88 protein-coding genes, 1 tRNA gene and 2 pseudogenes (2 of these 91 running past the window's edge) are annotated in these 115,343 nt (G+C 54.2%); 49 read left to right on the top strand and 42 right to left on the bottom strand.

From position 1 onward, the window contains the following. On the top strand, positions 1-19,494 hold the 3' portion of the coding sequence (locus AC0VXT_RS18180; protein ID WP_475546536.1) for a hypothetical protein. 3,333 nt of this gene lie to the left of the window's left edge; 19,494 of the gene's 22,827 nt are visible here — the last part of the coding sequence; the start codon falls outside the window, past its left edge; its stop codon occupies positions 19,492-19,494. A gap of 99 nt (positions 19,495-19,593) precedes the next feature. Here AC0VXT_RS18180 and AC0VXT_RS18175 read toward each other — a convergent pair whose 3' ends face one another. Next, entirely contained in the window at positions 19,594-20,592 is a 999-nt protein-coding gene (locus AC0VXT_RS18175; protein WP_475546535.1) for a tRNA dihydrouridine synthase, read from the bottom strand. 231 nt (positions 20,593-20,823) lie between these two features. On the opposite strand from AC0VXT_RS18175, the gene AC0VXT_RS18170 reads away from it, so the two are divergent. Then, a complete protein-coding gene (locus tag AC0VXT_RS18170) occupies positions 20,824-20,973 on the top strand; it encodes a hypothetical protein (RefSeq protein ID WP_022730877.1) in 150 nt (49 codons plus the stop codon). Between the two features lie 156 nt (positions 20,974-21,129). Beyond that, positions 21,130-21,285, top strand: a complete 156-nt coding sequence (locus AC0VXT_RS18165; RefSeq protein ID WP_475546534.1) for a hypothetical protein — start codon at positions 21,130-21,132, stop codon at positions 21,283-21,285. Between the two features lie 41 nt (positions 21,286-21,326). On the opposite strand, the gene AC0VXT_RS18160 is transcribed toward AC0VXT_RS18165, so the two are convergent. The 6 genes from AC0VXT_RS18160 to AC0VXT_RS18135 form a co-directional block, all read right to left on the bottom strand. Next, the gene (locus AC0VXT_RS18160; RefSeq protein ID WP_475546533.1) at positions 21,327-21,794 is read right to left on the bottom strand and encodes a DUF2269 family protein; all 468 of its coding nucleotides are present in this window, start codon (positions 21,792-21,794) and stop codon (positions 21,327-21,329) included. Then, complete coding sequence (locus AC0VXT_RS18155) at positions 21,791-22,084, bottom strand: DoxX-like family protein (protein ID WP_475546532.1); 294 nt, start codon at positions 22,082-22,084, stop codon at positions 21,791-21,793. Before AC0VXT_RS18155 ends, AC0VXT_RS18160 begins: the two co-directional genes overlap by 4 nt. 24 nt (positions 22,085-22,108) lie before the next feature. Next, positions 22,109-23,089 (bottom strand): NAD(P)H-binding protein, encoded by a 981-nt coding sequence (locus tag AC0VXT_RS18150; protein WP_475546531.1) that lies wholly within the window; start codon positions 23,087-23,089, stop codon positions 22,109-22,111. An 88-nt stretch (positions 23,090-23,177) separates the two neighbouring features. Continuing rightward, entirely contained in the window at positions 23,178-24,239 is a 1,062-nt protein-coding gene (gene meaB / locus AC0VXT_RS18145; protein ID WP_475546530.1) for a methylmalonyl Co-A mutase-associated GTPase MeaB, read from the bottom strand. A 23-nt stretch (positions 24,240-24,262) separates the two neighbouring features. After that, a complete protein-coding gene (scpA, locus tag AC0VXT_RS18140; protein ID WP_475546529.1) occupies positions 24,263-26,416 on the bottom strand; it encodes a methylmalonyl-CoA mutase in 2,154 nt (717 codons plus the stop codon). Between the two features lie 2 nt (positions 26,417-26,418). Beyond that, positions 26,419-28,467 (bottom strand): methylmalonyl-CoA mutase family protein, encoded by a 2,049-nt coding sequence (locus AC0VXT_RS18135; RefSeq protein WP_475546528.1) that lies wholly within the window; start codon positions 28,465-28,467, stop codon positions 26,419-26,421. Between the two features lie 407 nt (positions 28,468-28,874). Here AC0VXT_RS18135 and AC0VXT_RS18130 point away from each other — a divergent pair, with 407 nt between their 5' ends. After that, a complete protein-coding gene (locus AC0VXT_RS18130; RefSeq protein ID WP_022730884.1) occupies positions 28,875-29,297 on the top strand; it encodes a response regulator in 423 nt (140 codons plus the stop codon). 45 nt (positions 29,298-29,342) lie between these two features. On the opposite strand, the gene phhA is transcribed toward AC0VXT_RS18130, so the two are convergent. After that, on the bottom strand, positions 29,343-30,233 hold the full coding sequence (gene phhA, locus AC0VXT_RS18125) for a phenylalanine 4-monooxygenase (protein WP_475546527.1): 891 nt from the start codon (positions 30,231-30,233) through the stop codon (positions 29,343-29,345). Positions 30,234-30,353: 120 nt separating this feature from the next. On the opposite strand from phhA, the gene AC0VXT_RS18120 reads away from it, so the two are divergent. The 3 genes from AC0VXT_RS18120 (at position 30,354) to AC0VXT_RS18110 (ending at position 32,320) form a co-directional block, all read left to right on the top strand. After that, entirely contained in the window at positions 30,354-30,854 is a 501-nt protein-coding gene (locus AC0VXT_RS18120) for an Lrp/AsnC family transcriptional regulator (RefSeq protein WP_475546526.1), read from the top strand. Between the two features lie 108 nt (positions 30,855-30,962). Beyond that, positions 30,963-31,970 carry an asparaginase gene (locus tag AC0VXT_RS18115; protein WP_475546525.1) on the top strand — a complete coding sequence of 336 codons (1,008 nt, stop codon included), beginning with the start codon at positions 30,963-30,965 and terminating at the stop codon, positions 31,968-31,970. A 29-nt stretch (positions 31,971-31,999) separates the two neighbouring features. After that, on the top strand, positions 32,000-32,320 hold the full coding sequence (locus AC0VXT_RS18110) for a YnfA family protein (protein ID WP_417823338.1): 321 nt from the start codon (positions 32,000-32,002) through the stop codon (positions 32,318-32,320). A gap of 42 nt (positions 32,321-32,362) precedes the next feature. Here the strand turns inward: AC0VXT_RS18110 and AC0VXT_RS18105 are convergent, their stop codons facing one another. Then, positions 32,363-33,586 carry a response regulator gene (locus AC0VXT_RS18105; RefSeq protein ID WP_475546524.1) on the bottom strand — a complete coding sequence of 408 codons (1,224 nt, stop codon included), beginning with the start codon at positions 33,584-33,586 and terminating at the stop codon, positions 32,363-32,365. 450 nt (positions 33,587-34,036) lie between these two features. On the opposite strand from AC0VXT_RS18105, the gene AC0VXT_RS18100 reads away from it, so the two are divergent. Together AC0VXT_RS18100 and AC0VXT_RS18095 are read left to right on the top strand one after the other, a co-directional pair. Next, positions 34,037-35,224: a pentapeptide repeat-containing protein gene (locus tag AC0VXT_RS18100; RefSeq protein WP_475546523.1), complete on the top strand. Its 1,188-nt coding sequence runs from the start codon at positions 34,037-34,039 to the stop codon at positions 35,222-35,224. Positions 35,225-35,414: 190 nt separating this feature from the next. Then, positions 35,415-36,689 carry a pentapeptide repeat-containing protein gene (locus AC0VXT_RS18095; protein WP_475546522.1) on the top strand — a complete coding sequence of 425 codons (1,275 nt, stop codon included), beginning with the start codon at positions 35,415-35,417 and terminating at the stop codon, positions 36,687-36,689. A gap of 100 nt (positions 36,690-36,789) precedes the next feature. On the opposite strand, the gene argJ is transcribed toward AC0VXT_RS18095, so the two are convergent. The 4 genes from argJ to AC0VXT_RS18075 form a co-directional block, all read right to left on the bottom strand. After that, positions 36,790-38,019: a bifunctional glutamate N-acetyltransferase/amino-acid acetyltransferase ArgJ gene (gene argJ, locus AC0VXT_RS18090; RefSeq protein ID WP_475546521.1), complete on the bottom strand. Its 1,230-nt coding sequence runs from the start codon at positions 38,017-38,019 to the stop codon at positions 36,790-36,792. Between the two features lie 182 nt (positions 38,020-38,201). Beyond that, positions 38,202-39,059, bottom strand: coding sequence for a peptidylprolyl isomerase (locus tag AC0VXT_RS18085; protein WP_475546520.1), 858 nt, complete (start codon positions 39,057-39,059; stop codon positions 38,202-38,204). Between the two features lie 329 nt (positions 39,060-39,388). Next, positions 39,389-40,564, bottom strand: coding sequence for an EF-hand domain-containing protein (locus AC0VXT_RS18080; RefSeq protein WP_475546519.1), 1,176 nt, complete (start codon positions 40,562-40,564; stop codon positions 39,389-39,391). Positions 40,565-40,608: 44 nt separating this feature from the next. Further along, entirely contained in the window at positions 40,609-41,724 is a 1,116-nt protein-coding gene (locus AC0VXT_RS18075) for a hypothetical protein (RefSeq protein ID WP_475546518.1), read from the bottom strand. An 83-nt stretch (positions 41,725-41,807) separates the two neighbouring features. Here AC0VXT_RS18075 and AC0VXT_RS18070 point away from each other — a divergent pair, with 83 nt between their 5' ends. From AC0VXT_RS18070 to AC0VXT_RS18060, 3 genes and pseudogenes are all read left to right on the top strand, one after another. Next, entirely contained in the window at positions 41,808-42,023 is a 216-nt protein-coding gene (locus AC0VXT_RS18070) for a hypothetical protein (protein ID WP_475546517.1), read from the top strand. Between the two features lie 90 nt (positions 42,024-42,113). After that, positions 42,114-44,817, top strand: a pseudogene (secA, locus tag AC0VXT_RS18065) (preprotein translocase subunit SecA). A gap of 67 nt (positions 44,818-44,884) precedes the next feature. Then, a complete protein-coding gene (locus AC0VXT_RS18060) occupies positions 44,885-45,595 on the top strand; it encodes a class I SAM-dependent methyltransferase (protein WP_475546516.1) in 711 nt (236 codons plus the stop codon). Here the strand turns inward: AC0VXT_RS18060 and AC0VXT_RS18055 are convergent. Then, positions 45,592-46,437 (bottom strand): alpha/beta hydrolase, encoded by an 846-nt coding sequence (locus AC0VXT_RS18055; protein WP_475546515.1) that lies wholly within the window; start codon positions 46,435-46,437, stop codon positions 45,592-45,594. The two genes, AC0VXT_RS18060 and AC0VXT_RS18055, sit on opposite strands and share 4 nt — an antisense overlap. 112 nt (positions 46,438-46,549) lie before the next feature. Here AC0VXT_RS18055 and AC0VXT_RS18050 point away from each other — a divergent pair, with 112 nt between their 5' ends. The 4 genes from AC0VXT_RS18050 (at position 46,550) to AC0VXT_RS18035 (ending at position 49,798) form a co-directional block, all read left to right on the top strand. Beyond that, complete coding sequence (locus tag AC0VXT_RS18050; protein WP_475546514.1) at positions 46,550-48,043, top strand: ankyrin repeat domain-containing protein; 1,494 nt, start codon at positions 46,550-46,552, stop codon at positions 48,041-48,043. Positions 48,044-48,121: 78 nt separating this feature from the next. Continuing rightward, on the top strand, positions 48,122-48,553 hold the full coding sequence (gene mutT / locus AC0VXT_RS18045; RefSeq protein WP_101298861.1) for an 8-oxo-dGTP diphosphatase MutT: 432 nt from the start codon (positions 48,122-48,124) through the stop codon (positions 48,551-48,553). A gap of 65 nt (positions 48,554-48,618) precedes the next feature. Next, positions 48,619-49,383: a competence/damage-inducible protein A gene (locus tag AC0VXT_RS18040; RefSeq protein WP_475546513.1), complete on the top strand. Its 765-nt coding sequence runs from the start codon at positions 48,619-48,621 to the stop codon at positions 49,381-49,383. Between the two features lie 73 nt (positions 49,384-49,456). Then, positions 49,457-49,798 carry a hypothetical protein gene (locus tag AC0VXT_RS18035; protein WP_475546512.1) on the top strand — a complete coding sequence of 114 codons (342 nt, stop codon included), beginning with the start codon at positions 49,457-49,459 and terminating at the stop codon, positions 49,796-49,798. Between the two features lie 80 nt (positions 49,799-49,878). Here the strand turns inward: AC0VXT_RS18035 and AC0VXT_RS18030 are convergent, their stop codons facing one another. The 3 genes from AC0VXT_RS18030 to AC0VXT_RS18020 form a co-directional block, all read right to left on the bottom strand. Beyond that, positions 49,879-50,130, bottom strand: coding sequence for a hypothetical protein (locus AC0VXT_RS18030; RefSeq protein WP_276653236.1), 252 nt, complete (start codon positions 50,128-50,130; stop codon positions 49,879-49,881). Between the two features lie 63 nt (positions 50,131-50,193). Continuing rightward, positions 50,194-50,880: a 5,6-dimethylbenzimidazole synthase gene (bluB, locus tag AC0VXT_RS18025; protein ID WP_022730907.1), complete on the bottom strand. Its 687-nt coding sequence runs from the start codon at positions 50,878-50,880 to the stop codon at positions 50,194-50,196. 133 nt (positions 50,881-51,013) lie between these two features. Beyond that, positions 51,014-52,228: an autotransporter domain-containing protein gene (locus AC0VXT_RS18020; RefSeq protein ID WP_475546511.1), complete on the bottom strand. Its 1,215-nt coding sequence runs from the start codon at positions 52,226-52,228 to the stop codon at positions 51,014-51,016. Between the two features lie 409 nt (positions 52,229-52,637). Here AC0VXT_RS18020 and AC0VXT_RS18015 point away from each other — a divergent pair. Then, a tRNA-Leu gene (locus AC0VXT_RS18015) sits at positions 52,638-52,725 on the top strand. A gap of 276 nt (positions 52,726-53,001) precedes the next feature. On the opposite strand, the gene AC0VXT_RS18010 is transcribed toward AC0VXT_RS18015, so the two are convergent. Next, a complete protein-coding gene (locus tag AC0VXT_RS18010) occupies positions 53,002-53,730 on the bottom strand; it encodes a substrate-binding periplasmic protein (protein WP_475546510.1) in 729 nt (242 codons plus the stop codon). A 309-nt stretch (positions 53,731-54,039) separates the two neighbouring features. Between AC0VXT_RS18010 and AC0VXT_RS18005 the strand changes: the two genes are divergently transcribed. Both AC0VXT_RS18005 and AC0VXT_RS18000 read left to right on the top strand, forming a co-directional pair. Continuing rightward, positions 54,040-54,426 carry a hypothetical protein gene (locus tag AC0VXT_RS18005; protein WP_240626263.1) on the top strand — a complete coding sequence of 129 codons (387 nt, stop codon included), beginning with the start codon at positions 54,040-54,042 and terminating at the stop codon, positions 54,424-54,426. 21 nt (positions 54,427-54,447) lie between these two features. Beyond that, positions 54,448-54,723, top strand: coding sequence for a DUF3572 domain-containing protein (locus AC0VXT_RS18000; RefSeq protein ID WP_022730912.1), 276 nt, complete (start codon positions 54,448-54,450; stop codon positions 54,721-54,723). An 18-nt stretch (positions 54,724-54,741) separates the two neighbouring features. Here the strand turns inward: AC0VXT_RS18000 and AC0VXT_RS17995 are convergent, their stop codons facing one another. After that, a complete protein-coding gene (locus AC0VXT_RS17995) occupies positions 54,742-55,278 on the bottom strand; it encodes a GNAT family N-acetyltransferase (protein WP_475546509.1) in 537 nt (178 codons plus the stop codon). A 20-nt stretch (positions 55,279-55,298) separates the two neighbouring features. Next, positions 55,299-56,135, bottom strand: coding sequence for an undecaprenyl-diphosphate phosphatase (locus tag AC0VXT_RS17990; protein WP_475546508.1), 837 nt, complete (start codon positions 56,133-56,135; stop codon positions 55,299-55,301). A 265-nt stretch (positions 56,136-56,400) separates the two neighbouring features. On the opposite strand from AC0VXT_RS17990, the gene AC0VXT_RS17985 reads away from it, so the two are divergent. Together AC0VXT_RS17985 and gltB are read left to right on the top strand one after the other, a co-directional pair. Then, positions 56,401-57,831, top strand: coding sequence for an NAD(P)-dependent oxidoreductase (locus tag AC0VXT_RS17985; RefSeq protein ID WP_475546507.1), 1,431 nt, complete (start codon positions 56,401-56,403; stop codon positions 57,829-57,831). Between the two features lie 29 nt (positions 57,832-57,860). Continuing rightward, positions 57,861-62,426, top strand: coding sequence for a glutamate synthase large subunit (gene gltB, locus AC0VXT_RS17980; protein WP_475546506.1), 4,566 nt, complete (start codon positions 57,861-57,863; stop codon positions 62,424-62,426). A 168-nt stretch (positions 62,427-62,594) separates the two neighbouring features. Here gltB and AC0VXT_RS17975 read toward each other — a convergent pair whose 3' ends face one another. The 4 genes from AC0VXT_RS17975 to AC0VXT_RS17960 form a co-directional block, all read right to left on the bottom strand. Continuing rightward, the gene (locus AC0VXT_RS17975) at positions 62,595-62,825 is read right to left on the bottom strand and encodes a hypothetical protein (protein ID WP_022730917.1); all 231 of its coding nucleotides are present in this window, start codon (positions 62,823-62,825) and stop codon (positions 62,595-62,597) included. Positions 62,826-62,981: 156 nt separating this feature from the next. Beyond that, complete coding sequence (locus AC0VXT_RS17970; protein WP_022730918.1) at positions 62,982-63,206, bottom strand: hypothetical protein; 225 nt, start codon at positions 63,204-63,206, stop codon at positions 62,982-62,984. Between the two features lie 288 nt (positions 63,207-63,494). Then, entirely contained in the window at positions 63,495-65,852 is a 2,358-nt protein-coding gene (locus AC0VXT_RS17965) for an ATP-binding protein (RefSeq protein WP_475546505.1), read from the bottom strand. 51 nt (positions 65,853-65,903) lie between these two features. After that, the gene (locus AC0VXT_RS17960; protein ID WP_475546504.1) at positions 65,904-67,817 is read right to left on the bottom strand and encodes an ABC transporter substrate-binding protein; all 1,914 of its coding nucleotides are present in this window, start codon (positions 67,815-67,817) and stop codon (positions 65,904-65,906) included. Positions 67,818-68,290: 473 nt separating this feature from the next. Between AC0VXT_RS17960 and AC0VXT_RS17955 the strand changes: the two genes are divergently transcribed. The 4 genes from AC0VXT_RS17955 (at position 68,291) to AC0VXT_RS17940 (ending at position 71,247) form a co-directional block, all read left to right on the top strand. After that, positions 68,291-68,596 (top strand): hypothetical protein, encoded by a 306-nt coding sequence (locus tag AC0VXT_RS17955; RefSeq protein ID WP_475546503.1) that lies wholly within the window; start codon positions 68,291-68,293, stop codon positions 68,594-68,596. A 169-nt stretch (positions 68,597-68,765) separates the two neighbouring features. Next, positions 68,766-69,980: a hypothetical protein gene (locus tag AC0VXT_RS17950; RefSeq protein ID WP_475546502.1), complete on the top strand. Its 1,215-nt coding sequence runs from the start codon at positions 68,766-68,768 to the stop codon at positions 69,978-69,980. Between the two features lie 110 nt (positions 69,981-70,090). Then, positions 70,091-70,450 (top strand): TraR/DksA family transcriptional regulator, encoded by a 360-nt coding sequence (locus AC0VXT_RS17945; RefSeq protein WP_475546501.1) that lies wholly within the window; start codon positions 70,091-70,093, stop codon positions 70,448-70,450. A 62-nt stretch (positions 70,451-70,512) separates the two neighbouring features. After that, positions 70,513-71,247, top strand: a complete 735-nt coding sequence (locus tag AC0VXT_RS17940) for a hypothetical protein (RefSeq protein WP_475546500.1) — start codon at positions 70,513-70,515, stop codon at positions 71,245-71,247. Between the two features lie 2 nt (positions 71,248-71,249). On the opposite strand, the gene AC0VXT_RS17935 is transcribed toward AC0VXT_RS17940, so the two are convergent. The 3 genes from AC0VXT_RS17935 to AC0VXT_RS17925 form a co-directional block, all read right to left on the bottom strand. Then, complete coding sequence (locus AC0VXT_RS17935) at positions 71,250-71,915, bottom strand: response regulator transcription factor (protein WP_475546499.1); 666 nt, start codon at positions 71,913-71,915, stop codon at positions 71,250-71,252. A 66-nt stretch (positions 71,916-71,981) separates the two neighbouring features. Continuing rightward, positions 71,982-73,385, bottom strand: coding sequence for a cache domain-containing protein (locus AC0VXT_RS17930; protein WP_101298891.1), 1,404 nt, complete (start codon positions 73,383-73,385; stop codon positions 71,982-71,984). 184 nt (positions 73,386-73,569) lie between these two features. After that, the gene (locus AC0VXT_RS17925) at positions 73,570-73,833 is read right to left on the bottom strand and encodes a hypothetical protein (protein ID WP_475546498.1); all 264 of its coding nucleotides are present in this window, start codon (positions 73,831-73,833) and stop codon (positions 73,570-73,572) included. Here AC0VXT_RS17925 and pyc point away from each other — a divergent pair. From pyc to glcF, 4 genes are all read left to right on the top strand, one after another. After that, complete coding sequence (gene pyc, locus AC0VXT_RS17920) at positions 73,818-77,285, top strand: pyruvate carboxylase (RefSeq protein WP_475546497.1); 3,468 nt, start codon at positions 73,818-73,820, stop codon at positions 77,283-77,285. The two genes, AC0VXT_RS17925 and pyc, sit on opposite strands and share 16 nt — an antisense overlap. A gap of 16 nt (positions 77,286-77,301) precedes the next feature. Further along, positions 77,302-78,786, top strand: coding sequence for an FAD-linked oxidase C-terminal domain-containing protein (locus tag AC0VXT_RS17915; RefSeq protein WP_475548595.1), 1,485 nt, complete (start codon positions 77,302-77,304; stop codon positions 78,784-78,786). 93 nt (positions 78,787-78,879) lie between these two features. Then, a complete protein-coding gene (locus AC0VXT_RS17910) occupies positions 78,880-80,127 on the top strand; it encodes an FAD-binding protein (RefSeq protein WP_475546496.1) in 1,248 nt (415 codons plus the stop codon). After that, positions 80,127-81,446 (top strand): glycolate oxidase subunit GlcF, encoded by a 1,320-nt coding sequence (gene glcF, locus AC0VXT_RS17905; protein ID WP_475546495.1) that lies wholly within the window; start codon positions 80,127-80,129, stop codon positions 81,444-81,446. The genes AC0VXT_RS17910 and glcF overlap by 1 nt, the downstream gene beginning before the upstream one ends. A gap of 121 nt (positions 81,447-81,567) precedes the next feature. Here the strand turns inward: glcF and AC0VXT_RS17900 are convergent, their stop codons facing one another. Continuing rightward, a complete protein-coding gene (locus tag AC0VXT_RS17900; RefSeq protein WP_102783384.1) occupies positions 81,568-81,867 on the bottom strand; it encodes a hypothetical protein in 300 nt (99 codons plus the stop codon). Positions 81,868-82,285: 418 nt separating this feature from the next. Here AC0VXT_RS17900 and AC0VXT_RS17895 point away from each other — a divergent pair, with 418 nt between their 5' ends. The 6 genes from AC0VXT_RS17895 to phoB all read left to right on the top strand — a co-directional run bounded on the left by AC0VXT_RS17895 (position 82,286) and on the right by phoB (position 88,706). Beyond that, positions 82,286-83,317, top strand: coding sequence for a PstS family phosphate ABC transporter substrate-binding protein (locus AC0VXT_RS17895; RefSeq protein WP_475546494.1), 1,032 nt, complete (start codon positions 82,286-82,288; stop codon positions 83,315-83,317). 400 nt (positions 83,318-83,717) lie between these two features. Then, complete coding sequence (gene pstC, locus AC0VXT_RS17890) at positions 83,718-85,097, top strand: phosphate ABC transporter permease subunit PstC (protein ID WP_022730934.1); 1,380 nt, start codon at positions 83,718-83,720, stop codon at positions 85,095-85,097. Continuing rightward, the gene (gene pstA, locus AC0VXT_RS17885; RefSeq protein WP_475546493.1) at positions 85,090-86,439 is read left to right on the top strand and encodes a phosphate ABC transporter permease PstA; all 1,350 of its coding nucleotides are present in this window, start codon (positions 85,090-85,092) and stop codon (positions 86,437-86,439) included. The genes pstC and pstA overlap by 8 nt, the downstream gene beginning before the upstream one ends. Position 86,440: 1 nt before the next feature. Next, complete coding sequence (pstB, locus tag AC0VXT_RS17880; protein ID WP_101298910.1) at positions 86,441-87,244, top strand: phosphate ABC transporter ATP-binding protein PstB; 804 nt, start codon at positions 86,441-86,443, stop codon at positions 87,242-87,244. A 23-nt stretch (positions 87,245-87,267) separates the two neighbouring features. Further along, complete coding sequence (phoU, locus tag AC0VXT_RS17875; protein ID WP_101298912.1) at positions 87,268-87,990, top strand: phosphate signaling complex protein PhoU; 723 nt, start codon at positions 87,268-87,270, stop codon at positions 87,988-87,990. A gap of 17 nt (positions 87,991-88,007) precedes the next feature. Continuing rightward, a complete protein-coding gene (gene phoB / locus AC0VXT_RS17870; RefSeq protein WP_022730938.1) occupies positions 88,008-88,706 on the top strand; it encodes a phosphate regulon transcriptional regulator PhoB in 699 nt (232 codons plus the stop codon). A gap of 68 nt (positions 88,707-88,774) precedes the next feature. On the opposite strand, the gene AC0VXT_RS17865 is transcribed toward phoB, so the two are convergent. Continuing rightward, positions 88,775-90,556, bottom strand: a complete 1,782-nt coding sequence (locus tag AC0VXT_RS17865; protein WP_475546492.1) for a cation:proton antiporter domain-containing protein — start codon at positions 90,554-90,556, stop codon at positions 88,775-88,777. Positions 90,557-90,849: 293 nt separating this feature from the next. Between AC0VXT_RS17865 and AC0VXT_RS17860 the strand changes: the two genes are divergently transcribed. The 4 genes from AC0VXT_RS17860 to uvrC all read left to right on the top strand — a co-directional run bounded on the left by AC0VXT_RS17860 (position 90,850) and on the right by uvrC (position 95,597). Then, a complete protein-coding gene (locus tag AC0VXT_RS17860; protein ID WP_475546491.1) occupies positions 90,850-91,812 on the top strand; it encodes a calcium/sodium antiporter in 963 nt (320 codons plus the stop codon). Positions 91,813-91,905: 93 nt separating this feature from the next. Beyond that, complete coding sequence (locus AC0VXT_RS17855; RefSeq protein WP_475546490.1) at positions 91,906-92,676, top strand: SDR family oxidoreductase; 771 nt, start codon at positions 91,906-91,908, stop codon at positions 92,674-92,676. A 57-nt stretch (positions 92,677-92,733) separates the two neighbouring features. Further along, positions 92,734-93,219 (top strand): dihydroneopterin aldolase, encoded by a 486-nt coding sequence (folB, locus tag AC0VXT_RS17850; protein WP_022730942.1) that lies wholly within the window; start codon positions 92,734-92,736, stop codon positions 93,217-93,219. A 464-nt stretch (positions 93,220-93,683) separates the two neighbouring features. Further along, positions 93,684-95,597 (top strand): excinuclease ABC subunit UvrC, encoded by a 1,914-nt coding sequence (gene uvrC, locus AC0VXT_RS17845; protein ID WP_417823424.1) that lies wholly within the window; start codon positions 93,684-93,686, stop codon positions 95,595-95,597. A 17-nt stretch (positions 95,598-95,614) separates the two neighbouring features. Here the strand turns inward: uvrC and AC0VXT_RS17840 are convergent, their stop codons facing one another. Together AC0VXT_RS17840 and AC0VXT_RS17835 are read right to left on the bottom strand one after the other, a co-directional pair. Further along, on the bottom strand, positions 95,615-95,923 hold the full coding sequence (locus tag AC0VXT_RS17840; protein ID WP_475546489.1) for a type II toxin-antitoxin system RelE/ParE family toxin: 309 nt from the start codon (positions 95,921-95,923) through the stop codon (positions 95,615-95,617). After that, on the bottom strand, positions 95,916-96,149 hold the full coding sequence (locus AC0VXT_RS17835) for a type II toxin-antitoxin system ParD family antitoxin (protein ID WP_475546488.1): 234 nt from the start codon (positions 96,147-96,149) through the stop codon (positions 95,916-95,918). Before AC0VXT_RS17835 ends, AC0VXT_RS17840 begins: the two co-directional genes overlap by 8 nt. 241 nt (positions 96,150-96,390) lie before the next feature. On the opposite strand from AC0VXT_RS17835, the gene pgsA reads away from it, so the two are divergent. Next, positions 96,391-96,942 carry a CDP-diacylglycerol--glycerol-3-phosphate 3-phosphatidyltransferase gene (pgsA, locus tag AC0VXT_RS17830; protein ID WP_022730946.1) on the top strand — a complete coding sequence of 184 codons (552 nt, stop codon included), beginning with the start codon at positions 96,391-96,393 and terminating at the stop codon, positions 96,940-96,942. A gap of 28 nt (positions 96,943-96,970) precedes the next feature. Further along, the gene (locus tag AC0VXT_RS17825) at positions 96,971-97,426 is read left to right on the top strand and encodes a molybdenum cofactor biosynthesis protein MoaE (protein WP_475546487.1); all 456 of its coding nucleotides are present in this window, start codon (positions 96,971-96,973) and stop codon (positions 97,424-97,426) included. Between the two features lie 9 nt (positions 97,427-97,435). Here the strand turns inward: AC0VXT_RS17825 and AC0VXT_RS17820 are convergent, their stop codons facing one another. The 4 genes from AC0VXT_RS17820 to metX form a co-directional block, all read right to left on the bottom strand. Continuing rightward, on the bottom strand, positions 97,436-97,723 hold the full coding sequence (locus AC0VXT_RS17820; protein ID WP_475546486.1) for a hypothetical protein: 288 nt from the start codon (positions 97,721-97,723) through the stop codon (positions 97,436-97,438). A 13-nt stretch (positions 97,724-97,736) separates the two neighbouring features. Further along, complete coding sequence (locus AC0VXT_RS17815) at positions 97,737-98,582, bottom strand: hypothetical protein (RefSeq protein ID WP_475546485.1); 846 nt, start codon at positions 98,580-98,582, stop codon at positions 97,737-97,739. 119 nt (positions 98,583-98,701) lie between these two features. Then, positions 98,702-99,355, bottom strand: a complete 654-nt coding sequence (gene metW / locus AC0VXT_RS17810; RefSeq protein WP_101298926.1) for a methionine biosynthesis protein MetW — start codon at positions 99,353-99,355, stop codon at positions 98,702-98,704. A 4-nt stretch (positions 99,356-99,359) separates the two neighbouring features. Next, on the bottom strand, positions 99,360-100,520 hold the full coding sequence (gene metX, locus AC0VXT_RS17805) for a homoserine O-acetyltransferase MetX (protein ID WP_475546484.1): 1,161 nt from the start codon (positions 100,518-100,520) through the stop codon (positions 99,360-99,362). Positions 100,521-100,974: 454 nt separating this feature from the next. Here metX and AC0VXT_RS17800 point away from each other — a divergent pair, with 454 nt between their 5' ends. The 6 genes from AC0VXT_RS17800 to AC0VXT_RS17775 all read left to right on the top strand — a co-directional run bounded on the left by AC0VXT_RS17800 (position 100,975) and on the right by AC0VXT_RS17775 (position 106,541). Continuing rightward, on the top strand, positions 100,975-101,868 hold the full coding sequence (locus AC0VXT_RS17800; protein ID WP_475546483.1) for a chorismate mutase: 894 nt from the start codon (positions 100,975-100,977) through the stop codon (positions 101,866-101,868). Positions 101,869-101,920: 52 nt separating this feature from the next. Further along, positions 101,921-103,018, top strand: a complete 1,098-nt coding sequence (gene hisC, locus AC0VXT_RS17795; RefSeq protein ID WP_475546482.1) for a histidinol-phosphate transaminase — start codon at positions 101,921-101,923, stop codon at positions 103,016-103,018. Position 103,019: 1 nt separating this feature from the next. Then, positions 103,020-103,985 (top strand): prephenate/arogenate dehydrogenase family protein, encoded by a 966-nt coding sequence (locus tag AC0VXT_RS17790; protein WP_102783368.1) that lies wholly within the window; start codon positions 103,020-103,022, stop codon positions 103,983-103,985. A gap of 87 nt (positions 103,986-104,072) precedes the next feature. Beyond that, complete coding sequence (locus AC0VXT_RS17785) at positions 104,073-104,954, top strand: DMT family transporter (protein WP_101298936.1); 882 nt, start codon at positions 104,073-104,075, stop codon at positions 104,952-104,954. Positions 104,955-105,012: 58 nt separating this feature from the next. Beyond that, a complete protein-coding gene (locus AC0VXT_RS17780) occupies positions 105,013-105,573 on the top strand; it encodes a gamma-glutamylcyclotransferase (protein WP_475546481.1) in 561 nt (186 codons plus the stop codon). Then, on the top strand, positions 105,573-106,541 hold the full coding sequence (locus tag AC0VXT_RS17775) for a DMT family transporter (protein WP_475546480.1): 969 nt from the start codon (positions 105,573-105,575) through the stop codon (positions 106,539-106,541). Before AC0VXT_RS17780 ends, AC0VXT_RS17775 begins: the two co-directional genes overlap by 1 nt. An 83-nt stretch (positions 106,542-106,624) precedes the next feature. Here the strand turns inward: AC0VXT_RS17775 and AC0VXT_RS17770 are convergent, their stop codons facing one another. The 4 genes from AC0VXT_RS17770 to ftsE all read right to left on the bottom strand — a co-directional run bounded on the left by AC0VXT_RS17770 (position 106,625) and on the right by ftsE (position 109,998). Further along, positions 106,625-107,416 (bottom strand): lysophospholipid acyltransferase family protein, encoded by a 792-nt coding sequence (locus tag AC0VXT_RS17770; protein ID WP_475546479.1) that lies wholly within the window; start codon positions 107,414-107,416, stop codon positions 106,625-106,627. A gap of 84 nt (positions 107,417-107,500) precedes the next feature. Next, positions 107,501-108,157 (bottom strand): YdcF family protein, encoded by a 657-nt coding sequence (locus AC0VXT_RS17765; RefSeq protein ID WP_475546478.1) that lies wholly within the window; start codon positions 108,155-108,157, stop codon positions 107,501-107,503. Positions 108,158-108,341: 184 nt separating this feature from the next. Further along, the gene (locus tag AC0VXT_RS17760) at positions 108,342-109,244 is read right to left on the bottom strand and encodes a cell division protein FtsX (RefSeq protein ID WP_475546477.1); all 903 of its coding nucleotides are present in this window, start codon (positions 109,242-109,244) and stop codon (positions 108,342-108,344) included. Between the two features lie 76 nt (positions 109,245-109,320). Beyond that, on the bottom strand, positions 109,321-109,998 hold the full coding sequence (ftsE, locus tag AC0VXT_RS17755) for a cell division ATP-binding protein FtsE (RefSeq protein WP_101299962.1): 678 nt from the start codon (positions 109,996-109,998) through the stop codon (positions 109,321-109,323). Between the two features lie 361 nt (positions 109,999-110,359). On the opposite strand from ftsE, the pseudogene AC0VXT_RS17750 reads away from it, so the two are divergent. After that, positions 110,360-110,416 (top strand): annotated as a pseudogene (locus tag AC0VXT_RS17750) (hypothetical protein); the annotation flags it as partial. Between the two features lie 117 nt (positions 110,417-110,533). After that, positions 110,534-111,196, top strand: a complete 663-nt coding sequence (locus AC0VXT_RS17745; RefSeq protein WP_475548594.1) for a DUF3426 domain-containing protein — start codon at positions 110,534-110,536, stop codon at positions 111,194-111,196. A gap of 215 nt (positions 111,197-111,411) precedes the next feature. Here AC0VXT_RS17745 and AC0VXT_RS17740 read toward each other — a convergent pair whose 3' ends face one another. The 3 genes from AC0VXT_RS17740 to lptM form a co-directional block, all read right to left on the bottom strand. Continuing rightward, the gene (locus AC0VXT_RS17740) at positions 111,412-113,865 is read right to left on the bottom strand and encodes a DUF4175 domain-containing protein (RefSeq protein WP_475546476.1); all 2,454 of its coding nucleotides are present in this window, start codon (positions 113,863-113,865) and stop codon (positions 111,412-111,414) included. 174 nt (positions 113,866-114,039) lie between these two features. After that, positions 114,040-115,305 carry a diaminopimelate decarboxylase gene (gene lysA / locus AC0VXT_RS17735; RefSeq protein ID WP_475546475.1) on the bottom strand — a complete coding sequence of 422 codons (1,266 nt, stop codon included), beginning with the start codon at positions 115,303-115,305 and terminating at the stop codon, positions 114,040-114,042. Next, on the bottom strand, positions 115,302-115,343 hold the 3' end of the coding sequence (gene lptM / locus AC0VXT_RS17730; RefSeq protein WP_475546474.1) for an LPS translocon maturation chaperone LptM. Its footprint extends 105 nt past the window's final position; 42 of the gene's 147 nt are visible here — the last part of the coding sequence; its start codon lies off the right edge, out of view; its stop codon occupies positions 115,302-115,304. The genes lysA and lptM overlap by 4 nt, the downstream gene beginning before the upstream one ends.

The following is a 115,343-nucleotide window of genomic DNA, read 5'->3' as shown; positions in this document are numbered from 1 at the left end:
GTTCTGACCCTTGAAGGTGTCACCAGCGACAGCCTTGTTGCGGACCAGTTCCGTGGTTTTGGCCGCATCTTTGAAACCGAAGGCGACGATGCCGGGGACGGCACGGACGGCAATGACGCGATTTATGGTTATGGCGGCAATGACACCCTTGGCGGTGGTGTCGGCGATGACGTCGTGTCGGGCGGCTATGGCGATGATACGGTTTCGGGCGGTGCAGGCAATGATACCCTGCGCGGTCAGGAAGGTATTGATACCGTTGATTATTCCGGTGCGGATGGCAGTGTCACGGTTGACCTTGAGGCCGGAACGGCAAGCGGTGCCGATGGCAATGACATCCTCGATCGCATCGAAAACGTCATCGGGTCGAACTATGACGACGAGTTGTATGGCGACAGTGGCACCAACGTGCTGCGCGGCGGTGATGGCAATGACACCATTGTCGGGCGTGGCGGCAATGATACGCTTGACGGCGGCGCGGGCGACGATCTGTTTGTCGGGGAAGATGGCAATGACGTCTATATCGGTGGCGAAGGTACCGATACGCTGGATCTGAGTGCGCGGGAAGGTGGGCTGAAAGTCAATCTTGGCACGGGCGTTGTTTCAGACAGCACCAAAGGTGAAACAGATAACGTCTCAGGCATTGAAAATATTATTACCGGCGCTGGTAACGATCAGTTGTTGGGGACCGGGGACGATAATAATTTCAATGCTGGTGCTGGCGATGACCTGGTTGATGGCGGTGGCGGGAGCGATACGCTTGATGGCGGAGAAGGCAACGATACTGTCAGTTTCAACTCGCAGACCGGCTTGAATGTAAACCTGGCAGACGGCACGGCGACCACCGATAGCGGCACGTCCAGTATCAGCAATTTTGAAAATGTCCGTGGCTCAACGAACGCCGATACAATTACGGGTGATGACGGCAATAACATCCTGATGGGGCTTGGCGGCGATGATACGCTGTCAGGTGGTGCTGGTGACGATACACTGATCGGTGGTGATGGTGTTGATACTGCTGACTATCGCGATGTATCGGGTGACATGAATGTCAACCTTTCACAAGGTACGGCAACCGGCGATGGCAGTGATAGCCTGTCGGGCATGGAAAACGTCCTGACCGGTGACGGTAATGACGTTGTTCGTGGCGATTCACAAGACAACCTGATTGATACCGGTGCTGGTGACGACACGGTATTTGGCAGCGCGGGCGACGATACACTGATCGGTGGCGATGGCTCGGACACATTGAGCTATTCGTCTGGCAGCGATACCCCGGGTGTCAAAGTTGATCTTGAGGCAGGTACTGTAACGGGCAGCAACTTTGTTGACCAAATTTCCGGGTTTGAGCAGGTAGAAGGCTCAGCCTTTAACGATACCATGCTGGGTAGCTCAGGCGATGACATCCTTTTGGCCGGTGCCGGGGATGACACGATTGATGGACGCGGCGGTGATGATACTCTTTCGGGTGGTGCGGGCGATGACACCTTTGTTGTCAGTGCCGATAGCGGAAATGACCTGATTACCGATTTCGATCCAGCCAATGATGTGATCGATATCCAGGGAATTGAAGATCTTGAGCTGTTTGGCGATATCGTTGATTTCATCGGCGAAGACGAAGCCGGTAATGCCACGATCACCATCGGTGATGCAGTTATCACGCTTGACGGTGTTGATCCTGATAGCCTGACCTATAAGAACTTTGTCGGCATCCGGTCACTGGAAGGCACCGAAGCCGGAGATGACCTTACCGGAACCAACCGCAGTGATGTGATCGACGCCAAGGGTGGTGACGATACCGTCTTTGGTGGTGCTGGCAATGATACGATTTCCGGTGGTGATGGAAAAGATGCCATCAGCGGTGGGTCGGGTAACGACGTTATTGACGGCGGTGCTGATAATGACGTGATTAACGGCGGTACGGGGTCTGATACCCTTGATGGCGGCGATGGTCAGGATACCGTTTCCTATCAGGGTGAAACCAAAGGCGTTACTGTCGATCTTGAGGCTGGAACCGGCACAAACGGTACAGATACTGACACGCTCAGTAATTTTGAAAATGTTACTGGATCGGGCTACGACGACATTCTGTCAGGTGATGATCAGGTCAACACGCTTAAAGGCGGTGGCGGCAATGATACGCTGATCGGTGGTGAAGGCGACGATACCCTGTTGGGTGGCACCGGTTGGGATACAGTCGATTACAGCGATGCTGCGGGCAGTGTTTCGGTTGATCTTGGCAATGGTACCGCAACTGGTGCAGATGGGAACGACACCCTTGGCGAGATCGAGAATGCCATTGGTTCTGATCACGACGATGTTCTGCGCGGATCAGCTGCCAAAAACACCCTTTCTGGTGGTGCTGGCGACGACACGATTGACGGTGGTGCCGGTCAAGATGTTCTGACTGGTGGCGCTGGCGCGGATACCTTTGTGTTTAATCAAACTTCCGGCGAAGACAAAGTTACGGACTTTGATCCGTCAGAAGACAAAATTGATCTTTCCAGCTTTGGTATTCCAAATTGGGAAGCCCTTCAGAACAAGATTGGCATTGACGATGATGGTAATGCTGTCATTACGATCAACGATCAGATCCTTACCCTGGAAGGCGTTTCGCCGGAAGAACTGACAGTTGGCAATTTTGTCGACCTTGAAACGCTTGGTGCGACCGAAGGTGACGACGTCATTAATGGTACCGACTTTGACGAAGTTATTGACGGTCTTGGTGGCAATGACACCATTTCGGCAGGCGACGGTGATGATACTGTCTTTGGTGGTGCTGGCGATGACACCCTGTCGGGCGGCGACGGCAGCGATATCCTTGATGGTGGAGATGGTCAAGATGCGGTTGATTACAGCGCGACCACTGGCGTTACAGTTGACCTTGCTGCCGGTACCGGTTCGGTTAATGGTGGCGAAACCGATACCCTAAGTAATATCGAAGATGTCATCGGTTCGGAACAGCGCGATATCATTTCGGGTGATGATCAGTCCAACACCATCTGGGGTGGTGCTGGTGGTGACGACCTTGCCGGTGGTGGGGGTAATGATCTGATTGACGGCGGTGCCGGTGATGACACCCTTTCTGGTGGTGCAGGCGATGACACTCTTGCGGGTGGCAGCGGAACGGACCTTGCTGATTACAGCGATGCAGAAGGTGGGGTAACCGTCGATCTTGTTGCGGGAACTGCATCTGGTGCAGCTGGCAATGATACGCTTTCCAATATTGAGGATATTGCCGGGTCGGATTACAACGATACCTTGATCGGTGATGATGGTCGCAATGTCATTTCTGGCGGTGCGGGTGATGACTCGATAGACGGCGGTGCTGGTGACGACACACTTCTTGGTGGTGCCGGAAATGACATCATCGAAGGTGGCGATGGCACAGATACTGTCGATTATAGCGCAAGCGAACCGGTTACGATCAATCTTGCCGAGGGTACAGCAACCAGCGAAAGCGGCACAGATACCCTGAGCGCTGTCGAGAATGTCATTGGTTCCGCTGGTGCTGACGACATTACGGGCGACGACGGGGTGAATGTTATCAATGCCGGAAGTGGTAGTGATACGATCCGCGGCGGTGCCGGTGATGATACCCTGAGCGGTGGTTCGGGTGCTGATGTTTACAAAATCGCGATCGGCGATGGCAATGATACGGTCACGGACTTCAGTGCGTCGTCCGACAAGATTGATGTAACCGAATTGCCGGTCGAAAGTTATGGCCAGCTCTATGAGATGATGTCGGAAAACGAAAATGGTGATCTTGTCATCGATTTCGGTGACGACACCAGCATGGTTCTTAAAGGTGTCGGTATTGACGACATCTCGGCAGACAACTTCATTGGCGTACGCGACATCGTGGGCACATCGGGTGACGACACGTTGTATGGGACCAATGGCGAGGACACCTTGTCTGGTCTGGACGGCAACGACACGCTTTACGGCCTTGAGGATAGTGATCTTCTTCAGGGTGGTGCCGGTGACGATACGCTGATCGGCGGGGACGGGAACGACGTTCTTGATGGCGGTGATGGCATAGATACCGCCGATTACAGTGATGAAACAGACGACGTAACGGTTGACCTGAAAACAGGGAACGTGTCGGCGACATCTGGCAACGATACGTTACGTAATGTTGAAAATGTGGTTGCGGGTGCCGGGAATGACAGCCTGAGCGGCAGTAATGGCGACAACGTTCTGGATGGTGGTGCTGGTGACGACGTTCTGTCTGGTCTGGATGGTGACGATACACTTATCGGTGGCGATGGCGAAGATACTGCCAGTTATTCGTCGTCGACCAGCGGTGTAAATGTTGATCTGTCTGAACAGACGGCAACCGGTGGTGCCGGCAACGATACCCTCAGCGATATCGAAAATGTTATCGGTTCAAACCATTCCGATACCCTTAAAGGCGATGCTGGTGACAACGAACTTCGCGCCGGTGCGGGTGACGATATCCTGATTGCCACCGAAGGCGATGATGTGATTTCGGGTGGATCGGGTCGCGATACAGTTGATTACAGCGACGCGAGTGGTGCAGTTGATGCGGATCTTGCGCTTGGCACTGTTTCGGGGATGGGCAACGATCAGATTTTGAACGTTGAAAATCTGACAGGCAGTGATTTTGATGACAGCATTTCCGGGAACCAATTGGCCAACGTTCTTGATGGCGGAGACGGTGATGACCTGATTTCGGGCGGTGCGGGCAATGATACGCTGTTAGGCGGTGCTGGGAATGACAGCCTTGTTGGCGGCGCCGGTGCAGATCTGATTGATGGTGGCGATGGCATTGATACTGTCGATTACGCCAATGCGAGCGATGCGGTTGAAATCAATCTTGCCACGGGTGAAACAGACGATACGACCGGCGACACGGTTCTCAATGTTGAAAATGTTATCGGCAGTACTCTTGGTGACAACATTACCGGGTCGGATGCCGATAATACCATGCTGGGTGGCGGTGGCGATGACACCTTTAACGTCAGTGCCGGTGACGATGTCATTGATGGTGGCGAAGGTGCTGATACCGTCGATTACAGCAACAGCCAAACCGGTGTTGATGTCGACCTTGATATTGGCAGTGTCGATAAGGCCGCAGGCACGGATGTTCTAACTAGCATTGAAAACGTTACCGGGTCGGATGCCGATGACGTGATTTCCGGTTCGTCTGGTACCAATACACTTCGCGGTGGCGCGGGCGATGACACCCTTGATGGGCGTGCTGGCGATGACGTGATTTCCGGCGGTGAGGGGGATGACACCCTTGCGGGCGGCGACGGTACCGATACGCTTGATTATTCCAGCGCCAATGGTGCTCAGAATATTGATCTTGCGAACGGTGCTGCGACTGGCGCTGATGGTAATGACACCGTTTCGGGATTTGAAAATGTCATCGGTTCGGAGCATGACGACACCATCACCGGGGATGATGCCGATAACCGTCTTGATGGCGGCGATGGCAACGACTTCATTACCGGTGGTGCAGGGAACGATGTTCTAAGCGGTGGTGCTGGCGATGATAGCTTCGTCGGCGAGTTGGGCGATGACACCTATGTCGGTGGTGAAGGTTCCGACACGCTGGATTACAGCGATGCGCAATCGGGTCTTGATATCGATCTTGCGAACAATACTGCGACCGGCGAGGGCATTGGTACCGATACCATAAGTGGCGTCGAGCAGATCATCGCGACCGATCATAACGACACCATCGTCGGCGGCAACGGCAACGAGACGATTCTGGCCGGGGCTGGCGACGATTATGTTGCCGGTGGTGCCGGGAATGACACTCTTGATGGTGGTGACGGCGAAGATACGCTTGGCTTTGCTGATGCCAACGGCGTGAGCGTAGACCTTGAAAGCAGTACAGTCAGCGGCGATGGCAATGACAGCATTGCGAACTTTGAAAATGTTGATGGTTCGGCCGGAAATGACACGATTAGTGGCGACAGCGGCGTAAATACTCTGGCCGGTAACGCGGGCAACGACGTCATCGATGGTCGCGGCGGCGACGACGTGCTGCTTGGTGGTGCTGGTAACGACATCATTCGTGGTGGCGATGGCGACGACCAAATTGATGGCGGCGTTGGCAATGATACCCTTATATCTGGGGCTGGTGATGACATTCTGGTTGGTGGCGAGGGTGTTGACCGCGCAAGTTACGCCGGATCAGACGCGGCAGTTACGGTCGATACGACGCAAAATACCGTCAGCGGTTCGGCAACTGGAACCGATACCCTCGAAGGTATCGAAGAAATCGAGGGCTCCAGCCACGATGATACTTTCATGGGGGGCGCGCAGAACGATACGTTTATCGGTGGTGCAGGCGACGATACGTTCGATGCGGGTGCAGGCGATGATACGCTAACACTTGGCACGGGTGCCGATCAGGTCATCTTTAATCCGGGCGATGGCCACGACACGATCACTGATTTTGATGTCAGCACTGACGTCATTGACCTGACGCCATTTAAGATCGCTGGCTACGGCAGCCTTGAGCATATGTTCGGCTCCGACGCTGACGGCAATTTGACCATTACATTTGATAGTGGCGACAGCATTACGCTCGAGGGTGTTAGTGCTGACCAGCTTGGTGAGGATAATTTCACTGGTGTCATTCAGCTTGGCACAAGTGATGCCGATGACATTGCCGGTGGTGCGGGCAATGACGTCATTGATGCGCTTGATGGTGATGACACCGTTTCAGGTGGCGACGGCAACGACCATCTTATGGGTGGCGACGGGAATGATACCCTTTCGGGCGATGCCGGCGACGATACGCTAAGCGGCAATGCCGGATCAGATGTCCTTTCGGGTGGTGAAGGCAACGATACCGCAGACTATTCGACCGAAAGTGCCGGTATCACAGCCGACCTTGCAAACGGAACTGTGACGGGTGGTGATGGTGACGATACGCTTGATAGCATCGAAAACATCACAGGGACCCTTCATGACGATACCCTGATTGGGAATGACGAAAACAACACGCTGAGCGGGCTTGACGGGGATGACGTCATGGTCGGCGGTGGTGGCGATGACGTGCTGGATGGTGGCGATGGATCCGACACCGTTGATTACAGCAACGCGACCGATGCGGTTGACGTCAATCTTTCGACCGGAACGGCAACGGGTGAGGGCACGGATACCCTTACCAACATTGAAAATGTCGTTGGTTCTGACTTCAATGACAAAATTACCGGCAATGCCGGGAACAACACGATCTCGTCTGGTGCAGGCAATGATGCAATCAATGCAGGCCAGGGTGACGACATTGTTGATGCCGGAACGGGTGACGACGAAATCGCCGGTGGTGCAGGCAATGACATCCTTGATGGTGGTGCCGGAAATGATGTCCTTCTGGGTGAAGAAGGCAACGATACACTTTCTGGTGGCGAAGGTGATGACATCGTCGAGGCGGGTGCTGGCAGTGACTGGGTTTACGGCGATACCGGCGATGACATCCTTGATGGTGGCGATAGCGAGAATGACATCGACACCGTCGATTACTCCAACGTTGACGCAGGTGTCACGGTTGACCTTGTAAACCAGTATGCGTCGGGTGGCGGCGGGAATGACATCGTTCGGAACTTTGAGCGTGTCATCGGCACCGATTATGCCGATACGCTGGTTGGCAGTGACGGGGTCAATACCCTTGATGGTGGGTCGGGCAACGATACGCTGTTTGGTGGTGCGGGCGATGATGTGATCATCACTGGCGACGGCGAAGATGTGATCGTTCTCAAGCCGGGTGGTGGCAATGACACCGCGACCGACTTTGATGTGACACAAGACACGATTGATCTGTCCTCCTATGGCATTGAAGATTACGCCACCTTGCGTGATCAGATGGCCGATGATGCAAATGGCAATGCGGTTATTACGCTGGCGGACGGCGAAAGCATCACACTTGAAGGTGTGTCGGTTGACGATCTTGGGCCGGGTAACTTCTTTGGCTATGAAGTGATCATTGGCACCGAGTTCGAAGACAATATCATCGGCAGCCAGATCAGTGACGAAATCCACGCCCTTGAAAGCGATGACATCATCGATGGTCAGGCGGGCGACGATGATATTTACGGTGATGAAGGCAATGACACGCTGATCGGTGGTGCGGGCGACGATACCCTGCGCGGCGGCGATGGCAGCGACACGGCCGATTATTCCGACACGACCGAGGGGGTTGCGGTTGATCTGGGTGCTGGAACGGCAACCGGTGAAGCGGGTGACGATACCCTTGAAAGCATTGAAAACGTTACCGGTGGCGACGGCGACGATATCCTGATCGGTGATGAAAATGCCAACATCCTTGATGGTGGCGAAGGCAATGACACCGTCATTGGCAATGGCGGTGATGACACCCTGATCGGTGGCGAAGGCGAAGACGTTCTGTCTTATGCGGATGCCGATGAAGGTGTGACTGTTGATCTGGCCAATGGTACCGCGACCGGTGGTGCGGGCAATGACGTGATTGACGGTTTTGAAACCGTGATCGGGTCGGACCATGACGACACCATTGCCGGTGATGACATGGATAATGTCATCGATGGTGGTGCAGGAAACGATACGCTTTCGGGTGGTACTGGCAATGACACGCTGGTGGGCGGTGACGGCGATGATATCGTTGATTATTCCGATCAGACCGACGGCGTTGTTGTTGATCTTGAAAACGGCACAGGCATTGCGACCGATGGCACCGATACCCTTGACGGGATCGAAGGTGCGACCGGTGGTTCCGGGGATGACACGCTGACCGGTTCGGTCGGCGATAACGTCCTTGCGGGCGGTGCCGGTTATGACAGCCTTTTGGGCGGTGACGGCAATGACACCCTTGCCGGTGGCGACGGGGCTGACCTTATTGATGGCGGTGCCGGGGATGATGTTCTGTCGTTCGAAGGCGACCGTGTTGCCGCCGATGGCGACACGACCGACCATGTCGGCAGCCCGAGCACCGATGGAACCGGCGACGTCGCCGATATTTCCGGCAAGAACCTGTCAGATGACAGCTTTGTCGGCGGTGAAGGCAATGACACGCTGGTCGCGGGCGACGGCGATGATGCCATCATTCTCGACCGTGATCATGCCGGTGGTGGTGCTGCCAATCCGTCGATTGTTGATATCGAAAATATCGATGCGGGTGCGGGCAATGACGTTGTCGACCTGACCAGCGAAACCCATTCTTATGGCGATGTGACCATTGATGGTGGTGCCGGGGATGACACGATCTGGTCGAATGACGGCGATGACGTCATTTCGGGCGGTGATGGTGCCGATAACATCCATGGCGGTGCCGGTGCCGATGTCATCGACGGTGGTGCGGATGACGACATCCTTGATGGCGGCGAAGGGTCTGACACTCTTGACGGCGGGGCTGGAAATGACACGATCATGGCCGGGGCTGGCGACGATATCCTGACCGGTGGTGATGGTTCCGATACGCTTGATATGTCTGGTGCCGATGGCGCGACCATCAATCTGGCCGAAGGTACCGCAAGCAGCGACGCAACCGGGACCGACAGCATCGACGGGTTTGAAAATGTCATTGCGACGGACGGCAATGATGACATCACCGGATCGGCTGGCGATAACACAATTGATGCCGGTGCAGGCGATGACACGGTCACGCTGGACGCTGGCAATGACGACCTTGATGGCGGTGACGGCACCGATACCCTCGATCTGGGCAACACCACCGGTGGCGTGACGGTTGATCTGGCCGCAGGCACGGCAAGTGGTGCCAATACCGGTACAGACACGGTCGCCAATTTCGAAAACATTATCGGGTCTGATGATGACGATACCCTGACCGGGTCGGATGATGCCAACCGCATCGACGGCGGTGCGGGTGATGACACCATTGATGGCGGTGCCGGTGACGATATCCTGACCGGGGGGGAGGGTGATGACCGACTGATCGCAGGCGATGGCAATGATACGCTTTCAGGTGGCAGCGGCAGTGATACTTTCGTCTTCGAAGACGGCGATGACGCCGATCTGGTTAGTGATTTTGACATTGGCAGCGATGTGATTTCCCTGCCCGATCTGGGCATTTCAGCCTGGACCGATTTGCAGCCGCTTCTGTCGGATGGGCCGGATGGCGCGGTCATCACGCTGCCGTCTGGTGGTACGGTGACCCTTGCCGGGGTGGCGGTTGATGATCTGACACCAAGCCACTTTGAAGGCATCGAAAATGTCGGCACACCGGGCGATGATACGCTGGGTGGCGGCGACGGCAACGATACGATTGATGGCGGCGACGGCGAAGATTCCGTCGGTGGTGGATCGGGTGACGATACTGTTGGCGGCGGCGGCGGGAATGACACCGTTGATGGCGGCGATGGTAATGATTCGGTCGACGGTGGCGACGGGGATGATTCTGTTGGTGGCGGTGCAGGCGACGATAGCGTTGGCGGTGGCAGTGGGAATGACACGGTCGATGGTGGCGATGGCAATGATACGGTTGACGGTGGTGACGGTGACGACACCGTTGGCGGCGGTGCTGGTGATGACACAGTCGAAGGTGGTGGCGGCAACGACACCCTGAGCGGTGGCGACGGTACAGATACCCTGTCGGGTGGTGATGGCGACGATGTTCTTCAGTTCGAAGCAGACCGGACCGGTCAGTCGGGCGACAGCACCGATCATGTGGGCAGTCCGGGCGTTGATGGTACCGGCGATGTTGCCGACCTTGATGGTCTTGGCCTGAGCGACGATGAATTTGACGGCGGCGACGGCATCGATACCCTTGTCGGGACGGCCGGCGGTGACGCGATCATCCTTGATGGCGATCATGAAAATGCTTCGGAAAACCCGACCATCCGTGATGTCGAAGTTATTGATACTGGTGCTGGTGATGACGTTGTTGATCTGACCAGCCAGACCCATGAATATGGCGATGTGACGGTGAATGCCGGAACTGGCGATGACACGGTCTGGACCGGTGCAGGCGATGATGAAATCAACGCCGGTGATGGCAACGACGCGATCCATGACGGTGCTGGTGATGACGTTGTAAATGCCGGTGCGGGCGATGACGTGATCGAAGGCAGCCTTGGCAACGACACCCTTGATGGTGGCGATGGCACGGACCTTCTGGATCTGTCGGATGCCGATGGTGTGACGGTTGATCTTGATGCCGGTATTGCACAGTCGGATGCCTTTGGCTCCGATGCGATCAGCAATATCGAAAACGTAACCGGTTCTGCAGGTGATGACACCATCACTGGTTCGGACGGTGTAAACGAAATCGATGGCGGTGCCGGAAACGACGTCCTTGATGGCGGTGCTGGCGACGATACAATCACTGCGGGTGATGGCGACGATACGGTTCTGGCCGGTGCCGGTGATGATACGCTGGCCGGTGGCGATGGGACTGATACGCTTGATATGGCGGGTGCGGGTGGTGCAGATGTCGATCTGGCAGCGGGTACTGCAAGCAGCCTTGAAACCGGTGACGATACCATTTCCGGTTTTGAAAATGTTATCGGTTCGGACGGTGCTGATGTCATTGCCGGTTCGGATGCGGCCAACGAAATTGCTGCGGGAACTGGCAACGATACGATTGACGGTGGTGCTGGTGATGACGTCATCGACGGTGGTGCGGGCTCCGACATCCTGTTGGGTGGTGCCGGGAACGATCAGGTTGATGGCGGCGCTGGTGCGGATACGATCAATGCCGGTGTTGGCGATGACACCCTGACCGGTGGTACGGGCACAGACAGTTTTGTCTTTGAGGATGGCGTTGATGACGATCTGGTCACGGACTTCACCATTGGCGAAGACAGCATTTCCTTGCCAGACAGCGGTGTTACGACTTGGACCGACTTGCAGACGATGTTGTCGGATGGCCCGGATGGCGCGGTGATTACCTTGCCGTCTGGTGGCACGGTGACGCTTTCGGGCGTGTCGGTTGCTGACCTTGGTCCGGATGATTTCGAAGGTGTGGAGAATATCCCGACCGGCGGCAATGACAGCCTGCCGGGTGGCGATGGTGACGACACCATTGATGGCGGTGATGGCGACGATACCGTTACCGGTGGTGATGGTGGCGATACACTCGGCGGCGGTGAAGGTGATGACACGCTTGAAGGCGGCGACGGCGGCGATACGCTGAGCGGTGGTTCAGGCAGTGATACCCTTGACGGCGGTGCGGGTGATGATGTTCTGCAATTTGGGGCCGACAGCACCGGTCAGGCTGGTGACAGTACCGACCATGTTGGTAGCCCGGGCGTTGATGGCACCGGCGATGTTGCCGACCTTGAGGGGCTTGGCCTCAGCGACGATGTTTATGATGGTGGTGCGGATACCGATACACTGGTGGGCACCAGCGGCGATGATGCCATCATTCTTGATCGTGATCATGAAAACGGCACAGCAGGCCCGTCGATCATTGATGTTGAAGTCATCAATGCGGGTGACGGCAATGACGTTGTCGATCTGACCAGCGAAAATCATTCCTATGGCGATGTGACGGTTGATGCCGGAACCGGCGATGACACGGTCTGGACCAATGCGGGCAATGACAGTATCGACGGTGGCGACGGCAATGATCACCTCAATGGTGGTGCCGGTGACGACGTTGTAAATGCCGGTGCAGGCAACGATACCGTTGTTGGCGATGCCGGTAACGACACCCTGTCGGGTGGCGATGGCAACGATACGCTTGATATGTCCGATGTCCAAAGTGACATTGCGATCAATCTTGCCGATGGTACGGCCAACAGCAGCGAAACCGGTTCGGACGTTATTTCCGGATTTGAAAATCTGGTAACCGGCTCTGGTGATGACACCATCACGGGCAGCAGTGCCGACGATACCATTTCGACCGGTGACGGTGCGGATACCATTGACGGTGGCGATGGTATCGATTTGATTGATGCTGGTGCAGGCAATGATGTGATTTCCGATGGCGCAGGCAGTGATCTGGTCAATGCCGGTGCGGGTGATGATACGGTCATCGCCGGTGCGGGCAATGACAGCCTTGATGGTGGGGACGGTTCCGACACCCTTGATATGTCCGGCGCGTCTAGCGATGCGCAAGTCGACCTTTCTGCCGGGACGGCACAGTCGTCTGAAACCGGCAGTGATCAGCTTTCCAGCATTGAAAATGTAACAACCGGTTCTGGTGATGACCAAATCACCGGGTCGAGTGCCAATAACAACATCGCGGCGGGTGCGGGTAATGACACCATTGATGGTGGTGCCGGTGATGATACCGTTGCCGGTGGTGAAGGTTCCGATACATTCATCTTTGCCGATGGCACGGATCACGACGTTGTCAGTGATTTTACACGTGGCGAAGACAAACTTTCGATTGATGACCTTGGCCTTGAAAGCTGGAGCGACGTGCTGCCGCTGCTCAGTGAAAATGGCAACGGCGATGCGGTTCTGAACTTGCCTGCGGGCGGCACGGTGACACTGGTTGGTGTTGGCCTTGGGGATCTGAGTGCTGATGATTTCAACAACATCACCGATGGCGCAACCCAGTTTGACGATATCCTTGACGGCACAGATGGTGATGACACCATTGATGCACTTGCAGGGGACGATATTGTCAACGGTGGTGCGGGTGACGACACCTTGCTGGGCAACAGCGGTGACGACACGATTTCCGGCGGTTCAGGCAATGACGACATCGATGGCGGTACGGGCAGCGACACCCTTTCGGGTGGTGATGGTGACGATCAGCTTAGTGGTGGTGATGATAGCGACGTTCTTTCGGGCGGTTCTGGCGACGACACCCTTGATGGTGGCGACGGCAACGACGTTCTGAACTTCGAAGCTGACGGCACCGCAGAATCCGGTGATACCACCGAACATACCGGTAGCCCGGATGTCGATGGCACCGGCGATGTTGCCGATATTGGCGGGAAAAATATTTCTGACGATACGTTCATCGGCGGTGAAGGCACCGATACCCTGAATATGTCCGATGGCAACGATGCGCTGATCCTTGACGGTTCGAAACTCGGCGATGGTGAAACCAGCACCAGCACCGTTGAAACCCGGACCCTTGGCCTGACAAACTCGGCAAGCAGTGCCGATGTACAGGCCGCATGGTCGGATGCAAACCTGTATGGCTTTGATTTTGGCACATCCTATGTTGGCGAAGACGGCAAGCTGAACCTTGCGGCTGCTGACGACACCGTGACCTTTGATGGTAACGGTATTGGCAATAACGGCGGTAGCCCGGCGGGCGGTCAGATCAACCATGATGGCAACAGCGGCGAAAGCGAAGCCGTCGTTGTCGATCTTGGCGCAAATGCCACAACGGCGACCGTTCAGGTTTCCAACCTGATGGCCAATGAAGGCGGCGGCGAAGTTGGTTCGTGGCAGGCCTTTGATGCGGACGGTAACCTTGTGGCGTCAGGCGTGCTTGATGACAGCACGGTTGATTACAGCAACAACAGCGTTGGCACCGCCAACATCAGTGTGACCGATGATTTCGGTAACCCGGTTGAATTCCGCTATATCGCGTTTGAAAGCGAACCTTATGCCAATGGCACGTCTGGTTCCGACAGCAGCGATTACTTCGTCCGGTCAATCAGCTTTGACACCGTCGTTCAAGATACGACCACTGATGGTGCACGACTTGACGGGGTTGAAGTCATCAATGCGGGTACGGGCGATGACGTTGTTGATTTGACCAGCGATACGATTGCCTATGGCGATGTCACCATCAACGGTGGTTCGGGGTCCGATACCCTTTGGGGCAATGCGGGCGATGATACGATCCGTGGTGAACTTGGCCATGACAATATTCATGGCGGTGCCGGTGATGATTATCTTGATGGTGGTTATGGCGATGACCTGATCGACGGCGGTGTTGGGAATGACACGCTGGTTGGTGGAACAGGTAACGATCAGCTGCGCGGCGGCCAAGGCGACGACATTCTGGTGGGTCAGGGCGATAACGATACCGCCCTTTATGACGACGCCACGTCGGGTGTGACTGTCGATCTTGCAAATTACACGGCCACCGGCGGTGCGGGCAATGACAGCCTGTACACCATTGAAAACGTCGTTGGGTCCGATCATGACGACACGATCACCGGTGGGACGGGTAACAACATCCTGACCGGTGGTGCGGGCGACGATACACTTGCCGGTGGTGCGGGCAATGATACGCTTGCCGGTGGTGATGGCACGGATACCGCTGATTACAGCAATTCGAGTGCTGCGGTTGATGCCGATCTTTCGACCGGTATTGCAGAGCTTGCCAATGGCGACACCGACAAACTTTCAAGCATCGAAAACCTGATTGGTTCGGATGGCAACGATACCCTGACAGGGTCGGATGGTGATAACACCCTGACCGGTGGTGCAGGCAACGACACGCTGTCGGGCAATGCCGGGAACGACGTCCTTGACGGTGGTGACGGTAACGACACCCTGGATGGCGGCGAAGGTGCCGACATCGTTGATGGCGGTGCCGGGGACGATCATATTCTGGCCGGTGCGGGCGATGATACGCTGGCCGGTGGCGATGGCGAAGATACTCTTGATATGACTGTCGTAGACGGCGCGACAGTTGATCTTGGTGCGGGTACGGCGACATCTGATGCGACCGGATCCGATACGATCAGCAGCATCGAAAACGTTATCGGTTCGGACGGCAATGATGTCCTGACCGGGTCGGACGGTGACAATACGATCCTTGGCGGTGCCGGTGACGATACCATCGAAGGCGGTGCAGGCGGTGATTACCTTGATGGTGGGGATGGTGTTGATACCATCAGCTATGAAGGATCAGATGCCGGTGTCGAGGTTTACCTTGGTGAAACCGATGCCAATGCCCGTACGCCCGGTGAAGCGGGGCGTGCCTATGATGGCGACGCAGCAGGCGATATTCTGGCCAACTTCGAAAAAGTCATCGCATCGGCCCATGACGATTATGTTTATGGCAACAGCCAGAACAATGAAGTCGATCTTGGCGATGGCAACGACACGTTTGACAACGTCGAAGCAGACGTCAGCACCGACACCGTCGATGGCGGCGAAGGTAATGACACGATCTGGACCGGTGACGGCGAAGACACACTGTTTGGCGGCAACGGCGACGATTACCTGAATGGTGAAAAAGGCGACGACGTTCTTAACGGTGGTGCGGGCAAGGATCGCCTGATTGGCGGTGATGGCAATGATACGCTTGATGGTGGTTCGGGTGACGATACCCTGTCGGGTGGCTCAGGTGCCGACCTTATCCAAGTCAGCAGTCTGGATGGCGACAAGGTCGTCACCGACTTTAACACCAGCGTTGATCAGATTTCGCTCGATGCGCTTGATATCAGCACATGGTCGGATCTGGCGCCGCTTCTGTCGGAAGTGAATGGCAACGCGGTCATTGATCTAGGCGAAAATGGCTCGGTTACGTTGCTGGGTGTGCGTCTGAATGATGTTTCTGCCGACATGTTCGTCGGGATTGAGAATGACGGTGGCGCAACACCGTTTGACGATATTCTGATCGGCACCAGCGAAGATGATTACATCGACGCGCTGGCCGGAAATGACGTGGTTGATGGCGGTGCGGGTGATGACACCATCAACGGCATGGAAGGCGATGACAACCTTTCGGGTGGCGATGGCGATGACACCATAACCGGCGGCAGCGGCAATGACGTTGTATCGGGCGGTGACGGTGACGATACCCTTGATGGTAACGAAGGCCATGACGTCATCGCGGGCGGTGCGGGCAATGACACTCTAGTCGGTGGCAGCGGCAACGACGTCATGGATGGCGGCGGTGGCGATGATTACATCGACGGCATGGAAGGTGACGACACCATCACCGGTGGCGATGAAACCGACACAATTTATGGTTCGTCCGGCGAAGATAAGCTTGATGGCGAAGGTGGCGACGACGTCATTTATGGCGGCGACGACAATGACAGCGTCGCGGGCGGTGCGGGTAACGACCTTCTGTCGGGCGATAACGGCAACGACACCCTTGATGGTGGTGCGGGCAACGATACGTTGCTTGGCGGGGATGGCAATGACACGCTGACCGGTGGTGACGGCAATGACGTCCTGTCGGGTGGTAATGGCAATGACCTTCTTGATGGTGGTGCGGGTAACGATACCCTGACCGGGACCGATGGTGCCGACACCCTGATTGGCGGAGCCGGCAATGATACGCTTGATGGCGGTGCCGGGGATGACACCTATACCGGCGGTGCCGGTGAAGATCAGATTCTTGTGTCGAACAATTCCGGCGATAAGGTTGTCACCGACTTTAACGTCAATGATGATCAGATCAATCTGGCGTCGCTTGATGTTGATGACTGGGCCGACCTTCAGGGCCTGATGAGCGAGGTCAACGGCAACACCGTCATTAACCTTAATGGTCAGGGCACCTTGACGCTGGTTGGTGTTTCGATGAGCCAGCTGAATTCCGACATGTTTGTCGGTGTGCAGCAATCAACGGGCCCGACCCCGTATGACGATCTGCTTTATGGCACCAGCAACAATGACACGATTGCCGCCCTTGCCGGTGATGACACGGTTTATGGCCTGAATGGTCAGGACACGTTGTCGGGTATGGAAGGCAATGACAGTCTGTATGGCGGTGATGGCGATGACACCCTGTCGGGTGACGCTGGCAATGACATTGTCGAAGGTGGCAGCGGTCAGGACAGCATCACTGGTGGTGACGGCGACGATACGCTGGACGGCGGATCGGGTGATGACCGTGTCTGGGCCGGTGACGGTAATGACACCGTTCTGGGTGGTCAGGGTCAGGACAAGCTGTACGGCGAAGCCGGTAATGACACCATCGAAGGCGGCACAGGCGACGACACTCTTAAAGGTGGCGACGGCAATGACGTGCTTGATGGTGGCGAAAACAACGACAAGCTTTATGGCGGCGATGATGTCGATACGCTGCTTGGCGGCAATGGCGATGACAAGCTGTATGGAGATGCCGGTAATGACACCCTGATCGGGGGTCAGGGGCACGATACGCTTAGCGGTGGTGATGGCCGGGATACGGCAAGTTACGCCAATGCTACGTCATCGGTTGCAGCCAGCCTTGAAAGCGGCACCGCGACCGGCGGCGATGGCAGTGACAAGCTGTCTTCGATCGAAGACCTGATTGGCTCGAACTTCAATGATTACCTGTTTGGTGATGATGGTTCGAACCTGCTGTCGGGTCTTGATGGTAATGACGTTCTGGGTGGTGACGCCGGGCATGATACCATCTGGGGCGGCCTTGGTGATGATACGATCAATGGCGGTTCGGGTTCGGACCTGATTGATGCCGGTGGCGGCGATGACACCATCGAATATCAGAAAGATGCGACATGGACCGGCAGCCACGCAGCCAAAAACGTTGGCGATCCGGGGATGGCCGGCACCAACGAGCAGATCAATCTTTCGGGCTATAACCGTTCCGAAGACATCTTTGACGGTGGTGCCGGGACCGATACCCTGTCGATGACCGGCGGCAATGATGCCCTGTTCCTTGATGACGATCTTACCGATCCGGGGACCAGCCCGCGCATTTCCAACATCGAAGTGATCGATGCGGGCAATGGCGATGACATCGTTGACCTAACCAGTGACGATCTGTCTTACGGTGATGTCACCATTCTGGGCGGCACGGGCGATGATATCGTCTGGAGCAATGCCGGGGATGATGTGCTTGATGGCGGTGAAGGCGACGATACCCTTTGGGGTGGTTCGGGTGCCGATACGTTGCTGGGTGGCAACGGTGAAGACGTGCTCAATGGCGGTGCCGGGGATGACGTCCTGCAATACAACGCAGACGACACCTGGGGGAACAGCTGGTACGCGCTTAACGATGGCTCGCCAAACGAAGATGGCCATAATCACGATAATGGTTGGGGCCATGACAACCACAATGGCAACGGTTGGGGGCATCACGACGGTGGTGATGACGGGACTGGCGAATACGTCAATCTTGGTGGCTATAACCAGTCCAATGACGTGTTCGAAGGTGGTGCTGGAACCGATACCCTGCAGATGACCAGTGGCAACGATGCCCTGTTCCTGCATGATGATGTCAGCGACGGCGACAGCGATGTTCGCATCAGTGGTGTCGAAGTGATCGAAGCCGGTGATGGCAATGACATCATCGATCTGACCAGCGATACCTATAGCTACGGCGATGTGACGCTCGATGGTGGCGATGGCAATGATACGCTTTGGAGCAATGCCGGTGATGACGTCCTGCTGGGTGGGGCGGGTAATGATCATCTTTATGGCAGTGCCGGGGATGACACGCTGACCGGTGGCACGGGCTGGGATGAATTCCAGATTGGCAAAGCGGATGGCCATGACATCGTGACAGACTTCACGCCGGGCGAAGACATCATTGATCTGTCGGAATGGAACTACAACAACTTCAACCAGATCCAGAACGACATGCATCTTGATACCGATGGCAATGTTGTAATTGAGCTTGGCAATGATGCGTCGGTTACCCTGATGGGCGTTCATGATCCAGATGATCTCGACGCGGATGACTTTGGATTTGGGACCTAAGGCTTAAGGTCTTTGGACAGGACACAACAAGAAAACGGGGTGGTTCAATGAACCACCCCGTTCGCGTTTGTCGCAGTGGTGTCAGAAATCGTGACCGTCTTATTCGGCGGCAATCGCAACGTCTTGTTGCTGATGTTCCGGCAGGGTCATGTCATGGTGTAGTTTGGCACGTAATTCATCAATGGCGCGGATACGTTTGATTTCATCAAAACAGGCAGCACCCTGTGTGTGGCTTTTACGGATAAGGGCCATCCATTGTTTGATACGTCCTGCCTGATGGTTTTCCGTTGATCCGTCTTTATCCATCAAATCGCAATAAGACAACAGCATCGCCAAAACATCGGCCCAGCATTCCTTGGGCCGTTGCGTGCCGTTTTCAAACGCCTTGATGCGGTTGGCAAGGTCAGGGGCAGCAATGGCGCCCCGGCCAATCATGAAGCTGTCACAGCCTGATACATCCCGGCATTTTTCGTAATCTGCGACGTCCCAGATTTCACCATTGCCGGTCATGCCGATTGAAATGGCCTCGCGGATACGGGCCAGATATTCCCAATGGGCGGGCGGTTTATATCCTTCAAGCTTGGTGCGTGCATGGACCGTCAGGTGCTGCGCGCCGGCGGCTTCAACCGCGCGGGCATTATCAAGAAACAGTTCCTTGTCGGCATAGCCAAGCCGGACCTTTGCACTGACCGGGATGTGATCAGGAACTGCACGGCGCACGGCCGACACGATCCGATACAGATTATCCGGGCATTTCAAAAGCGATGCGCCAGCTTCGTGCTTGTTCACAGTTTTTGACGGGCAGCCGAAATTGATATCAATGCCCGGTGCGCCGAGGCTTGCGGCAAAGGCGGCATTTTCGCCCATCAGTTCCGGATCATGGCCCATTAACTGCACCAGAACCGGCACCCCCGAAAGCGTTTTGCCGCCGTTCAAAAGTTCGGGGCAATAGCGATGGAACACATGGGCGGGAAACAGGTTTTGCGACACGCGGATAAATTCGGTCACGCACAGGTCGAACCCGCCGGTCGCGCTCAGCAATTGCCGAACGCGCCAGTCAACAAGTCCTTCCATTGGTGCAAGCACCAGCTGCGTCATTGTGATGTCATCCTGTCTCATAAAATCAGTTGGCGGCTTTTATCATAAACCATGGATTGATGCCGTTGAAAAATCACAGACCAGCATTGTCAGGATTGGACGCATATTAGTGAATTAAGGCGGAAAAAGCGCATTGCTGACACCTTTCCAGCGAATTCGGGGGATACATTCACAGCATCAAAAACAACAATGAAACGCCCGATGGTTTGTATCGGGCAGGAGTAACGAAGCATGCTGTATATTTTTGAAAGTGCCTTTGATGAAGTCGAAGCCGTTTCGCGCGAAGCCCGCGAGAAATTGTCTGGCCTTGAAATCGTGCTGAAATCAACTGCCGAGAGCCTTCAGGTTCTCAAAGATCGTCTCGAACAGACAGCTTCCTGACGAAATGCTTTGATACCGGTTTCGTGCCATGAGCGTGTGCCGGGGTGCCATATGACGTCTTTGTCCGAGCAATAAGCGAAGTTTATATGGAACCCTCCATCCCGCTCCCGCGTTCATGGGATGAAACTTTTCACGTCACAGCAGGAGGTAGCCGAAATGCTGTATATTGTTGAAAAAGCCCTAAACGAGATCGAAGCTATGCCGCGTGACGAACGCGAAAGCTTTGCCCATCTTGATGGCGAAATCAATGAAGCGGTCGAGAAGCTGAAAGTTTTAAAAGCGAAACTTGAAGCGGAAAAAGACAGTAAGTAGCATAATCGCACACTAATAGAGGTCGTCGCCGAAGCCCTCTATTAGAAGCTTGGTTTTGTTAGCATCAACCAAACGATCAGCAAGACAGAGAGAAAAGCTGGAAAACCGAACACCAGCCAAACGCGGTAAAGCCGGTGATAGGTTTCAGGCAAATTGCTGTTTGCTAAAGCTGCTTTATTTGCAATGTCACGCAACCGGATTTGTATCCATACCACCGGCAACCAAAATGCTCCAACGACGATGTATAATCCGATTGATGCCATTAACCATGGCTCGGTCAGAGGCCAACCGACCTCGCGCGCGAGAAAGTAACCCGTAATTGGTTGTATTGCAGCGGCAGTTGCTGTGAACACGGTATCTGCCAAGACGACAATTCTACTGACATGTGCAATCATCTCCGCATTTCCCCAATGGTTTGATATAACGAAGAAAAATGCGATTCCTGCGCCCGTTCCGAAAAGTACGCAGGCTCCAATGATATGAGAGTAAAGTAGGATTTCGTATGTCATCGTTCTTCAAGAATAGAAATAGTGAACATTGTAAGTACGATTGAAGGGATCACTTTGATCATCGGGCCAAGCGGATCAAGCCATAAGTCCGGTGCGGTGAACAAACTGGCTATGATGTATGCTGCAGATATTGTGATCATGCCAATACAAGCAAGCCGAGATAATTTTCGAACGAGAACAGCTGCTCCCAATGTGATGTCAGCGATGATGCCTGAAAGTATGAGAAGTTGTGCCAGGTCATCGCTTATCCCTCGCTTTGTTAATACGTCCTGCGCTGTTGGAAACGACACGATTCCGATAATGCCACTGGCGAGTCAGAAAATTGCGAGAACGGTAATGGCAAGTGGAAGCCCCAAGTATAATTTTGCAAACCAGCGTTCTTGGATTGTTGCGGGCATAGACTCCATCGTTTCCTTCATGGATCGGCAATTTTGGTTGCCTGTCATTTTCCAAGTTTGAGCGTTGCCGCAGATGCCACTCTTGAGTGTCTCTAGAGCAGTCGTTCGCAACGGGGAACGCCATCCTAGTAGGCCAAGCATATCAGCAATTAGACCAATAAGTTTGATTGACCAGAGGGGTGCTGGGAGAGTTACACGCCATGGCTTAAGGCCTAACCAGCTTCGAAACTCCTTTTTAAGTTCGTCAAAGCCTTGGCTTTCTTCTTCTGTAATATCGGCGACTGTGTTCTGTGGAAGTAACCCAGTTGCTGCCTTTGTAATTGCGCGGGTGAGGTCGTCAATCGATACGGTTTGTATTTGCGCATCTGGAAATATCTGGATGTTTACCAAAGGAAATGCAGCCGCAGCTCGCAGAAGTGCTGTTCCACCATACGCATCGCGACTTATGACAAGGGTCGGGCGAAGAACGTGCCAGTTTAGTTGGCTGTTCATCAAAACGTTGTCGCCACGTGCTTTGCTTTTCATAAACTCGGTGGATGCCTGTTCGCTTGCTCCGGCAGCTGATACTTGAATGAAAGTCACGTCAGTGCCTGCAAGTGCTTGAGTGATGTTTCCAATCGAATTCACATGGATAGCATTGAGATCGTCATGCGCACCATCCTGAAGCGCGCCAGCAGCATTGACGATAATATCCGCATCCCTTAGTCGTTCTTTCCATTCGGCGGCGGAGGCTGTCCCGATATCGACCGCATGCCATTTAACCTGATCGTTGCTGCGTCTTCCTTTTTCTAAAGATCGCCCGACGCCCGTTACGTCGAATCCTGCAGAAACAAGTCTGTGAATACACGCAGAACCGATGAGGCCATAGCCGCCGAGGACGTAAACCTTCTTGTTCATTTTCAGCAGTCCCTCGTCCACAAAATAATAATTTAAAGAACTCCCAATTGTTCTATACGGCAGGCAAACCGGAAGTCACTGGAAACAATTAGTGATTGTGTTTTGTATGTTTTATCAGGCCCAGCATTTCCTCGACCGCGGCGGTCGGGTTGGTGGTGCCCGAAAGCACATCGGCCTCAAGCGTTTTAAGCCGTTCCGCGACATCATCACGCTTGGTAAATGTTTCCAGCAACCGATCACGCAGCATGCTCCACATCCAGTCGTGTTGTTGACGGGCACGTTTGGCGGCAAATTCGCCTTCCTTGTCCATCACAACCCGATGCTGGTTGATCAGATCCCAGATGGTATCAAGCCCGTCATTGATCAGGGAGGACACCATCACCGATTGTGGACGCCAATGCTTGCTGGTCGGTTGCAGGATGCGAAGGGCAGATGAATATTCGCGTTTGGCTTCACGCGCCTTGGCCGGATCGGCATCGGCCTTATTGACTGCGATCAGATCGGCGATTTCAAGCACACCTTTTTTGATCCCCTGAAGCTCATCCCCCGCACCAGGCAGCATCAGGACAAGGAAAAAGTCGGTCATTTGAGCGACCATGGTTTCGCTTTGTCCGGCCCCGACGGTTTCAACCAGCACCACGTCAAACCCGGCGGCCTCGCACAGTAAAATGGTTTCACGGGTCATGCGATTGACGCCGCCCAAATAGCCGCTGCTGGGCGATGGGCGGATATAGGCGTTTGGATCAATCGACAGTTCGTTCATTCGGGTCTTATCACCCAGAATGGACCCGCCGGTCCGCGCGCTGGTGGGGTCAACCGCAAGCACGGCAACTTTTTTGCCCGCCTTGGTCAGGTTTTTGCCAAAGGCTTCGATAAAGGTGGATTTGCCAACACCGGGAACGCCCGTAATGCCAATGCGCTGTGATCCGCCTGTGTGGGGCATCAGTTGGGCCAGAACGGCCTGTGCCTGATCAAAGTGTTTGGCATTGCGGCTTTCGACCAGCGTGATCGCGCGTGACAGGATTGTGCGATCCCCTGCCCGCACACCGTCGACAATCTGGTCGGTCGTCAGGACACGTCGGCGCACAGCCTTGCGCGGGCTGACAGTGCCGCCCGAGCCCGCCGGTATGGTGCGCAGAGTTTCTTTCACCGCCTGTCCTTGTAACTGTGCTGCTATGCTGCTTCGTCGCCCGCTTGGTTTAACTTTTCTAGCAGGTCGGATGCCGCTTCGGCAATCACCGTTCCCGGTGGGAAGATCGCCTCGGCCCCAGCTTCGAACAGTTTGTCGAAATCCTGTGGCGGGATGACGCCCCCCGCAACAATCATGATGTCTTCGCGGCCAAGTTTATCAAGTTCGGCACGTAGTTGCGGCACCAATGTCAGGTGACCTGCGGCAAGTGAACTGGCACCGACAATATGCACATCGTTTTCAACCGCCTGTTTTGCGGCTTCTTCTGGCGTTTGGAACAGTGGGCCGATATCGACATCAAAGCCAAGATCGGCAAAGGCAGTTGCAATGACTTTCTGACCCCGGTCATGCCCGTCCTGACCCATTTTGGCGATCAGGATACGCGGACGGCGGCCTTCGTTTTCCTCGAACGTCTTGATCAGGCGATCCACCTTGGCAAGGGCCTCGTTATCCGCACCGACTTCGGTTTTATAGACACCCGCGATGGAACGAATAACCGCCTGATGACGGCCATAAACCTTTTCAAGCGCATCTGAAATCTCGCCCACCGTGCATTTGGCGCGTGCGGCCTGAACGGCAAGTTCAAGAAGGTTGCCTTCGCCACTGTCGGCGGCATTTGTCAGCGCCGTCAGTGCACTTTTTACCGCGCCATCGTCACGTTCTGCCCGCAGGCGTTCAAGCTTGGCAATTTGCTGACGGCGGACTTCGGCGTTATCGACCTGAAGCACATCGACCGGGCGGTCATCAGTAACGCGGTATTTATTAACCCCGACAAGGGTCTGACGACCACTATCGATGCGGGCCTGTGTGCGTGCGGCGGCTTCTTCGATGCGCATTTTGGGAATGCCGGCTTCAATCGCCTTGGCCATGCCGCCCTGTTCTTCTACCTCGGCAATATGGGCCCATGCCTTTTCCGCCAAATCGCGGGTCAGGCGTTCGACATAATAGGATCCACCCCATGGATCGATGGCATTGGTCGTGCCACTTTCTTGTTGCAAAAACAGCTGAGTATTACGGGCAATCCGTGCCGAGAAATCGGTCGGCAGTGCCAAAGCTTCGTCAAGGGCATTGGTATGCAGCGACTGGGTGTGGCCTTGTGTCGATGCCATGGCTTCAACACAGGTGCGAATAACGTTGTTAAACACATCTTGGGCGGTCAGTGACCAGCCTGATGTTTGGCTATGGGTACGCAGCGACAGTGACTTTGGGTTTTGCGGATCAAACTGTTCGATCATCTTGGCCCAGATCATGCGCGCAGCCCGCATTTTGGCAATTTCCATAAAGAAATTCATGCCCGTCGCCCAGAAGAACGACAAACGCGGCGCAAATTTATCAATCGGCAAGCCAGCAGCCTGCCCGGCACGGGCATATTCAATGCCATCGGCCAGTGTATAGGCTAGTTCAAGATCGGCGGTCGCCCCGGCTTCCTGCATGTGATAGCCCGAAATCGAGATCGAATTGAATTTCGGCATGTTTTGCGACGTAAACGAAAAGATGTCCGAAATGATCCGCATCGATGGTTTCGGCGGATAGATATAGGTGTTGCGCACCATGAATTCTTTGAGGATGTCGTTCTGAATGGTGCCCGAAAGCTTCTCGCGTGCAACGCCCTGTTCTTCGGCAGCCGCAATATAAAGCGCCATGATCGGCAAAACTGCACCATTCATGGTCATCGATACCGACATCTCATCAAGCGGAATGCCATCAAAAAGGGTGCGCATGTCATAGATGCTGTCAATCGCCACACCGGCCATGCCGACATCCCCGGCAACGCGGGGATGGTCGCTGTCATAACCGCGGTGTGTGGCAAGGTCGAAGGCAATCGACAGGCCCTTTTGCCCGGCGGCAAGGTTGCGGCGATAAAACGCGTTGGATTCTTCAGCCGTGGAGAATCCGGCATATTGGCGAATGGTCCAGGGGCGCTGAACATACATGGTCGGATAAGGACCGCGCAAAAACGGCGGCATGCCCGGCATGGTATCAAGGTGATCAAGCCCCGCCAGATCAGACGGGCCATAGGTTGGCTTAACGTCGATCCCCTCGGGCGTGGTCCAAGGCGTGCTTTCAAACGGGTCTTTGGCCCCGGCAGATGCGCCGTCAAACAATGGAATGTTGGAGAAATCAGGAATGCGGGTCATGGTTATTTATCCCCCCATGCACCAGATAAGTGATCCATTGCCGTTCGGCAAATGTCCGGAACGTCGGACCCAACGTAGATAAAATCATCAATACCAGCGGCCTCATAGTGTGCCTTGGCATCGCCCGGATGACCGGCGAGATAAACCCGTGAGGCACCGGCATCCTTTAATGCCTTGGCCATATCGGCGGCCATGTCGCCATATTGCGGGTCGGATCCGCAAATTACCGCGATCTTCGTACCTGATGCGGTAAACGCCTTGGCAGCGGACGCGGCATCGGCAAAGCCGGTATTTGTGATCGCTTCGATCCCGCAGGATTCAAAGAAGTTGCGGGCAAACATGGCGCGTGCGGTGTGTTGGGAAACTTTGCCAAGATTGGCGAGGAAAATCTGTGGGAAGGATCCGGTTTTGGCTTTGTGATTGTCGGCCCGTTTGCGCAGTACCTCAAACGGTTCGGACAAACGGTGTGGTGTTAGGGCCGGGATGATTGTTGCGGCACTTGTCCCATACAGATCGGTAAACATATGCCCGATGGTCGCCCCGTTTCGGGCGGCCTCCATCAAGCTCGACAGTGTGGCACCAACGGTTTGGGTATATTTGGTCTGCCGCGCCTTGCCATTGGCCTGAATGGCATCAAGATCGGGCGCATCGCAGGTCACTTTGGCCTCGGCAATATTGGGGAATTCCGAAACACCGGTCAGCGGATCGCGCCGGTTTGCGACGCGTTCTTCACGCGTGTGCCAAACGGCTTCAATGTCTTTTTTCAAACTGCCGTTGGCAAGGGCGGCGACAATGCCACCGGATGCTTCAAGCGACTGGAACTTGGCCCATGCGGCCTTGGCAAGATCGCGGGTCATGTTTTCGATAAACCATGCGCCCCCCGCCGGATCAATCACCCGGTGAACGTTGCTTTCTTCTTGCAGGATCAATTGGGTGTTGCGGGCAATACGTCGGGTGAAACCATCGGGCAGGCCGATTAAATGGTCATAAGGCAGGCAGACAACACTATCAGCCCCGCCCAGACCCGCGGCAAAGCTTGTCACCGTCGTGCGCAGCATATTGACCCATGGATCAACCTTGCTCATCGCCATTTCAGCCGAGACGGCATTGATCGAAATTGATGCGTCTTCGGCACCTGATGCGGCCAGAATGCGGGTCCACATCAGGCGCAAGGCGCGCAGCTTGGCAATCCCGGCAAAGAAATCCGTGCCAATGGCGACGTTAAACACCATCGCACCGGCGGCCTGATCAACCGCCATGCCGGTATCGGTCAGCGCGCGTAAATAGGCGACACCAGATGCCAGCAAACAGGCAAGCTCCTGCCCATCGGTCGCACCGGCATTGTAATAGGGCGCACCATTGACCGAAATTGCCGTGCCCATCGGGAAAAGGTCAATCAGTTCGGCAGTGATGTTTGCGGTTTGGCGTAATGCGTCATCGGTGGAGCAGGGCAGGGTTCCGGTGCTGGCAAGCGTTCCGATGGGGTCAATGTTAAAGGCCGGGGCGGCTTCACTCGCACCATCTTCATCGGTCATGCGGGCGGCCAACATGGCCGCAGCTGGAATTGCGGCGGCCCCGCCATCAAGTGCGATGGTCGCAAGGTTGGTGTAGACGTCGCTTAACGTGCATTCAAGATCGGCCAGACAATGAATGGCAATGCCATCCACGCCGACCTCGCCCGAACTGATTTCGCGTCCCTTGCGTGCGGCCGCATCAAGCTTAAGCAAGATGGATGTCGCACCATTTTCAAGGTCGTCGAGGACCGCGGCATTTGTGACGATGGGGTCGGGATGCGTATGAAGTTGACGAATGTCCCAGCCAGTCACCGTTTCGCGTGGTTCAACCGACGCGCTGAGCACGTCGTGTATCAGACGGGTGTCGGCATCCTGATCGCCCTTGGTATAAAGTGGCTGCAGGGCAAAGCCGTCGAGTGTTTTGGTGACGAGCTTTTTCTCAAACGACGCCCCTTTAAGGGCTTCCTCGGCGAGGGTGCGCCAAGCTGCATAATCAGCAGACGGAAATTCGGATGCCAGCTTAAGCGGGTCTGTCATGCTTTCTCCCGGTCGGAACGTTTCCGAATTAATGATACTAGGGTCAAACCGCATTCACATAATCGTACCGGTTACCCGGATTCCCGACCATATTGCCATATCGTCGTTGCGACATGGCGGTTTATAGCATCTGGCTTTAATTCCGTAAATAGGCATGGAAATACCTATTTAGAAGGAGGGTAAAGCCGAATGATCTTCGTTCCGTAGCGTCAAGTTGCGGAATTCCGGCTGTTTTCTATTCCAGAAGGTCCGTTTCAAATAGATCGCGGACCGTCGGTCTGCATTATACTTTGGCCTGAATGTGGAAAAGAAGAGGCACGCAGGCGCAAATATTTAGGCGGTTTAACCAATTTGACATTTTCATCTGTCAATTTGTGCTTGTCCCAATTCTCGGAGTATCGCCATCCATGAACGCGCTCAGCGCCATGCCGTCGCAAGCCAGTCCTGACGGGCTTGTTGCATTTGCCGACGACAGTCCCAGTGCCAAAGCAGCCCTTGAAACGGTGCTGCGCCGTGCCGGATATGACGTGGCAAGTTTTGACTGTGCCGATGATCTGATTGATCAGCTTGACGGGCTTTATCCGCGCGCCATCATTCTGGATATCGAAATGCCCGGCATGAGCGGATTTGAAGCTTTTTGTGAAATCCGCCGCCGGTATCCCAATGCGACCAATGTGCCGGTGTTCTTCTTTTCCGCGCATTATGATTCCGATACCCGCGCACAGGCAGATGCGCTGGGGGCGGCCGACTTCATCAGCAAGGATGCCAGCCCGACCGTGGTGCTTGAACAGCTTAACCGCGTGCTCGGCAAAGCCATCAGCACCTGTTAGCACCCTTGCCAATTCATATCTCATGACGCGAGCGCGCCCTGCCTGTTACGCAGGGCGTTGTTGCATCTGGCGGGCTCTGCCAAGTTCGATGGTGCGATTTGAATCACCATGAACGTGATACAGCCGATCCGTTGATAAGGTGGTTTCTGGATTGATCGACGGTGTGCTGACCAATCGCTCATAGATCGGGGCGAGGGGCGTTTTCATCGCATCAAACAACTGATCATAACTGTCCAGAACGAAATAGGTTTTCTGGAAATCATCAATTGCGTAATCGGTCGCCATCACCCGTTCAAGATCAAAGCCCACCCGGTTTGGCGTCGGGTCTGTGACCGAGTAAATAGTTTCGGTTTGCGATGACAACATGCCTGCCCCATAGGCCCGCAAGCCATGATCGGTCATGATCAAGCCAAACTCGACCATGTACCAGTACATCCGCGCAAGGTTTTTAAGCCCGCCTGTGGCAATGGCTTCCGGCCCCTTGGCACCGTAAGCTGCAAGATAATCGGCAAAGACCGGGTCATAGAGCATTGGCACATGACCAAAGAAATCATGGAAAATGTCGGGTTCGACCAGATAATCCATTTCTTCTGGTGTGCGCAGCCAGACAGTCACCGGAAAGCGGCGATTGGCAAGGTGATCGAAAAACACCTCATCCGGCACAAGCCCCGGAACCGCAACCAGTTGCCAGCCGGTTGCGCCAAAAAGCTGTTCACTGACCCGGCCAAAATGCGGGATGCCGTCGGCGGCATCCAGCTTTGACAAGTTGGCAATGTAATCATCGGCGGCATAGCCGGGCAGAATGGCCGATTGACGGGCATAAAGCTTACGCCACAGGTCATGTTCAGCCTTGCTATACGCCTGCCAATCTTGCGCAATGGTATAGTCATCTTCGATGTGGCTGTAATCGCCTCGCAGATCGTTTCCCTTGGTCATGGCGGGTCCTCTTTCGGGTTCTGATGCCAATTTACAGCGGATATTTTACATCAAATTCCATGTCATTTTCTGGCGAATAAAATATCATTTTGCGTTATGGTTGAATGAAAATGACCTCAAATGGATGATGTGGGACGTATGATGACCGATCTGAGCTTAAGCGTGACCGATATCCGTATTTTGCAGATTCTGCAAAATGAGGCCGGGATCAGCAATGTGGCACTTGCCGAAAAGGTCGGGATGTCGCCATCCCCGTGTTTGCGACGGGTCAAACAGCTTGAAGCATCCGGGATAATCCGCCGACAGGTGGCGCTGTTGGATCGCAAAAAGGTTGGGCTTGGCGTTCTGGCGACCATTCAGGTGCGCCTGCAACGCCATACCGAAGCCGGGGCAGAGGATTTTGCCCATGCGATGAATGACCTTCCCGAAATCCTGTCATGCTGGGCAATGACCGGGCGGCAGGACTTCCTGCTGGTTGCGGTGGCCAGCAACATTGAAAGTTTTGGTGATTTCGTAACCCATCAGTTGCTTTCAATGCCCAATGTCCGCGATGTGCAATCTAGTTTGGTGCTCAAGGAATATAAGAATCACACAGCGATCCCTTTGCCAAAGGCCAATTGAACGCATTGACCAAGTTTGGTGTGCGCGACGTGCTGTGCTTGCTTTTGGGGGCGGGTTTGGGCATAGGAAGATGACGTTCTGATCCCGTCCCACCAATGCCGGAGCACAATGATGTCGCACGCAGCCAACCCGATCCTTGTCGAAGCCACCCGTGGATCGATGGTCGAAAGTTTCCATCGCGGGCGGTATGTCGTGATGAAGGCCGATGGCACGGTGGTGGCCGAGGGCGGCGATATTGATGCGTTGATGTATCCGCGTTCGGCAATCAAACCATTGCTGGCGATCCCCTTGGTCGAAAGTGGGGCGGCGGACGCGTTCAAGCTTGAGGACAAGCATATCGCGCTGGCCTGCTCATCGCATAATGGCGAGGAAGAACACGCCAATACGGTTAAGGCATGGCTTGAGCATATCGGGTTGTCGGTCGAAACGCTTGAATGTGCGCCGCATTATTCCATTCATCCGCCCGCCGGGATCAAACAGGCTGGTGATCAGGTCACCTTGACCAAGGCGCATAACAATTGTTCGGGAAAGCATTCCGGGTTTTTGACCACGGCCCAGCACCTGGCCGATACCCCGGCAGGCTATATCAACGAAGCCCATCCGGTTCAGCAACGCCTGATCAAGGTGCTTGAGGAGATGGGTGATTGTGATTTGTCATCGACCCCGCGGGGTATTGATGGCTGTGGCATTCCGGTGATTGGCATGCGGTTGCGCGATCTGGGGCTTGCGATGGCCCGTATGGCCGATCCATCGGGGTTGGATGCCAAACGCATTGAGGCGATCAAGCGCATTCGCAAGGGCTGTGCCGCGGCCCCCTTCATGGTGGCCGGGACCGGTCGTTTTTGTACCGGGATCATGGAAGAATGCGGTGAAGACGCGCTGGTCAAGGTCGGGGCGGAGGGCGTTTATTGTGCCGCCTTCCCAAAACAGGGACTTGGTGTGGCACTTAAAATCGATGACGGCACGCAACGCGGGGCCGAGGTCGCAATGGGCGCCATCTTGCGCCAGCATGGCGTGATTGATGATGCCAAGGCAGAAACGCTCAAGAAATACCTGACACCGGTTCTAACCAACTGGGCCGGAAAATATGCCGGTGACCTACGCCCGGCATTCTAGGAGTAGGACCTGAGCCAAAAGGGGACGTGATGCAGACCGTTGCGGCCTATATCGCAGCAGCACTTGCCGAAATTGCCGGATGCTTTGCCTTTTGGGCGTGGCTGAAATCGGGCAAGTCTGTTCTTTGGGTCATTCCGGGGATTGCATCGCTGATTGTCTTTGCGTGGTTGCTCACGCGTGTTGATGCGGCCTTTGCCGGGCGGGCTTATGCGGCTTATGGCGGGGTCTATATTGCCGCATCTGTTTTCTGGCTGTGGATTGTCGAGCGCGCTGTGCCTGATCGTTGGGATTTAACCGGTATGGCGATTTGTCTTGTCGGGGCCGGCGTCATTTTGTTCGCGCCGCGTTAATGCAAACGGCTGCGTTGCAGGCTGGCCTTGGTTGACCACGGCTTAGTCGTTGGTCAGTTGCTTGTATTTTCCTGACACGATCCGCGCAATGCTGGTCCATTCCTCGATACGTGTCGCTTTTCCGATCTGCTCGATATAGGCCAAATCAATGTCGCTTTCGACCGCACCCCCGGCATCAATAATGGCGATCTCGCGGGTCAAAGGTTGCGCGACATAGATTGCGGTAACTGCATTCATTTCCTTATGAGGCAAGTCCATCGGGCGGTGGTGATAGGCAACCGCCTGAATGACCGGGGCAGGAAACCCCCATAACCCCAAAAGATAGGCCCCGATTTCAGGGTGCCCTGCACCAAACTGTTCTTCTTCTGCCTTTTCAATCGGGATGTTTTCCTGTTCAACCCGGTCGGTCACCAGCTTCATTTCATCGGGGCGATTGGCATAGAGGATCAGGGTGCCGATATGGCTCAGCATGCCGATTGATGGGACGGCATGGCACACTTCGCGCGGCAGTTTTTCATATTCGGCAATCAATGCCGCTGTGACACCAATTTGCTGGCTTCGGTGACATAGGCGTTTCAGGTTTGCCGCCTGATTTCTGGGGCCGTCAAAGCCGCGGTAAACGCCAATAAACAGTGCAAGTGCCTTAAGCGTCTCCATGCCGAGCATCCGCACAGCATGGGAAACCGAGAAGACTTTTTGCGTAATGGCAAAATAGGATGAATTGGTAAGTTTCAGGACCTCGGTGGTCAGTGCAATATCGGCTTCAACAATCTTGCACACGCTTTCAGGCGAATAGTGCGGGGTGTTGAACAAGGACTGAAGCTGCAGATAGGTATCGGGTGGAGACGCCAGACTTTTGGCATTTGCCACCAATGTCCGCATCTCCGGGCTTTGCAGCCGCTGGCGCAGGCTAAGCGCATTTTCGATGCTGTCAAGCAGGGTTTGATTGTCGCAGGGTTTGCTAAGGAACTGATGCGCGGGGCCGATGGTCCGCAGATAGGAATCGTTGCTGGCGTGCCCGGTTAAAATGATCCGAACCGCACCAGGCTGGATTTTCTGCATTTCTTCGAGAAGCGCCACCCCGTCCATTCCCGGCATTTGAATGTCGGTGACAATGACATCAAAGGATTGGTCTTTTGCCGTGCCGAGGGCCGCAGAACCGCTATTGGCGAAATGAAGGTTCCAGTCTGGCCGTAAAGTTTTCAGGCGCCGTCGGAGCCCCTGCAAAACGTTGGCGTCGTCGTCGACAAACAGAATGTGATGCATTGACCCTGCACAGCAATTTTGGAGAAAGCTATCTTTTGCAGATGGTCCTTGATCAGACGTATAACAAGGCGGCTTGGGGAACCCGCGACTTTGGGATTATTGCGAATCGCGCCAATACGGCCCACTTTAAAATTGGGAGGTGTCAACGATATCGTGTTTATGAGACTGCTGTGCTTATAGTCGCGCTGTCAAAGGTGCTGCCGCCCTACGCGTTTGTATATGATATGTCAGCTAAATATTTATAAACACGCGATATTTTATGTGAATGTCAGATTTTGTAAGACTGTTGATGCGCGAGTAGGAGTAGACTTAAAGAATATTCTAATTAACGTAGAACAAGACTGTTAAATGAACGGGGATTCGGCCCAGTAAATGACATCACGCGCAGAATTAATTGATGGCATTAAGAAGCACCAACTCTATGTGACGAAGCAGCCCGGGGGCCGTCGCATGCAGTTGCGTAATGGCAATCTGTCACGCATCAAGATGAGCAAAATCAGTCTTGAAGATGCAGTTCTGCCAGGCGCGAATTTTATTCAGGCAACCATCCGCGACGTTTGTTTTGATTTTTGTGATTTGTTTGGCACCAATTTTGTCGAAGCCGACCTTGAAGGGTCAAGCTTTGTCCGGGCTGATTTGCGCGGTGCGAACATGGCGCGCGCCAAATTGCGCAATGCCAACCTTAAGGGGGCTGACCTTCGATCCGGTGTGATGGTGGTGGTTGACGGCGGGCGCGAAAGAAAAGTCAAACGCGCCACCGATCTTGCCAACGCGGATATGGAAGGGTCGATGCTTTCAGGCGCCAATTTTGCCGAAAGCAACATGTCGGGATCACGCTTGGTCGATGCCGACCTGAGCGATGCCAACATGTTTGCAGTCAATCTGGCGGGTGCGGATTTGACCGGGTGTAACCTGTCCGGGGCGAAGCTTAAAAACGCCAACCTTAAAGGTGCGCGGCTTAAGGACAGCCTTCTCGTCGGCACCGATTTGACAGGGGCGAACCTGCGTAATGTCGATTTGGCCGGTGTTGATCTTTCACAGGCAAATATCGCTAATTCCATTGGCAGCAAAGCCGTTACCCCCTTGCCCGATGATATTCGAGAATTGGTCAATGGCCATAGCGAGTGGCTGGCCAGCAACGGACAGACCGGAACGCCTTTGAATGCGACTGGACGTGACCTGACCGAAATGGATTTTTCTGGACTGGATTTATCTGCCGCCTGCTTTGATGATTGTATTCTGCGCAACGCGTTGTTCGTTGATACGATTCTTGCGATGTCATCAATGCGCAATGCGGATTTATCGCGTGCACGGCTGAACGGATCGATTTTGAACGGCATTCGACTGTCAAACGCAGTTTGCACCAAATCTGTTTTTCAGGGGGCCAAGTTCGGGGGGGTCGCGCAACTTGATGGTCAGGGTAAGAAAACCGGTTCGGTTTGGCGTGCGGACCTAAGCGGTACCGATTTCTCAAAGGCCGATATGCGTAATGCTGTTTTCGACGCACCGAAGATGACAGGTGCCAGCTTGAAGAACGCCAATATTTCGGGTGTTTCTTTTGGTGATACCGATCTTGGCGATGTTGATTTAAGCGGTGCAAATACCGGTGCAATCCTGACCGGAACCATCCCTGAATAGGTCTCTGGCAGTGCCTTGCTATTGCTGGCTTTGGGGGTGTCATTCGATGCCCGATTAAAAACGAATCCCCGACATCAAAATAATATTACGGTTTTGCAAGGTGTTAAAAGCATTGCGTTACAGCGAAACTGTTGCATTCTGTCTGCTTAATTCAAAAATGATAATTTAGTGGTCGGGGAATATTTGCAAGATGGATTCGCGTTCAGATCTGATTGATGCCATCAAAATGCATCAACTGTATCTCAATCAAAAGCCAGGTGGGCGGCGCATGCAAATGCGTAGTGCCAACCTGTCGCGCATAAAAATGAGCAAAATCAGCCTTCAGGACGCCATTCTGCCCGGTGCAAATTTCATTCAAGCGACCGCCCACAAAGTCTGTTTCGATTTTTGTGATTTGTTTGGCGCCAACTTTGTTGAGGCTGACCTTGAAGGGTCGAGTTTCCAGCGGGCTGATCTTCGCGGCGCGAACATGGCGCGCGCCAAGCTGCGCTACGCCAATCTAAGCGGCATTGATCTGCGTGCTGGCATCATGGTGATTGTCGAAGGTTCGCAGGAACGCCCGGTTAGTAAGGCTGCCGACATGACCAGTACCGATCTTGAAGGGGCGATGATGTGGGGTGCTAACCTGACAGGTGCCAGAATGTCCGGTGCAAGCCTTTCAAAAACCGATCTCAGCGATGCGAACATGTTTGCTGTGAACCTCGAAGGTGCCGATTTGACCGGCTGTAACCTCAATGGGGCAAAGCTACGCAATGCGAACCTCAAGGGGGCAAAACTTGCGGAATGTAATCTGGTTGGTGCGGATTTAAGTGGGGCCAACCTTCGCAACGTTGATATGACGAATGTCGATTTGTCCCAATCCAATACATCAAATTCAATCGGGGGTGGAACGTCGTCAGCACCACTGGTGGACGATATTCGCGATCTGGTGAATGGCCATAGCGAGTGGCTGCTATCAGACGGGAAAAACGGTGCGCCCATGATTGCGGTTGGGCGGGATTTGACCGGGCTTGATTTTTCCGGTCTGGACTTGTCTGGTGCTTGCTTTGATAAATGTATCCTGCGCGGGGCGTTGTTCGTCGATACCATCCTTGCCATGTGCTCCATGCGTGACGCGGACATGAAGAAAGTCCGAATGAACGGGGCTGTGATGGATGGCGTTCGAATGGCCAATTCCGATTGCAGCGAAGCCATTTTTCAAGGGGTCAAATTCGGTGGGATTGATCAGCGCGACAAAAAAGGTGCCAAGACCGGGACGATGTGGCGCGCGGACTTAACAAACACGAATTTTGAACAGGCCGATTTGCGGAACTCGGTTTTCGATGAAGCACAAATGAAGGGCGCCAACCTGACAAAGGCAAACGTTGCCGGGGTTGCCTTTGGGGACACAGACTTAAGCGATGTGGAACTTGAAGGGGCAAATGTCGGTTTGGTTCTGAACGGCAATATTCCCGGACGTAGATGATCACGCCTGAAATCTATCCAGCGCGAAACGAAAAATGCCGCCTGTCAGAGGCGGCATTTTGTTTGTGCGATTGATCGTGGCCGGTGATCAGTTAAGGTGATCAGCTACGGTAATCAGCATTGATCGAGATATAACCATGCGTCAGGTCACAGGTCCAGACGGTGGCCGCCCCATCACCAAACCCAAGATCAGCAACGATATCGATGTACTGACCCTTGATATGCGCCTCAACCGGGGTTTCATCATAATCTTCGACGCGCTCGCCATTTTTGGCCAGCGCAATGCCGCCGATTGAAATGGTCAGTTTGTTGGGATCAGCGGTGACACCGCATTTTCCAACCGCCATAACAATACGGCCCCAGTTGGCGTCTTCACCGGCAATCGCAGTTTTGACCAGCGGCGAATTTGCAATCGCCTTTGCGGCAATCTTGGCTTCTTTTTCGCTGACGGCACCGGTGACATTTACCGTGATGAATTTGGTCGCACCTTCGCCGTCGCGCACGATCTGATGGGCAAGATCACGGAGTACGCCTTCAAGGGCGTCTTTGAACTCGGTCAATGCCGGGTCATCCATACCCGAAACGGCATCGTTGCCCGCCTTGCCGGTTGCTGCCAGAAGGACCGTATCGGACGTTGATGTATCGCTATCAACCGTGATGGCATTGAAGCTGCGGTTATTGCAATCGGCCAAAATCGCCTGAAGAACCGCATGCGGGATGGCGGCATCGGTGAAAATAAAACCAAGCATGGTCGCCATGTTTGGTTCAATCATCCCCGATCCCTTGGCAAAGCCGGAAATCGAAACCGGGGTGCCATTGATCGTTGTCGTTGCCGAGGCGCCCTTTGGGAAGGTGTCAGTCGTCATGATGGCCTTGGCAGCATCAAGCCAACTGGCATCATTGGCAAGCAAGTCGCCCATGGCATCGGTGATGCGGTTGGCCGTGGTTGGTTCGCCAATTACACCGGTTGACGCGGTAAAGATTTCCGCTTTGTCACACCCCAGTGCCTTTGACGCGGTTTCGACCTTGTCTGCGACAAATTTCTCGCCAGCCTTGCCGGTAAAGGCAACAGAATTGCCCGCGTTGACAAAAAATGCCCGTGCGGTGCCACCCTTAAGGGCTTCGCGGCCCCAACGTACTGCTGCTGATGCGGTGGTCGATTTGGTGAACACTGCGGCAACCTGCGTGCCCGGATCAAGTTCGGCCAGAAACACATCCGGTCGGCCTTTGTAACGGATGCCAAGCGTTGCGGTGTGCAGTTTGACACCGGCAATGGCCGGCAGTTCGGGAAAGGCCGCAGGGGCAAGCGGAGAAACTGAAGTCGCACCCATTTGTATCATTTCCTTCAAATGGCGTTGGTCAAAGAGACATCTGTCCATCCTGCCTCAATGGTGGTGAAAAGCAAGAAACAGAACGGGACATTATCTTGAAAAAAAACGGGGCGAAGCAATGTGCCTCGCCCCGTTTGGAACCTGTTTGCATCAGAAACCTGATGGGCAAAGCCCGCATCAGTTTATTCTTTGGTTTCTTTTGCTGGCGCATCGCCTTCGGTTGGCATCGGAGCATTGTTGACGATGTCTGCATCCGCACGCAGGTTTTCAACAAGATCATCAATTGCCTTGCGGGTCAGTTCACCAACCATCTGCTGACGAACTTCTTCAAGCGACGGCTGGGTGCCTTCTTTTTTCTCTTCAACCATGATCACATGCCAGCCAAACTGGGTCTGAACCGGTTCTTTGCTGTAGGTGCCTGGCTCCATGGCAAAGGCTGCTTCAGCAAATGGTGCGACCATGTCGGCACTGCCAAAGAAGCCAAGATCACCGCCGTTCGGGCCGGATGGGCCGGTCGATTTTTCCTTGGCGAGTTCGGCGAAATCCGCACCGTCATCAAGTTCGGTGATGATGGCTTTGGCGTCTTCTTCGTTCTCAAGCAGGATGTGACGGGCGTGAACCTGCGGTTCTGGCTCGTTGGTTTTCAGGAATTCTTCGTATTGTTCTTTGATGGCATCTTCGCTTGCCGATTTTGCGATTTCACGATCAAGGAACGTTTCGGCAATGACGCGGCGTTCAAGTGCATCAACGCGTGCTTTGACTTCTTCGTCATCGGCAAGACCGGCATCACGGCCTGCGATCATCAGCAAACGCTGATTGATTTCGCGATCAACGAGTGTCGGTTTAAGCATTTCAAACGGAAGCTGTTGATACTGTTGCGGCAGACCCGCTTGGGTCGCGCGAACTTCAGATTCCAGGATTTCTTCACCATTGACAGTCGCAAGGACCGGATCTTCGGCCGGTGCAGCGTCCTGTGCCATGACAGGGGAAGCAAAAATAACGGATGCCAGTGACGCGGCAAAAAGGGTTCTGCGCAGCATAGTTTCTCCAGACTTTGATTTCAAAGGGGGGATACCCCCATCGCCTCTCCCCACGGGTAAATCACATAAGGCTTTATTGCACAAGGCTTCCCCGTGGCGACTGCGGTTTTTCGCAAAGCATTCTGTCCAAAATATGAAACGCTTATCTTTGCGTTTCATTATGTGGTGTTGAGGGGAGCTATGAAAGGTCAAGCTTAGTCAGTCGTCGCCAAATCAGATAGCCGTTTTGGGCGATGAACGCAGTATCGTGCGGCAGTTGTATGAAATTTCAAACAAGCCAGATCGACCCGCTGGGTGGCACGGGTGGGCGAGGTGACCAAGGGTGGGTATCAGGCTTTTACATCAAAAAGAACTTCGCCAACGGTGGCAATGCTGCCATCGTCGCGGGTGAAGTGCGACGTTGCGACCAGATCGCCCCCGATAAGGCGCTGATCAATGGGCGTGATCATGGAGAGTGAAATTGATGTGATGCCTTCGTCCATCAGGGTTGCCTGTTCACCATTGGCGCGCAGCAAAATTAATGCGCTGAAAACGGCGTCATTGGCATCAATCTTTCCGTCCTGATTGTCATCAAATTTGGCCAGTTCGGCAAAGCCGTCTGCGGCCCCGTTTTGATCACCAAACAATTCGGTGCCGTTATTGATTTTGCCGTCTTTATTGCGATCAAGGGCAAGAAGTGCGTCATTGCCGCGGATCCATGCGGTTTGATCAATGTTGCCATCGCCATCAATGTCAAACTGTTGACCGTCCTGCAGATTGGTGATGTCGATGCCATTGCCGTCAAGATCAAGGATAAGTGGGTCTTGCTGAAAGGCCTGTGCGATGTCGATACGGATGAGATCAATCTGAGCACGGAATTCGGAAATAGAAATATTGGCTGTGCTGCCAATGCTTGAAAACCGGCTTTCAATTTGAGTGAGATCAATCTCAGTTCTTTGCGACATGACACGAAACGCACTGACATCAATCTGGGCCGTACTGCCCGAAACATTTAGGGCAAGTTCCTTGGCCGTGATGGTTGCCCCCGACCCATTCGCGCCCGAAAGAGCAACATCTTCGAGCGACCCACCGGTCATGGCATTGGCAATTTCGCGGGCCTTTGCGGGTGGGATGCCCATCATGGCAAGAACGATAAATGCATCACGGTTCAGGCGTGTTTGTGCCTCGGACAAGGCCGGTTTTAAGGCATTAAACGCATCAAGTGGGTTTGTATCGACCTGAAATACGGGCTGTCGGAATGCGGAAATGGCTTCTTCGAGGCGCTTGCTGGCCTCGATGCTCAAATCAATTTGATCGGCAATTGCGCGTTCACGCGCCCGATCATTCCTGCTGCCGCCATTTGCCGAGTTCGACATATCTGGTACATTTGCACCAACAGCACTTTGTGCCGCGGCATTCAGTGTCGCCGTTTGCGATGTTGACGGAGTGTTAAAAGACGGAGTGTTAAAAGTGGTGTGCTCGAACATATCAGCGCCTCCTTCCTGAAGGGCTGGGGATGCCGACATATGCGGCATCCCGAACGATTGATTAAGTCAGAACTTCCTGTTCTTTAGGCCTGAACGTCTTGTTGTTGGGTTGGATCAAGGACGGGAACGGTTTCACCGGTCGGGAACGAGAAGGTCGCACCATTATCGTCCTGACCAAAACGGCCCATCGGCATCAACACATCAACCGTCAGGTTAAGCTGCGGCTTGCCCGTACCATCGTCTGGTGCGGACTGGTCAATGCCACGGACAATCAGGGTTGCCTGTTCCATGAACTGTTCGGTGATCTGCGCGTTGAGTGCGGCCATGCGTTCGGCGGCCAGTGCCTGACCAGACGCCGCTTCGCCGGAAGTCCCATCGGCGTTTTCACCGTCTTGACCATTGCCATCCGTGCCAACCGTTGCGTTCATCAGCTCGCGGATAAAGTCAGCAACGCCGTTATCTGACATGTCAAACAGAAGTCCGCCATTTTCGGCATTGGCTGGATTGCCAAGGACATCGACCAGCGAACCACCGCCAAGACCATCCATCACCGCACCAAGGGCGCCAAGGGCTGCCCCCATGCTGTTGCCAATGGCAATGGCTTCGGTGCGGACGACTTCAATCTTGGAGGCCTGATAGTTAAACGAAAACTCGCCGGTTTCGTTATTGATGCTGATATCAAGCGACTGCACTGCCATCATCGCAGACTCGGACGTACCAACGGCCGAACCATTGGCCCCGGCGTATGAAATTGCCGTGCGGCTATGACTTGCGATGGCCTGATCAAAGGAAAATTCAAATTGGTCTTCGCCTTTTGCCGCGTCGCGAATGCCGTTAAACATGGCATCGGTGGCGGCAATGGCGTCGTCTTCGGTCATTCCCGAAAGCTGAAACATTTCTTCGACGCTGCCGCGGACAAGCTCAAGCGATACGTCGAGTGCGCGTTCAAACAGCTCGTCGGTGGTCAGCGGCTTGGTTGAAAGCCCCTTACCACTGGCCGGGGCCAGCTGTGCCGAATTGTTATGCGCGGCCAGCGCATCATCAGAAAGAGCAACCGGATCGACCCGCTGTCGCGCGTTGGTATTGGTCTGCGCAGCATCCTGCTGGGTTTCGGTGCCGGGTTTTGTAAACTGCTGACGCGCATCCTGCAGGGCAGATTGCCCTTGTCGAAATGGATTAAGCGCGGAAAAATCGACCATTTCCTCCTCCTGAGGATTTCTTGACGGTCAGGTGCAGGTGACAAGTCCAAAAAGACAGGGCGTACTGAACCGGCGCGTCGAAAATGAGCTACTTGCTCATGCAGATTAAAATTGAACTGAAATTATACGTTGTTTTTTTTAGATTCTCAAGCAGCAAGCCGTCAGACGTTGTTTTGCAACAGATTGCAGGGGTTCCAAAGGCAAAAGTCAGGCCTGATTTTGGGGTGAAAGGGCGAAATTTTCGCCCAGAACTGGCTAAAACCAGCCATAACATTAGCGATATTGGTTCGTTCCGTTGACAGATGGCGGGCAGGGTTCTATCTGTGATCGAGCCCCGGCCTGTGGTCGCTGCTCTATATCTGTTTATTCATTTGTTCAGGAACGTATTAATGCTCGGCTCCATCGCCCGGAAAATTTTCGGTTCTGCTAACGATCGTGAAGTCAAAGTCCTGCATGCCACGGTCGAGCAAATCAATGCCCTGGAACCCGAAGTCGAGAAACTCTCAGACGATGAACTGCGCGCCCGCACTGACTGGCTGCGCGAACGTCTGAAGAATGGCGAGACTTCTCAAGGACATTTTGCCCGATAGCTTCGCGACGGTTCGTGAAGCTGCCAAACGTGTGCGCGGCGAACGTCATTATGATGTTCAGCTGCTTGGCGGCATGGTTTTGACATCCGGTAAAATCGCCGAGATGAAAACCGGTGAGGGTAAAACGCTCGTTTCGACTTTGCCGGTTTATCTGAATGCCATCGAAGGCAAGGGCGTTCATGTTGTCACGGTGAACGACTATCTGGCCCGTCGCGATGCGGAATGGATGGGCGAAGTTTATGGCTTCCTTGGTTTGACGGTCGGCGTGGTCATGCATGGCATGACCGATGATATGCGCCGTTCGGCATATGCCTGTGACATTACCTATGCGACCAACAACGAGCTTGGTTTCGATTATCTGCGCGATAATATGAAATTCCGCCTCGAAGACATGGTGCAACGTCCGTTCAACTTTGCGATCGTCGATGAAGTTGACAGCATCCTGATTGACGAAGCCCGCACCCCGTTGATTATTTCCGGTCCCGCCGAGGACAGTTCGGAGCTGTATCGCGCCATTGACGCGCTGATCCCGAAACTGACCGAAGAAGATTATGAGAAAGACGAAAAAGCCCGCGCGGTTACCCTGACAGAAGACGGCACGGAAAATGCCGAACGTCTTCTTGGTGAAATGGGAATCCTGACCGAGGGCACGCTGTATGACGTTGCCAACGTTCACCTTGTCCATCACGTCAATCTGGCCCTGCGTGCGCATAAGCTGTTCCAGAAAGACACCGACTACATCGTCAAGGACGACAAGGTCGTTATCATTGATGAATTTACCGGTCGTATGATGGAAGGTCGCCGGTATTCCGATGGCTTGCATCAGGCACTTGAGGCCAAGGAACAGGTCAAGATCCAGAACGAAAACCAGACCTTGGCGTCGATTACGTTCCAGAACTATTTCCGTCTGTATCCAACCCTTGCGGGCATGACCGGTACGGCCATTACCGAGGCCGAGGAGTTCGAGGAAATCTACGAACTTAAGGTCGTCGAAATCCCAACCCATCGCCCGATTGCGCGTAAAGACGCCGATGACGAGATTTATCGCACTGCAAATGAAAAGTGGATCGCGATTTCCGAACTGCTGGCCGATTGTCATCAGCGCGGCCAACCTGCCCTTGTCGGGACGGTGTCGATTGAGAAGTCCGAAATTCTGGGCGCGCTTCTTAAGGAAAAGAAAATTCCGCACGAAGTTCTCAATGCCAAGCAGCATGAACGCGAAGCCCTTATTGTTGCCCAGGCAGGTGCGCCGGGTGCCATTACGATTGCAACCAACATGGCCGGTCGTGGGACCGACATTAAGCTTGGTGGTAACGTTGAGATGCGCGTCGAGCATGAATTGGCCGATGTCACTGACGAAGCCAAACGGGCTGCTGCGATTGAAAAGATCAAAGCCGAAGTCAAAACCGATCAGCAAAAAGTTCTTGATGCTGGTGGCTTGTTCGTCATTGGGACTGAACGCCATGAATCGCGTCGTGTGGATAACCAGTTGCGTGGTCGTTCAGGCCGTCAGGGTGATCCGGGCGGGTCGAAATTCTTCCTGTCGCTTGAAGATGACCTGATGCGCATTTTCGGGTCTGAACGTATGGACGGCATGCTTCAGAAACTTGGTCTGCAGGAAGGTGAGGCGATCTATCACCCGTGGATCAACAAGGCGCTCGAAAAGGCACAGCAGAAAGTCGAAGGCCGTAACTTTGACATTCGTAAAAACGTGCTGAAATTCGATGATGTCATGAATGACCAGCGTAAGGTCGTTTACGAACAGCGCCGTGATTTGATGCAGGCCAAACATGTTGCCGAAGACGTTGCCGATATGCGTGCAGAAGTCATCGAAGACATGGTCGAAAAATTCTGTCCGGTAAAAGTCTATCCCGAGCAGTGGGAAGTTGCCAGCCTGCACGAAGAAGTCACGCGTCTTCTGGGCCTCAATCTGCCGATTTCTGATTGGGTTAAGGAAGAAGGCATCGATCCTGAAGTCATGCGCGAACGGATTAGTAAGGCTGCGGACGATAAAATGGCGGCAAAGGTTGCCAATTATGGTGCCGATATCATGCGTCAGGTCGAAAAAAGTCTGATACTTCAGCTTCTGGATCAGACTTGGAAAGATCATCTTCTGGCACTTGATCATCTGCGTCAGGGCATTGGTCTGCGCGCCTATGGTCAGCGTGACCCGCTCAATGAGTTCAAGCGCGAAGCGTTTAACATGTTCGAAGGCATGCTGGTAACTTTGCGTGAACGTGTGACACAGATGCTGTCGCATGTTGAATTGCAAAGCACGCCGCGTGAAGAAGACCTTGAGCCGCGCCGCACGCAGCAGGAAATGCACGAAAACCTTGCCGACCATGCCGAAGGCGGTGATGACGGTGCCACGGTGCAGTCACGTCAGACAGCCGGAAATGTTGACCCCAACAATCCAGCGACGTGGGGCCGTGTTGCCCGTAATCAGCTCTGCCCATGTGGTTCGGGCAAAAAATACAAACATTGCCACGGTCAGCTTGGCTGATTGGATTGGGTCGTGAACTTGATAGTTGTTGAATCAATGAAAATTCAGAGAAGACAAGGGCGGGGACATGGGGATTCGTAAGGAAATTGCGAAACTGAAGGTGAAAAACAACCGTAGCAAGCTTCTTAAGGAATTTGCACACAACGCATGTGATGTTGAGTTTGATTGGGACTGGAAAGAAACCAATTACAATCGTATTTCTCTGGTGAACATGCTGATTTCAAAGACGGGTGGTCCGGATGTTTCCTATCTTGAGATAGGCTGTTTTGGGAATGCGCTATTTGATTCGGTTTTTGCCGATAAGAAAACTGGCGTTGATCCAGCTAGCGGCGGAACTCATAGAATGACGAGTGACGCCTTTTTTGAACAAAACAAAGAGATGTTTGATGTTGTGTTCATTGATGGCCTGCATGAATACGAACAAGTTCGTAGAGATACCATAAATGCATTAAATTTCCTGAAGCCAGGTGGCTGGATAGCATTTCATGATCTGTTGCCAAGAACATGGAAAGAACACCATGTTCCAATGTTGCAAGACAGTTGGACTGGCGACTGCTGGAAAATCGCGTTCGACTTGGTACGATCAAGAAACCTCGACTTCAAAATTGCCAAAATTGATCACGGCGTAGGTGTTTTGCGTCGTAAGAATGACAGTGCGGCAGTTGAAGGCTCTGTTGCTGATATGGTTGATAAGCAGTTTGACTACTTTGCTAAGAACATAGATGAATTGCCTGTGTGTGGTTGGATGGACGTTAAGGCCTGGGTATGCAGCATCTAAGTTTTTTGTCTTAAAAACCTTTTGATTTCCCGAATAATAACTTCATTGGTTGTCAGATAGAACCCCAGCGCGATTAATGTTCCGGCATGACCGGTCTCGGGGATCTCAACCAGCTTGGTGTCCGGGGCCAATTTGGCCATGTTACGTGAATTGCGCGGATAAACCGTATGATCGTGGGTTCCTGTGATCAAGAGCAGTGGCGGCATGTGTGTCAGGTCCATCTCGACCGGCTGACTTTTAACTGCTGGCGTGTCGCCAAAGGCATTCTGGGTTGCTTTGACGTCATAGGGATAAAAATCATACGGACCAGACAGGCCGATGATCCCGGCAATGTCACTGGCATTCATCTCAACCGCGCGCAGATAATCGGGATCGGCGACGAGCTGAACGGCGTTGTATGCACCGGCCGAGTGACCCGCAAGGATCATCGGGCCAGCAGCGATCTTGCTGGGGTTCCGTTTGCCAAAATCTTTCATGAAGGCCACGGCCCGTGCGCAATCTTCGATGAATTTTGGAAAATGCACATCGGGTACGAGTCGGTAGTCGGGGATGGCAACCGCATAGCCCATCTCGGTGAAACGTTTGGCGACAAAGGCGTATTGCGCCTTGTTTCCAGCATCCCACGACCCACCATAAAACCAGACAATCAGTGGTGCGGGCGCGCTGCCATCATTTGGAAGATACAGATCAAGCTTATGGCGCGGTGCTTCACCATAGGCCAGATCGGTGAAGGTCGGTTGATAATCACCTGCCTGAAGCTGATTAAAGGCGGAAAGTTTGTCGCAACCTGCTAGGAACAGGGCGGCAATCAGGGCATTTGCGGTTAGTTTGAGTATACGCATTATCACCATAAAGCAGATGCTGTTGACTGAAATGTAATACCCTATACGTAGCTACTGCTCATAGGGATTGCTTTCATTTTCAAGGGAATAGGCTGTGCAGGACGCGCAAGGCTTGATTAAGACATCACGGGTGATATCGGCAGTATTTTCGATGCTGTTTGCAGTTGCGTCGTCATCGGTCGTATTCGCCACTGAAAGTACCGGTGAAAGTGCAAATGATACAGCCTATGAGGCAGCCATTGCCAATATGGGCGAACACCCCGATGTCGCCGAACGTATGGTCAACAAGCGCGATGATGCTGTCGGGCTGCTGGATCGGATGTTGTTTCTATTTGCCTTTAAGGACGATAGCCCGGCGCGAACCAGCGATATTCAGGCATTGCAAACCAAAATTGATCAGGCTGTCGCACCCTTAACCGATGGATACATGCGCGCGGTGGTCGGGCCAACCGTGGTCTTCGATGGCACTGCACTGAGTTTGGAGCCAACCATCGTCTTGGCGTCGAGTACGGGTTTTGCCAATACGCATTCTGCCTTCTACGCCATACCTTGCGCGGTTCTACAGAAAAAGCCGGAATTGCTGGATGTGACGGCCCCGATGGTTGGCGGTAACCGTGACAATTTCATGCCGCGATCAGGCTGCGTTTGGGGGCGGGGTGAAGTTGCCGATTATCCGATCGACGCATTAAGCAGCTATATGTATGTCGCCGACGGTGCGACGGGCGATATGTTTGGCCCCAATCAGGGAAGCATTCGCTTCGCGCAGGCCGCTGCTCAGCAATGGGGTATGCAAATCGCCATGCTTGATCCGGATGCGTTGTTGCCTGCCCCGCCCGGACCCCGTAAACCATTTGAAGTCTGGTCTTATCTTTCGTGGGCGAACCGCGATGTTTTCAACGCCATTACCCGTGTGCTTTCCACGACCCGTAAAGCACTGATTTCCTATTGGCAGTCAAACGGGAAAGATCGTGAAACGGCAACGGAAATTGCGCGCAACACATTGTTTAGCGTCGTCTATGGTGCTGATTGCGATACGGCGGTTCCGCTAAATTCCTTGCGGGTGATGTTGGTCGATGATCGCCCGCTTACCGATATTGAAAAAGTTGCCCAACAGCACGCCGGGCAGGACGGTGATCTGTTTGAAAACTGTGCCGCCTATGCCGGGATTGATCCGTTGCTTCATATCGCGGTCCCCCGCCCGGAAAGCCTCGATGTGTTACGCGCAAACGGGTATTTCGACGATGTTGAAGCCCGTAACGGATTTGGCAAAACTGCATTGATGGCAGCCGCACAGCGCGGCAGTTTGACAGCGGTTAAATGGTTGCTGGATCATGGTGCCGATGTTGCCGCGCGTACCGACCCCGGCGATGAATGGCTTTATCCCCGGCATGGTCAACGTGCCGCCCTTCATTACGCCGCCGCATCCGGGGCGATTGAGATTGTGAAAGTTCTAATCAAGGCCGGGGCCGAACGTAGTGCGACCGATGATTTAGGGTTTTCGGGGCGTGATTACCTTCTGGGGCGCGACGATTTACCGGGAAATACAACAATTTCAGCCGCAGATCAGGCCGCCCTTTTGCAAATCCTTGATCCTGACGGTAAATAAGATCATGCGCCCCTTGGCGAAATCGGACTTGCGCGATAAAACAGGATGATGAGCATACAACAACAAGATAAGGGCTGCATGTCGGTTGACCTGCGCCAGGGCAAAACCCCCGAAAAAACAGTGTTTGTCAGTGCGGTGGCATTGGTGGACGCGGACCACCGCGTTTTGATTGCCCAGCGCCCTGAAGGCAAATCCATGGCCGGCCTTTGGGAATTTCCCGGTGGCAAGGTTGAAGCGGGCGAAACGCCGGAAATGGCGCTTGTGCGTGAACTTAAAGAAGAGCTTGGCATCGACATTACCGAAAGCTGCCTTGCGCCGTTTACATTCGCGTCCTTCACCTATGATGATTTTCATCTGATGATGCCGCTTTATCTGTGTCGGGTGTGGAAAGGCGACATCACGCCGATGGAAAATCAGCAGGTCAAATGGGTGCGTCCGGTGCGTTTGGGGGATTACCCGATGCCGCCGGCTGATGTGCCGCTTGTGGCAATGTTACGCGATTTTCTCTGAGCCGTTTGCGGCTTGAATACGTATCGCTTGATACGAACAAATATGAATGAAGTTGTGGGGATATCATGTCTGATCCGGTGCGCGCCTGTCTGATCATTATCGGCAATGAAATCCTGTCGGGGCGAACCCATGACAAGAACCTGCCGTATCTGGCCGAAGAACTTAATATCCTTGGCGTGCGACTGGCCGAAACGCGGGTTATCCCCGATATCGAACAAACCATCATCAATACCGTCAATGAATGTCGGGCCGCGTTTGATTACGTCTTTACCACCGGCGGGATCGGTCCGACCCATGACGACATCACATCCGAATGTGTCGCCAAGGCATTTGGGGTTCCGATTGAACTCAATGCCGATGCGCACGCGCTGTTGAAAAGCCATTACGAGAACCCCGAAGATTTGAACGCGGCCCGTTTGCGCATGGCGCATGTGCCCATCGGGGCAGAGCTGATTGATAATCCGATTTCAAAGGCACCCGGTTTTCGCATGGAAAACGTCTATGTCATGGCGGGCGTGCCGATGATCATGCAGGCAATGTTCCAGGGCATTAAGCACCAGCTGGTCGGCGGACGCCCGATGGTGTCGCGCTCGGTCGGTGGCTATATCCCCGAAGGCACAATTGCCAAGGTTCTGGGTGAAATTCAGGGCGACTTTCCCAACACCGATATCGGTTCCTATCCGTTCCTGCGTGAAGGCAAGCTTGGGACAACCTTGGTTGTGCGCGGTGAAAATGCTGATGAGGTCAATCAGGCTTCTGAACGGATCCGAACCACGATCACCGATCAGGGACGTGATGTCATCGAAGATACCGGCGAAGTGTCGGCCTGATTGTTTTTCATCAAGGCTCCAAGGGTTCAGAACGGGTAAGCTTGGTTTGATTTCCGCTTAGGGGTTCGCGCCAATGACGTCCTCAGACGACAGAAACACTCCGCAAGATGATCCACGCAACAGCAAAGCTGCGCGTGAAGGCCGTTTGATCATTAAATTTCTGATCGAGCATACCGCCTATGGCGGATTTGGTGCGCTTGTGTTTGGCTGTCTGGTGCTGTTTTTTGATGTCGGCGGGATTTACAGGCTGGCGATGGCATCACGCGACGCGCCGATCTTCATCTTTCTGCTGTTCTTTGGCCTGTTCATCACCTTTGGCGGGATCAGCATGGGCATGGGAATTATGGGGCTGGGGAGTTTTTCCGATGATGATCGATACCGCGATGAACGTACCCGCCAACGCGATGATGACTAAGTCCTGCAACGCGACATTATCCGGACATGGAAAAGGCGCCACATGACGGCGCCTTTGTTTCTTGCGGTCTTGGTTGTTGCTCAGGGACGATCCGCACCGGTTTTTGACCGAATAACACGCGCGACGATCATGCCGATGATCCAGCCTGCCAGCGGCACGACAAAGATATAATCAAACATTGGATGTGTGGTGTCGCCGCCAGTTATCGCAAGGATAAACCCAACCCAGCCTGCCGTGAGCAAATAGCCCATAATCTTGAAATAGATTGCATTAGACAGCGTTTTCTTTTCGGGCTGCTCGGGGTTTTGTGGTTGGTCTTTGTCGGCAGACATCCTGATATTCCTTGTGCGTGGTTATTGTGTTGTGTGCGGCTGTGTGTGGGAACGCCGTTGGCTTTAACGTTCGAGGGTGAGGGCACTGGGATCAATGCGGTCCTGCCAACCTTCGCGGACCAGTTCAGGGACAACATGGTCTTCTTCCGGATAGCCGATACAAAGATAGGCAATCAGGCGCCAGTGTTCAGGCACTTCAAGCGTTTCCTGAACGGTTTTGGGTTCGAGGATGGACACCCAGCCAACACCGATCCCCTTGACCCGTGCTGCCAGCCACAAGAGCTGTACGGCGGCCACAGCCGAATAATCAAGCATCTCGGGCATGGTTTTGCGACCCAACCCCATGCCAGCTTCGGTCTGTTCATCGGCAAAAACCGCAAGCTGCACCGGTGCCTGATCCATGCCCTGTAGTTTAAGGGATGCATAAAGCTTGGCGCGTTCACCGTGATACTCGTTAAGCGCTTCCTGATTGGCGCGCTCAAAACTGTCGCGGATGGCTTTGCGACGCGTTGTGTCATTGACCTTTACAAAGCGCCACGGCTGACAATTGCCAACTGACGGGGCAAGGCAGGCTTCCTTGATCAATCCGTCAATATCGTCTTTTGGGATCGGGTCGGTGCGAAACCGCCGCACGTCCCGCCGCCAAAGCAAAAGATCGATAAACTGCCTTTGAAATTCTCGATCAAAGACCGGCGGCGTCAGGGCATCTGTGCCCGTGTCGTCAGGGGTTTTGATATCGGGCGTGGTCATGCGCAAACCTGCTGGAATTGGCGTTTGTATACTCAGGTCTGCACCCTACCTGCCAGATTGATCCTCGCCAATAGCTAGATGCCTGTCACAGCCGCAATCAGCGATTCTCTAAACACTCAATTGAGTTCAGAACCTAGAATTTGAAATCGACAGTGACGAGGCCGGAATAGTCACTGTGCTGGACTTCATATGTGAATTTCCGACGCATTTCAAAACTGACCTGACCGGGGAATTTGCCCCATTCGTGGGTCAACCCGCCGCCTGTTTCAAGATAGATGTTGGTACTTTCCGTGTTGATATAGGGGCTTAACGTGCCATAGCCACGGGGCAATTCTTCGGTCATGGAGAATTCAGAACGAATTCCTTCCAGCACTTCACTATCTGTTGCCCGTTCGCGGAAGCCCTGAATGCTCATGCCAAAGTTCATCGGGTCATAGATATATTCGCTGCCGGCAAAATATCGGGTTGATCCACTGCGACCATAATCCTGATTCATCATCGCAATGGTTTCTTCCTGCCCGGCAAAGGGAATAATCCGATGGTTTCCCATCGATATGCGATAGCGGGCTTCGGCAACCGCATCAAATAGCTGGGTGTAGGCGGTGTTTTCCGGGATCATGCTGCCGTCGGTTGCGCGCGCAGATTTGACATTTTCACGTGCGGTGATCATGTCGCCGTCAAGCTGAACTGTAAGTGGCAGGCTGCCAAATTCATATTCCGAGCCAAACCCGATGGAGTTTGAAATTGTGGTGCTTTCAAGTGCTTCGGCATAACGAAGAGTGTCGGGCCCTGTGCCAATAGCAGATTGGCTGATGGTGCTTTCGCCAAAGCTGACACTGCCGCGCAGATTAAGCCAATCGGTCATGCGCGCCACGAAATAGGGTGAAACTGCCAGATTGCTTTCGCGATATTCCAACTGCCGTGCACCAGACTCGCCAGCCGTACTGCCCCAGCCAACGCCAAGACCCAGCACCAAACCATCGGCCACCAGATAGTCGACCCCGCTATCAATCGAAACGGTGTCGCCGCTCAATCCGGGGTCATATCCTGTACCGGCGATCCGGTTTTCAATATCGGCCTGATTGCCGACAACCCATATGCTCAGCGGCACACTTGCGGAGCGTGATTGTGTTGGGAAGGTACCGGCAGCACTGTCAAAATCAATTTTTTGGGCCAGCGACCGTAAAGCCGCCCGGCCTCCGAATGCTTCTAGAGTAGTCTCATCTCCTGTACCAAGTTCAAGTGCCGTTGCCGGTTGGGCCTCGGCCGGGATCGAATCGTCGAGCATCAACGGTCCAAGCGTGCTGTCATAAAGGTCCTCGTCCATTTTATCGTAAAGCCGGTTCATATGACGTCGCCGATTATTGGCCCGGTTCAAGGTTTCACTGCGTAAAATGGGGGTGTCGGGGCGCGCGCCACTGTTTCCGGCCAAAGCCAGAGGAACAAATTCAGCTATGCCACTACGGTGCAAATACAAGGCCGTCGAAGCCAGGCACACCGAAGCAATCAGGACAGTTGGCAAGGGCCTGTGCATATGTGTCAGCGCGTTGTAATTACCGGTACGCTGCATGCTGGCGATGAAATGTGCACCTAATATGGAGAAAGGCAGGCAATCATGCCGCATTGACATCAGGTGCAAGGATGGAAAAGGATCAAATTCAACAACCACCACCAAATGCAGCAATAGGATGTTGCACCAACGTCAAAGCCGCGCTAGAACCCTGATCTGCCGGTTCCAAAGCCGGATGTCGCGCGTTGCGGGCGTGGCGAAATTGGTAAACGCAGCGGACTTAAAATCCGCCGGTCCTAAAGACTTTGCCGGTTCAAGTCCGGCCGCCCGCACCATCATCCCAAATTACGAATAAACAAATTTCTGGGTTCCTCGGCCATGGGCGATGTGGCGGATGCGGCACTGCCACGAAATAACCCGTTTTAACCCATAGATTGAATTGTGAGCCCGATGCCGACTGTCGGTATTGGGGCTTCAACCTTGGTTGAAACAGGAGACTAAGATGATTCATCTGGTTGCTTTTGGCATTATTGCCGCGACAGCATTGTTCGCATCCTGACCTGATTGTTGGCATCTCGTATGCTCAGCACATCAAAGCATTTACTGCACAGTTAAAGCGCGTTCGAATTGACCTGTTGGATGATCGGTTTCGGACGGCTTTTTGTGATGTGCTGGCGAAGGTGGCGAATGTCTATTTGCGTTGCCGGTGACGTCGCAAAATAGAAGGTTTGCGTCGTAATCGGCTCGGAACTGACGTGTATCATCTCGGCAAGTTCCGGGTAGGTGTGAAGCAGGGTGTCTAAGACCGCCTTTTCCATCAGCCCACCATCCGCACGGTTGCTTGCGACCATGCGCAGGATCGTCAGATCATCGACGACCTCAATGATGTCGACGTCTTGACGGCGACTTTCAAACGCATCCCCATACCAGTATCCTGCACCAAGTGCGATGCGATGGTGCCAAACCTGCGATGCTTCCAATGGATCGTCGCGGTGTGACAGCAGAACTGTATCGCTGATCAGGATGGGAAACTCGTATTCCAGGCCGTAGGTCTTTGCCTGCCCCTCTTCGGCGCAAAATATGACGTCGACATTGCCGCTGCGTGCGGCTTCTATGGCGCGTTTCCAGGGAAAGACGTTGATGCGAACCGAATAGCCAAAGCCCTGCAACAGGTCCTCGACATACTCAACAAGAATACCACCGGGCTTTTCCCCATCAACGACATAGGGCGGCCACGGGCTGCAGGCCGCAATGATATCTTCGCCATCCGCAAATGCGCTAACAGGGGCCATCGGCAAGGCAAATAGCAGAAACCGTAATCGGTGAAGAAGGCGGATCATCTGCTGGTCCATGAAAATGTGAGAAGAACTGTATGTATGCCCGATCAGCAGAAGTTTTTAGGCGCAAGGTACCTAAAAAAGTGCGCTGATCTGCGACTTTGTTGCCAAGTAATTGTTTTCGCGCCCGGAATGTAAATGGCATGGTGTTCGAAAAATTATCCGATGTCGCAAGGACTCTTGGATCGGAAAATGCGCGGCGGGCTGTGACGAGATGCACAGTTTGATTTGGTTTACCGGATTTAAATCGGTTGGGCATATGAACAAGGGAAAGCTGCAGGTGTGCCCAATGATGGAAGTGACCCATTGAACATGATCGATAAAGAAGACGAAGGACCACGCAAGAAAGAGCGGATCGGCAAATATGTCGTTCCCGAGGAGCGTGCGGCCAATATCGTCAAACAGCTCGATGAGTTCTTGCGTAAAGGACCCAGTAAGGGACTTAAATATTCCCGTTGGCAGCAACTGGCTTGGTATGAAGTTGTCGATGAAATCAAGCGCGCCGAAGCGGCCCAGAAAAATCAGGACACTCTGACCAAATCGGCATTCCTTAGTCTGGCGATTGGTTTTGGCACGGTTGGCTTTTGGGGACTTGTTTTATTGGCGGGAAACGGTCTGGGTGGTATTGCCGCAGGCGTGATTGTTATCGCCGGGCTTGTGATCTGGCGGGCAATGGCCAAGGCAAACTGGTTTAAATGACCCTGTTGGGTGGGAAACACCATGAATAAGGACGCAGCTGAAACACTCGCCATTCAGGCCGTGGCGCATATCGCCGGTGATGAAGAACTGTTGCAGGGGCTTTTGGCGCAAACCGGCATGGGGCTTGATGACCTGCGTAAGGGCATTGCGACAAACGAAGTGCAGCTTGGCGTGCTTGACTTTTTACTGTCTCACGAGCCATTCCTGATGCGCTTTGTTGATTTGTCTGATTATGCCCCCGAAGACCCGGCCCGTGCGCAACTTGTTCTGTCTGGTGGACCGATCTGGCAGGACTGATCGGCCTTGAAGCCGGTGTCAGGCACTGATGGATGGATGTGGCGTGATATCGGGGCGCGGATCGGTTCGCAGTAACCCGTAAATAACCGAGTCACGTATGCCAATATGGGTTTCCCATTCACCGCGAAGTTGCCCTTCGCGCGTAAATCCCAGCTTCTCAAACGTTTTTAGGGACGCGTGATTGTCCGGGTCAATATCGGCATACACACGCCGTGCCGTTGTCGTCGCAAACAAGAAGCCAATCGCATAAGACAATCCGCGTGCAGCAAAGTTTTGTCCGCGTGCCGCCGGTGCAACCATGCAGGCCGCTTCCCATACATTCGGATCACGACCGATGTTATAAAGCGAGATCCGCCCAACAGCTGGACCATCTTCGGTCTGTGCGATGGCCCATGATGTTGCCTCGAAACCGTCGGTCCAGGATTTCAATTTGGCAATGGTGGTTGTGACATCTGGAAAAGCAGGATCAGGCAGCCACGTGCAGCAATCTGGATTTCCAAAAATCGCATGCAGTGCCGGACCATCGGCAATCGGATTAAGCGGACGCATATACATTGGTAAGGGCTTTGTCGTGGTTAGTTCAGAAAACCAAGGCTGATCGGAGCTTGGTCATACACGTAAACCCAGACAAGCAAACCGCCACCCAGAAGAATTCGATAAATGGCAAACGGCGTGAAAGTCGACCGTTTCAACCAGTTCATCAGAACTGCAATGGCAATCAGGGCTGTGATGAACGATAGGCCAGCCGCCAGAAACACGTCTCGGGTCAGGGCCATGTCGCCTGATTGCTGCAAATCGATACCTGCCAGAAGGCCAGCACCCAGAATTACCGGGATCGACAACAGCATAGAAAACTGCGCTGCGTCAGATCGCTCATAGCCCATGAAGCGCGCCGCTGTCATGGTGATGCCCGACCGGCTTGTCCCTGGAACAAGGGCAAGAACCTGCGCCATGCCGATAAACAAGGCACCGCCCCAGCGCATGTGCTCAAGACGGTTGATGGTCATGCCGATCTTATCGGCAATCCACAGTACAATCCCGAAGCCAAGTGTCGTCCAGGCAATGACTGCCACAGAACGCATCTGTTCCTCGATGCCCGAAACCTTGAAATAGAAGCCAATCGCGACAACCGGGATGGTGGCGAGGATGATGTGCAGTGCGAGTCGCGCGCCAGGATTGATCCGACCGGACAAAAGAACGAAGACTCCGCCGATCATGGCGAAAACATCACGCCAGAAATAGATCAACACAGCGGCAAGTGTGCCGACATGAACCGATACATCTACCAACAAACCCTGATCTGCTGCGCCTGTCAGGGCAGGGGCAAGGATCAGGTGTCCCGAAGAACTGATGGGCAGGAATTCCGTGATCCCCTGGACGACTGCCAGAAGAATTATATGTTGTAACGTCACTCCGGCCTCTATGGCTGTTCTCGGCAAAAACTCATCACTTATAGCAGTTTAGCCCGATTTGGCGAAATGCATTAATAGTACCATTTTGGTACTAATGAAACTTTATTACAGGGGAGTTCTCAGGGGTTCTCTGGGCATTTAGAATCGTCGCAGTATGATATATGTCAGTATTGGTGACCTAATGTGCATTTAATGCTGGATTCTTGGGTATTTGCCACGTATATAAAGCGAAACCCGCAACATAAAACCCTTCCAGAGGGCCGCCATGACAGAGAAGATGCTGACATTTGTTCATTTAGAACAAAAATATCCGCACAAAAGAGATGCCTCCGCGCGTCGGACGGACTTTGATGAGATTTATGAGCCTTTCGAGGACAGCTCGGCCGCCGATCAGGCGTCGCGTTGTTCGCAGTGCGGTGTGCCGTTCTGTCAGGCGCATTGTCCGTTGTATAATAACATCCCCGACTGGCTGAGCCTGACGACAGCTGGGCGCCTTGAAGAAGCCTATGCCATTTCGGCGGCGACCAACAATATGCCGGAAGTCACTGGTCGTATTTGCCCGCAGGATCGCCTGTGTGAAGGCAATTGCGTGATCGAACAGTCAACGCATGGGGCTGTGACCATCGGGTCTGTCGAAAAATACATTACCGATACCGCCTTTGCCAACGGCTGGGTCAAGCCGCCCAAGCCAGCCACTGAAAACGGCATGTCTGTCGGGATCATTGGCGGGGGCCCCGGTGGCATGGCTGCGGCTGAACAGCTGCGCCTTAAAGGATATGAAGTCCATATCTATGACCGGTATGACCGCATGGGTGGTCTTCTGGTGTATGGTATTCCGGGCTTTAAGCTTGAAAAAGATGTTGTCGAACGCCGTGTCAAACTGCTCGAAGAAGGGGGTGTTGTCATGCACACCGAATTCGAAGTAGGCCGTGATGCATCGCTTGAAGACCTGCGCCGCAAACATGACAGCGTGTTGATCGCAACGGGTGTTTACAAGGCGCGTGATCTGAAATTGCCGGGCGTTGGTCTTTCCAACATCTATCCGGCACTGGAATATCTGACCACATCGAACCGTCATGGACTTGGGGACAGTGTCCCGGCCTATGAAGACGGAACACTGAACGCCAAGGACAAGAATGTTGTCGTGATTGGCGGCGGTGATACCGCCATGGACTGTGTCCGTACCGCGATCCGTCAGGGTGCGAAATCGGTCAAATGTCTGTATCGCCGTGACCGTGCCAATATGCCGGGTTCCCAGCGCGAAGTTGCCAATGCCGAAGAAGAAGGCGTTGAATTCGTCTGGTTGACCAACCCCGAAGCATTCGTTGGTGACGACAAGGTAACCGGTGTTCGTGCGATTAAAATGCGCCTTGGTGCCCCGGATGCTGGCGGACGTCAGAGCCCGGAAATCATCGAGGGATCAAACTACACCATGGATGCCGACATGGTGATTACCGCTCTTGGGTTTGAACCGGAAGACTTGCCGACCCTGTTTGATGCGCCGGAACTTGGCGTGTCGCGTTGGGGAACGGTCAAAATCGATTTCCGCTCGATGATGACCAATCTTGATGGGGTGTTTGCTGCTGGTGACATCGCACGCGGCGCATCGCTTGTTGTTTGGGCAATCCGTGATGGCCGTGATGCGGCAGACCGGATCGATGAATATTTGCTGGCGCGCAAAGAAGCTGCTGCTTAAGCCCGCTGCCGCATGAGGAGAGAGACGTTATGAACAAAATCGTTCAGGACAAGGTACTACAAGGAACGGGTGCTGTTGAGATCGCCCGCTTTGAAAAGAACGCTGCCTATCTTGAGGCAAGCGGCATGTATGATCCGGCAGAAGAGCACGCCAACTGTGGCGTGGGTCTTGTCGGGGCGATTGACGGCAAACCGCGTCGCGAAGTTGTCGAAGCCGGGATTGAGGCGCTCAAAGCCATCTGGCACCGTGGTGCTGTTGATGCCGACGGTAAAACTGGCGATGGCGCAGGCATCCACCTTCAGATTCCGCAGGATTTCTTCAAGGCATACCTCAAAGTCATCAATCAGGAAGCCCCCGAAAGCCTGATAGCGGTTGGTCAGGTCTTCTTGCCGCGTATCGATATGGCCGCACAGGAACGTTGCCGTGCGATTGTCGAAACCGAAATCCTCAAACAGGGCTATGGTATTCTTGGCTGGCGTCAGGTGCCGGTTGATGTTTCGGTCATTGGTGAAAAAGCCAACCAGACCCGCCCGGAGATCGAGCAGGTCCTGATTGGCGTGCGTGATGATGTTGATGAAGAACAGTTCGAAATCGATCTGTATGCCATCCGTCGTCGCATCGAAAAAGCCGTCCTGTCCGAAGCGATCAAGGACTTCTATATCTGTTCGATGTCGTGCCGTTCGGTGATCTACAAAGGCATGTTCCTGGCCGAAGACGTTGATACCTTCTATCCGGATCTGCGCGATGAGCGGTTCGTTTCGAACTTCTGCGTCTATCATCAGCGCTATTCGACCAACACCTTCCCAAGCTGGCCGTTGGCACAGCCGTTCCGTGTTCTGGCCCACAACGGCGAGATCAACACGCTGCGCGGTAACGTCAACTGGATGAAAAGCCACGAAGCGCGCATGGCCCATGACGCGTTTGCCGAAAGCATCGATGACCTCAAGCCGGTCATTCAGCCGGGGTCATCTGACTCAGCGGCCTTGGATGCCGTGTTTGAATTGATGGTGCGTGCGGGCCGTGACCTGCCGATGGTGAAAACCATGATGGTGCCGGAAGCATGGTCGAAAAAGGCCTCCACACCAGACAGCTATAAAAACCTATATGCCTATTGCAATGCCGTGATGGAGCCGTGGGACGGCCCGGCAGCCCTGGCTGCCTATGGCGGCAAATGGTTGATGGGTGGCACGGACCGGAACGGTTTGCGTCCGCTGCGCTATGCGGTAACGGGCAATGGTCTTCTGATTGCCGGTTCCGAAGCGGGCATGGTGCATATCGACGAAGAAAGCTGCATTGAAAAAGGCCGCCTCGGCCCGGGACAGATGATTGCGGTCAACCTTGAAGAAGGCAAGCTGTTCCACGATGGTGAGCTCAAAGACCGTCTGGCAAACCGTCGCGACTGGTCGAAATGGGTCGGTCGGACCAAGGTCCTTGATGACCTGATTTCGCCTGACCGCATCGAACCGGCACACATTAAAAAAGAGCACCTTCTGCGGCTGCAGAAATCAATGGGCCTGACCCACGAAGACCTCGAACTGATCCTTCATCCGATGGGCGAAGACGGCAAGGAAGCCATCGGTTCGATGGGCGATGATACCCCGCTTGCGATCCTGTCGGATCGGTATCGTGGTTTGCATCACTTCTTCCGTCAGAACTTCTCGCAGGTGACCAACCCGCCGATCGATTCCCTTCGTGAAGCCCGCGTCATGAGCCTGAAAACCCGTTTGGGCAACCTTGGTAACATCCTTGATGAGGATGAAAGCCAGTGTGATCTGCTGCAGCTCGAAAGTCCGGTTCTGACCAACGCCGAATATGACGCGATGCGCGGTTATATGGGCGACACGGCGGTCGAAATTGACACCACCTTTGATATCAATGGTGGCAAGATGGCCCTGCGTGAAGCGATTTCACGTATTCAGCGCGAAGCCGAAGAAGCCGTGCGCGGCGGTGCCCTGCACGTCATTCTGACCGACGAAGGCATTTCTGAAACCCGTGCGGCCATCCCGATGGTTCTGGCGACCGGTGGCGTTCACAGCCATCTGGTGAAAACGTCGCTTCGGACGTATATCTCGCTCAACATTCGCTCGGCGGAATGCATGGATGTGCATTACTTTGCCGTTCTGATCGGTGTTGGCGCGACCACGGTCAATGCGTATCTTGCACAGGAAGGTTTGCTCGATCGCTATGCACGCGGCCTGTTCCCGAATGTTGCGGGCAGCGTCGAAGTTATGCAGCGTTTCAAGGCCGCCATTGATGCCGGTTTGCTCAAGATCATGTCGAAAATGGGCATTTCGATCATCAGTTCCTATCGCGGGGGCTATAACTTCGAAAGTATTGGTCTGTCACGGTCCTTGGTGGCGGAATTCTTCCCGGGCATGCCGTCGCGCATTTCTGGTATTGGCCTGCAAGGGATTCAGCGCCGCTGCATAGCCCAGCACAAAGAAGCCTTTAACGGTAATGTTGTGACCTTGCCGGTTGGTGGTTTGTACAAATACCGCCGTTCGGGTGAACGCCATGTCTGGACCGGTCCGCTGATCCATACGTTGCAGTCGGCCGTTACCACCGGCAGCTACAACACGTTCCGCAAATTCTCCGAAGGTCTGCGGTCGCGTGAACCGCTGCATCTTCGTGATTTGCTTGATTTCCGCAGTGACCGCAAGGCCGTCCATCAGGACAAGGTCGAAAGCATCACCGAAATCCGCAAGCGGTTCGTCACCCCGGGCATGTCCCATGGGGCACTATCGACCGAGGCGCACGAGGCCCTTGCGATTGCCATGAACCGGATCGGTGCAAAATCGAACTCCGGCGAAGGGGGTGAATCGCGTGAACGTTTCCGCCCCCGTGCGAACGGCGATAATGCGCGCTCCTCGATCAAACAGGTTGCCTCGGGCCGCTTTGGCGTGACGGCGGAATACCTTAACAACTGCGAAGAAATTCAGATCAAGGTCGCCCAGGGTGCAAAACCGGGCGAAGGTGGTCAGCTTCCGGGCTTTAAGGTTACCGTCGAAATCGCCCATTTGCGTAATGCAACGCCGGGTGTGACCCTGATTTCGCCGCCGCCGCACCATGATATCTACTCGATCGAAGATCTGGCACAGTTGATCTATGACCTCAAACAGATCAATCCGCGCTGTAAGGTTTGCGTCAAGCTGGTATCGCGGTCTGGCGTTGGCACGATTGCGGCCGGTGTGGCCAAGGCCAAAGCCGACGTGATCCTGATTTCCGGTTATGACGGTGGTACGGGTGCAAGCCCGCAGACCTCGATCAAATATGCCGGGATTCCTTGGGAAATGGGCCTGTCGGAAGTCAACCAGGTCCTGACACTCAACAACCTGCGCAGCAAGGTCAAATTGCGCGTCGATGGCGGGTTTAAAACCGGTCGTGACGTGGTGATTGGCGCGATGCTGGGGGCTGAGGAGTTTGGTATCGGTACCGCGTCCCTGATCGCACTTGGCTGTATTATGGTGCGTCAGTGCCATTCAAATACCTGCCCGGTGGGTGTCTGTACGCAGGACCCGGCGCTGCGGGCGAAATTCGTCGGTACGCCAGATAAGCTGGTCAATCTGTTCACCTTCATGGCCGAGGAAGTCAAAGACGTTCTGGCCGAGCTTGGCTATGACAAGCTTGAAGATGTGATTGGCCGCTCCGAGCTGCTTCAACAGGTTCACCGTGGTGCAAAAGACCTCGTTGACCTTGATTTGAACCCGCTTCTGGCGCAGGCCGATGCTGGCGGTCATGCTCGTTTCTGCACGACGGTTGGTCGGAACGAAGTGCCTGACACCCTTGATGCCCAGATGATCAAGGATGCCCGTCCGCTGCTTGAAGACGGCGAAAAGATGCAGTTGCAGTACAACATCCAGAATACCCAGCGTGCCATCGGTACGCGGATGTCGTCCCTGATCACGCAGAAATACGGCATGACCGGCCTGAAACCGGGTCACTTGCATGTGCGTCTGCGTGGGTCGGCCGGTCAGTCGCTTGGTGCTTTCGCCGTACAGGGGCTTAAGATCGAAGTTCAGGGCGATGCCAACGATTACGTCGGTAAGGGGCTTTCGGGCGGAACGATTGTTCTGCGTCCGCGCCCAAGCAGCCCGCTTAAGACCAACGAAAACACCATCATCGGCAACACCATCCTTTACGGTGCGTCGGCCGGGAAACTGTTTGCGGCCGGTCAGGCCGGGGAACGTTTCTGTGTCCGTAACTCCGGTGCAACGGTTGTTGTCGAGGGCTGTGGTTCGAACGGTTGTGAATATATGACCGGCGGTACGGCTGTGATCCTTGGCTCTGTCGGTGAAAACTTTGGTGCTGGCATGACCGGTGGCATGGCTTTCATCTACGACGTCAATGACACATTCGCCGATGTCGTCAATGACGGCTCCATTCTTTACCAGCGCATTGAAACCCAGCATTGGGACGAACAGTGCCGGGCCCTGATCGAGGAGCATGTTGCAGAAACCGAAAGCGGTTATGCACGTACCATCCTTGATAACTGGGATCGTGAACGCGGTCACTTCTGGCAGATCGTGCCAAAGGAGATCGTTGATAAGCTGGAACACCCTATTCGCTCGATGAGCGAAGACCAGGCAACTGCGTGATCTGATCACGCTTTTGCGCAAGCTCCCTTGTCCAACACACCTGGACAAATAAACTGGCCCCGTACTTCGGTACGGGGCTCTTTTCTTTGCCGGCAACGGTCGGGGATGCAAAAAGGCGGGTCAGAAATGGCCCGCCTTTTTATAGGGTGCCGCGTAAAGGCGCGCGCTCTAAAGCAGGATATTGAGATACGTACCACGCCGGGCATTGTGGTCGATCTGATCGGTGGCGATCAGATTGCGCAGGCGCGCAAGCTGGGCGGCGATAAAGCTGTCAGGTGATGGCTGATCGGGAAGTGATGGCATACGCCCACGGGCGCGCAACGCGCCATCCTGTCGGGTCGTGCGCGCATCCTGCAGGCCTGTTTGGGATGTTCCAGTACCAATTCTATTGGTGGGCATCTTACCGCTGACAATGTGGTTCAGGTTTTAAACTGCCTGATCGTACCATGTGTGTCGTGGTTTGTCATGAACAGGACGCTTGCGATGGCTGCTTGCCGTTTAGACAGAAAAAAGGGTGGCGACTGCCACCCTGGAGGAAGCTAACGAGAGGGAAAATCACGTTAGGATATTAACATTCGTACCGCGTGCGCCGCGCGTTTCGAGCGGCTGGTGTTCTGTCACAATAGAACCAATGGTTTTGGCAAGGCTGGTTGCCTTGTTAATCGCACCTTCAGCGGCGGCAAACGGCAGTGACGGGCTTGCGCCACCTTGCGGCGTAATCGCCTCGTTAACAGCCTGTGCTGCGGCACTTAATCCTGAACCCTGAACTGAACCAACCATTCTGACCTCATTACATTACCGGAAGGGGATATTTACCCATCGCAGGAGGTGATTAAATCTCTAGCTCCTAGAGTATGAGTTCAGTATGTCAAAAAATGTGATGGCTGTCACACTTGGGCAAGCCCCGTGCAAATGGGGGTGTGTAACCACGTGCAATACAACGATTTCGCACGGTCAAAATGGAAAGAATTTTTTAACCTTTTGCCAAGATATCGGCCAAAAAAGTGTAGCAAAGCCCCAAGACTCGACCCCAAAAACCAGTGCGAGGCCTGTTTTCGTCGATTTCCCTTAGGTGCTTTGGCGCTCAGCGCGAAGTGCCAGGGCATCGTGGATGGCTTTTTGAAGTTGTGCCGGGCGGAAGGGCTTTTTGATAAACACATAATTGCCCAGAAGCTTATCAAGCTCCTTGCGCGACCGTGCAGGGAAGCCGGACATAAAGACAACAGCGTATTGCGGGTTTTGGCGCAATGCTTCGATGATCAATTGCGGGCCACTGCGCCCTGACATGACAACATCGGTCAGGATCACGTCGATCTTGTTGGTGTCGTCGGTGGATTTAAGGATTTCAAGCGCCTCTTCGGTGCTTTTGGCCGAAACGGCCTTAAATCCGGCATCCTCAAGGATGATGCCCGCAGTTGTGCGCAACGACTGTTCATCATCAACCACCAGAATGCGTTCGCCATTGCCCGGAATGCTATCGATCACGTCTTTTGACTGGGTTGCTTCCTCGGTGGCTTCGACGTGCGGTAGATAGACCAAGAAGGTTGTCCCTTCGCCTTCGACGGTTTCGACATTGATAAAGCCATGGGCCTCTTCGACCCAGTTATGAACAATCGAAAGTCCAAGCCCCGTCCCCTTGCCCGGCTCTTTGGTAGAAAAGAACGGTTCGAAAATGTTTTCCAGAATATCATCAGGGATGCCCATGCCAGTATCCTGCACTGTGATGACTACAAACTTTCCAGAAACATTATCGGGATAGGTTTCCTCGTCATCATCGCCGGTGCGTTGTGCCAACGGCGCAATCTCAACACTGCGCGACGAAATTTGCAGTGTGCCACCGTCAGGCATGGCATCGCGGGCATTGATCGCAAGGTTCAACAGGCAAGCTGAAAGCTGTGTCGGGTCAACGCGGGTGTGAAGCTCCGGCTCGTTCGACCAGATCTGAAGTTCAATCCGGTGTTCAAGCAACGTGATCAGCAGCTTTTCCATCTCGGAAAATACGCTGTACACACGGACATTGGTTGGCTGATCAATGCGACGGCGCGAGAACATCAAAAGCTGATCGGCAACACTGGTGGCGCGCTCACCCAGTGAAATCACGTGATCAAGGTATTCTTTTACGCGATCCGGGTTGTCGATCTTGGCACGTGCAACTTCGGCAAAACTCAAAATACCCGCAAGACAGTTGTTAAATTCATGCGCAACCCCACCGGCCATTTGCCCAACAGCCTCAAGCTTCTGCGACGTTGCCAATTGGCGTTGCAGTGCCTGCTGTTCCTCGGTTGCCCGGCGTTGTGATGTAATGTCACTGCCCGTACCGCGATACCCTTTGAACGTGCCATCAAGTTCAAAGACCGGAACACCATTGATGCGCCCGAAATGCTTTTCGCCTTGGCGCGATGTCCATGAAAATTCGATGTTCTGGAACGCCATATGGGCCGACAAGCGCGAATTAAGATACCGCCATCCATCCTGATCTTCGGAATGAAGTCCCAGTTTGTCAAAAGACTGGCCCTGCGGCGATCCGTTGATTTCTTCGATCAGCTGATAGAATTTATAGGACGCAAAAGCGATTTTAAGGTCCGCCCCCATTTCCCAGTACCAGTCGGCCGATGACAGGGTGAAATCGCGAAAGCGTTCTTCGCTATCGCGTAAGGCGTCCTGCGCGATCTGATGTTGGAGGGTGCGTCGCTCAAGGCTTTCGGCCATGGCATTAAGGCCGCGTTCCAGCGTGCCGATTTCGTCCCGCCCCATCGGGGTCAGCCGTGAACTTAGCTTGCCAATCTGGATGTTATTCACAAACTGGGCTGCTGTAATCAGGCGCTTAAGCACGGTTTGCTGGGTAAACAGAAAAATCAGTGCCGATGTCAGCAAGATGCACATGGCAGAACCAATGAGCAAAACCGACTGCATCTGCCGCTGGCTTGCTTCAAGGCCTTGGGTCGATACCTTGAAATAGGCATACATAAACGGCTGATTGGCATTAAGCGTAAACAGCGGGGTGATACTGACCATGTTGCGGCCACTGCTGTCATCGCTGGTAAACAGGACCTCCTCGGTCATGTCGGCGCGCAATTCATCCTTGGGGAAATCGGGCAGGTCCTTGACCGAACGGCCGATCATCATGGGATCCATCGTGTGATAGATGGTTCCATCAAAACCGATCGCCATTGCCTCCTGCACATGCGGACCCAGCAGAAGTTCCATCTGCTCTGGATCGCTGATGACCGAGATTTTAAGCTGCTCGTCCTGAATTAATCGACCGGGTGCGCTGATTTGTTCGGCAATGCGTCGATCAATTTCCGCCCCAAAATACTGAACATAATACCCGCCAAAAAGCCCGAGCAGAATGGTTTCAACGATCACAATCGAAAGTGCGATCTTGAAAACCAGACTGCCGATCATCCGGTCCAACAGCTTCTTCACGCGGTTATTTTCCCCCTGTCCTCACTCCGTAGAGTGACACATCTTATCTTCCTAATCTATGTAGTACTGACTAGGATTTGTAGGTGCCGGCGTTGCATAGCTCCAGGCAGCAGGCATGATCTTGGGAACGTTATGAAAGTTCTTGGCAACCACGCCTTTGCGATTAAGCGGAAGCGCAATTCCCATAACGTAAAACTGATCGACGCTGATGTCGAGAATATCGCGCATGAGTTGCGCTTGTTTTTCTGCATTTGCCGTGGCCTTTAGCTGATCATAAAGCGCAAGTTGCTTCTGAACGGCTTCTGGCGGGGTGATTGCACTGGGGCTTTCGGGGTTGGCATACCAATTGGACCAGCCGGTTGCGAACCACGAAGATTCCGCAGATACCGGAAGGTAGTTGATCGGGATCACCATGGCATCAAGGCCGCCATCACCACCCCATGCACTGGCGTGATGATTGTTGTTTTGACGGTTTGCGACAAAAACATCACGGGCAAGATTGCGTGCAGTGACATCAATGCCAATGTCGCGCCAGTATTGGACAACGGCATTGAGCATATCAAAGCGGTCGGACCCCTCTGTATCAATCGTAAACGACAGACGCTTGCCATCGGGGCGCAGAAGGAAACCTTCGTCGTCTCTATGTGTCAGGTTTGCCTTTGCCAGATAGTCTGTCGCCAGCTCGGGATCATGATTGATGAATTGCCGGGCGAGAACCGTATGATACAGCGGGCTTTCGGGACGTGGTGCCGCTTGATGGGGCAGGGCTCCGGGGGTGAAGCGTCCAATGATGGCTTCGCGGTCGATGGCGTGGGACAGGGCTATGCGGAAGTTCTTGTTCTGGAAAATCTTGCGCAGAACAGTGTCCTTGTCATTAAGGTTCAAGGACAAGGTCAGCGCATTCATGTCGCTTTCAATTAATGTAAACGGCTGCAGGTCATCATTGGCTGCCAGAACTTCGTCGGCACGTGTGCTGACGTGACGTTCCTGCATATTGACCTGTCCGGCAATGGCGGCATCACCTGCCGCACTTTTTGACGACACCAACGTGAATGATACCTGATCAATATAGGGCAGTTGACGTCCGGTAGGATCGATTTTCCAGTAATACGGGTTACGTTTGGCGATCAGTGGATCATCTTCGCCGTAGATGCCGGTCAGAACCCACGCATTCAGCGTGGGAACGTCCGGATTTTGCCAACGGCTCGGGTCGTCAATCGTTCCGGGAACGCCAAAAATGGCGATAAACCGTTCTTTCCAACCTGCAAATCCTTGCGCGCGTGCTTCTTCATCCGCGTTGGCATTATATTTCGGCAACAGCGGTTTTAGAAAGTGGGCGGGATAACTCACCGGCTCAACCCCTTCGGGGCGGGCAAGGGCGGTCGGGAAAAGGCCATAAGGGGTACTAAACCGGAATGCGACAGTCGTTTCATCGATTTTATCGACTGTTACTGGATTGCCATCGGAATTTAGCCATTCGGGCAGATTTTCGGCAAAGGCCGGGTTGTTCAGGATGTCTTCGTACCAGAAAATAATGTCATCAACGCCAAACGGCGCGCCGTCAGACCACCGCATGCCCGGACGCAGACGAAAGAAAAACTCTGTGGCATCGCTGCTGGGTTGAAAGGACAACGCGACATTGGGCACTGTTGTCGTCCATTGCGGTGTCCAGCGCAGAAGTGGTTCATAGCCAATGTTGCGGATCAGAAGTGCATGGTCGCGCTGGTCGCGCTGGGCCATCTTCCATGTGCCGCCATAAACGCCCGCTTTGTCGTTCGGGGTCACGATCATCGGTGTCGTCGGAAGACGCTGATCAACCGGCGGCAACGTGCCGTCCTTGACTTGGGTTTCAAGCATCGGGGCTTCGCCAAAATCAGCAGCATCTGACTTTGGCAGGTCAATCAGCATGACCGCCAAAACGCCAAACAAGATGCCAAACAAGATGTATGTGTAGTGTCTGACCAATTCCCGATACCCCTATCGTCGTACTTTAATGTCCGAACGTATCTATTGTGCTATCCAAAGGTGGTGGATACTGCGTGGGAGCTAAAAGGTAAATAGAGCAGTCTGTGAATTAAACCCTAAAATGACTCTGGTATGATTCTTTAGCGTAAAAATCATTCGGAAAATCTGCAGTTTAACTGCGCTGCACATAGTTTTCTTCGGCTGTGGCTTCACATTACAGGCTGTTAAAGCCACAGAAACTGGTGGTGACGGATCACTTTAGAAATATGCGCTAGAGCCGTAGCAGCTTACTTGCAACTTTGCGCTGCGCTCATGTGGCACTGCGCCATAAATAGGTTATTAAACTAAAGTTCAATAACAGCTAAATTAGGAACTTTGCGGGTAAATGGCAGTTACCATGCATTGGGCCCGTCAAGCAGGTAACGAGTCGCATAGTGTGCTATTGTGCAAACGCAGTGGAGAATATCAGGTTCATGGCACCGTCGAAAGAGCAGGAAAATAGCACTTCAACAGGTTCATTTATGGATGGACCAAAACCTGCTGCGCCAATCCCGAAATATGAACCCGGTACAGACCCGGTCTTAAAGGACCGGTTGCGCAATACGTCATCAGTGACCCCGGTACAGTCGGTGCCATCGACCGTCGAAGATGATGGTTTTACCGTTGCCGGTGTTGAAGGACGCATTGATCGCAGGAAAGCCAATGTTGCTGGAAAACTGGTGGATACAGATCCTGATCAGGCACTTCGTGTAATCCGAAACTGGCTGATGCAAGAATAGCAGGAATAAAAACAGTCGGTGTTGGACCTCAACATCGACACCGCGTGATTGTTGTCGATACTTCTTGGGATTTATCAACGGCTTTGACATTCTGATCCCTTGCCAACCGTGATGCCCTGTCCGTTTATGTGATGGATGTGCATCCTGCGACGGTGCCAAGGGGGAATCAATGACCAACTTCGAACAACTTATTTCAGACCAGTTTTGTGCGTTTGATGCCAACTATCTGTCGCAACAGGCGACATTTGAAGCACAGCTTGCACCGCTTCAGGAAAAGCTGATTGCGATCCAGAAAACCGGAAACAGCATGGCTGCATCCGATCAGCAAATGATCGAATGCAAATGGTTGCTGTCCTATACCGCCGACTGGAAAACGCTGGCGGTCAAACTGGCGGAATTTAAAAAATCCCTTGATAACCCTGATCAGGATTGGGCCAGTCAGCAGGTCGCAATCGATGGTTCATGGGGACCTTGCTACGATCAATGGTTCCTCACGGTCGATGCGATGATTGATGCGGTCAATACGTTGGCCGATGAGGGACAAGCGCCGCAATATCCGTTCCTGTTCCTCGCCCCGATTGCAACACCGCAAAAGATGGTCGCGTGGCTGGAAAGCCAGAAAACGTCCCACATCTTTGCCGATGGGTTGGATCGCCGTGATGCCTTGGGGGCTGTCACCGCGACCTTGTCGCAGATGTGTTTTAAAAGTGAAATTCGCGATTATTTCCAAACCTATGTGAAGGGTTTTGATCTTAGTGATGACTATATCGCGGCCTACAAGAAATGGCTCGATGACTGGCAGGATGGGCAAAGTGGCTATTGGGGCGGATGGTTTGCAACCGCGTCGGATGGTGTGTTGAAAAGCCCCGACCTCAGCCTGACGTTCCATAATATTTCCTATCAGCACGGCAAGGTCGATTTATGGGTGGAGATTTTTGCAACCACGCTTGCGATCCGCGATCAGGCTTATCCTTTTGGCTGGAAGCACAACGATAATTTCAACAATCACAACAATTACGATGTGACAAAGATCTTTGACCTTGGCTGGTCTCAGGTCGATGACGCATCGCAAAAGGCGGCATCAGATGACATCGGTCTGGTTCTTGACTGGTGTTTGACCAAATCCATGACGCCAGATGGCGGTTTCATTGATGATCCGACCTTCTATAATTCCGTCGGGGCGGCCTATTATTACGGTGTCTCATTCCTTGATCAGGCGGGATATTTCGCAACAACCAAACCGTTCTGGACAGACAAACCGTTTGCCGATGGACCCGCGCTTTGTTGCAAAATTCAGAAGAAAATCAAATCCGAAGGACTGGATGATGCCGAAGCCAAGGCCGCATTGGAAAAGCTTGTCGATGCCTGCGGAAATTGCACCTGAATATGTGTGCCCCCGGTCGCGACTTTAAATCTGCACAAAGGGGTTGGCGAAAGACCGACGACCCACCCCATATAAGAAAAGAAGAACAACAACACATTACGAGGTTCGCGATGACAGATCGTAAAGATATTGATCTTGCTGAACTGCGCACACGGCTTGAAACCCGGCGCGCAGAGCTGTTGGCACATTCCAGCCATTCAGAAGATTACCGTAAGCCCGTCGAGCTTGATCAACAGGCGGTCGGGCGTCTGTCACGCATGGACGCACTACAAAATCAGCAAATGCATCTTGAACAGGAACGCCGTCGCGCCGCCGAACTGACCCGGATTGAAAAAACACTGATCCGGATGGATCAGGATCAATACGGCCATTGTCATAACTGCGGTGACGATATTGAACTCAAACGTCTGGAATTTGACCCGACCACGCCATTGTGTGTTGAGTGTGCGGATCGGGTCAGCCATGTCTGATAGGAAGATATGATTGGCACAATGGGGCCTTCCCCTAAAATAAGTGAAACGGGAGAAGCCATTTGCCGGCTTTTGGGCAACATAACCGACTGAACGTGCTTGCCGTAATGGTCGTGGCAAGTGTGATGTTTGCACTTTTGGCGCTTCCCAAACGCACGGTCGCCCAAACCAGTGGCTGCGGGCCGGTGCAAACGCCGTCAACGACTCTTGAGTTTATTCAGATGGACCCGATGCTGGACCGGCATCGCTCGGTGCGCTGGCTTAACAGTCGTGCAGGCGGCAGTCCGCGCTATCTTGTGACCGGACTGACCGAATATGAAATGCGTGCGTCGTTTAACATGCGTCTTGAGCCCCGCGAAGCCGGCTTTGGGCGGTATTGCTTAACCCCTGTAACGGTTAATCCGCGGGTCGAAGTCGTCAAACATCTTGTCTATGTCGCATCCGAACTTGAACGCGGAAGCTGTGAATATAATGTCGTTTACGCCCACGAAGGCGAACACGTAAAAATCAATCAGGGGATGGAAGCCGATATTCAGGCCTCTCTTGACGATATGGTGGGTGATATCACCCGCACGGTTGCCGCAATGCCGCCGATGTCGGGGGAAAATGTCGCACGGTCGATCAAACGGTTGCTGTCGGAATATGGCCGTGAGTTCAAACGGCGCCTTAACGATATTGATCGCAGCCGCCGCGAAGATCACAAACGCATCGATACCCCGGAACAGTATGACAAACTGTCACGGGCATGCGGACCGAACTCGGCATTCGATACGGTTCTGCCCCGCGCAGCACGCTAGGCTCAACCTTCGAGCGTCACCAGACCTTTTTCAATCGCATAGCGGACCAGTCCGGCAGAACTGTCGATATCAAGTTTGCGTTTGATGTTGCGGCGGTGGGTTTCAACCGTACGCACGCTGATATCAAGTTCGCGCGCGACATGCTTGTTGCTCGCACCCTTCGCCAGAAGCCGCAACACTGTACGTTCGCGGGTTGTTAACGGCACGCCATCGCTGTTACTGCCTTCGCCCGACGTGATCCGTTCAAAGGTCGAACTATAGGCTTCCCCGCCATTGGCGATGGTTTCAATCGCGCGCACCATGTCGTTTGACGACACGTCTTTAAGGATAAAGCCCCGTGCCCCTGCTTCCTGTGCGGTGCGCAGATATTCCGGATTTTCATGCATCGATAGAATGACGACCTTGGTGTCGGGCATGGTTTCACGGAACTTTTCGGCGGCTTCCAGACCGTTCATCACCGGCATCGAAATGTCCATCAAAACGATGTCGGGTTGCAGTTCACGCGCCAGTGCCAGCGCCTCGACACCGTTGCTTGCTTCGCCGACGATGTTGATATGCTCAAAGCATTCCAGTCGCGACCGGATGCCATCCATCACAAGCGCGTGGTCATCGCACAAAAGAACGCGCATGGGGCGCTCGGCTGAATAGGTAAGGTTGGCATTGTTCATCGGTCGAAACTTACTTCCTGTCGCAGGTGTTTTCTCTGAGGTGATTAGGCAGATTGAGTTCAGACCCTAACTGCTGATTGTCTTGTCGGGTAGTTCATTATGCGCACTTGCCGGAATAAATGCAGTTATCCTTGTGCCATCATCGGGTTCTGAGCGCACGCTGAGCCCGCCGCCATGAAATTCCATGCGTTCGCGCATGTTGCGCAAACCAATGCCAGCCCGCGGGTCGCGGTTGCGGATATAGCGGTTGGTCTCAAACCCGACCCCGTTATCGCCAATCCGCATCACAACGCTTTGGCCTTCGCGTTTGATCGAAATTGTCACAACCGTTGCATCGGCGTGGCGGACAATGTTGGTCAGCGTTTCCTGCAAAACACGGTACAGCGTGGTTTTCTTGGCGATATCGAGTTGGTTGTCGATGGTGTCGCATTTGACTTCAATCCGCATGCCCGACCGGTCTTGAAGTTCGGCACACATGCTCTCAATCGCGGGTTTCAGGCCAAGGTCATCCAAAACAGCCGGGCGCAAATCACGTGAGATGCGCCGCACTTCGTGAATGGCATCCTGAAGGCGTTTGGCCGCCTTTTCCATTGGTTCGACCGCCGGGCTTGATTGGGACCCAATGCGCGCAATTGCGGTTTCAACGGAATATTTCACTGAGACCAGAATTTGGCTGATCCCGTCATGCAACTCACGCGAAACGCGCAGGCGTTCCTGTTCCTGAACATCAACAACCCGATGGGTCAGTTCCTTAAGCTTGGAATCGGCCAGTTTGCGTTCCGAAAGCGTCACGACCGTGCCCGATATGCCGACCAGTAACACCGCAAGGATGGTAACTCCGATAATGGAAATGGTAGTTTCGCGAATGTGGGTGGAAACCTCGGATTCAATTTCGGCGACCTGTTCGGAAATATCGTCGATATAAATCCCCGTGCCGATCATCCAGCCCCATTTTTCAAGCATCAGCGAGTAGGATATCTTTTCCGTCGGTTCGCCTGTCGATGGCTTTTCCCAAACGTGGCGCATGAAATCGCCACCCTTTTCGGCATTGAAAATCAATCCCTGAATGACCGAATTGCCGTTGATATCGCGCAAATTCCAGTACGTCCGGCCCAGCCGCCAGGGTTGCGGCGGATCGACAAGGGCGGTGCCATCGCGGTCATAGATAAAGAAATAGCCGTCCTCGCCATAAGACAGGTCTTCAATGATCGCCTTGACCCGTTCCTTGGACACCGCATCAAGCGGGCTTGCCACCGAATAGATATGGTCAATCGATGCCATGGCCAGCTCAAGATAGCTTTTAAGCTCATCCTTGCGGGCTTTGAGGATGTTGCGTTCAAACGTCCTGATTTCGGCTTCGGCCAGTCGTTCGGCCTGGGCAAACACCAGCCATGAAATCGCACTGGCGGCCAGAACAAGCGGCAGAATGGACAGCAAAAGAAACTTTAGTCGAAGATTAAGCTTCGGCATGGGCGTGACCGTTTTGGCGGCGGGGAAGGTTTCGAAGGCCGGACAATAGCATATTTGTCACAAAAGTCCCTGCAAGATCACGGGTTCTCAACTGCGAGGATATGCGCGCACTACAGCCCATTTTCCACATGGTGAAAACCCGCTGGCCTATATTTATCAAAATTGGTATTACCAATTTCACGGATCAGGCTTTGACAGGGGGTGGGCAATGCGCATATATCATAAACGTCGCCTGCCCACCGGGCGCCAAAAACTTTGGATGCACTGCACGCGTTTTATCGGTGCGCGCATCCTGATCCGCCACATTAGGTATGGCGTTGCAGGCATCCCGCACCGCAACGCATTCCGGGACCATATCGTGGCGTTCACTTGGTTTTGGCAGGCGCGCACAGGCCGTTCCTGCCATAAAAATCTGGTAGGAGCCCGGTGTATATGAACCGTTCAGCACCAAAACGTATCCGTAAACTTCTCGTCGCCAATCGCGGCGAAATCGCCATTCGTGTTTTGCGCGCTGCAAATGAACTTGGCATTCGTACGGTTGCGATTTTTTCCGACGAAGACCGTTTTGCCCTTCACCGCTTCAAGGCGGATGAAAGCTATACCGTGGGCAAGGGCAACAAGCCCATTCGCGCCTATCTCGATATCGAGGATATCCTGCGCGTTGCGCGCGATGCCGATGTCGATGCCATCCATCCGGGCTATGGTTTCCTGTCGGAAAACCCCGAATTCGCTGATGCCTGTGCTGAGGCTGGCATTCAGTTTATCGGCCCTGATTCTGATGTGATGCGCCTTCTGGGCAATAAGGTGTCGGCGCGTAATCTGGCCGAAACCGCCGATGTGCCGGTGATGCCTGCATCCGCGGCCTTGCCCGAAGACATGGCCGAAGTCACCAAGATTGCCGAAAAACTCGGCTACCCGCTGATGCTCAAGGCAAGCTGGGGTGGCGGTGGACGCGGTATGCGCGTCATTGAAAATGGCAAGGACCTGTCCAATCAGGTGCTCGGTGCCCGGCGTGAGGCCGAGGCCGCCTTTGGCAATGGCGAAGTCTATTTCGAAAAACTGATCCGCCGCGCCCGCCATGTTGAGGTACAGCTTCTGGGCGATAACCACGGCACACTTGTTCATCTGTATGAACGTGATTGCTCGGTTCAGCGCCGCAATCAAAAAGTCGTCGAACGCGCCCCGGCACCGTATCTTGATGACGCGCAGCGCAAGGAAATCTGCGATGCTGCCATCCGGTTGGGCAAGGCCGCCAACTATGTAAATGCTGGCACGGTCGAATTCCTGATGGATGTCGATACATCCAAATTCTATTTTATCGAGGTCAATCCCCGTATTCAGGTCGAACACACCGTGACCGAATGTGTCACCGGCTTTGATCTGGTGAAGGCGCAAATCCTGATTGCGCAAGGCGGCCGGATCGGTTTCCCATCGGAAACCGGCATTCCGTGGCAGGATAAAATCAAGCTGCGCGATCATGCGCTTCAGTGCCGTATCACCACCGAAAACCCGGAAAACAACTTCGTCCCTGATTACGGGATCATCAAGGTGTATCGCGGTGCCAACGGGTTTGGCATTCGTCTGGATGGCGGCACGGCCTATTCCGGTGCGGTGATCACACCGTTTTATGACAGCATGCTTGAAAAGGTCACCGCATGGGGCAGCACCCCGCGTGAGGCCGTCGATCGCATGGACCGTGCGTTGCGTGAATTCCGTATTCGCGGTGTTGCGACCAATCTGGCGTTCCTTGAAAACCTGATCAATCACCCGAAATTCCGGGCTGGTGAATATACCACGCGGTTCATTGACGAAACGCCCGACCTGTTTAAATTCGTGCGCCGTCGCGACCGTGCAACACGTCTTCTGCGCTTCATCGGTGAAGTCGCGGTCAATGGCAATCCAGAGGTCGAAGGCCGCGTTGTCCCGACCAATCTGCATGATCCGGTGATGCCAAAATCAATTGATCTCGATGAAATTCGTCCCGGCACGAAGCAAAAACTTGATCAACTCGGCCCAGAAGGTTTCTCACGCTGGATGAAGGATCAGGACCGGGTTCTGATCACCGATACCACCATGCGCGATGCCCATCAGTCGCTGCTGGCCACCCGCATGCGGACCTATGACATGCTGGCAATCGCGCCTTATTATGCGCATGGCCTGCCCGAACTGTTTTCACTGGAATGCTGGGGCGGGGCGACGTTTGATGTCGCCATGCGGTTCCTCAACGAAGACCCATGGGACCGTCTGGTCAAGCTGCGTGAACGGGTTCCCAATATCCTCACACAAATGCTTTTGCGTGCCTCAAACGCGGTCGGCTATACGAACTATCCCGATAATGCGGTGGATTACTTCGTTAAGCAGGCCGCCGAGCACGGCATGGATGTCTTCCGGGTGTTTGACAGCCTGAACTGGGTGGAAAACATGAAGGTCGCGATGGAATCGGTACTGAAAACCGATAAACTCTGCGAAGCGACCATTTGTTATACCGGCGATATCTACGACAAAAGCCGCCCGAAATATAACCTTGATTACTACGTCAATATGGCGCGCGAGCTGGAAAAATCCGGTGCCCATATTCTGGGGCTTAAGGACATGGCCGGTGTGCTGCGTCCGGCTGCGGCGACCGAACTGGTCAAGGCGCTTAAAGACACGGTCAACATCCCGATCCATTTCCACACCCATGACACCAGCGGTATTTCAGCCGCCACGGTGATTGCCGCCATTGATGCCGGGGTGGATGCGGTCGATGCCGCCATGGATTCGATGTCAGGTCTGACGTCCCAACCAAACCTTGGCTCCATCGCCAACAACTATATCGGTCAGCCGCGTGATCCGGGCCTGAATACCGAGGCGCTTAAGGAAGTTTCGACCTATTGGGAACAAATCCGTCGCTACTACGCCGGATTTGAAAGCGATATCAGAAGCGGCACATCGGACGTTTACGTCCATGAAATGCCGGGTGGCCAATATACCAACCTGCGCCAACAGGCACGTGCCCTGGGCCTTGATGATCGCTGGCCCGAAGTTTCCAAGGCCTATGCAGCGGTCAACAAGATGTTTGGCGATGTCGTCAAAGTTACGCCAAGTTCCAAGGTCGTGGGCGATATGGCGCTTATGATGGTGACATCAGGACTAAGCGAGGAAGACGTTCTTGATCCGAAAAAGGACATTACCTTCCCCGATAGCGTGATTTCCTTCTTCCGCGGTGAAATCGGTCAGCCGGTCGGCGGCTTCCCGCCCGCCTTGCAGCGCAAGGTGCTCAAAGGCGGCGAAGCCCTTTCGGATCGTCCGGGCAAGTCTTTGCCACCGATTGATTTCGAAGCGACCCGCAAGGAGATCGAAAAGAAAACCCATCGCAACATCAGCGATGCGGAGGTTGCATCCTATGTGATGTATCCCAAGGTGTTCCTTGATTACGCCGAACACCGCAGCCACAACGCCGATGTGTCGGTGCTGCCAACCCCGGTCTTTTTCTATGGGATGAACCAGAACGATGAAATCTCGGTTGATCTGGAAAAGGGCAAAACGCTTGTCATTCGCTATCTGACAACGTCCGAGGGCGGTGACGACGAAGGTCAACGCACGGTGTTCTTTGAACTCAACGGTCAACCCCGAACGGTCAAGGTCGCCGACAAAACCCTTGCCGCCACGGGCAAGGTCCGCCCCAAGGCCGAAGACGGCAACAAACTTCACATCGCAGCCCCGATGCCGGGACTTGTGGTCGAGGTGCATGTCGCCGAAGGCCAGAAGGTCAAGGCCGGTGATGTGATGTGCTCGCTTGAGGCCATGAAAATGGAAACCGCAGTTCACGCGGAAAAGGACGGCACGGTGGCAACCATCCACGCGCCTGCCGGTACACAGGTTGACAGCAAGGACTTGCTGATCGAACTAACGGAGTAAACCACCGATGCTTAGGATGCCTGAGCCTGATCAACACACGCTTGCTCGTCGCAAGGATATCATTGCCGCCATGAGGGATATTATTCCCTCGTCCGGTGGTGTGATTGTCGATGAGGATCAGCTCAGGCCCTATGAATGCGATGGTTTGATGGCCTATCGGCAATTGCCGATGATTGTGGTCCTGCCCGAAAACACCGGGCAGGTCGCAGCCATCCTGAAATATTGTCATACCCATAAAATCCGCGTTGTGCCACGCGGTGCGGGCACCGGTCTTTCGGGCGGGGCCTTGCCGATGGCCGATGCGATTACGATTAGTATGATGAAATTCAACCGTGTGCTGGATATCGATTGGGACAACCGGGCGGCAGTGGTGCAGCCCGGTGTCACCAACCTTGGCATCTCGCGCGCGGTCGAACACAAAGGGTTCTATTACGCACCTGACCCGTCCAGCCAGATCGCCTGTTCGATTGGCGGCAATATTGCGGAAAATTCCGGCGGGGTGCATTCGCTTAAATACGGGCTTACGACCAATAACGTGCTGGGCGTTGAAATGGTCACGATCGAAGGTGAAATCCTGCGTGTCGGCGGTAAGGGGCTTGACCAGACCGGCTACGACCTTTTGGGCATTATCACTGGATCCGAAGGGTTGCTTGGCATTGTGACGGAGGTAACGGTACGCATTTTGCGCAAACCCGAAACGGCGCGTGCCTTGCTTCTGGGCTTTAATTCGTCTGAAGAAGGCGGAAAATGCGTTGCCGCAATTATTGCAGCCGGGATCATTCCCGGTGGACTTGAAATGATGGATGCCCCGGCGATCAAGGCGACCGAGGATTTTGTCCATGCCGGATATCCCCTTGATGTCGAAGCCCTGCTTCTGGTCGAACTTGATGGCCCGCAGGTCGAGGTTGATTATCTGATCGAACGGGTTGGCAAGATTGCCAAGGATTTCAGTGCGGTTTATTCGCGCATTTCCGAAAGCGAAGAAGAACGTCTTCTGTTCTGGTCGGGGCGCAAAAATGCCTTCCCGGCGATTGGCCGGATTTCGCCTGATTATATGTGCATGGATGGCACCATCCCGCGTGTCCGTCTGGCCGAGGTTTTGGCCGGCATGCAGGTTCTCTCACAGCGTCACGGGCTTGGTGTGGCAAACGTGTTTCATGCCGGTGACGGCAATTTGCATCCCCTGATCATGTTTGATGCCAACAAACCGGGTGACCTCGAACGTGCAGAGGCCTTTGGCGGTGACATCCTGAAACTCTGTGTCGAGGTCGGCGGCGTTTTATCCGGTGAACATGGCATCGGCGTCGAAAAGCGCGACCTGATGGGCGAAATGTTCACAGCCGACGACATGAAACATCAGGAACGCATCAAAATGGCGTTTGATGAGGACCAGTTGCTCAACCCCGGCAAGGTCTTCCCGACCTTGCATGGCTGCGGGGAGCTTAAAACCCTGCATGCCAAGGCGGTTGCCGACAAATTCCCGACCATCCCGCGCTTTTAGACGCGACAAAACAAGACCAACGACAAAACAAAGGCTGGCCAACCGGTTCCCGCAACCCCGATTGGCACAGCTCAGGAGAGGAAGAGAGATATTATGGTGGATGTACTTTCCCCCACCACGCCGGATCAACTGCGTGACGCGGTTGGCTGGGCGCTTGGGTCCAGGACCCCGCTTGAAATCATCGGATCAGGCAGCAAACGCGCCTTTGGCCATGCTGTTTTGGCCCACACGATTCTCGATTGCTCCAAACTGTCGGGCATTCTGTTCTATGAACCGGAAGAATTGGTGATTTCTGCGCGTGTTGGTACGCCATTGGCCGAAATAAAGGCTGCCTTGGCCGAGAGAAATCAGCAATTCCACTTTGAGCCCGGAAACTTTCCGGCCCTATTGGGCGATGATGTTGTGCCCGACGCCGGAACGATTGGCGGCCTTGTCGCAACCAATATCGCCGGATCACGCCGGATCAAGGTCGGGGCCGCCCGTGACCATCTGTTGGGGTTCGAAGCCGTTTCGGGCCGGGCCGAGGATTTTAAATCCGGGGGGCGGGTGATGAAAAATGTCACCGGGTTTGATTTGTCAAAACTGATGTCAGGATCGTTTGGCACATTGGGCGTGATGCATACGGTGAACTTGAAAGTCATGCCGTGTGATGAACAATCGGCCAGCATCCTTGTTGCCTGTGATGATCCCAAAATTGCAGGCAAGGTCATGACGGCCGCACTGGGCAGCGAAAACGAAGTATCGGCCGCCGCATGGATTTCATCAGATGATGTGAAATCACTCGATGTGCCGCTGGCGCAGGAAATGGGAAGTGGTCTGGTTGTCGTGCGCATAGAAGGGCCCGCACCCTCGGTTTCGTGGCGGTCAGAAGCGCTGTGTAAACTGCTGGCGCAATACGGCGAAACTCGCCCGTTGGCCGAAAGTTACAGCCAGCATCTTTGGCACTGTGTGGCAGATGTGAAGCCCTTTGTCCCCGTTGGCGACGTCAGCCTGTTATGGCGGGTTTCGGTACCACCTGCATCGGGCGGTGCGGTCGCCGAACGTTTGATGGATGTTACCGGTGGCCGGGTCATGATGGATTGGGCCGGTGGCCTGATCTGGCTGCAGATCACCGGATCAGATGCGATGGCACATCAGGTGCGCGATATTGCCGGGGCGTCCGACGGGCAGGCGGTTCTTGTGCGTGCCCCGGCCAAAATGCGCGAAAGCATTGCTGTCTTTCATCCGGAAAATGCGGCCTTGGCCCGGATCAATGCAAAGCTCAGACAGAACTTTGACCCGGAAGGTATCCTTAATCCGGGGCGACTTTCCCCGCCGAGCGCAAACGGGGAGGGTGCATAATGCAAACCAATTTCACCGCCGCCCAGCTTGAAAACCCGATGATCGCCGAAAGTGAGCAGATCCTGCGCAAATGTGTGCACTGCGGCTTCTGTACAGCGACCTGTCCGACCTTTGTGACCCTTGGCGATGAACTCGATAGCCCGCGGGGGCGGATCTATCTGATCAAGGACATGCTCGAAAACGATCAACCGGCGACCGACCGGGTGGTGAAGCACCTTGATCGCTGTTTGTCGTGCCTGTCGTGCACGACGACCTGTCCGTCGGGTGTCGATTACATGCATCTGATTGATAATGCCCGTGCCCACATCGAAGAAACCTATGACCGGCCCTTGGGTGATAAGCTTCTGCGTAAAATGTTGGCGATTGTCGTGCCCAGCCCAACCCTGTTTCGCCTGTCCATGATCGGCGCAAAATTTGCCGCCCCGTTTGCCAAACTGATGCCCGGACGGCTTAAGGGCATGGTCAAGATGGGCGCGCGTTCACTGCCGACACCAAGCTGGGTGGATAAACCGCAAATCATCCCGGCCATTGGCAAACGCAAGGGCCGGGTGGCAATCCTGACCGGCTGTGCGCAACAGGTTCTTGAAACCGAAATCAACGAGGCGACGGTGCGTCTCCTCACCCGCCTTGGGATTGAGGTCGTTGTTGCCAAGGGTGCGGGCTGTTGCGGCTCACTTGTCCATCACATGGGCAAGGAAGAAAAATCCCATCATCAGGCCAAGGGCAATATTGACGCATGGACGGCAGAACTGGCCGGTGAGGGGCTTGATGCAGTGGTCATCACCGCATCGGGCTGTGGCACAACCGTCAAGGATTATGGCCATATGCTGGCACATGATCCGGCCTATGCCCAAAAGGCCAAAACGATCTCGTCCTTGGCGCGCGACATCACCGAATATCTGACCCAGATTGACGTTGATCCCGCCCTGTTTGCCAAGGCGGACCACGGCAATCCGCGCGTGGCCTATCATTCGGCCTGTTCGATGCAACATGGTCAGAAAATCACCCGGCAACCCCGCGATCTTTTGAAAATGGCCGGGTTTGACATCGCCGAGATCGCCGAGGGGCATCTGTGTTGCGGCTCGGCTGGGGTTTACAACCTGCTACAGCCCGAAATTGCTGGTCAGTTGCAGGAACGTAAACGGGCAAATATCCGCAACACCACCCCGGACCTTGTCGCAACCGGCAATATTGGCTGCATGATCCAGATCGAAACAGACGATCTGAAAGTCGTCCATACCGTGCAGTTGCTTGATTGGGCGGCAGGCGGGCCAAGGCCATCGAAGTTAACTGCACCTTCGCTTCAAAGTACCAACTAGGTTCTGTCTTCCCTGATGCACACATAAAGATAGTCGGCTCACCGTTAACAGGGAGCCGACTTTCTTTTTAGGGACCGTCGCCGCAAGCCATTGGCCTGACCGGCTTAAAAGCGCGGTTGTATCAGGATTCTTTACCCAGCAAACTTTGCGCGATGCCTTCGGCCGCCGACCCTTCGGAGCTGTCTTCGGCGAAAGCGGCGGTCTTGTCTCGTATCCACTGCAACGCAGCGGCATCATCAATATCGACCTTTTGCACGACAAGGGCGAGAATCGCTTCAATTGCCAGAACGTGCGATGCGACGTTATTTACCGCCATATGCAATTCATCGATATGGCGCGACGCGGCTTCGGACATGTCGCCGAGTTCCCCCGACAGCTTCTGGATCAGTTCCTGAATTTCGTCGAGTGAAGCACTGCTCATGTTTCTTCTCCTGTGTTTGTCACGCGCACATTCGATGCACTACGCCTTGTTACCTTCTGACTAAGACTTGCGTGGAATGCGTAAGATGTAAAGTCATAGCTCGGAATTAACGCCCGCGTTGCCGCGACAGGGGATGGAAAACCATCGGGCTGTGATTGCTCTGTTACAGTTTTTGTAACGAAAATCCGTGTTTGGCTCTTTTGGGGCGTGAAAACGTGGGATCAACGCGGCGAAAATCCAAATCGAAAACAATTCAAGTAATTGATTTAATTTCATAAAATTCAGTATTTTTGCACCAAAAATGCGTTGTCACATAAGCTTAATAAAAGCGACACAATACCGTAAGCACCCAGCGGTAGAGTCCGCCTCGCAGATCGTTGCACCGTTCCGAAGTGGAACAACCATTGGGGAATATACCATGAAGAAGACTCTTGCTGTTGCGGCGCTGATGAGCGTTGCCTTTGCTGGCGCTGCCCAGGCACGTGACCAGATTCGTATCGTTGGTTCGTCCACCGTGTTTCCTTTCGCAACCGCAGTTGCAGAAGAATTCGGTAAAACCACCTCTTTCAAGACTCCGGTTATTGAATCAACCGGTTCTGGCGGTGGTCTGAAGCTGTTCTGTGCCGGTGTTGGCGAACAGCATCCCGACATTACCAATGCTTCGCGTCGCATCAAGAAGTCCGAAGTTGAAAAATGTGCTGCTAACGGCATTTCGGAAATCACCGAAGTGAAAGTTGGCTACGACGGTATCGTTCTGTCGAACTCCAACGAAGCACCTGAACTTGACCTTACCAAAGAGCAGATCTTCCTTGCTCTTGCTAAAATCGTTCCGTCCAAAGACGGCAAGTCGCTTGTAGACAACTTCTACACCACCTGGTCGGAAATCGATCCGAGCCTGCCGGACGTTAAAATCGAAGTTCTCGGCCCGCCGCCGACCTCCGGTACCCGTGATGCTTTCACCGAGCTGGTACTTGAAGAAGCTTGTGAAGAATTCCCGGTTATCGCCGAACTCGAAAAATCCAACAAAGACCAGTTCAAAGCTGTCTGCGCTGGCGTTCGTGAAGACGGTGCCTATGTTGAAGCTGGCGAAAACGACAACCTGATCGTTCAGAAGCTTGAAGCCAACAAAGACGCATTTGGCATCTTTGGTTTCTCCTTCCTCGACCAGAATGGCGACAAACTTCAGGGTTCGATGATCAATGGCGTGTCGCCGACCTTCGAAGCAATCTCTGCTGGTGATTACCCGGTTTCGCGTTCGCTTTACTTCTACGTAAAGAACGCACACGTCGGCACCATCCCGGGTATCGAAGAATACCTGGCTGAGTTCACCGCGGACAAAGCTTGGGGTGACGAAGGTTACCTTGCTGATCGTGGTCTGATCCCGATGGATGCAAAAGAGCGTGAAACAGTTCGTAACGCTGCGATGAATCTTTCGCCGCTGAGCATGTAACGTGATACTTCAACCGGTGGCGGCATGGGTCGCCATCGGTTTCTTTGTTTTAAAGCATGTTGTACTAAATCAGGTTCACTTTGTTTGTTTTTGGCGTGCCGTTTGGCAAGGCACAGCGCGCAAGAGCGATGCGGCGCATCGGTCAAGCGGTGTAACGCCGCGAAACGTCGCCAAAAACAAACCCTTGGGGCCGGAGCAGCCATCCGCCCCGCAGCGTCAACGCCCTTGAACGTAGCCCCGCTACGCTCTGCGGACCTTTCCTTGCCGGACAGAAGGCTGTCTCCGGCAAAGTGGATCAGATTTAGTTCAACATGCGTTGACTTGATTAATTTATTGTTTTTGTCCTATTGGCCTTTCGATGTGATTTCTGCAGGCCCACCTGGCAAACGGATTTAAAGTAATGTCCCTGTCTTTCCTGTTGCTCGCGGTTGCCGCACTTTGTGCGCTGTCCTTTTATTTCGGGCGTCAGCGGGCGATTGCCCTTTCGGGCGGTCGGTACAGTAACCTGCATTCCTTGCCCGCCCATTACGGCATGTATGTCGCTTTGTGGTGTGGTCTTCCTGCATTGTTGCTGGTGGTTGTCTGGTACGTTTTTCAGGGGTCGATCATCGAAGCGATGATTGTCTCGGATCTACCAGCCGAAATCACGAGCAACACCGGGCAGCTTTCGCTTGCCCTGAACAGCATTTCACTGATTGCAGAGGGCAACGGACAACATTTGTCCGTCTCGCCCGAAATCATTGACGCCGGGCGGCGTCTGGCAAATTTGCAAACCATTGCCAATGCGGCACTGGTTGTTGTGATGCTTGCGGTTGCCACGACCGGGATTGCGTTGTCCTATCGCAAGATTGATCCTGACATGCGTGCGCGCAACAACGTTGAGCGTATTTCACGCTGGATCATGATCACCTGTTCGGCGATTGCGATCCTCTCAACGGTGGGAATTGTCTTTTCGCTTATGTTCGAAGCGATACATTTCTTTAGCAAGGTCAGCCCGCTTGAGTTTCTGTTCGGCCTTGAATGGAGCCCGCAAACCGCGATCCGTGCGGATCAGGTTGCATCGGACGGGGCCTTTGGCGCCATCCCGCTGTTTGTCGGGACGTTGCTGATTACCCTGATTGCGATGGCGGTGGCAGTGCCGGTTGGTCTGTTTTCAGCCATCTACATGGGTGAATATGCTTCCTCGAAATTCCGTGCAGTTGCCAAACCGGCCCTTGAAATCCTCGCAGGCGTTCCGACGGTTGTCTATGGCTTCTTTGCTGCCCTGACTGTTGCCCCGTTCCTGCGTGACAATGGTGCGATCCTTGGTCTGGATGTCAGTTCGGAAAGTGCGCTTGCTGCGGGCCTCGTTATGGGGGTCATGATCATCCCCTTCGTCTCCTCGCTTTCTGATGACGTGATGTCTCAGGTGCCGCAATCGCTTCGCGATGGGTCATATGGCCTTGGTGCGACAAAATCGGAAACCATCCGGCACGTGATTTTCCCCGCAGCCTTGCCCGGTATTGTCGGTGCGGTTCTGCTGGCGGTGTCGCGTGCGATTGGGGAAACCATGATTGTGGTGATGGCCGCCGGGCTTGCCGCAAACATGACGGTCAATCCGCTGCAGGCTGTAACCACGGTGACGGTTCAGATCGTGACCCTGTTGGTCGGCGATCAGGAGTTTGACAGTGCAAAAACCCTGTCGGCCTTTGCGTTGGGGCTGGTTCTTTTCCTTGTCACCTTGGGCTTGAACGTATTTGCCCTTAAGGTTGTTCAGAAGTATCGCGAGAAATATGACTGATATGGCATCTCTTATGGAAGATAGAGCCGCGGCCAAGGTAATCTCGGACAATCTGCACAAGCCGGTTGACTGGGACAGCCCGAAAATTGCCCGTAACATCAAAAAACGTTACGCCGCAGAACGCCGCTTTAAAATGTATGGCCTGAGCGCAATCGCGCTTGCGCTTCTGGCATTGTTTGTTCTGGCCGGGTCCATCGGGTCAAAGGGCTACACCGCCTTTTTCCAGACCTATGTCCAGCTTGAAGTGACCTTTGATACCGCCGAGATTGACCCTGACGGCACCGGTGATCCTGCGGTGATCGGCAAGGCCAACTTTGACGGCCTGATCAAAAAATCACTGCGTGACCGGTTCCCAGACGTTACATCGCGTCAGGCCAAACGGGATCTGTACGCAATTGTTTCGGGCGGGGCATCTTATGACCTGCGCGAACGCGTGATGGAAAATCCCGGCCTGATCGGTCAAACCCGGAAGGTCTGGCTGATTTCCGGTGATGATTTCGACATGCTCAACAAAGGCTACATCAGTGCCGATGTTGACGAAGGCAGCCGTCGTCTCAATGACGAGGAAATCGCCTGGTACGACAGCTTGAAATCGGACGGTGCGGTGGAGAAACAGTTCCACACCCGCTTCTTTACCAATGGCGATTCCCGTGAACCGGAACTGGCAGGCATCTGGGGGGCTGCTGTTGGCTCGCTCTATACCCTGATGGTGACCTTGGCACTTTCCTTCCCGATCGGGGTGTTTGCCGCGGTTTATTTGGAAGAATTCGCACCGAAAAACCGCTTCACCACGATTGTTGAAGTCAATATCAACAATCTCGCTGCCGTGCCGTCGATTGTGTTTGGTTTGCTTGGTCTTGAGGTCTACCTCAATGTCATGCATCTGCCGCGTTCCGCCCCGGTTGTCGGTGGCTTGACGCTGGCGCTGATGACATTGCCGACGATTATTATTGCCTCGCGTGCCGCAATCAAGGCGGTGCCGCCGTCTATCCGGCAGGCCGCCCTTGGCCTTGGTGCTTCCCCGGTTCAGACCGTCACCCATCATGTGTTGCCGCTTGCAATGCCGGGTATCCTGACCGGGACGATCATTGGCATGGCACAGGCTCTTGGTGAAACCGCACCGCTTTTGATGATCGGCATGGTTGCCTTTATTGTCGATATTCCGGGCGGGGCGCTGGATCCGGCAACGGTTCTGCCGGTGCAAATCTATCTTTGGGCCGACAGCCCGGAACGTGCCTTTGTCGAAAAAACCTCGGCGGCCATCATGGTGTTGCTGGCCTTCTTGGTCCTCATGAATGGCTTTGCCGTGTATCTGCGCAAAAAATTTGAACGGAAGTGGTAAAATGGCTGCTGTATCCCAGAGCGCAATGACGGCACAGCCGTCGGTCGCAAGTCCTAAAATGACGGCCCGTGACCTTAATCTTTCCTATGGCGACAATCAGGCGCTGTTTGATGTCAATCTTGACATCGTCGAACGTCAGGTCACCGCCCTGATCGGCCCGTCGGGCTGTGGTAAATCAACCTTCCTGCGCTGCATGAACCGCATGAACGACACGATTGACGGTGTGACGATCAAAGGCGAAGTCACCCTTGATGGCCGCGATATCTATGACAAACGCATCGACGTTGTTCAGTTGCGCGCGCGCATCGGGATGGTGTTTCAAAAACCAAACCCGTTCCCGAAAACCATCTATGACAATGTGGCCTATGGCCCGCGGATCCATGGTTTGGTCAATTCGCGCGATGAGCTTGATCAAATTGTGATGACCTCGCTTGAACGTGCGGGTTTGCTTAAGGAAGTCAAAGATCGTCTTCAGTCGCCTGCAACCGGTCTTTCCGGTGGGCAGCAGCAGCGCCTGTGCATCGCACGCGCGGTTGCCGTCAGCCCGGAAGTCATCCTGATGGATGAGCCGTGCTCGGCACTTGATCCGATTGCGACCGCCAAGGTCGAAGAATTGATTGATGAATTGCGTTCGAACTACACGATCGTGATTGTGACCCACTCCATGCAGCAGGCTGCACGTGTGTCGCAACGCACGGCTTTCTTCCATCTTGGGAAGTTGGTTGAAGTTGGCGAAACCGATCAGATTTTCACCAACCCAAAAGACGAACGCACCAAGGGTTACATCACCGGCCGCTTCGGTTAAGCGCCCGCAGGAGAGTGATTTAAATGGCTGACGAAAAAACACATATCGTGAGTTCGTTCGACGAGGAACTGACCCGTCTGAACAACATCATCTCGCAGATGGGCGGGCTTGCGGAAAGCCAGCTGATCTCTGCGATCCGATCCATCGTCAAACGTGATTCCGAACTGGCCGAAAAGGTCATTCTGTCGGATCACCGTATTGATGCACTTGAACAGGAAGTTCAGGATTTTGCTGTCCGTCTTCTGGCCCTGCGTCAGCCGATGGCAGACGACCTGCGTCAGGTGGTGACAACCCTGAAACTGTCGAACGATCTGGAACGGATTGGCGATCTTGCGAAAAACATCGCCAAGCGCGCCCAGGTCCTAAACCAGATTCCGCCGATCCGCCCGGTTCAGGTCATCCCGAACATGGCGCGTCTGGCGCAGGAAATCATCAAGGACGTTCTCGATGCCTATATCGAAGGCGATGCGGAAAAGGCACAGCGTGTCTGGGCCCGCGATCAGGAAGTCGATGACATGTACAATTCGCTGTTCCGCGAATTGCTGACCTACATGATGGAAGACCCGCGCAACATTACCGCATCGACGCACATGCTGTTCATTGCCAAAAACATCGAACGGATTGGCGACCATGCGACCAATATCGCCGAGACGATTTACTATCGGATCAAAGGCGAAGACCTGCCGACAGATGGTCGGCCAAAAAACGATGCAGCAAACTTTGCTGTTGTCGAACCGAATGAGTGACACTGGAGCATAAGAAGATGGACCCAACGGTTCTAATCGTCGAGGACGAAGCCGCAATCGTGACCATGTTGCGCTACAACCTCGAACGTGAGGGGATGCAGGTTGTCGAAGCCGGGGACGGTGACGAAGCGTTGAAAATCATGGCCGAAACCCATGTTGATCTGGTCCTTTTGGACTGGATGTTGCCGGTCATGTCGGGGATTGAGGTCTGCCGTCAGATCCGCCGCAAACCTGAAAGCCGCGATGTGCCGGTGATCATGGTGACCGCGCGCGGTGAAGAAGGCGATCGCATTCGCGGCCTTGATACCGGGGCCGATGATTATGTCACCAAGCCGTTTGCCATTGGCGAATTGCTGGCCCGTATTCGTGCGCTGTTGCGCCGATCCGGTCCGGCGCAACCACAAGGGCAGTTGATCTATTCCGATATCGAAATGGATCTCGCCGCCCACCGTGTCAGCCGCAATGGCAAGGCCATCCATCTGGGTCCGACGGAATTCCGTCTGCTGCGTTATTTCCTTGAGCATCCGGGTCGGGTTTTCTCGCGCGAACAACTGCTTAACGCGGTCTGGGGCCCGAACATTTATGTCGAAACCCGCACAGTTGATGTCCATATTCGCCGTCTGCGTAAGGCGCTTAATGACGTCAAAGGGACCCGCGACATCATCCGCACCGTGCGTGCGGCGGGCTATGCACTGGATTCAGAAACCGCTGCGTAGTTCACCCAAACCTGATTTGGCGACCTGAAGATAGAAACCCCCATCGCGTTTTGCGTGGGGGTTTTGGTTTATTTGGCGTCTTTTTTGGCTTTTGGTGTTTTGGGGCCAGAGCCAGACGCAGGCTTAGCTGAGCCTGCCGTTTCGGCCTTACGCCGCTGCGTGCGCGGCGCCAGCTCATTCATCAACAACATGTCTGCGCGCCGGAACTTGGCGATTTCCGCATCAATTTCTTCTTGCGGTACATCACAGGCCGCCAACACATGATCTGAAAGCCGCAACCCGGTTTCAAGCACCTCTGGAATGGCGGCATCCGCGCCACTGCGCGACAGTGGCCCGATATGGGTAATGTCCTGTGCGCGGGCAAAGATTTTTAAATGCGGATAGTAATGACGGAGCAGGGCAACGGCTTTTTCGGTCGCATGCGGGTTCCCCAGGGCAACGACCGCAATTTTTGCTTCGTCAGTGTGTGCAGCCCGGAATGTTTCCGGTCGTGACCCATCGGCAAAATACACCGGCAATCCTTCGGCCCGCCCGCGCGAAACCTGCAAGGCGTCGCTATCAATAACCACATAGGGAATGTTGCGGGTTTTTAACAATCTCGCCAAAACCCGCCCGACACGTCCGCACCCGATGACCAGAACATGCTGCTGGAACCCGTCGGTTTCGGCTTCAATCGGGCCAAGCTGGTCGTCTTCTTTGGGATGGAGCTTTTCTTCAATGCGTTGCCCGACGGTCATCAATGTCGGGGTCAGCGCCATCGAAAGCGCCACCACCGGGATCATCACCGCGACAAGGTCGGGCGCAATCGCCCCATTTTGTGCGGCCAGCGCCAGCATGACAAAGGCAAACTCGCCGCCTGCGGCCAAACTCATGCCAACACGCAACGCCGACCCTTTTTCAAAGCGGGCCATTAATGCCAGAACGAACAAAAGGGCGGTCTTTGTCCCAATCAGCGCAATCAGCCAAAGCACAATGGTGCCAAACTGGGTAAACACAATATCGGCATTGACCGACATGCCCACCGACATGAAAAACAGCGACAGGAAAACACCGCGAAACGGGGTGATATCGGCCTCGATCTGATGACGAAATTCGGTCTCAGCCAACATCACACCGGCGATGAACGCACCAAGCGCCATCGAAAGTCCGGCAACTTCGGTGAGCGTGCTGGCGGCCAGCACCACAAACAATGTGCCAATGGCAAACAGTTCCGGGTTTTTAAGAAGCGCGATATAGCGAAACAGGCGCGGCAACAAATAGCGCCCGATCAGCAACAAAATGCCAACCGCGCCAATCCCGGTCAGAATGCTGACCCACGGGCTGGTTTCGGTTCCGGCATCGCCGGCTGCCTGCACCATGATCAGGAACGGGCCAACCGCCACATCCTGTATCAGCAAAATGGCAAGGGCCGCACGCCCGAATTTGGTATGGAGCTGCCTGTCATCAGAAAGCTGTTTTAAAATGATCGCGGTGGACGATAAGGCCAAGGCACCTGCAATCACCACCGCACTGGGCACGCTAAAGCCAAGGACGGCCAACCCGGCAAACAGCACCGCCATCGAGACGCCAATTTGAAACAGGCCAAGCACGGCAAACCGCCCGCCAATCACGCGCAGACGTTCGCGCGACAGCTCCAGCCCGATCATGAACAACAAAAACACAACGCCAAGTTCGGCAACCGTTGCAATTTCCTGACGCTCATTGATCAAGCCGAACCCGAACGGGCCGATGCAAAAACCGCCAATCAGAAATCCGATGATGGAATTTGCCCGCAACCGATGGGCAAGCGGCACGGCGATCACCGCCGCCGTCAGGATCAGGAAAAGCTCGAACAGAACGCCGTGATGCATGGTTTGATTGGGTCCAACACGCAGTTAAATATATGAAATTACCAAGAATACCAGAATAGCGAAAATAACCCCGCACGTCTCATGGAAATCTGATCGACAGGTGGTGGGCCCCCGCATCACGGCAGAATGCGTGACATTGATGGCTTTGATGCATGGGGACGTGATTGTTGTGACAATTGTCATGTCCTGATGACTTGCCATTCATCTTGCGGAATGCCATGTTCCGCGGGCCCGGATCGGCCTGAATTGGATGGGTCCGAATTAACGATATAATCAATACGAGCAAACACATCTTGGAACAGTTGATCCCTTATCTTCAGATTATCGCCGGTCTTGTCCTTTTGACCGCGGGTGGTGAATTCATCGTTCGGGGGGCTGTTGGCCTTGCCCTTTTGATGGGGGTGTCCAAGGTCATTGTCGGTTTGACCATTGTGGCGGCGGGCACATCCGCGCCGGAATTTGTTGTATCGCTGAACGCATCGCTCAAAGGTACTGCCGATATCGCGATGGGGAATGTGGTTGGATCAAATATCGCCAATATATTGCTGATCCTCGGGGCCGTGGCCCTGCTTAAACCTATTGCAGCAGGCCGTGTAACGGTTGTGCGCGATGGCGGGGCGATGTTGCTGGGCACGCTCTTGTTTATCGGGCTGTGCATGTTTGGCGTGATTGAACGCTGGGCCGGGGCGGTGATGCTGTGTGTGTTGGTCGCGATCTGGTACTTCACCTATAAGCACGACAAAAACATGCCCAGCCACGCCAGTAACCTGCACGAAGAAGAGGTCGATGAAGTCGGCGAGGTGCCCTCGGGCTGGTTAAAACCGATCATTGCAACCGTGATCGGGATTGTCGCCTTGATGTTTGGCGCGGAATGGCTGGTCGATGGTGGTGTGACAGTCGCCCGTGAGTTTGGTGTGTCCGAGGCGGTAATTGGCCTGACCCTTGTGGCTTTTGGCACATCCTTGCCCGAACTTGCCGCATCGATGGTTGCCGCATTCCGCGGGCATTCCGATGTTGCGCTTGGCAATGTGTTTGGCTCAAACCTGTTGAACCTTCTGGTGATCATTGGCGGCGTTTCGCTGATCACGCCGATACCGGTTCCGGCCCAGATCCTTGCGTCGGACATTTGGATCATGCTGGCGGTGACGGTTGCCCTGTTGCTGGTGACGTTTGCCTTCCGCAAACTGTCGCGCAGTGCCGGTGTGGTTTTCGTGATCGCCTATTTTGTCTATGTCTTCCAACTGGTCGCGGCGTAAAAGATGGGTGGGGTGCGGTATTGGCCCCAAAAACATCTGATGCAAAATAACGATGCCATAAAGTTTGATGTGACATAACGGGACGATGCCAGAATGACGGATCATGTGCCAAAAACTGTACTGATTACCGGGGCCGCTAAACGCATTGGTCGCGCACTTGCACTTGATCTGGCGAACAACGGCTATGACCTTGCGCTGCATTGCCATCATTCGCGCAAAGATGCCGAACATCTGGCCGATAAAATCCGCGCCCTTGGGCGACGCGCCTGCGTGATCTCGGCTGATCTTTCCAACGAGGATGATACCCATCGCATCCTGCGCGAAGCCAACGCCGCCCTTGGGCCGATTGGCATTCTGATCAATAACGCATCGACCTTTGAATATGATGACGTCAAAAGTGCAACGCGCGAAGGCTGGGACCTTCATATGGAAGCCAACCTGCGCGCACCCTTTGTCCTAAGTCAGCAATTTGCCAAACGCCTGCCAGACGAGTGTCAGGGCCTGATCATCAATATGATTGATCAACGGGTGTGGAATCTTAATCCGCATTTTATGACCTATACCCTGTCCAAGGCAGGTCTTTGGACCTTGACCCAGACCATGGCACTGGCATTGGCGCCAAAAATACGTGTCAATGCCATCGGACCGGGCCCGGCATTGCCTAGTACCCGACAAACACAGGAAGTTTTCGATCAGCAATGTGAGAAAACACCTCTGAAAGTTGGGACAAACCCGCAAGAGATTTGCGACGCGGTTCGATTTTTCCTTGCCGCGCCGGCCATCACCGGGCAAATGTTAGCCCTTGACGGCGGGCAGCATCTTGATTGGGCGCCCAGTGGCGACGATGACACGCCAGAAGAATGATGTCGGATGCGGATCTGACATCTGGCCGCAGATAGCAGCACAAGGAAGACCGGAAATATGACCGCAGGCCTCAAACAGGACGCCAAGATTACCACGTTGCCCTTTGCGGATTTGTCCCATACGGACCTCCGCCAAACGGACTTGCCGGGCACAGACGTGCCCGATACAGACTTGGCTGTCAGCCTGCGCCGCGTCTTTGTGCGCGATATGGTGATGCATACCTCGATCGGGGTCTATGATCACGAAAAGGAAGCCCCCCAACGTGTGCGGATCAACCTTGATCTGGCAGTGCTCGAAGGCGACGGGGTGCAGAATGATGATATTTCCACCGTGCTGAGCTACGAAGATCTTGTCGTTGGCACCCGACGTATTTGTCAGGATGGTCATGTGAACCTTGTGGAAACACTTGGGGAAAAACTGGCCGACATGTGTCTTGCCGACAGACGCGTGCGCAAGGTGATCGTTCGGGTTGAAAAGCTCGACGTCTTTGAAGACGTCAGCGCGGTCGGTGTCGAAATCGAACGCCATAATATCGCCCGCTGATAACAGCCCCGATCAGGCAAAAAATTTACTTTTTCACAAACTGCGACCATGGGACTCTGTGATTCCTCTAGGGCGAATCGTGTTTGTCCTTATGCACAAGCATTTGGCAGGTTGGAATCAAAGGGAAATATTCATTTTTTACGACTCTATTACCGAATGATTTCAGGTTGACAGTTTTTTTATTGTTTTAAAACAAATACTTAGTTGATTTGCTCAATATTTGGGCACTTCATAGAACGTTAAGACTTCTCAAGGGGTGCAGACAATAGCCCCCGCATTACCCACATAGTTATCCACAGTCTTGGTGGACATCTTTTTTCCGGGGCGATTCCCTCTGTGCCTGTTGCGATGTTAATCTTTTCGGCTATGTTCGAAACGCCTGACGAACTGTGACAGCCGTCACAACTTTGGATGTATTTTCCTGACTTCGGAGACCCTTGATGAAGCCACCTGTTTCCTCCGACATGCCCGGCGGGGATGATGCCCCGAAACGGGAAATCGGATTGTCGCTTGATGGTGACACGCTCGAAGGTGGGGCCGCACGGGGTGTCGAGGCGATCAAGAATGCGCTTAAAACCATGCCGGGATCGGCGGGTGTTTACCGCATGCTTGATGACAAGGATCGCGTTCTTTACGTCGGCAAGGCCAAGAACCTTAAAAAACGGGTGGTGTCCTATACCCGCATCATGCAGGTGCCGCTGCGCATCGCCCGGATGATTGCCCAGACGGTGCGGATGGAAATCATCACCACCCATACCGAGGCCGAAGCCCTTCTTCTTGAATCTAACCTGATCAAGAAACTCAAGCCGCGCTACAACATCCTGCTGCGCGACGATAAAAGCTTCCCCTATATCCTGATCACCGAGCTCCATGACTATCCGCGCATCGTCAAACACCGTGGGGCGCGCGCCAAGGACGGAAGCTGCTTTGGCCCGTTTGCCTCCGCATGGGCGGTCAACAACACCATCAACCATTTGCAGCGCGCCTTTTTGCTGCGCTCCTGCACCGATGCGGTGTTTTCCAATCGGTCGCGCCCCTGTTTGCTCTATCAAATCAAACGCTGCTCGGCGCCGTGTGTGGACCGGATTTCCAAGCCGGACTATGACGGGCTTGTTGACATCTGCCGCGACTTTCTGACGGGCCGCAGCCAGAATATCGTCAAGCAGCTTGAATCTGACATGCTTGCCGCGTCGGAAAAGATGGATTTTGAACAGGCGGCCATGTACCGCGACCGTATCCGTGCGCTCAGCCAAATCAGGTCGCATCAGGACATCAACCTTGAAGGTGTCGAAGAGGCCGACGTCATTGCCCTGCATCACGAAGGCGGGCAAAGTTGCGTTCAGGTGTTCTTTTTCCGATCCGGCTCGAACTATGGCAACCGGTCGTACTTCCCGCGCCATGAACAGTCGGCTGAAATTCCTGAAATCCTGTCGGCCTTTGTCGGGCAGTTCTATGCCGACAAACCCGCCCCCAAACAGATTTTCCTCTCGCATGAAATCGAAGGTCAGGAATTGGTGCAAACCGCCCTTGGTGTGAACAATGATCGCAAGATCGAATTGCTCGTGCCCAAGCGCGGCGGCAAGCGAAAGCTGGTCGAACATGCCATGACCAATGCCAAGGATGCCTTGGGGCGGCGCATGGCCGAAAGTGCGACCCAGCGTAAATTGCTTGAAGACCTGGCTGATAAACTGGATCTGGAAAACACGCCCGAGCGCATTGAAGTCTACGATAACAGCCACACGCAGGGGACCAATATGGTCGGCGGCATGATTGCGGCCGGGCCAGAAGGCTTCATTAAAAACGCCTATCGCAAATTCAACATCAAGGGCGACATTGCGCCCGGCGATGACTTTGCCATGATGCGCGAAGTCCTGACCCGCCGCTTTGCGCGGGCGCAAAAGGATGACCCGGACCGCGAAAACGGCACATGGCCGGACCTGTGCCTGATTGATGGCGGCTTGGGGCAGCTTGGCGTTGCCAAGGCCGTCCTTGAAGACCTCGGCATTGAAGACGTTATGCTGGTTGGTGTCGCCAAGGGTGTGGATCGCAATGCCGGTAAGGAAGTCCTGCACATTCCGGGCAAGGCCCCGGTGCGCCTTGATATGAAAGACCCGGTGCTTTATTTCATCCAGCGCCTGCGCGACGAAGCCCACCGCTGGGCCATTGGCACCCACCGGGCCAAACGCGCCAAACAAATCGGCAAAAGTGTGCTCGATTCGGTGCCCGGTGTTGGCGGTGCCCGTAAAAAGGCACTGCTCCACCATTTCGGGTCTGCGCGCGGTGTTGCCGATGCTGGGCTTTCAGACCTTGAAGCGGTCGGCGGCATCAGTGCCGCCTTGGCCCGCAAAATCTATGATCATTTTCATGGGGAAAATTGATAAAGCGGGTTTGCGCTTTATTTGCGGCTCGTTGCGGCGATATGGCGCGATGAATCCATAGCATCATGTAGGACGCGGACAACGAAAATGCCGCTCTCTTCAATCAGGTAATAGATCATATGGCGCCCATGATGATGGCTGTGCATACCGGGATGAAGCACCCCTGCATCACGTCCGATGTGTGGGGATGTGGCAAGATTGTTCAGACAATCACGCAATGACAGGAAATAACCCTCTGCCTGTTGCGCTCCGAATGTTTCGTAGGAATAGATATAAATTCCTTCAAGGTCGGCATCGGCCCTGTTGGACAGGACGTATTTAGCCATCCGTCAATTTCTTTTGGGCGGCCGCCATAATGTCTTCAGCCGTCCGTGTACTTTGTCCGCTGTTCAGGCCTTCTGTCAGGGCGCGTTGAAGCAGCTTCTGTTTGCGTTGGTCCTGTCGGATCAGATCGCGGACATAGTCGCTGGAACTGGCGTACTCACCACTTTCAATCTGGGTTTCGACCCATTCTCGCATGGGATCGGGCAGGGACACATTCATCGTTGCCATCGGACACTCCATTTTTAACGGATGGCAAAATATGCCAAATATTGTCATTTTGGTCCATGACTGATTCTGCGCCGGTTCAAATACACGTGATTGGGCAGGCCGTAGTGCTTCTGTTTTATTGCAATTTAAGACGCCCCTTGTGATCCCGGCGCCAAGCCTTTAATAATTGCCCGGCTTCGGGGAGTGCAGACGCCTTAGAACCGGAAGTCATCGCCATAAATACCTGCAAACAGGCCTGTTCATGAAAAACCAGATCCCCAATCTGCTGACTTTGTCGCGCATCGTTGTGATCCCGGCACTGGTGGCATCATTTTACATTGATGGCCCGCTGGGCAACTGGTTGGGTTTTGTGTTGTTTGCCTTTGCCGGTATCACTGATTTCTTCGACGGTTATCTGGCGCGCAGCATGAATGTGGTGTCGCCGCTGGGTCGGTTTCTTGATCCGATCGCCGATAAGTTGCTGGTGGCCGCGGCCTTGATGATGATGGTGTCGTTTGAACGGATTGCCGGGTTTTCTGTGCTGCCGGCCGTGATCATCATGTGCCGCGAAATCATGGTATCGGGCCTGCGCGAACATCTGGCCGAGCTCAAAGTACCGCTGCCGGTCACTGTTCTGGCCAAATGGAAAACCACGGCCCAGATTCTGGCCATCGGGTTCCTTCTGGTCGGCGATGCGTCGCCTGACATGATCCCGTCTGTCCTGATTGGGGATATCCTGCTGTGGATTGCCGGTATTGTGACGGTTCAGACCGGGTATCTTTATCTGCGGACCGGGCTTAAGCATCTCGACTAACACGAGACTGGATTAAAGGCAGGTCGCCATGACACGTGTTTCCGTTCAGCAAGATGATTTTGATCCGGGCGCCGAGCTTGCAGCCCTGACCGATGGTCGTACAGACATCGGGGCGGCGGTCAGCTTCGTCGGGCTGGTGCGTGACATTCATGGTGGTGACACCGTGTCCGCGCTCACCCTTGATCATTATCCAGGCATGACCGAACGCGAACTTGAAAAGATCGCCGATGAAGCCGGTCATCGCTGGGAACTTGATGGCATTCGCATCGTACACCGGTTTGGCCGGATGGAACCCGGTGAACGCATTGTTCTGGTGATTGCCCTGTCGGCACATCGCAGGGACGCGTTTGAGGCCTGCGATTTCGTGATGGATTTCCTTAAAACCCGTGCACCGTTCTGGAAGCGCGAAGAAACCCAGAACGGCGAAAAATGGGTCAGCGCAAAGGCATCAGACGACGCCGATGCGGACCGTTGGAACAGCTAACTCTCCCCCTTAAACCAGAAACTTGCTGACCAGACCGATGATCCCCGTGATGGCTGATTGCAGTTCGGCGGCATTGTTGATCTTGGCGCGCAGCCTGCTCATTTCCGCCAGATCGGCGTCAGTGACGGTCACAGATTGCGCAAGGTTGGCGGTTTGTAAGGCCACCAGTGCCGATTGCGCCTTTTGTACACTTTCTGACAGCACGATTTTCTGATTGATATCGGCCGCGTCATAGGCAGTTGCGATTTCGACGTAGGCCTTTTTCGATTGTGCGATCAGTTTGTCGAGGTTCGACATGGTTGATTTCCCCCTAATTGGTTGCGGTTTGCGCCAAGGCTGTGCCCTGTGTGATCAATTCCTGCGGGCTCATTTTGTTGATGTCACCGGCCAGCGAAATGCCCTGTTCAACCGCACTTAAAAGCGATGCGACATCGAGTTTTGCGTAAGTGTCGATCTGGTTTTGCAACCGGTTTCCAAGGATGTTAGCGCTAACAAACTTGCGCAGGGTGTCGGTTTGCATCTGTCTTTCGGCCTCGGTCAAAGCCTGCCAATCTTGCCACCACAACTGATAGCGCAGCGTGTGGGCGTCCTGATCGTCGGTCTTGTCAGCACGGATATCATTGAGCTTTGCGATCAGCGTGCTGCGCTTGGCCAGCAACTGGGGCGGGTTTTTGGTGAAATCGCCGGTGATGGTGGCAAGTTGCCCGCGCAGTTTTTCAAGGATCGGCCCTGACTGTGTGACGGCGGATGCGCCGAGTGCCGAGCCGGCTTCGATATTGTCGAAAATCGCGACAAACTCCTGATATTGCGTACGTAAACCCGACAGGGTGTCTTGCCATTGTCGTGCAACACTTGGATCAATTTTGGCTCCGTCCGGATCGATCAGGACATCAATGTTCGATGCCGATACCGTGCCGGTGAAGTCGGTCATGTTGGTAACGAATTCATCGCGCTGTGCCGATGGGGCCTTGGAAAACGAGGAAAACTGCGCATCATAGGCCGCACCGTAGCTGTCAAAGGCGGCTTGGGTGGCGGTGCCAAACTGGGTGACCGACAGTTTCAGGGTTTCCGCCTTTTGCGAACAGGCGGCCAGGAAGCTGAGGGTGGCGACGATCAATGTCGTGCGGCAGATCTGGGAGAATTTTGAAGCTGTCATGTGGGCCCCGTCTGAAAAATGTGCCGTGGCGGCGACAGGACTCAGACGGGGAAATTGGCGGTTTGTGACAGCCAGAAACACAAAACTGATTAGTCAAAAAAAGTGATTAATCACCCGTATTATTTGCTCAGCATGAATAATGCCTGATTGCCAAAGAAATTGGCGAAACGCGAATGGCTGTCGATGCTGACTTTCGATCCGCTTTCATTGAGCACCATGGAGCGTTCGATCTTGACCCCCATGTCATCGCACATGCCGACAAAGTCGCGCACGGTGCAAAAATGGATGTTGGGGGTTTCGTACCACATGATCGGCAAGTTGGGGTTTTGCGGCATCCGCCCGCGAAACATCAGATCAAATCGCGCCCGCCAATGCCCGAAATTGGGGAAGGAGACAATCGCCTTATTACCGATGCGCAGCAGTTCCGACAGCACTTCTTTCGGGCGGTGGGTGGCCTGTAGCGTCTGGCTGAGGATGGCGTAATCAAAGGCCCCGTCGGGATAATCACCCAGATCCCGGTCGGCATCGCCCTGCATCACCGGCAATCCTTGCGCGACGCAATTGCGCACCCCTTCATTGGACAGTTCCAAGCCGCGGCCATCGACTTTTTTGGTCCGCGTCAGATAGCCCAGAAGTTCACCGTCGCTGCACCCGATATCAAGAACCCGCGTTCCGGGCTCGACCATGTCGGCAATCAATTGCAGGTCAACACGAATCCGGTCGCTGTGAAGCGGGATTGCAGCACTATTTATATTTGTATGAGGATTGTTCATGGCGTTATTTCAGCCCCCGGATTTCGGCGGCACCGTCGATGAAACCGCCGAGAACCATGTGGAAATCAGGTTCATCGAGCAGGAAGGCATCGTGGCCCTTGTCACTTTCGATTTCGACACAGCTGACATTGCACGACGCGGCATTGAGCGCGTGGGCCAACTGGCGGCTTTCGGCGGTGGTAAAGCACCAGTCACTTGAGAACGACACAATGCAGAACCGCGTTTTACTGCCCTTAAAGGCATCAGCCAGCCGTCCGTCATAGTCAATCGACAGATCAAAGTAATCCATCGCACGCGTGATATAGAGGTAACTGTTGGCATCAAACCGGTCGACAAAGCTTTTGCCCTGATGGCGCAGATAGCTTTCGACCTGAAAATCCTGATCGAAGCTATAGGTGATGGCACCGCGGTTTTGCAACTTGCGGCCAAATTTACGGTGCAGGGCAGGCTGCGACAAATAGGTGATGTGTGCTGTCATGCGCGCCACGGCCAAACCGCGGGCGGGTTTTTTGTCTTCAAGCAAATAATTGCCCCCGCACCAGTCGGGATCGGCCATGACCGCCTGACGACCCACTTCGTGAAAGGCGATGTTTTGTGCGCTATGGCGGAAGGAGGTCGCAATCGGGGCGGCGGCAAACACCCGCTCGGGATAGCTTTTGCACCATTCCAGCACCTGCATGCCGCCCATCGAGCCGCCAATGACGGCAAACAGGCTACCAATGCCAAGGGCATCAATCAGCATGGTCTGGGCACGCACCATATCGGCAATGGTAATCACCGGGAAATCCAGACCCCACGGTTTGCCGGTTTCGGGGTTGGTATCCTTTGGCCCGGTACTGCCAAGGCAGCCGCCAATGACGTTCGAGCAAATGACGAAATATTTGTCGGTATCAATGATTTTGCCAGGACCAACCAGTTCACGCCACCAGCCGTCCTTACCGGTGATCGGGTGAACTTCATCGGCAACATATTGATCGCCGGTCAGGGCATGGCAAACCAGAATGGCGTTGGATTTATCGGCGTTCAGTTCGCCGTAGGTCTGATAGGCAATTGTGAAGGGGCCAAATTCAACACCGCTATCAAGGCGCAACTTATCGGTTTCCCCCAACACCATGTGATGGCCGGGAAGCGGTGCGCGCTTGTCTTTGTTGGCAACGGTGGACATAGATAATGGATTCCCTATTGGTCGGTCATTTTCCACGCAAACAGGTACGGCGTTGTTGTCATTTGTCTTGGTTTGCAGGAATTTCGCCTATCCTAGCTATGGAGCAACCCCGGTTTAGTCAATCTTTTCTTTGCATTTCTGCGGCCCTGCCGATAGAGCCCAACTGAAAATGCCAACACAGTTTGATGTGGTAAATTTCGCCCAATATCAACAGCTTCGTCGCACCGGATGCTGGTGGCCTTTTCACAAGGAAACCGCCGCATTGTGGGCGAAATGTAGCAAACCTTTCGGGTGCGTTGCGTATGGTCGATTTTGTCGTTGCACAGAGATTGCAGGGTGCCTAACCTTGCGATCCGTGTGCGCCTAAAAACCCCCACAAAATCAAAGCTTCAAACCGTGCTGGAATTTTCAGTTGGGCTCTTATACTGTGCGCCGTTCAAAAGATGAGTGGATTATGGCGTTAGACAACGAAAATTTGGCAAATCTTGACCTTGATGGGCTGCGCGGTGAAATCGATGACATCGATCAGGCGCTGCAAGCGCTGATCATTCGGCGGACCAAGGTTGTGCAGGCGGTTGGCGCCTATAAGGACCGCGTGATCGCGGCCGGTGGCAAGGTAAAGGTGCCTTATCGTCCGGCGCGTGAGGCGCGTATTATGCGCACCCTTGTTGAGCGCCATGATGGTGCCTTTCCCAAAACAGCACTTATTCAAATCTGGCGCGAAATGATCGCGGCGGGAACGCGGCTTGAGGCACCTTATACCATCGCACTTTGCCGCAACGCCGAAGGACAGGATTGCTGGGAACTGGCACGTCTGAATTTCGGGTGCCTTAACGAGATTGTCGAGTTTGACACCCCGCGCGAAGCATATGGCGCACTTGAAGAAGGCCGGGCGGCAGTTGGTGTGTTTCCCAAACCCGAATTTGGCGAGCCGATGCCATGGTGGACGCTTTTGACCGAACATAGTGCGGTCCGGGTTGTTTCCAAATTGCCATTTGGCGGACGCCCGGTCGGACGCGGCGAGCAAACCGAGGGTTTTGTTCTGGCGGCAATTGATCTTGAAGACAGTGGTGATGACCGAACGCTGTTCGTGGTAAGCCTGTCAAAAGAGATTTCGATGGATACGGCGCGCAAAAAAATTGCGGATGGCCTCAACGGATCGGCAATCCTTGGCTTTTCTGACGAAATCGCCGCAGATCGGCGTTTTGTTCTTGTTGATGTGCCGGGATTCTTTTGTAATCGCGCCGATGCGTTTCAAGCCACACTGGCCGAGCAGGGACTTAATCCCGAAAGCCTGCGTGTGGTCGGCGCCTATGCCGTGCCGATTTCGGAAGACGCACTGAGTTAAAATTCAAGGGTGGTTTCAATAAACCACCACTTCCTTTGGGAGAATATACGTAATGTCTGCGCCCACCCCACGCCCTGGTATCCTTGAAATTGCCCCCTATCAGGGCGGTAAGTCCAGTGCCAACAGCACGCAGCGCGTGATCAAACTGTCGTCGAACGAAGGCGCGCTTGGTCCGAGCCCCAAAGCCATGGAGGCGCTGCGCAATACCGCCAGCCGCCTGCATCGTTATCCCGATGGCGGGTGTGACTTGCTGCGCAAGAAGCTGGCCGAGAAATATGATCTTGAAATGGATCAGCTTGTCTGTGGTGCCGGGTCCGATGAACTTCTGACCCTGTTGATCCGTGCCTATGCCGGTCCGGGCGATGAAGTGCTGTATTCGCAGCACGGTTTCCTGATGTATCCGATTGCGGCCAAAGGGGTTGGTGCGGTGCCGGTGACGGCGGCGGAAACCAACATGACAACCAGTGTTGACGCGATGCTGGCCGCGGTAACGGAAAAGACCAAGATTGTCTTTGTCGCCAATCCGAACAATCCGACCGGGACCTATATCACCGACGGCGAAATGAAGCGCCTGCGTGATGGTCTGCGCGAAGACATCGTTCTGGTGGTGGATGCTGCCTATGCCGAGTTCATGACCGGTCAGGAAGATTATTCAGCCGGCGAAGAACTGGTCAAAGCGGGCAATAATACCGTGATGACCCGGACATTTTCCAAGATTTATGGTCTTGGTGGCATTCGTCTTGGCTGGTGCTATGCCCCGGTTGAGATTGCCGATGTGTTGCAGCGTCTGCGCAATCCGTTCAACGTGCCTTTGCCAACGCAAGAAGCCGGTGTTGCTGCCCTTGATGATGATGACTTCGTCAATGATTGTGTGCGCCACAATGCCGAGACGCTGGCGTGGTTCCGCGATGAGGTCAACGCGATTGGTGGCCTGACAGCGCATCCGAGCTATGGCAATTTCGTGATGATCGAATTCCCGGGACAGGATGGCAAAAACGCCGATGCGGCCAATGATTTCATGATGGCGCGCGGCGTGATCCCGCGCAAAATCGGGGCTTATGGCCTGTCGCAGATGCTACGTGTTTCAATCGGCACGAAGGAAGAAATGGAAATCTGCCTTCAGACCATCAAGGACTTTGTGAACCTGTAAAATGACCAAAACTGCATCCCAGCCGTTGTTTAACACTGTCGCCTTTGTCGGCATGGGCCTGATCGGCTCGTCCATGGCTCGCCGTATCAAGCGTGATGGCCTTGCCAACAAGATTACCTGTGCTGTGCGGTCGGAAGCGACCCGCGACCGGGTGCTTGAACTTGGTCTTGCCGATGAAGCCTATTGCGACATCAAGGACGCGGTTGGCGATGCTGATCTGGTGATGCTGTGCGCACCGCTTGGAGCCAACGAGGCGATTGGCGCACAGCTTTCAGGGGCCTTGAAAAAGGGGGCGATTGTTTCGGACGTCGGGTCGGTCAAACAATCGGTAATCCGTGACATTGCCCCGCAACTTGACGAAGGCGTGCATTTTGTGCCCGGCCACCCGTTGGCCGGGACCGAACATTCCGGCCCGGATTCCGGTTTTCCGGAACTGTTTGAAGAGCGCTGGTGCATCTTAACGCCGGTTCCCGGTGAAAGCGAAGATGCCGCTGACAAGGTCACGGCCCTTTGGGAAGCGTGCGGGATGTATGTCGAACGCATGGATGCGGACCATCATGACCGCATTCTGGGGATTACATCGCATTTACCCCATCTGATCGCCTACACGATTGTCGGGACAGCGACCGATCTTGAAGATGCGCTGCGTCAGGAAGTGATCAAGTTTTCGGCAACCGGTTTTCGGGATTTCACCCGTATTGCCGCGTCCGACCCGACCATGTGGCGCGATGTGTTTTTGAACAATCGCGAGGCGGTTCTGGATGTTCTGGGACGTTTTCAGGAAGACCTGATGGCGTTGCAACGTGCCATTCGCTGGGGCGAGGGCGACAAGCTGTTTGAGCTGTTTTCGCGCACCCGTGAAATCCGGCGCGGTATTGTCGATGCCGGGCAGTATTTTGCTAATTTCTCGGCCGAAGGTGAAGCGCGCCAAAGCGACGAGACGGGCAAGAAAAAGACGGATGAATAAATAACGGATGGCCTGTGTTGTGCAGGTCACCAGTCGGTTTGATGATGTGCCCCAAATTGCATCATCAGCCGGACCAAGGGGATAGTCATGTCTGCCACCAGCCACCCGGCATTCGCACGGTTCATGCCGTTTGTGTTTGTGTTCCTGTGGAGCACGGGCTTTGTCGGTGCCAAATTCGGCCTGCCATATGCCGATCCGTTCGTTTTCCTGTTTGTCCGATTTGTCATTGTGCTGGTTTTGATGGTGCCGGTTGTCATCCTGATGGGGGCAAAATGGCCGAAAACCTGGCGCGAGGCGGTCCATATCGGGACCACGGGCGCGCTGGTCCACGGGCTGTATCTTGGCGGGGTGTTCTGGGCGATTGATACCGGCCTTCCGGCCGGGCTGGCGGCCTTGATTGTCGGGTTGCAGCCGGTTGTCACCGCATCGGTCGTCGGGGCGATTTTGGGTGAACGGGTGTCGCTGCGCCAATGGGGCGGTCTGGTGCTTGGCCTTGTCGGGGTAGCGCTTGTGCTGGTGCCCAAAATTGGTGACGGGGTTGGCATTACCGCATTTGGCATTGGGCTGGCGGTGGTGGCCTTGCTCGCCATGACGGCGGGCACCCTTTATCAAAAGCGCTTTTGCACTGGTATGGATCTTTTGAGCGGCACAGTCGTTCAATATGTTGCGGCCAGTCTTGTTGTCGGGGTGATTGCGCTTATCAAGGAGCCGTTGACGGTTGAATGGAGCATGGACTTCATTCTGGCGATGGCGTGGCTTGTTCTGGTGTTGTCGATTGGGGCCATCATGTTGTTGATGGTTCTGATCAAACAGGGCGAGGCCACCCGCGTTGCCAGCATGTTTTACCTTGTCCCGCCGACGGCTGCGATGTTTGCGTGGCTTCTGTTTGATGAACAGCTTGGTCTTTTGGGATTTGTCGGATTCGGGGTAGCCGCACTCGGGGTGGCATTGGTGATGATCAAGCGTTAGCCTGACGCACGGTTCATGGCATTGCGAACCCGAACATAGAAGACTTTTGGAGGATATCGTGACGGACGCCCAGGATAGATGGGTCTTTGGATATGGTTCGCTGTTGTGGCGGCCGGGGTTTGAGTTCGCGGAAAAAGCGCGTGCCAAGCTGCCCGGTTACCATCGGTCGTTCTGTATCTATTCCCATCATTATCGTGGCACGCCGGAAAATCCGGGGCTTGTTCTTGGCCTGAACAAGGGCGGGGAATGTGTGGGGAATGCCTTTCGCATCACACCGGAAAACTGGGGGATCGTGAAAGGGTATCTTGATGAGCGCGAGCTTGTGACCAACACCTATATTCCCGCCGATGTCGAAGTTGAACTTGAGGACGGGCGCCGTGTGATCGCACATACCTATGTTGCCGATCCGACCCATGAACAATATGCCGGGAACCTGCCGGTGCGCACCGCGGTTGAGATCATTGTGGCGGCCCATGGCAATGTGGGTCCCAATCTGGAATATCTGGAAAATACCGTGTTGCATCTGGATCAAATGGGGATTGTCGATCCGCCGTTGCATGATTTGATGGATCTGGTGCGGCGCGAATACGGCGAGATTAATATGGGAGCGGGCATCTGATGAGCCACGCAAATGCGCCGAATGTATCGAACGCGCCGAGTGTGACACAGGGGGATCAAACCCCGCTGCCGCTGGCTTATTTGATGCTGGTGATCTGTGCGATGATGTGGGGATCAAACCACGTTGTGGCGCGCGGGGTGAATGCGACAGTGCCGTTTGAAGCATTGGCATTCTGGCGCTGGGTTGTGGCGGCTGTGATGCTGTTTCCGTTCTGTGCCAGATACCTTGGGCGCGATTTGCGTCTGATGGCGCAGCACAAGATGTCGATGTTTCTGATCGGCTTTACCGGTGTCTTCCTGTTTTCGATCATCATCTATCTTGCGGCCTATAACACAACGGCCGTCAACACCGGTTTGCTCAATGCAACCGCCCCTGTGTGGGTTCTGATCTTTGCCGCCGTATTAACCGCAAACAAGCCCACGTTAAGTCAGTGGGTCGGGGTGCTGGTGGCGGGTGTTGGTACGGCAACGATCATTGCAAAGGCAGATTTTTCGGTGTTTACCGAGATGAGCTTTGTCTCAGGCGATGTGTTTGCAATGGTATCGGCCATGGTTTGGGCGGCCTATTCGATGTTGCTTAAACGTGCGCCAAAGGGGGTTCATCCGCTGAGCCTTGTGTTTGTGTCGGCCCTGATTGGTCTGGTGTTTTTAACCCCGCTTTATGTCTGGTCGCTTGTGGTGAACGGCGAGCCGTTCTTTACCCATCTTGATCCGGCGTGGCCCGACATGATGAAGATTTTCTATATCGGTGCGGGGCCTGCGTTCTTTGGATATCTTTTCTGGAACAGGGGGGTGTCGATTGTTGGTCCGGCGACGGCGGGTGTCTTTATGTATCTGATCCCGGTGTTTGCCAGTGGGCTTGCGATTGTCTTTCTGGGGGAAGAATTGCACCTTTATCATCTGGGCGGGATTGCCTTGATTGCCTTTGGTATCTGGCAGGCGACCAAGAAAAAACGCGCCGTATCCTAAGGCAAAAAGACATACAAAAGGCCGGAATGCGCTGTGCAGCCCGGCCTTTGTTGTTTTATCGATCTGACAGCCGACCTTGCGGATCAGGAGGTTTTTTCCTGACTGGCTTCTTCTTCGGCGGCGATGTCGGCAGAGGTCAGCATCGGCAGGTTAAATTCGCGCTGTGCCTCGGTTTCAAGTTCGCGGGTGCGGGTGTCGATGCGGGTTTTGATTTCTTTCATGAAGGTCTTGCGGTCCAGACCATGTTCAATCGGCGGCATCAGTTCCATGGTGACCCGGCCACCATATTTCATGAAGCTATCCTTGCCCCAGAACATGCCGGAATTGACGGCAACCGGAATAACCTTGATGTCCGGGAAGGCCTTATACAGCGCGTAAACGCCCGGATGATACGGGCGGCTTGAGCCGGGTGGGGTGCGCGTGCCTTCTGGGAAAATGATCACCTGACGGTTTTCCTTGAGCGCCTGTGACGCCCCCTTGATCATATCCTTAAGGGCTGAGCCCCCGGCGGAACGGTCAACCGCGATCTGACCTGAGAGATGCAGGAACTGCCCGACCAGCGGGATTTTGATCAGTTCCTTTTTGAGGATATAGGCCGGATCGGGCACCACAGTGTGAAAGGTAAGGGTTTCCCAAGCCGATTGATGTTTTGCCACCAGAATACAGGGGCCATCGGGCAGATTTTCAAGCCCGGTGATGCGTTTGTACATGCCGACCGAATGGTTCAGGGCAAACTGGGTCAGCACACACCATGCATGGCCGACAAACTGGCTGGCCTTGCGGCCACAGACCATCAGGGGGATCATGCTGATGCACAGCAGGGCTGTTCCGCCAAAAAACAACACGTTAAAAAGTAACGCGCGCAGGGCTCTCATTCAGAAAAATCCTTCAAACGCTTATGTATCTGGTGCTTTGTAACAGTATTACGGCAATCGTAAAATGGCGATTGTTGATCGGCCTTAGCCGGTTTTGTTGTTCGACGCGGAATAGTCGTTCTGATCGGGTTGGCTGGCATCGGGTGTTTGCAATGACGGGTGATTGCCCCCAGGCAGCCAGTTTAAAATCGAATTGCGCAGGCTGGCGAAAAGGTACTTGTTAAACTCGCTGGCGATCAGGGCCGTACTGCCGGGATACCGCCACCAGTCTTCGATCCGGACCGTATCGGGGAAGACGGGGTTGGCGATGATATCGACACCGGGCATCAGGCTTTTGAATTCCAGAAGGGATCGGCGCATGTGGTAGTTCGCGGTGACAATCCGCAGGCTTTGATAGCCCTGTTCGTTGACCCAGACGGCGGTTTCCATGGCATTGCCACGGGTGTTTTCCGCGACATGGCCCAGCACAACGCAACAGGCAATCAAACGCGGGTCGGATTTACCGACCGACAGCAACTCATCGACTTCAACGCCGCGATATACCCCGGAAATGAACAGTTTCTTTGCCAATCCGCGTGCGAGCAGGCGGCGGCCTTCCGACAGGCGTTCACTGCCGCCGGTCAGAACGACAATGGCATCGGTGCGCTGATCGGGGTTGTCGACCGTGGTGGGGATGGACTCGACATACCAGACAAATCCGGCAAGCCACACCAGACCGAGCACGATCAGGGTGGAGAGCAAAAAACGGAACCTTCGAGACCGGCGCCGGAGTTGCACACTAAGCGGTGGTTTGTTCATTTGGGCGTGCCTGATGTGGGGCGTGCGGACATGAGTGCGGATCTCCTAAGGCCATGATCCCAAAAGGGAAGCGTGATCAGACTATACGAAGGAGCGCGTCTGGTGACAACATCGCTTGCGCGCAGAATTATAACATTTGGCGTAAGACACGCAGCACAGTGCGGGTTGCGGTAAGATAGGCAACCAATGCGACAATAAACGGAATGGCAACGATAAGGGCAATGAATAATGGACTGAAAACCAGCGACGGGATCGGCCAGCCCGCGCGCAGGCCAAGCCAGGCAATAAAAGCAGAGACCGCCAGTGATATCAAAAGCCCGACCAAGGCGCCAAAAAATGCCAGCCGTTGGCTATGGCGGCCAAATTGTCGGGCGATATAATCATCCTGTGCACCAATCAGGTGTAAAAGTTCGATGATTTTATGATGGATCGAAAAGCCGGATTTGGTGGCAAAGACAATCGACAGCATCGTCGCACCAAACAGAACAAGAATCAGGACGCTCAGGGCAAGTTCGACCGAAAAGGCGACATCGGCAATGCGTTCGATCCAGATGCGGTGATCATCCAGCACGGCCTCAGGCGCAATTTCACCAAGCTGGCGTTCGAGGGCATCAAAATTAAAGCCGGTTTCCGGGGTGATTTCGATGATGCGCGGAATGGGAAGTTCGCTCACGACCTCATCAGGGCCAAGCCAGGGTTCAAGCAGGGCGGCCATGGTTTCGGGGCTGAGTTCTTCGATCCTAGCGATGCCGGGCAGGTTTGCCAGCTCATCAATGATGGTGTTGACGGTTTCTTGCAGGGCGGTTTCGCGTTGTTCGGGGCTGCGTTTTGCCAGTTCGGTTGGCGGGACCTGTATCGACAGGCTGCCTTCGATCTGCCCGGACCATTGGCCAACGCTATCGTGCAGGGCGCCAAGGCCGACCATCGAAAAGGTCAGCAGGGCCACCATCAGGGCGACGATGCAGGGCAGGAAGCGCGATGAAGAATCGGCTTCGAGCGGCAGATGTGACGGATGTGAGCGAAAAGCCATAATCGTCTGTTGGTCCTGTTGATCGAGGTGGCGTCGATATCTTAGCCGGTATTTTAGCCCGTATTTTAGATGTAGCTTAACCCGATTGGGTCACGTCGTGCAGTGTTGCACCTTCGAGCAGCCACTGGGTATGGCCAAAGCGCCGCACGAGTTGCCGGTTATGGGTGGCGATCAGCACGGTGGTGCCCAGTTTGTTGAGTTCTTCAAACAAATAGAGCAACCGCATGGCAATGCGGTCATCGACGTTGCCGGTCGGCTCATCGGCCAGAAGAAGGGCCGGGCGCCCGATGACGGCGCGCGCAATTGCCACGCGCTGTTGCTGCCCACCCGACAGGCGCGATGGCTGCGCATTGATATGGTCGCCCAGACCGACCCATTCGAGAAGTTCGGTGACGTTTTTGCGAATTTGCAGGTCTTCGACACCGGCAACGCGCAAGGGCAGGGCAACATTTTCAAAGGTGCTGAGGTGGTTGATCAGGCGGAAATCCTGAAACACCACGCCGATTCTTCGCCGGATCGCGGGCAGTTCATCGCGTGGAATGCGGATGTTGTCGCGGCCAAAAATATTTATTTCGCCCCGAGTCTGACGCAGTGCCAGATACAAAAGACGCATCAAGGTCGATTTGCCGGCACCCGACGCGCCGGTCAAAAAATGAAAGCTGCCGCGTTGGAGGCTAAAGTTCAGGTCGCGCAAAATTTCCGGTCCGGATTCGTACCGGACTCCGACGTTCCTGAAACTGACAACTTCGGTCAAAATCGGCGCTCCACTTGATCGAATGACGGTTTGCACAGGCGATTGCCATGGCAAATCACAAGAATTTCTCTTAACGTCGTTGGGGTTGGCGAAATGCCTTGGCATTCCAATATCGACACCATACTTACCAGCGACGCACAATTTTCTATCTGTTTCGGATGCCACGATCAGTGGCTTTACGCAATGTTTAGACACCCAAATTGAGGCAGCTTCTGTTATCTCTGCTTAACAGTCTGTTAAATCGCCGCTATTTACATATAGTGTTATTCTCTGCCGACGATATCGGGGGACCGTTGGCCATGAGTATGTTAAAGGCCATCCCCGTGTTTGGTTCCGCTGACATCGAGATGCCAGGTTTGCAATGATCATAACTTGCCCAGATTGTTCCAAGAAATACTCCGTTAAAACGGAGGCCATCGGCCCAAAGGGCCGAACTGTGCGCTGTAAGAGCTGCGGCAATAGCTGGCATCAGGACCCTCCGGGGGCCAAGAAGCCGGAACCCGCACCTGCACCAGCGGCACAATCGGACAGCGATTTGCCTGCGCCATTTAATCAGGAAGGGGCGCTGGGCGCTGATTTCAATGCTGATCGAATGGGCGGCGGAGGTGTTGACCCCGGATTTGAAGATGCGGACAAGATTCCCGATCCGCCCCCGATCCCCGAACAGCTTATTCGCAACAATCCGAAACCGGCCCCCAAAAAGAAAAAGGGGATTATCGGCTGGATCGTGTTTTTGCTGCTGATTGGTGGGATTGGTGCGGGTGGGTACTTTGCCAAGGACATCCTGATCAACCTTTGGCCGCCGATTGCCAAGGTCTATGACATGGTTGGGTTTGATGTGCCCCATGTTGGCGACGGTCTTGATATTCGCGAATTGCCTCCGACCCGTGAAGACGAAGACGGCGTCGATGTTTTGGTCGTGCGTGCCGAGATCGTGAACATCGTCGAAGAGCCGGTTGTGTTGCCGTATCTTCTGATCGAGCTTCTTGATCCGCTTGATCGGGTGGTTCAGCGTAAGAAGATGCCGCTGATCTATGATGAAACCAAGGCTCAGGCCAGTGCGGATATGCCGATGGAGCAGCAAATGCTGCCTGCGGGTGAAAGCATTACGGTTGAAACCAAGATCCGGCGTCCAAACCCGACAGCAACCCGTTTGCAGGTCACGTTCCTTGACCCGCGTGAGGCCGCCGAACCTTAAGCCTTTCGGGGTGGTAAAACCAGTTGATGCAAAAGGCAGCGTTCATTCGCTGCCTTTTGTTTTTGTGGGAAAACGCGACAGCGCGTCATTGCGCCATATCGGCACGCAGGGGTGGTTTGGGCTTGTGACAGCATAAACGTTGTTAAAATGCCGTCAGTGCCGTTTAAAGGCGTGCGATGAGGTATGTTAGGTGCGCGTGACGGGACTAACGCTTCCTAGAACCGTTTGAGCAGGCGGTCGATGTATTCCTGTTCGATCTGCGGACGGTCTGGATCGCCCGACCGCCGACGCAGTTCCTGCATGATGCGCCATGCCCGTTCGAGGGTATCGACATTGGGAATGGTGGTTGTGCCATCCCCGCCGACCGGACGCCCCAGCGGATCGCGACGGCCACTCCCTTGCAGGTCTTCGAGCATCGGGGCTATCTGGCTGAGCCCTTCGAGCGCACGGCTGATTTCGCCAATGCCCTGTTGCAGGTTTTCCATGGCTTCGCGCTGATATTGCAGGGCTTCGTGCGACCGGTTGCGGCCAAGGGCCTCGGCAGCACGGCGCATGGCCTCAATCACCGAATTCATGCCGCTGATGTCGCCAAACTGCCCGATGCCCGGACTGTTCATGATATCACCAGCATCATCGGCGAGACCTTGTTGTTCATTGGCGCGCGGGCCGGGGCCATTGGCGGTGGCCGGGTTGTCGCCCTCGTTCATGATGTCTTGCTGGCGGCGGGACAGATCGCGCATGCCATCAAGCATTTCGCGCAAAGACGAGGTGATGTCCATGCCGCCTTCGCCGGTGGTAACTTGCATGTTTTCGACAAGTTCGCGCAGCCGGTCAATCAACTGGCGGGCGTCATCACGTGCACCTGCGCGCATCAGGGCATCAATCTGATCAATGATCCGCGACAAGTCTTGCTGTTCGAGGGTGGCACTTGCCTGGGATGGATCGTCCGAGGCCGGTGTTGCTTCGCGGGTCAGTGCGGCAAGATATTCATTCAAGGCATTGCGGTATTCTTCGATCAGACGGGCGATTTCGGTTTCGGTGACGTCGGGATCAGCCAACGCCTGCAACAGACGTTCTTCGGCTTCCATCAGGTTGCGTTCGGCAATGCCATAGCTGCCGCGTTCGATTTCCTCGGCGATGTGCCACAAAAGCCCGGCGACATTCTGATGCACGGTGCGGTCGTCAAGGTTGGCCGATAACCGGTTTTCAGCCACCGACAGGGCCAAAAAGACGCCGATGTGACCGTTAAAGGCCTGCGGCGCATAGAGAACCGGTAACAGGGCCTGCTGCATTTCAAGTGCGCGGTCGGGATGGCGCAACAAGGTGCGCCGGATCGCAATCAGCTTTTGCGCAACCGGATGGGTAAATTCGCGTTCGGGCAGCACAATTGATCGCATGTCGCTTTGGGCGGTTTGTCCGGCATTGTCGCGCGCGTGCATTTGAATATTGACCGGCAATCCGGCCCACGGGTGGGCAACCAGATCAATGAAGCGCGGGCCTTCGATGCGGGTTGGTGTGCTGCTATGGGTGGGTTCTTCGCCCTTGAGATCGCGTGTGATGGCATCAATCGGACCGAATTGATCATCCATACCGTCGGTCGGGGCCGGAGTGATGACAAGATCAAGCTCCGCCATGCCGTAATCATCATTGGCAACGTAATCAAGGCGCAGATGATCGCGCCGGGTGACCGATGGCGGGCTGATAAAGCCAAGTGTCGGGGCGGTGTCGGCCACCAGATTGATGTTCAGCGTCATGCGGTCATTGCCCCAGACCGAAATACGCCATGTGCCAGACTGATTGATCGCGGTCAACAGGACATAGCTGTTGTCGTTGCTTTCGGCGATCGGGCGTTCGCCATCGGGTGCGGTCAGGGTTGGTGCCCAGATGCTTGAGATCGTGCCATCAAGGGTCGATCCGGCGGGGACCTGAAAATTAATCACCTCCCCGTTGGACGGCCCCCCGGTGGTCTGGTTTTGCGGGCCATCTGTTCCGGTTCCTGTTGCGGATTGACTGGCGGCGGTTGCCCCGGTTTCGGAAATCTGCAAGACCCTCGGGACTTGCCCGGTATAGGGGGGCGGGGTGACCCACAAAGTTGCCGTAAAATCAGCCGCACCCAAGCGTTGCAAGGGACTAAAGGCCTTGGAAAACCGTTCGGAAACGGTGTTGTGACCAGCCATGATGCCAACAAACAGCAGCAAAACCGGAATGGCGACGATGCCAAAACGGTCAATCCGGCTGATGGCGGGGATCGGGCGCGGCAAACGCAATTTTACGATGGCGGCTTCATGCAGGCCGAGCTGCTTTTGCCAGAGATAGCTTGTGAGCGGATCTTCGGTTTCGGAAATATGGTCTTCAAGACTTTGTAGCGGATTGTTTTCAAGCCCGTTTTCGCGCTCCAGCCGGTGCAGGATGTCGCGTCGGGTTGGCCAGCGAAAATTCCGCCACGGCACAGTGACGGCGACCATCATGGCAACAGACAATATCGACAGCAAAATGATGTGCCCCGTCGGAGGCAAAAATTCAAACGTGCCGGTTAAGGTCAGGCCAACGACAAGAACGATCAGGCCAACGGCCGGGATCACGCAGGGCCATACCTTTTCCCACAACAAAACCATGCGCGTTCGGCGCACATGAGTTTCCATTGCAGGATGCGGTGGTATCAGCGACATGCGATGAAGGGTCCTTTGTGCCAGTCTGTGGCTATGGTGTACCGCGAGTTCACTACCTCTAGAGTTTGGGGCTTTGCGGACTTTGGTCAAGTTATTGCGCGGTTGTGGCGGCAAATAAAAAGGCGACCCTGAGAAAGGGCCGCCTTTAAAAATACGTTGGATGGTCGCGTTTATTTAATCAAGCCAGCCCGGTATCTGATCCATATTGATCAGTTCGTCGATTTCCTGACGCGGGCGGACAATGGCAAACTCATTACCTTTGACCAGTACTTCGGGGGTAAGTGCGCGGGTGTTGTACGTCGATGACATCACTGCACCATAGGCACCCGCCGACATCACAGCGACAAGATCACCAGCCTTAAGATTATCGGGCAGTTTGCGGTCCTTGCCAAAGGTATCGCCGGTTTCACAAATCGGACCGACAATATCAACCGTTGCCTGTTTGTCGTTTTCACCCTGTTCATCGACCGGGATGATTTCGTGATAGGCGTTATAAAGCGTCGGGCGGATCAGGTCGTTCATCGCCGCGTCAAGAATGACAAAGCGTTTTGCTTCGCCGTCTTTGATGTACATGACGCGCGACACCATGATGCCAGCATTGCCAGCAATCAGACGGCCCGGCTCAAGCGTGATGTGACAACCAAGGTGTGAGACAGTTTCACGCACCATCTGGCCATAGGCATCGGGCAGGGGCGGTGTTTCGCCCTGATAGGCAATGCCAAGGCCGCCGCCAAGATCCAGATTGCGGATTTCAATGCCTTCGGCGCGCAGTTGTTCGACCAGACTGGCAAGGCGGGTAAAGGCCTCGCGGAAGGGGGTCAGGTCGGTCAGTTGCGATCCGATATGCATGGCAATGCCGGTCACCTCAATGCCGTCCATGGCGGCCGCATCGCGGTAGACTTCAATCGCGCGGGTCCAGTCGATGCCAAATTTGTTTTCGGCCTTGCCGGTGGCGATCTTTTCATGGGTTTTGGCATCGACATGCGGATTGATGCGCAGTGCAATGCGGGCCTTTTTACCCATATCAAGGGCAACTTGGTTCAGTTCGATCAGTTCGGGAATGCTTTCGACATTGATCTGGGCAATGTCGGCCTCAAGGGCTTCGCGCATTTCGTCTTCGGCCTTGCCGACGCCCGAAAAGATGACTTTGCCCGGTGCGATACCGGCCCGAAGGGCGCGGCGCATTTCGCCAACAGATACAACGTCGGCACCTGCACCCAGCTTGCCCAGCGTTTTTAAGACAGCCTGATTGGAGTTTGCCTTGATCGCATAGCAAACGGTCGCATCCAGACCGGAAAATGCGTCAGCATAAACCTTGTAGTGGCGTTCAAGCGTTGCGGTGGAATAGCAAAAGAACGGGGTACCGACTTTTTCAGCCAGCTCCGGGAGGGCGACGCCTTCTGCGTGAAGGACGCCGTCGATATATTCAAAATGGTTCATTTGGCCGGATAGTCCTTTGGATATTCTTGACCTTTGTC

The organism is Thalassospira sp. Z349TD_5 (genome assembly GCF_056173045.1).
This window is presented reverse-complemented; position numbering and strand designations above follow the sequence as displayed.

Coding starts and splice junctions, on each gene's coding strand:
- hisC (WP_475546482.1), top strand. CDS start 101,921: ATGTCTGCGCCCACCCCACGCCCTGGTATCCTTGAAATTGCCCCCTAT.
- AC0VXT_RS17785 (WP_101298936.1), top strand. CDS start 104,073: ATGTCTGCCACCAGCCACCCGGCATTCGCACGGTTCATGCCGTTTGTG.
- AC0VXT_RS18175 (WP_475546535.1), bottom strand. CDS start 20,592: ATGACGCAGCTGGTGCTTGCACCAATGGAAGGACTTGTTGACTGGCGC.
- AC0VXT_RS17955 (WP_475546503.1), top strand. CDS start 68,291: ATGGCACCGTCGAAAGAGCAGGAAAATAGCACTTCAACAGGTTCATTT.
- pstB (WP_101298910.1), top strand. CDS start 86,441: ATGGCTGCTGTATCCCAGAGCGCAATGACGGCACAGCCGTCGGTCGCA.
- AC0VXT_RS17995 (WP_475546509.1), bottom strand. CDS start 55,278: ATGTATATGCGTCCGCTTAATCCGATTGCCGATGGTCCGGCACTGCAT.
- bluB (WP_022730907.1), bottom strand. CDS start 50,880: ATGACCACGCCCGATATCAAAACCCCTGACGACACGGGCACAGATGCC.
- folB (WP_022730942.1), top strand. CDS start 92,734: ATGACCGCAGGCCTCAAACAGGACGCCAAGATTACCACGTTGCCCTTT.
- AC0VXT_RS18040 (WP_475546513.1), top strand. CDS start 48,619: ATGTCTGATCCGGTGCGCGCCTGTCTGATCATTATCGGCAATGAAATC.
- AC0VXT_RS17975 (WP_022730917.1), bottom strand. CDS start 62,825: ATGCCCACCAATAGAATTGGTACTGGAACATCCCAAACAGGCCTGCAG.
- AC0VXT_RS18030 (WP_276653236.1), bottom strand. CDS start 50,130: ATGTCTGCCGACAAAGACCAACCACAAAACCCCGAGCAGCCCGAAAAG.
- scpA (WP_475546529.1), bottom strand. CDS start 26,416: ATGACCCGCATTCCTGATTTCTCCAACATTCCATTGTTTGACGGCGCA.
- AC0VXT_RS17775 (WP_475546480.1), top strand. CDS start 105,573: ATGAGCCACGCAAATGCGCCGAATGTATCGAACGCGCCGAGTGTGACA.
- AC0VXT_RS17900 (WP_102783384.1), bottom strand. CDS start 81,867: ATGAGCAGTGCTTCACTCGACGAAATTCAGGAACTGATCCAGAAGCTG.
- phhA (WP_475546527.1), bottom strand. CDS start 30,233: ATGACCAAGGGAAACGATCTGCGAGGCGATTACAGCCACATCGAAGAT.
- AC0VXT_RS17985 (WP_475546507.1), top strand. CDS start 56,401: ATGACAGAGAAGATGCTGACATTTGTTCATTTAGAACAAAAATATCCG.
- AC0VXT_RS17910 (WP_475546496.1), top strand. CDS start 78,880: ATGGTGGATGTACTTTCCCCCACCACGCCGGATCAACTGCGTGACGCG.
- AC0VXT_RS18170 (WP_022730877.1), top strand. CDS start 20,824: ATGCTGTATATTTTTGAAAGTGCCTTTGATGAAGTCGAAGCCGTTTCG.
- AC0VXT_RS18085 (WP_475546520.1), bottom strand. CDS start 39,059: ATGCTGCGCAGAACCCTTTTTGCCGCGTCACTGGCATCCGTTATTTTT.
- AC0VXT_RS18060 (WP_475546516.1), top strand. CDS start 44,885: ATGGGGATTCGTAAGGAAATTGCGAAACTGAAGGTGAAAAACAACCGT.
- AC0VXT_RS17820 (WP_475546486.1), bottom strand. CDS start 97,723: ATGTCGAACCTCGACAAACTGATCGCACAATCGAAAAAGGCCTACGTC.
- pgsA (WP_022730946.1), top strand. CDS start 96,391: ATGAAAAACCAGATCCCCAATCTGCTGACTTTGTCGCGCATCGTTGTG.
- AC0VXT_RS17865 (WP_475546492.1), bottom strand. CDS start 90,556: ATGCATCACGGCGTTCTGTTCGAGCTTTTCCTGATCCTGACGGCGGCG.
- phoU (WP_101298912.1), top strand. CDS start 87,268: ATGGCTGACGAAAAAACACATATCGTGAGTTCGTTCGACGAGGAACTG.
- AC0VXT_RS18055 (WP_475546515.1), bottom strand. CDS start 46,437: ATGCGTATACTCAAACTAACCGCAAATGCCCTGATTGCCGCCCTGTTC.
- AC0VXT_RS17935 (WP_475546499.1), bottom strand. CDS start 71,915: ATGAACAATGCCAACCTTACCTATTCAGCCGAGCGCCCCATGCGCGTT.
- AC0VXT_RS17760 (WP_475546477.1), bottom strand. CDS start 109,244: ATGGCTTTTCGCTCACATCCGTCACATCTGCCGCTCGAAGCCGATTCT.
- AC0VXT_RS18005 (WP_240626263.1), top strand. CDS start 54,040: ATGATCGATAAAGAAGACGAAGGACCACGCAAGAAAGAGCGGATCGGC.
- AC0VXT_RS17855 (WP_475546490.1), top strand. CDS start 91,906: ATGACGGATCATGTGCCAAAAACTGTACTGATTACCGGGGCCGCTAAA.
- AC0VXT_RS17915 (WP_475548595.1), top strand. CDS start 77,302: ATGCCTGAGCCTGATCAACACACGCTTGCTCGTCGCAAGGATATCATT.
- AC0VXT_RS17770 (WP_475546479.1), bottom strand. CDS start 107,416: ATGAGAGCCCTGCGCGCGTTACTTTTTAACGTGTTGTTTTTTGGCGGA.
- AC0VXT_RS18000 (WP_022730912.1), top strand. CDS start 54,448: ATGAATAAGGACGCAGCTGAAACACTCGCCATTCAGGCCGTGGCGCAT.
- AC0VXT_RS17800 (WP_475546483.1), top strand. CDS start 100,975: ATGGCGTTAGACAACGAAAATTTGGCAAATCTTGACCTTGATGGGCTG.
- phoB (WP_022730938.1), top strand. CDS start 88,008: ATGGACCCAACGGTTCTAATCGTCGAGGACGAAGCCGCAATCGTGACC.
- AC0VXT_RS18160 (WP_475546533.1), bottom strand. CDS start 21,794: ATGACATACGAAATCCTACTTTACTCTCATATCATTGGAGCCTGCGTA.
- AC0VXT_RS18070 (WP_475546517.1), top strand. CDS start 41,808: ATGAGCTACTTGCTCATGCAGATTAAAATTGAACTGAAATTATACGTT.
- metX (WP_475546484.1), bottom strand. CDS start 100,520: ATGTCCACCGTTGCCAACAAAGACAAGCGCGCACCGCTTCCCGGCCAT.
- AC0VXT_RS18165 (WP_475546534.1), top strand. CDS start 21,130: ATGCTGTATATTGTTGAAAAAGCCCTAAACGAGATCGAAGCTATGCCG.
- pstA (WP_475546493.1), top strand. CDS start 85,090: ATGACTGATATGGCATCTCTTATGGAAGATAGAGCCGCGGCCAAGGTA.
- AC0VXT_RS18035 (WP_475546512.1), top strand. CDS start 49,457: ATGACGTCCTCAGACGACAGAAACACTCCGCAAGATGATCCACGCAAC.
- AC0VXT_RS17945 (WP_475546501.1), top strand. CDS start 70,091: ATGACAGATCGTAAAGATATTGATCTTGCTGAACTGCGCACACGGCTT.
- AC0VXT_RS18010 (WP_475546510.1), bottom strand. CDS start 53,730: ATGATCCGCCTTCTTCACCGATTACGGTTTCTGCTATTTGCCTTGCCG.
- AC0VXT_RS18120 (WP_475546526.1), top strand. CDS start 30,354: ATGGATGATGTGGGACGTATGATGACCGATCTGAGCTTAAGCGTGACC.
- uvrC (WP_417823424.1), top strand. CDS start 93,684: ATGCCCGGCGGGGATGATGCCCCGAAACGGGAAATCGGATTGTCGCTT.
- pyc (WP_475546497.1), top strand. CDS start 73,818: ATGAACCGTTCAGCACCAAAACGTATCCGTAAACTTCTCGTCGCCAAT.
- AC0VXT_RS17970 (WP_022730918.1), bottom strand. CDS start 63,206: ATGGTTGGTTCAGTTCAGGGTTCAGGATTAAGTGCCGCAGCACAGGCT.
- AC0VXT_RS18100 (WP_475546523.1), top strand. CDS start 34,037: ATGCAGTTGCGTAATGGCAATCTGTCACGCATCAAGATGAGCAAAATC.
- AC0VXT_RS17835 (WP_475546488.1), bottom strand. CDS start 96,149: ATGGCAACGATGAATGTGTCCCTGCCCGATCCCATGCGAGAATGGGTC.
- AC0VXT_RS17740 (WP_475546476.1), bottom strand. CDS start 113,865: ATGTCGCTGATACCACCGCATCCTGCAATGGAAACTCATGTGCGCCGA.
- gltB (WP_475546506.1), top strand. CDS start 57,861: ATGAACAAAATCGTTCAGGACAAGGTACTACAAGGAACGGGTGCTGTT.
- argJ (WP_475546521.1), bottom strand. CDS start 38,019: ATGGGTGCGACTTCAGTTTCTCCGCTTGCCCCTGCGGCCTTTCCCGAA.
- lysA (WP_475546475.1), bottom strand. CDS start 115,305: ATGAACCATTTTGAATATATCGACGGCGTCCTTCACGCAGAAGGCGTC.
- AC0VXT_RS17840 (WP_475546489.1), bottom strand. CDS start 95,923: ATGGCTAAATACGTCCTGTCCAACAGGGCCGATGCCGACCTTGAAGGA.
- glcF (WP_475546495.1), top strand. CDS start 80,127: ATGCAAACCAATTTCACCGCCGCCCAGCTTGAAAACCCGATGATCGCC.
- pstC (WP_022730934.1), top strand. CDS start 83,718: ATGTCCCTGTCTTTCCTGTTGCTCGCGGTTGCCGCACTTTGTGCGCTG.
- AC0VXT_RS18110 (WP_417823338.1), top strand. CDS start 32,000: ATGCAGACCGTTGCGGCCTATATCGCAGCAGCACTTGCCGAAATTGCC.
- AC0VXT_RS18080 (WP_475546519.1), bottom strand. CDS start 40,564: ATGTCGGCATCCCCAGCCCTTCAGGAAGGAGGCGCTGATATGTTCGAG.
- AC0VXT_RS17790 (WP_102783368.1), top strand. CDS start 103,020: ATGACCAAAACTGCATCCCAGCCGTTGTTTAACACTGTCGCCTTTGTC.
- AC0VXT_RS17930 (WP_101298891.1), bottom strand. CDS start 73,385: ATGCCGAAGCTTAATCTTCGACTAAAGTTTCTTTTGCTGTCCATTCTG.
- AC0VXT_RS18150 (WP_475546531.1), bottom strand. CDS start 23,089: ATGAACAAGAAGGTTTACGTCCTCGGCGGCTATGGCCTCATCGGTTCT.
- AC0VXT_RS17895 (WP_475546494.1), top strand. CDS start 82,286: ATGAAGAAGACTCTTGCTGTTGCGGCGCTGATGAGCGTTGCCTTTGCT.
- mutT (WP_101298861.1), top strand. CDS start 48,122: ATGTCGGTTGACCTGCGCCAGGGCAAAACCCCCGAAAAAACAGTGTTT.
- AC0VXT_RS18075 (WP_475546518.1), bottom strand. CDS start 41,724: ATGGTCGATTTTTCCGCGCTTAATCCATTTCGACAAGGGCAATCTGCC.
- AC0VXT_RS18020 (WP_475546511.1), bottom strand. CDS start 52,228: ATGAACCGGCTTTACGATAAAATGGACGAGGACCTTTATGACAGCACG.
- AC0VXT_RS18115 (WP_475546525.1), top strand. CDS start 30,963: ATGATGTCGCACGCAGCCAACCCGATCCTTGTCGAAGCCACCCGTGGA.
- AC0VXT_RS18105 (WP_475546524.1), bottom strand. CDS start 33,586: ATGCATCACATTCTGTTTGTCGACGACGACGCCAACGTTTTGCAGGGG.
- AC0VXT_RS17950 (WP_475546502.1), top strand. CDS start 68,766: ATGACCAACTTCGAACAACTTATTTCAGACCAGTTTTGTGCGTTTGAT.
- AC0VXT_RS17815 (WP_475546485.1), bottom strand. CDS start 98,582: ATGACAGCTTCAAAATTCTCCCAGATCTGCCGCACGACATTGATCGTC.
- AC0VXT_RS18130 (WP_022730884.1), top strand. CDS start 28,875: ATGAACGCGCTCAGCGCCATGCCGTCGCAAGCCAGTCCTGACGGGCTT.
- metW (WP_101298926.1), bottom strand. CDS start 99,355: ATGAACAATCCTCATACAAATATAAATAGTGCTGCAATCCCGCTTCAC.
- AC0VXT_RS18135 (WP_475546528.1), bottom strand. CDS start 28,467: ATGACAGACCCGCTTAAGCTGGCATCCGAATTTCCGTCTGCTGATTAT.
- AC0VXT_RS17825 (WP_475546487.1), top strand. CDS start 96,971: ATGACACGTGTTTCCGTTCAGCAAGATGATTTTGATCCGGGCGCCGAG.
- AC0VXT_RS18095 (WP_475546522.1), top strand. CDS start 35,415: ATGGATTCGCGTTCAGATCTGATTGATGCCATCAAAATGCATCAACTG.